Annotated in this window: 104 protein-coding genes (2 of these 104 only partly in view); 39 read left to right on the top strand and 65 right to left on the bottom strand. The window is 67.6% G+C overall.

Annotated elements, in window-relative coordinates; genetic code table 11:
• From ACGHC0_RS20780 to ACGHC0_RS20805, 6 genes are all read left to right on the top strand, one after another.
• Positions 1-114: the final stretch of an acyltransferase family protein gene (locus ACGHC0_RS20780; RefSeq protein ID WP_368352737.1), read on the top strand. Its footprint begins 924 nt before the window's first position; the window shows 114 of its 1,038 coding nt (coding positions 925-1,038); the start codon falls outside the window, past its left edge; its stop codon occupies positions 112-114.
• Between the two features lie 175 nt (positions 115-289).
• Positions 290-1,918, top strand: coding sequence for a peptide chain release factor 3 (locus tag ACGHC0_RS20785; protein ID WP_415266634.1), 1,629 nt, complete (start codon positions 290-292; stop codon positions 1,916-1,918).
• The gene (locus ACGHC0_RS20790; RefSeq protein ID WP_415266635.1) at positions 1,881-3,320 is read left to right on the top strand and encodes a hypothetical protein; all 1,440 of its coding nucleotides are present in this window, start codon (positions 1,881-1,883) and stop codon (positions 3,318-3,320) included. Before ACGHC0_RS20785 ends, ACGHC0_RS20790 begins: the two co-directional genes overlap by 38 nt.
• Before the next feature lie 52 nt (positions 3,321-3,372).
• A complete protein-coding gene (locus ACGHC0_RS20795) occupies positions 3,373-3,726 on the top strand; it encodes an EamA family transporter (RefSeq protein WP_368352740.1) in 354 nt (117 codons plus the stop codon).
• Complete coding sequence (locus tag ACGHC0_RS20800) at positions 3,723-4,736, top strand: glycosyltransferase family 2 protein (RefSeq protein WP_415266636.1); 1,014 nt, start codon at positions 3,723-3,725, stop codon at positions 4,734-4,736. Before ACGHC0_RS20795 ends, ACGHC0_RS20800 begins: the two co-directional genes overlap by 4 nt.
• A 47-nt stretch (positions 4,737-4,783) precedes the next feature.
• Positions 4,784-5,626 (top strand): HAD-IIB family hydrolase, encoded by an 843-nt coding sequence (locus ACGHC0_RS20805; RefSeq protein WP_415266637.1) that lies wholly within the window; start codon positions 4,784-4,786, stop codon positions 5,624-5,626.
• Positions 5,627-5,662: 36 nt separating this feature from the next.
• On the opposite strand, the gene ACGHC0_RS20810 is transcribed toward ACGHC0_RS20805, so the two are convergent.
• The 8 genes from ACGHC0_RS20810 to ACGHC0_RS20845 form a co-directional block, all read right to left on the bottom strand.
• On the bottom strand, positions 5,663-6,625 hold the full coding sequence (locus tag ACGHC0_RS20810; protein ID WP_013596347.1) for a tripartite tricarboxylate transporter substrate binding protein: 963 nt from the start codon (positions 6,623-6,625) through the stop codon (positions 5,663-5,665).
• Between the two features lie 156 nt (positions 6,626-6,781).
• The gene (locus tag ACGHC0_RS20815) at positions 6,782-7,216 is read right to left on the bottom strand and encodes a hypothetical protein (RefSeq protein WP_415266638.1); all 435 of its coding nucleotides are present in this window, start codon (positions 7,214-7,216) and stop codon (positions 6,782-6,784) included.
• A gap of 234 nt (positions 7,217-7,450) precedes the next feature.
• Positions 7,451-8,188 carry an amino acid ABC transporter ATP-binding protein gene (locus tag ACGHC0_RS20820; protein ID WP_368352743.1) on the bottom strand — a complete coding sequence of 246 codons (738 nt, stop codon included), beginning with the start codon at positions 8,186-8,188 and terminating at the stop codon, positions 7,451-7,453.
• 33 nt (positions 8,189-8,221) lie between these two features.
• A complete protein-coding gene (locus tag ACGHC0_RS20825) occupies positions 8,222-8,890 on the bottom strand; it encodes an amino acid ABC transporter permease (protein ID WP_013596350.1) in 669 nt (222 codons plus the stop codon).
• 1 nt (position 8,891) lies between these two features.
• Complete coding sequence (locus ACGHC0_RS20830; protein WP_415266639.1) at positions 8,892-9,623, bottom strand: amino acid ABC transporter permease; 732 nt, start codon at positions 9,621-9,623, stop codon at positions 8,892-8,894.
• A gap of 125 nt (positions 9,624-9,748) precedes the next feature.
• Entirely contained in the window at positions 9,749-10,651 is a 903-nt protein-coding gene (locus tag ACGHC0_RS20835) for an amino acid ABC transporter substrate-binding protein (protein ID WP_368352745.1), read from the bottom strand.
• A 118-nt stretch (positions 10,652-10,769) separates the two neighbouring features.
• A complete protein-coding gene (locus tag ACGHC0_RS20840; protein WP_415266640.1) occupies positions 10,770-11,660 on the bottom strand; it encodes an amino acid ABC transporter substrate-binding protein in 891 nt (296 codons plus the stop codon).
• Between the two features lie 182 nt (positions 11,661-11,842).
• Positions 11,843-12,781 (bottom strand): LysR substrate-binding domain-containing protein, encoded by a 939-nt coding sequence (locus tag ACGHC0_RS20845; protein ID WP_368352747.1) that lies wholly within the window; start codon positions 12,779-12,781, stop codon positions 11,843-11,845.
• A gap of 189 nt (positions 12,782-12,970) precedes the next feature.
• Here ACGHC0_RS20845 and ACGHC0_RS20850 point away from each other — a divergent pair, with 189 nt between their 5' ends.
• The 3 genes from ACGHC0_RS20850 to ACGHC0_RS20860 are packed head-to-tail and all read left to right on the top strand — an operon-like array spanning position 12,971 to position 15,898.
• A complete protein-coding gene (locus tag ACGHC0_RS20850) occupies positions 12,971-13,522 on the top strand; it encodes a TRAP transporter small permease (RefSeq protein ID WP_415266641.1) in 552 nt (183 codons plus the stop codon).
• Entirely contained in the window at positions 13,519-14,817 is a 1,299-nt protein-coding gene (locus tag ACGHC0_RS20855; RefSeq protein WP_368352749.1) for a TRAP transporter large permease, read from the top strand. The genes ACGHC0_RS20850 and ACGHC0_RS20855 overlap by 4 nt, the downstream gene beginning before the upstream one ends.
• A 52-nt stretch (positions 14,818-14,869) precedes the next feature.
• Entirely contained in the window at positions 14,870-15,898 is a 1,029-nt protein-coding gene (locus ACGHC0_RS20860) for a DctP family TRAP transporter solute-binding subunit (RefSeq protein ID WP_415266642.1), read from the top strand.
• Positions 15,899-15,934: 36 nt separating this feature from the next.
• Here the strand turns inward: ACGHC0_RS20860 and ACGHC0_RS20865 are convergent, their stop codons facing one another.
• Complete coding sequence (locus ACGHC0_RS20865) at positions 15,935-17,752, bottom strand: ABCB family ABC transporter ATP-binding protein/permease (RefSeq protein ID WP_368352751.1); 1,818 nt, start codon at positions 17,750-17,752, stop codon at positions 15,935-15,937.
• Between the two features lie 45 nt (positions 17,753-17,797).
• On the opposite strand from ACGHC0_RS20865, the gene ACGHC0_RS20870 reads away from it, so the two are divergent.
• Complete coding sequence (locus ACGHC0_RS20870) at positions 17,798-18,268, top strand: acyl-CoA thioesterase (RefSeq protein WP_368352752.1); 471 nt, start codon at positions 17,798-17,800, stop codon at positions 18,266-18,268.
• 96 nt (positions 18,269-18,364) lie between these two features.
• Here ACGHC0_RS20870 and ACGHC0_RS20875 read toward each other — a convergent pair whose 3' ends face one another.
• The 16 genes from ACGHC0_RS20875 to ACGHC0_RS20950 form a co-directional block, all read right to left on the bottom strand.
• Positions 18,365-18,925 carry a bactofilin family protein gene (locus ACGHC0_RS20875; protein ID WP_368352753.1) on the bottom strand — a complete coding sequence of 187 codons (561 nt, stop codon included), beginning with the start codon at positions 18,923-18,925 and terminating at the stop codon, positions 18,365-18,367.
• Between the two features lie 202 nt (positions 18,926-19,127).
• Positions 19,128-20,003, bottom strand: coding sequence for a tripartite tricarboxylate transporter substrate-binding protein (locus ACGHC0_RS20880; protein ID WP_368355678.1), 876 nt, complete (start codon positions 20,001-20,003; stop codon positions 19,128-19,130).
• A 264-nt stretch (positions 20,004-20,267) separates the two neighbouring features.
• Positions 20,268-21,041, bottom strand: a complete 774-nt coding sequence (locus ACGHC0_RS20885; RefSeq protein ID WP_415266643.1) for an enoyl-CoA hydratase — start codon at positions 21,039-21,041, stop codon at positions 20,268-20,270.
• Positions 21,042-21,057: 16 nt separating this feature from the next.
• Complete coding sequence (locus ACGHC0_RS20890; RefSeq protein WP_368352755.1) at positions 21,058-21,885, bottom strand: acyl-CoA thioesterase; 828 nt, start codon at positions 21,883-21,885, stop codon at positions 21,058-21,060.
• 259 nt (positions 21,886-22,144) lie between these two features.
• Positions 22,145-23,344: an acetyl-CoA C-acyltransferase gene (locus ACGHC0_RS20895; protein ID WP_368352756.1), complete on the bottom strand. Its 1,200-nt coding sequence runs from the start codon at positions 23,342-23,344 to the stop codon at positions 22,145-22,147.
• A 45-nt stretch (positions 23,345-23,389) separates the two neighbouring features.
• The gene (locus ACGHC0_RS20900) at positions 23,390-23,911 is read right to left on the bottom strand and encodes a DUF4442 domain-containing protein (protein ID WP_368352757.1); all 522 of its coding nucleotides are present in this window, start codon (positions 23,909-23,911) and stop codon (positions 23,390-23,392) included.
• Between the two features lie 8 nt (positions 23,912-23,919).
• Positions 23,920-26,322 carry a 3-hydroxyacyl-CoA dehydrogenase/enoyl-CoA hydratase family protein gene (locus tag ACGHC0_RS20905; RefSeq protein WP_415266644.1) on the bottom strand — a complete coding sequence of 801 codons (2,403 nt, stop codon included), beginning with the start codon at positions 26,320-26,322 and terminating at the stop codon, positions 23,920-23,922.
• A 20-nt stretch (positions 26,323-26,342) separates the two neighbouring features.
• On the bottom strand, positions 26,343-26,777 hold the full coding sequence (locus tag ACGHC0_RS20910) for a DUF2147 domain-containing protein (protein ID WP_368352759.1): 435 nt from the start codon (positions 26,775-26,777) through the stop codon (positions 26,343-26,345).
• A 49-nt stretch (positions 26,778-26,826) separates the two neighbouring features.
• Positions 26,827-28,632 (bottom strand): acyl-CoA dehydrogenase C-terminal domain-containing protein, encoded by a 1,806-nt coding sequence (locus ACGHC0_RS20915; protein ID WP_415266645.1) that lies wholly within the window; start codon positions 28,630-28,632, stop codon positions 26,827-26,829.
• A gap of 65 nt (positions 28,633-28,697) precedes the next feature.
• A complete protein-coding gene (locus ACGHC0_RS20920; RefSeq protein WP_368352761.1) occupies positions 28,698-29,357 on the bottom strand; it encodes a TetR/AcrR family transcriptional regulator in 660 nt (219 codons plus the stop codon).
• Between the two features lie 126 nt (positions 29,358-29,483).
• Positions 29,484-30,158 (bottom strand): nucleoid occlusion factor SlmA, encoded by a 675-nt coding sequence (gene slmA / locus ACGHC0_RS20925; RefSeq protein WP_368352762.1) that lies wholly within the window; start codon positions 30,156-30,158, stop codon positions 29,484-29,486.
• A gap of 54 nt (positions 30,159-30,212) precedes the next feature.
• Positions 30,213-31,640 (bottom strand): sensor histidine kinase, encoded by a 1,428-nt coding sequence (locus ACGHC0_RS20930; RefSeq protein WP_368352763.1) that lies wholly within the window; start codon positions 31,638-31,640, stop codon positions 30,213-30,215.
• A gap of 17 nt (positions 31,641-31,657) precedes the next feature.
• Positions 31,658-32,377, bottom strand: a complete 720-nt coding sequence (locus tag ACGHC0_RS20935; RefSeq protein ID WP_368352764.1) for a response regulator — start codon at positions 32,375-32,377, stop codon at positions 31,658-31,660.
• 27 nt (positions 32,378-32,404) lie between these two features.
• Positions 32,405-33,295, bottom strand: a complete 891-nt coding sequence (argB, locus tag ACGHC0_RS20940) for an acetylglutamate kinase (RefSeq protein ID WP_368352765.1) — start codon at positions 33,293-33,295, stop codon at positions 32,405-32,407.
• A 109-nt stretch (positions 33,296-33,404) separates the two neighbouring features.
• Positions 33,405-34,508, bottom strand: coding sequence for a glycosyltransferase family 4 protein (locus tag ACGHC0_RS20945; protein WP_368352766.1), 1,104 nt, complete (start codon positions 34,506-34,508; stop codon positions 33,405-33,407).
• Entirely contained in the window at positions 34,505-35,218 is a 714-nt protein-coding gene (locus tag ACGHC0_RS20950) for a glycosyltransferase (RefSeq protein ID WP_368355679.1), read from the bottom strand. The genes ACGHC0_RS20945 and ACGHC0_RS20950 overlap by 4 nt, the downstream gene beginning before the upstream one ends.
• 173 nt (positions 35,219-35,391) lie before the next feature.
• On the opposite strand from ACGHC0_RS20950, the gene ACGHC0_RS20955 reads away from it, so the two are divergent.
• Positions 35,392-39,276 carry a methyltransferase domain-containing protein gene (locus ACGHC0_RS20955; RefSeq protein ID WP_415266646.1) on the top strand — a complete coding sequence of 1,295 codons (3,885 nt, stop codon included), beginning with the start codon at positions 35,392-35,394 and terminating at the stop codon, positions 39,274-39,276.
• 71 nt (positions 39,277-39,347) lie between these two features.
• Here ACGHC0_RS20955 and ACGHC0_RS20960 read toward each other — a convergent pair whose 3' ends face one another.
• The 18 genes from ACGHC0_RS20960 to gspE form a co-directional block, all read right to left on the bottom strand.
• Positions 39,348-40,205, bottom strand: a complete 858-nt coding sequence (locus ACGHC0_RS20960) for a class I SAM-dependent methyltransferase (protein WP_368352768.1) — start codon at positions 40,203-40,205, stop codon at positions 39,348-39,350.
• The gene (locus tag ACGHC0_RS20965) at positions 40,202-41,152 is read right to left on the bottom strand and encodes a hypothetical protein (RefSeq protein ID WP_415266647.1); all 951 of its coding nucleotides are present in this window, start codon (positions 41,150-41,152) and stop codon (positions 40,202-40,204) included. Before ACGHC0_RS20965 ends, ACGHC0_RS20960 begins: the two co-directional genes overlap by 4 nt.
• 7 nt (positions 41,153-41,159) lie before the next feature.
• On the bottom strand, positions 41,160-42,440 hold the full coding sequence (locus ACGHC0_RS20970; protein WP_368352770.1) for an ABC transporter ATP-binding protein: 1,281 nt from the start codon (positions 42,438-42,440) through the stop codon (positions 41,160-41,162).
• The gene (locus ACGHC0_RS20975; protein ID WP_368355680.1) at positions 42,437-43,237 is read right to left on the bottom strand and encodes an ABC transporter permease; all 801 of its coding nucleotides are present in this window, start codon (positions 43,235-43,237) and stop codon (positions 42,437-42,439) included. The genes ACGHC0_RS20970 and ACGHC0_RS20975 overlap by 4 nt, the downstream gene beginning before the upstream one ends.
• A 90-nt stretch (positions 43,238-43,327) precedes the next feature.
• Complete coding sequence (locus tag ACGHC0_RS20980) at positions 43,328-44,227, bottom strand: peptidylprolyl isomerase (RefSeq protein WP_368352771.1); 900 nt, start codon at positions 44,225-44,227, stop codon at positions 43,328-43,330.
• A 97-nt stretch (positions 44,228-44,324) separates the two neighbouring features.
• A complete protein-coding gene (locus ACGHC0_RS20985) occupies positions 44,325-45,929 on the bottom strand; it encodes a cell surface protein (protein ID WP_415266648.1) in 1,605 nt (534 codons plus the stop codon).
• 544 nt (positions 45,930-46,473) lie between these two features.
• Positions 46,474-46,893, bottom strand: a complete 420-nt coding sequence (locus ACGHC0_RS20990; protein ID WP_368352773.1) for a hypothetical protein — start codon at positions 46,891-46,893, stop codon at positions 46,474-46,476.
• 24 nt (positions 46,894-46,917) lie between these two features.
• Complete coding sequence (gene gspD / locus ACGHC0_RS20995) at positions 46,918-49,380, bottom strand: type II secretion system secretin GspD (protein ID WP_368352774.1); 2,463 nt, start codon at positions 49,378-49,380, stop codon at positions 46,918-46,920.
• 44 nt (positions 49,381-49,424) lie between these two features.
• On the bottom strand, positions 49,425-50,000 hold the full coding sequence (locus ACGHC0_RS21000; RefSeq protein WP_415266649.1) for a hypothetical protein: 576 nt from the start codon (positions 49,998-50,000) through the stop codon (positions 49,425-49,427).
• A 29-nt stretch (positions 50,001-50,029) separates the two neighbouring features.
• Positions 50,030-50,590: a type II secretion system protein GspM gene (gspM, locus tag ACGHC0_RS21005; protein WP_368352776.1), complete on the bottom strand. Its 561-nt coding sequence runs from the start codon at positions 50,588-50,590 to the stop codon at positions 50,030-50,032.
• The gene (locus tag ACGHC0_RS21010) at positions 50,587-51,909 is read right to left on the bottom strand and encodes a PilN domain-containing protein (protein WP_415266650.1); all 1,323 of its coding nucleotides are present in this window, start codon (positions 51,907-51,909) and stop codon (positions 50,587-50,589) included. Before ACGHC0_RS21010 ends, gspM begins: the two co-directional genes overlap by 4 nt.
• Positions 51,910-51,915: 6 nt before the next feature.
• Entirely contained in the window at positions 51,916-52,731 is an 816-nt protein-coding gene (locus tag ACGHC0_RS21015) for a type II secretion system protein GspK (protein ID WP_368352778.1), read from the bottom strand.
• A 44-nt stretch (positions 52,732-52,775) separates the two neighbouring features.
• Positions 52,776-53,447, bottom strand: a complete 672-nt coding sequence (locus ACGHC0_RS21020; RefSeq protein WP_415266651.1) for a prepilin-type N-terminal cleavage/methylation domain-containing protein — start codon at positions 53,445-53,447, stop codon at positions 52,776-52,778.
• Positions 53,447-53,854, bottom strand: a complete 408-nt coding sequence (locus ACGHC0_RS21025; protein ID WP_368352780.1) for a PulJ/GspJ family protein — start codon at positions 53,852-53,854, stop codon at positions 53,447-53,449. Before ACGHC0_RS21025 ends, ACGHC0_RS21020 begins: the two co-directional genes overlap by 1 nt.
• Positions 53,851-54,297, bottom strand: a complete 447-nt coding sequence (locus tag ACGHC0_RS21030) for a GspH/FimT family pseudopilin (RefSeq protein WP_053843531.1) — start codon at positions 54,295-54,297, stop codon at positions 53,851-53,853. The genes ACGHC0_RS21025 and ACGHC0_RS21030 overlap by 4 nt, the downstream gene beginning before the upstream one ends.
• Before the next feature lie 26 nt (positions 54,298-54,323).
• On the bottom strand, positions 54,324-54,779 hold the full coding sequence (gene gspG / locus ACGHC0_RS21035) for a type II secretion system major pseudopilin GspG (RefSeq protein ID WP_368352782.1): 456 nt from the start codon (positions 54,777-54,779) through the stop codon (positions 54,324-54,326).
• 28 nt (positions 54,780-54,807) lie between these two features.
• Positions 54,808-56,088, bottom strand: coding sequence for a type II secretion system F family protein (locus ACGHC0_RS21040; RefSeq protein WP_415266652.1), 1,281 nt, complete (start codon positions 56,086-56,088; stop codon positions 54,808-54,810).
• The gene (gene gspE / locus ACGHC0_RS21045) at positions 56,081-57,817 is read right to left on the bottom strand and encodes a type II secretion system ATPase GspE (RefSeq protein ID WP_415266653.1); all 1,737 of its coding nucleotides are present in this window, start codon (positions 57,815-57,817) and stop codon (positions 56,081-56,083) included. The genes ACGHC0_RS21040 and gspE overlap by 8 nt, the downstream gene beginning before the upstream one ends.
• Before the next feature lie 154 nt (positions 57,818-57,971).
• Between gspE and ACGHC0_RS21050 the strand changes: the two genes are divergently transcribed.
• Complete coding sequence (locus ACGHC0_RS21050) at positions 57,972-59,882, top strand: hypothetical protein (RefSeq protein ID WP_415266654.1); 1,911 nt, start codon at positions 57,972-57,974, stop codon at positions 59,880-59,882.
• A 19-nt stretch (positions 59,883-59,901) separates the two neighbouring features.
• Here the strand turns inward: ACGHC0_RS21050 and rfbC are convergent, their stop codons facing one another.
• The 4 genes from rfbC to rfbB are packed head-to-tail and all read right to left on the bottom strand — an operon-like array spanning position 59,902 to position 63,369.
• The gene (rfbC, locus tag ACGHC0_RS21055; protein ID WP_368352786.1) at positions 59,902-60,447 is read right to left on the bottom strand and encodes a dTDP-4-dehydrorhamnose 3,5-epimerase; all 546 of its coding nucleotides are present in this window, start codon (positions 60,445-60,447) and stop codon (positions 59,902-59,904) included.
• A gap of 45 nt (positions 60,448-60,492) precedes the next feature.
• Positions 60,493-61,368: a glucose-1-phosphate thymidylyltransferase RfbA gene (gene rfbA / locus ACGHC0_RS21060; RefSeq protein ID WP_208943214.1), complete on the bottom strand. Its 876-nt coding sequence runs from the start codon at positions 61,366-61,368 to the stop codon at positions 60,493-60,495.
• A 28-nt stretch (positions 61,369-61,396) separates the two neighbouring features.
• Positions 61,397-62,287 carry a dTDP-4-dehydrorhamnose reductase gene (gene rfbD, locus ACGHC0_RS21065; RefSeq protein ID WP_415266655.1) on the bottom strand — a complete coding sequence of 297 codons (891 nt, stop codon included), beginning with the start codon at positions 62,285-62,287 and terminating at the stop codon, positions 61,397-61,399.
• Complete coding sequence (rfbB, locus tag ACGHC0_RS21070) at positions 62,284-63,369, bottom strand: dTDP-glucose 4,6-dehydratase (RefSeq protein ID WP_368352788.1); 1,086 nt, start codon at positions 63,367-63,369, stop codon at positions 62,284-62,286. The genes rfbD and rfbB overlap by 4 nt, the downstream gene beginning before the upstream one ends.
• Before the next feature lie 271 nt (positions 63,370-63,640).
• Between rfbB and ACGHC0_RS21075 the strand changes: the two genes are divergently transcribed.
• Positions 63,641-64,306, top strand: coding sequence for a TetR/AcrR family transcriptional regulator (locus ACGHC0_RS21075; protein ID WP_415266656.1), 666 nt, complete (start codon positions 63,641-63,643; stop codon positions 64,304-64,306).
• A 36-nt stretch (positions 64,307-64,342) separates the two neighbouring features.
• The gene (locus tag ACGHC0_RS21080) at positions 64,343-65,116 is read left to right on the top strand and encodes a hypothetical protein (protein WP_368352790.1); all 774 of its coding nucleotides are present in this window, start codon (positions 64,343-64,345) and stop codon (positions 65,114-65,116) included.
• On the opposite strand, the gene ACGHC0_RS21085 is transcribed toward ACGHC0_RS21080, so the two are convergent.
• Entirely contained in the window at positions 65,113-65,877 is a 765-nt protein-coding gene (locus tag ACGHC0_RS21085) for a type III pantothenate kinase (RefSeq protein ID WP_368352791.1), read from the bottom strand. The genes ACGHC0_RS21080 and ACGHC0_RS21085 overlap by 4 nt on opposite strands.
• A gap of 179 nt (positions 65,878-66,056) precedes the next feature.
• Between ACGHC0_RS21085 and lysM the strand changes: the two genes are divergently transcribed.
• The gene (gene lysM, locus ACGHC0_RS21090; RefSeq protein ID WP_368352792.1) at positions 66,057-66,548 is read left to right on the top strand and encodes a peptidoglycan-binding protein LysM; all 492 of its coding nucleotides are present in this window, start codon (positions 66,057-66,059) and stop codon (positions 66,546-66,548) included.
• A gap of 157 nt (positions 66,549-66,705) precedes the next feature.
• Complete coding sequence (locus tag ACGHC0_RS21095) at positions 66,706-67,347, top strand: FMN-binding negative transcriptional regulator (RefSeq protein ID WP_368352793.1); 642 nt, start codon at positions 66,706-66,708, stop codon at positions 67,345-67,347.
• Positions 67,348-67,353: 6 nt separating this feature from the next.
• On the opposite strand, the gene ACGHC0_RS21100 is transcribed toward ACGHC0_RS21095, so the two are convergent.
• The 7 genes from ACGHC0_RS21100 to glyQ all read right to left on the bottom strand — a co-directional run bounded on the left by ACGHC0_RS21100 (position 67,354) and on the right by glyQ (position 73,882).
• Entirely contained in the window at positions 67,354-67,797 is a 444-nt protein-coding gene (locus ACGHC0_RS21100) for a rhodanese-like domain-containing protein (protein ID WP_368352794.1), read from the bottom strand.
• Positions 67,798-67,843: 46 nt separating this feature from the next.
• Positions 67,844-68,716, bottom strand: coding sequence for a M48 family metallopeptidase (locus tag ACGHC0_RS21105; protein ID WP_415266657.1), 873 nt, complete (start codon positions 68,714-68,716; stop codon positions 67,844-67,846).
• The gene (locus ACGHC0_RS21110; protein ID WP_368352796.1) at positions 68,716-69,471 is read right to left on the bottom strand and encodes a lysophospholipid acyltransferase family protein; all 756 of its coding nucleotides are present in this window, start codon (positions 69,469-69,471) and stop codon (positions 68,716-68,718) included. Before ACGHC0_RS21110 ends, ACGHC0_RS21105 begins: the two co-directional genes overlap by 1 nt.
• Before the next feature lie 83 nt (positions 69,472-69,554).
• Positions 69,555-70,106, bottom strand: coding sequence for a D-glycero-alpha-D-manno-heptose-1,7-bisphosphate 7-phosphatase (locus ACGHC0_RS21115; protein ID WP_368352797.1), 552 nt, complete (start codon positions 70,104-70,106; stop codon positions 69,555-69,557).
• An 8-nt stretch (positions 70,107-70,114) separates the two neighbouring features.
• Entirely contained in the window at positions 70,115-70,756 is a 642-nt protein-coding gene (locus ACGHC0_RS21120) for a hypothetical protein (RefSeq protein WP_415266658.1), read from the bottom strand.
• A 21-nt stretch (positions 70,757-70,777) separates the two neighbouring features.
• A complete protein-coding gene (gene glyS / locus ACGHC0_RS21125; RefSeq protein WP_415266659.1) occupies positions 70,778-72,904 on the bottom strand; it encodes a glycine--tRNA ligase subunit beta in 2,127 nt (708 codons plus the stop codon).
• Between the two features lie 33 nt (positions 72,905-72,937).
• Positions 72,938-73,882 (bottom strand): glycine--tRNA ligase subunit alpha, encoded by a 945-nt coding sequence (gene glyQ / locus ACGHC0_RS21130; RefSeq protein WP_368352800.1) that lies wholly within the window; start codon positions 73,880-73,882, stop codon positions 72,938-72,940.
• A 337-nt stretch (positions 73,883-74,219) separates the two neighbouring features.
• Here glyQ and ACGHC0_RS21135 point away from each other — a divergent pair, with 337 nt between their 5' ends.
• Positions 74,220-75,263 (top strand): c-type cytochrome, encoded by a 1,044-nt coding sequence (locus ACGHC0_RS21135; RefSeq protein WP_415266660.1) that lies wholly within the window; start codon positions 74,220-74,222, stop codon positions 75,261-75,263.
• Here ACGHC0_RS21135 and fabB read toward each other — a convergent pair.
• The 3 genes from fabB to ACGHC0_RS21150 form a co-directional block, all read right to left on the bottom strand.
• Positions 75,257-76,483, bottom strand: coding sequence for a beta-ketoacyl-ACP synthase I (gene fabB / locus ACGHC0_RS21140; protein ID WP_415266661.1), 1,227 nt, complete (start codon positions 76,481-76,483; stop codon positions 75,257-75,259). The genes ACGHC0_RS21135 and fabB overlap by 7 nt on opposite strands.
• Complete coding sequence (fabA, locus tag ACGHC0_RS21145) at positions 76,480-77,022, bottom strand: 3-hydroxyacyl-[acyl-carrier-protein] dehydratase FabA (RefSeq protein WP_013596415.1); 543 nt, start codon at positions 77,020-77,022, stop codon at positions 76,480-76,482. Before fabA ends, fabB begins: the two co-directional genes overlap by 4 nt.
• Positions 77,023-77,266: 244 nt before the next feature.
• Positions 77,267-78,364: a type II asparaginase gene (locus ACGHC0_RS21150; protein WP_368352803.1), complete on the bottom strand. Its 1,098-nt coding sequence runs from the start codon at positions 78,362-78,364 to the stop codon at positions 77,267-77,269.
• Between the two features lie 144 nt (positions 78,365-78,508).
• Between ACGHC0_RS21150 and ACGHC0_RS21155 the strand changes: the two genes are divergently transcribed.
• Positions 78,509-79,447 (top strand): LysR family transcriptional regulator, encoded by a 939-nt coding sequence (locus tag ACGHC0_RS21155; RefSeq protein WP_415266662.1) that lies wholly within the window; start codon positions 78,509-78,511, stop codon positions 79,445-79,447.
• A 48-nt stretch (positions 79,448-79,495) separates the two neighbouring features.
• Here the strand turns inward: ACGHC0_RS21155 and lnt are convergent, their stop codons facing one another.
• Both lnt and ACGHC0_RS21165 read right to left on the bottom strand, forming a co-directional pair.
• Entirely contained in the window at positions 79,496-81,100 is a 1,605-nt protein-coding gene (gene lnt / locus ACGHC0_RS21160; RefSeq protein ID WP_415266663.1) for an apolipoprotein N-acyltransferase, read from the bottom strand.
• Between the two features lie 2 nt (positions 81,101-81,102).
• Complete coding sequence (locus tag ACGHC0_RS21165) at positions 81,103-81,987, bottom strand: HlyC/CorC family transporter (protein ID WP_415266664.1); 885 nt, start codon at positions 81,985-81,987, stop codon at positions 81,103-81,105.
• 241 nt (positions 81,988-82,228) lie between these two features.
• Here ACGHC0_RS21165 and ACGHC0_RS21170 point away from each other — a divergent pair, with 241 nt between their 5' ends.
• Genes ACGHC0_RS21170 through imm45 form a run of 4 tightly spaced genes read left to right on the top strand, consistent with a single transcriptional unit; the run spans position 82,229 to position 88,559 of the window.
• Complete coding sequence (locus ACGHC0_RS21170; RefSeq protein ID WP_415266665.1) at positions 82,229-87,280, top strand: RHS repeat-associated core domain-containing protein; 5,052 nt, start codon at positions 82,229-82,231, stop codon at positions 87,278-87,280.
• Between the two features lie 3 nt (positions 87,281-87,283).
• A complete protein-coding gene (locus ACGHC0_RS21175) occupies positions 87,284-87,817 on the top strand; it encodes a hypothetical protein (RefSeq protein WP_415266666.1) in 534 nt (177 codons plus the stop codon).
• Positions 87,818-87,820: 3 nt separating this feature from the next.
• Positions 87,821-88,192 carry a hypothetical protein gene (locus ACGHC0_RS21180; RefSeq protein ID WP_415266667.1) on the top strand — a complete coding sequence of 124 codons (372 nt, stop codon included), beginning with the start codon at positions 87,821-87,823 and terminating at the stop codon, positions 88,190-88,192.
• A 46-nt stretch (positions 88,193-88,238) separates the two neighbouring features.
• Positions 88,239-88,559: an Imm45 family immunity protein gene (gene imm45, locus ACGHC0_RS21185; RefSeq protein ID WP_415266668.1), complete on the top strand. Its 321-nt coding sequence runs from the start codon at positions 88,239-88,241 to the stop codon at positions 88,557-88,559.
• Positions 88,560-89,207: 648 nt separating this feature from the next.
• Here the strand turns inward: imm45 and ACGHC0_RS21190 are convergent.
• Both ACGHC0_RS21190 and ACGHC0_RS21195 read right to left on the bottom strand, forming a co-directional pair.
• On the bottom strand, positions 89,208-89,876 hold the full coding sequence (locus tag ACGHC0_RS21190) for a GNAT family N-acetyltransferase (RefSeq protein ID WP_368352811.1): 669 nt from the start codon (positions 89,874-89,876) through the stop codon (positions 89,208-89,210).
• Positions 89,877-90,036: 160 nt separating this feature from the next.
• Complete coding sequence (locus ACGHC0_RS21195) at positions 90,037-90,519, bottom strand: Lrp/AsnC family transcriptional regulator (protein ID WP_013596422.1); 483 nt, start codon at positions 90,517-90,519, stop codon at positions 90,037-90,039.
• A 165-nt stretch (positions 90,520-90,684) separates the two neighbouring features.
• On the opposite strand from ACGHC0_RS21195, the gene ACGHC0_RS21200 reads away from it, so the two are divergent.
• The 5 genes from ACGHC0_RS21200 (at position 90,685) to phhA (ending at position 95,924) form a co-directional block, all read left to right on the top strand.
• Complete coding sequence (locus tag ACGHC0_RS21200) at positions 90,685-91,641, top strand: esterase/lipase family protein (protein ID WP_368352812.1); 957 nt, start codon at positions 90,685-90,687, stop codon at positions 91,639-91,641.
• A 3-nt stretch (positions 91,642-91,644) separates the two neighbouring features.
• Positions 91,645-92,643 (top strand): lipase secretion chaperone, encoded by a 999-nt coding sequence (locus ACGHC0_RS21205; RefSeq protein ID WP_415266669.1) that lies wholly within the window; start codon positions 91,645-91,647, stop codon positions 92,641-92,643.
• Positions 92,644-92,813: 170 nt separating this feature from the next.
• Positions 92,814-93,950, top strand: a complete 1,137-nt coding sequence (hppD, locus tag ACGHC0_RS21210; protein WP_368352814.1) for a 4-hydroxyphenylpyruvate dioxygenase — start codon at positions 92,814-92,816, stop codon at positions 93,948-93,950.
• A 107-nt stretch (positions 93,951-94,057) separates the two neighbouring features.
• A complete protein-coding gene (locus tag ACGHC0_RS21215; RefSeq protein ID WP_368352815.1) occupies positions 94,058-95,026 on the top strand; it encodes a Bug family tripartite tricarboxylate transporter substrate binding protein in 969 nt (322 codons plus the stop codon).
• Between the two features lie 58 nt (positions 95,027-95,084).
• On the top strand, positions 95,085-95,924 hold the full coding sequence (gene phhA / locus ACGHC0_RS21220; protein ID WP_041827599.1) for a phenylalanine 4-monooxygenase: 840 nt from the start codon (positions 95,085-95,087) through the stop codon (positions 95,922-95,924).
• A 36-nt stretch (positions 95,925-95,960) separates the two neighbouring features.
• Here phhA and ACGHC0_RS21225 read toward each other — a convergent pair whose 3' ends face one another.
• Complete coding sequence (locus tag ACGHC0_RS21225; RefSeq protein WP_415266670.1) at positions 95,961-96,668, bottom strand: response regulator; 708 nt, start codon at positions 96,666-96,668, stop codon at positions 95,961-95,963.
• On the bottom strand, positions 96,665-96,883 hold the full coding sequence (locus tag ACGHC0_RS21230; protein ID WP_415266671.1) for a hypothetical protein: 219 nt from the start codon (positions 96,881-96,883) through the stop codon (positions 96,665-96,667). The genes ACGHC0_RS21225 and ACGHC0_RS21230 overlap by 4 nt, the downstream gene beginning before the upstream one ends.
• A gap of 65 nt (positions 96,884-96,948) precedes the next feature.
• Between ACGHC0_RS21230 and ACGHC0_RS21235 the strand changes: the two genes are divergently transcribed.
• The 6 genes from ACGHC0_RS21235 (at position 96,949) to ACGHC0_RS21260 (ending at position 102,476) form a co-directional block, all read left to right on the top strand.
• The gene (locus ACGHC0_RS21235) at positions 96,949-98,718 is read left to right on the top strand and encodes a histidine kinase (RefSeq protein ID WP_415266672.1); all 1,770 of its coding nucleotides are present in this window, start codon (positions 96,949-96,951) and stop codon (positions 98,716-98,718) included.
• Positions 98,719-98,859: 141 nt separating this feature from the next.
• Entirely contained in the window at positions 98,860-99,357 is a 498-nt protein-coding gene (locus tag ACGHC0_RS21240; protein WP_415266673.1) for a hypothetical protein, read from the top strand.
• Between the two features lie 284 nt (positions 99,358-99,641).
• A complete protein-coding gene (locus ACGHC0_RS21245; RefSeq protein ID WP_415266674.1) occupies positions 99,642-100,202 on the top strand; it encodes a general stress protein in 561 nt (186 codons plus the stop codon).
• Between the two features lie 53 nt (positions 100,203-100,255).
• Positions 100,256-101,365 (top strand): hypothetical protein, encoded by a 1,110-nt coding sequence (locus ACGHC0_RS21250; RefSeq protein ID WP_415266675.1) that lies wholly within the window; start codon positions 100,256-100,258, stop codon positions 101,363-101,365.
• 46 nt (positions 101,366-101,411) lie between these two features.
• Positions 101,412-101,924 carry a hypothetical protein gene (locus ACGHC0_RS21255; RefSeq protein WP_368352823.1) on the top strand — a complete coding sequence of 171 codons (513 nt, stop codon included), beginning with the start codon at positions 101,412-101,414 and terminating at the stop codon, positions 101,922-101,924.
• A gap of 165 nt (positions 101,925-102,089) precedes the next feature.
• The gene (locus ACGHC0_RS21260) at positions 102,090-102,476 is read left to right on the top strand and encodes a hypothetical protein (RefSeq protein WP_368352824.1); all 387 of its coding nucleotides are present in this window, start codon (positions 102,090-102,092) and stop codon (positions 102,474-102,476) included.
• A gap of 29 nt (positions 102,477-102,505) precedes the next feature.
• Here ACGHC0_RS21260 and ACGHC0_RS21265 read toward each other — a convergent pair whose 3' ends face one another.
• Complete coding sequence (locus tag ACGHC0_RS21265) at positions 102,506-103,426, bottom strand: esterase/lipase family protein (protein WP_415266676.1); 921 nt, start codon at positions 103,424-103,426, stop codon at positions 102,506-102,508.
• Positions 103,427-103,641: 215 nt separating this feature from the next.
• Between ACGHC0_RS21265 and ACGHC0_RS21270 the strand changes: the two genes are divergently transcribed.
• The 6 genes from ACGHC0_RS21270 to rbsK form a co-directional block, all read left to right on the top strand.
• On the top strand, positions 103,642-105,330 hold the full coding sequence (locus tag ACGHC0_RS21270; protein WP_415266677.1) for an AMP-binding protein: 1,689 nt from the start codon (positions 103,642-103,644) through the stop codon (positions 105,328-105,330).
• Positions 105,331-105,582: 252 nt separating this feature from the next.
• Positions 105,583-106,539 (top strand): sugar ABC transporter substrate-binding protein, encoded by a 957-nt coding sequence (locus tag ACGHC0_RS21275; protein ID WP_368352827.1) that lies wholly within the window; start codon positions 105,583-105,585, stop codon positions 106,537-106,539.
• Between the two features lie 179 nt (positions 106,540-106,718).
• On the top strand, positions 106,719-108,284 hold the full coding sequence (locus tag ACGHC0_RS21280; protein ID WP_415268442.1) for a sugar ABC transporter ATP-binding protein: 1,566 nt from the start codon (positions 106,719-106,721) through the stop codon (positions 108,282-108,284).
• Positions 108,281-109,270 (top strand): ABC transporter permease, encoded by a 990-nt coding sequence (locus ACGHC0_RS21285; RefSeq protein WP_368352828.1) that lies wholly within the window; start codon positions 108,281-108,283, stop codon positions 109,268-109,270. The genes ACGHC0_RS21280 and ACGHC0_RS21285 overlap by 4 nt, the downstream gene beginning before the upstream one ends.
• Before the next feature lie 17 nt (positions 109,271-109,287).
• Positions 109,288-110,349: a LacI family DNA-binding transcriptional regulator gene (locus ACGHC0_RS21290; RefSeq protein ID WP_368352829.1), complete on the top strand. Its 1,062-nt coding sequence runs from the start codon at positions 109,288-109,290 to the stop codon at positions 110,347-110,349.
• On the top strand, positions 110,346-111,127 hold the 5' portion of the coding sequence (gene rbsK, locus ACGHC0_RS21295; protein WP_368352830.1) for a ribokinase. It continues 199 nt past the right edge of the window; only the first 782 of its 981 coding nucleotides appear in the window; the start codon lies at positions 110,346-110,348; its stop codon lies beyond the right edge, outside the window. Before ACGHC0_RS21290 ends, rbsK begins: the two co-directional genes overlap by 4 nt.

Below are 111,127 nucleotides of genomic sequence, written 5' to 3' on the forward strand. Positions count from 1 at the left end.
ATCGCCCTGGCGGCGGTGGCCGGATACGCTTCGTGGCATTTGGTGGAATCGCCCGTTTTGCGTTTCAAGCGATTTTCTCCACGGATGGGAGCACGGCTCCCAGGCACCGCCTGAAGGGGCCGGCGGTGCGACGGCGCCCCCGGCATGCCAGGCACGACCCGGCCCGGGGCCACCGCTAGAATATCGCCACTCCCCCCCGGCTGCTTTCCCCTTGCGGCGGTGCTATGGCGCACAGCCGCAGCGCCCGTACCTCGACCCTACGCTGCGCCGCGCCTTCACCAGAAACACTGTGTCCTACGCTTCCGAAACACGGCGCCGCCGCACGTTCGCCATCATTTCCCACCCTGACGCGGGCAAGACCACGCTCACGGAGAAGCTGCTGCTGTTCTCGGGCGCGATCCAGATCGCGGGGGCCGTGAAAGGCCGCAAGGCGAGCCGCCACGCCACGTCGGACTGGATGGAAATCGAGAAGCAGCGCGGCATCTCGGTGGCCTCGTCGGTCATGCAGATGGCCTACCGCGACCACGTGGTGAACCTGCTGGACACGCCCGGCCACAAGGACTTCTCGGAAGACACCTACCGCGTGCTCACCGCCGTGGACTCCGCACTGATGGTGATCGACGCAGCCAACGGCGTCGAATCGCAGACGCGGCGGCTGATCGAGGTCTGCCGGCAGCGCGACACGCCCATCATCACTTTCGTCAACAAGATGGACCGCGAGGTGCGCGAGCCCCTGGACATCCTCGACGAGGTCGAACGCGAACTCGGCATGCCCTGCGTGCCCATGACCTGGCCGGTGGGACAGGGCAAGAGCTTCGGCGGCATCATCAACCTGCGCACGCAGGCCATGACGGTGTTCGAGTCCGGCAGCGAACGTCGCCCGCAGGATTTCGAGACCATCCCGCTCAGCGACGCAGACACTCTGCGCGCACGTTTTGGCCCCACTTTCGATGAGGCGCTCGAAAGCATGGAGCTGGCCGTGGGCGCATCCCCGGCCTGGGACCACGAAGCCTTCCTCGCCGGCAAGCAGACGCCCGTGTTCTTCGGCTCCGGCGTGAACAATTTCGGCGTGATGGAAGTGCTCGACGCCCTGGTGGACCTGGCGCCTTCGCCGCGCCCGCGCACCAGCAGCCTCGTGGTCAACAGGCAGCCCGTCGAGAAGACGGTAATGCCCGAGGAGGAGAGCTTCTCCGGTGTGGTCTTCAAGGTGCAGGCCAACATGGACGCCAACCACCGCGACCGCATCGCCTTCGTGCGCGTCGCCTCCGGCAGGTACACCCCGGGCATGAAGCTCAAGGTGCAGCGCACTGCCAAGGAATTGCGTCCGACCAGCGTGGTGACCTTCATGAGCCAGCGGCGCGAAGCCGTGGAAGAGGCCTATGCGGGCGACATCATCGGCTTCACGACGCATGGCGGCGTGCAGCTGGGCGACACCATCACCGATGGCGCCAACCTGCAGTTCACCGGCCTGCCCTTCTTCGCACCCGAGATGTTCATGACGGTGGTGCTGAAGAACCCGCTGCGCACCAAGCAGCTGCAGCAGGGCCTGGCCCAGCTGGGCGAGGAAGGCGCGATCCAGGTCTTCAAGCCCGATGCGGGCGGCAACATGCTGCTGGGCGCCGTCGGCCAGTTGCAGTTCGAGGTGGTCCAGCACCGCCTCAAGACCGAATACGACTGCGACGTGCGCCTGGAGAACTGCCAGTACACGGGCGCACGCTGGATCACGGCGGACACGCCGGCGGAGCTGCGGCCCTTCACGGACGCCTACCCGATGCGCATGGCCCACGACGCAGCCGACACGCTGGCCTACCTGTGCACCAGTCCCTACGATGTCCGGCTGGCACAGGAACGGTTCCCGAAGATCCATTTCCATCCGCTGCGTGAACACGCGGGACTTGCACTGCAGACCAATGCCTAACACATACACCATGCCGCTCACCAGGGGCGCGGCCGACGGCTCGAAATCCGACTGGCGCTCGACCTCGGACTGGCGCCCGTTCGTGGTCTGCCTGGCCATACTGACGACCGTCTATGTCCTGTGGCTGATGGTGTTCTGGCCTGGGGTATTGGGAGAAGACAGCCTGGGAGTCTTGCTGGAAGTCCAGGATCCGGTCACGAACCGGTCCGGCAAACCCGTCTTCTGGTACTACTTCGTCAAGATCTTCTATGAGCCCGCCCACAGGGTGGAAGTGCCGATCGCGGTGCTCATGATGATCTGCGCGGTGGTCTTCTCGCGCATTCTCGCGTGGTCCTGGACGCAGGGCTTCCGGAAGACGACGATCTTCCTGCTCGTGTTCATCGCGCTGGCCCCGCACACCGTCTATTTCATCGAAACGCTGTATCCGGACGGTATCTACTCCGTCGCCGTGGCAGGCCTGACCTTTGAAATATGGCTGAGCGCGCGGCGCCGCCGCCTGAGCCGTGCCTCCGTGGCGATGATCGCGCTGACCCTGCCGTTCGCTGCATTCGCCAGACCGAACGGCATCATCTTCCTGCTGCCGGTGGCCCTGCTGGCCTTGATGGTGGAAAAGGCCGGCCGCCGCTGGCTCGGCGCCATCCTGATCGTGTGGTGCGGACTGCTGGTGGCAGCATCTCAGGCACACAAGAGCAAGGGCCATGGCGTGCTCTACCCGCTGGCGATTTACGAGACCGTCAACTTCCTGCAGCCCCGCCCGATGAACCTCTGGACCGCACAGCCGAGGGTCATGCCGGAAACGGTCGAACTGCTGAAGAAATACAACTCCCTGGACGTGTATCTGAGCTACTACGACCCGGACTACTGGGATCCGCTTCAATTCTTTCCCAAGGGCCCCAGGGTCTCGAGCCTGACGAAGGCAGACAGCAAGGCGGTCGTACAGCAGTTCTTCAAATACAACCTCTGGCACAACATGCCGAAGTTCCTCGGCAGCCGGGTGAACATCTTCTTCGTTTCCGCCTTCGCCATGGGAGGCTTCCCGGGGCCGAAATACGCAGAAGTCATCCTGCGCCAGCTGAACACCCAATCGACCTACCGGCTCTTCCAGTGGACCGAAGCAGAGAAGATTGCGGACAAAATCTTCGAGTTCAGCTTCGAATACCGCTGGATCCTCTGGACCCCCTTCCTGGGCATCTTCCTGGTGTTCTGCGCCTTCATCCGGGGAGCGATGCAGCGGGACGCCGCCCTGCTGCTGGCCGCGACCCCCATGGTCGTGCAGCTGGGGGCCATTTTCATGTTCTCCATTGCCGGCGAGTACCGGTACATCCTTCCGTTCTTCATGATCGCCATGCCGCTCCTGCCCATTTTGCTGGCCCACCGCGGCAGGGGCGGTGCAGCACATTGAAGCGTCCGGACGACCGCCTCGTTCGGGCTTCTCCCTTCAAACCCACCGTTCTATGTCGCTGTTACTGACCTCCCTGACGCTTCTGTGCGTCCTCGGCATCTCCGTCGGACAACTCCTGTTCAAGAAGGCCGCCATGCTGCTGCCGCCCCAGCCCGCGCTCACGGACTGGCTGTTCAACGGCTGGCTCATCGTGGCCCTGGCCCTGTACGGCCTCACGACGCTGCTGTGGATCTGGGTGCTGCGCAGCGCGCCCCTGCACCTGGCCTATCCCTTCATGGGCCTTGCCTTCCTCATCGTTCCTACCATGGGCTGGCTCTTCCTGGGCGAGCCGCTGCACCTGCAGACCTTCATCGGCGGCGCATTGATTCTTGCGGGCATCGCCGTGGCCGGGAGGGCGGGGGCATGATGCGGACCCGCAGCACGATGTCCATCGCGGTGGCGATTCCCTGCTACAAGGTCACCCAGCATGTGATGGGAGTGATCAGCGCGATACCGGCATCCGTGGAGCGCATCTACGCAGTGGACGATGCCTGCCCCGACGGAAGCGGCGCCTTCATCCAGGCGAACTGCACCGATCCGCGCGTGCAGGTGCTCTTCAATCCGGAAAACCGCGGCGTCGGCGGCGCGATCGTGACGGCCTACCACCAGGCGATCGCCGACGGCATGGACATCGTGGTGAAGATCGACGGCGACGGGCAGATGGACCCGGCACTGCTGCCGCACTTCGTGCGCCCGATCCTGGCGGGCCGTGCCGACTACACCAAGGGCAACCGCTTCTTCCGGCCGGAATCGGTGCGCGGCATGCCCCCGGTGCGGCTTTTCGGCAATGCCGTGCTGTCGTTCATGACCAAGCTGAGCTGCGGATACTGGACCATCATGGACCCGACCAACGGGTACACCGCCGTTCACACCAGCGTGCTCCGCGAATTGCCGCTCGACAAGCTCGAGCGGCGCTACTTCTTCGAGACGGACATGCTGTTCCGCCTCAACACCCTGCGTGCCGTCGTGCGCGACGTGCCGATGGACTCCGTGTATGCGGACGAGGAATCCAACCTGAAGATCGGCAAGGTGCTGCCGGAATTCCTGAAGAAGCACGCCTCCCGCTTCCTGCGCCGCTATGGCTACAGCTATTTCGTGCGCGACTTCAATGCGGGATCGATCTACAGCATCTTCGGCCTGCTGCTGCTGGCCTGGGGCAGCATCTTCGGCGCGCGGCAATGGATCCACAGTGCCATGGGAGACCAGCCGGCCACCAGTGGCACCGTCATGCTGGCCGCGCTTCCCGTCATGGTGGGCATCCAGTTCCTCGTGGCCTTCCTGCACCACGACGTGAGCAGCGTGCCGACGGAACCGCTGAGCCCGCAACTGTCCGACGAGTGCGCGCCGGACATCGCCCGCCGCCCGGAGGCTCCGTGATACACCTGTCTTCCGTGGGCCCGGCGCCCGCGGAAGGCACCCTGCAGATGTCCTCTTTCGACGTGCCCGCCCCTTCTGCTGCAGACCTTCTGCCCCTGTCCCTCTGGCAGCCCCCCGGCGACCTGATCGGCGTCTTCACCGACATTGACGACACGCTGACCACCGACGGCGCCATCACTGCCGACGCGCTGGACGCGCTGCAGGCACTGCGGAATGCCGGGCTCGCGGTCATTCCGGTCACCGGCCGCCCTGCGGGCTGGAGCGAGCCCTTCGCCCTCTCCTGGCCGGTCGATGCCATCGTGGCAGAGAACGGAGCGGTGGCGATGGTGCGCGCAGGCGCCCCTGGCGCACCGGTGCTGCGCAAGCTCTACCAGCAGGATGAGGCCACGCGCACTGCGCAATACGGACGCATGCAGCAGGTGCTGGCGCGGATCGAGGAAGAGCTGCCTGGCGCCCGCCGGGCCACGGACTCCGCGGGCCGGGAGTGCGACATCGCCATCGACCACAGCGAATTCACCCAGCTGCCCCAGGCCGCCATCGATGCCGTCGTGCAGTGCATGCGCGCCGAGGGCATGCATGCCACGGTGAGCAGCATCCACATCAACGGCTGGTACGGCGACCACGACAAGCTCGCGGGCGCACGCTGGATCGTGCGTGAGCTCTTCGGCCGCCCGCTGGACGAAGAGATCGGACGCTGGGTGTACGTGGGCGACTCCACCAACGACCAGAAGATGTTCGAGGCCTTCCCCCACAGCGTGGGCGTGGCCAACATCGCCCGGTTCGTGCCGCAGCTGGCACACCGGCCGCGGTATGTCACGCGTGCGGAGCGCGGCGCCGGTTTCGCCGAAGTGGCGCGCGCGATCCTGCAGCCCGGCCGCTCGCCCGCCTGAGCGCCGGTGGCCGGCCCGAAGCGGGGCCGCGGCGGATCATGCGGGCTTGGCCAGCCCCAGCCGCTCGATGATGGCCTTCTCCCGCGAGTAGGTGTCCTGGGCGAACTGGCGATACGCCGCCGTGTCCATGTAGATGGGCACCATGTCGTAGCGCGCCAGCGCGCTGCGGTAGTTCTCCTGGTCCATGGCGGCCTTGAAGGCATCGTGCAGGCGGCGGACCACGTCCGGGGGCGTCCCCTTCGGAGCGCCGATGCCGAAGGGGGAGTTCTGCACGATGTCGATGCCCAGCTCCTTCAGCGTGGGCGCATCCGGGAACTTGGCCAGCCGCTCCGCACCCCAGGTGTTCAGCACCCGCAGCTTGCCGGCCTCCACCTGCGGCGCGAAGCCGGTGGAGTCCGCGGCAGCCATGAGTTGCCCGCCCAGGATGCCCTGCATGAGGTCGGCGCTGCCCTTGTAGGGCACGTGCAGCAACTGCAGGCCCAGTTGCTGCGCCACGCGTTCCATGGTCAGGTGCGGACTCGTCAGCGCACCGGTCGAACCATAGCTGAGCTTGCCGGGATTCGCCTTGGCGTAGGCCACGAAATCCGCCCAGGTCTTGAAGGGGGAATCGGCCGGAACGACCACGCCGAAGGCATAGCCCGTCACGTTGATCACATAGCTGATGTCCTTGACGGGGTCCCAGTTGATCTTCGTGGTGTAGGGCATGCGGAAGACCCCGAGCGGGATCTGCGCGACCGTGTAGCCATCGGCCGGCGAGGACTGCAGCATCTGGGCGGGCAGCGTGCCCCCGGCGCCGGGCTTGTTGTCGATGATGACCGGCTGGCCCAGCACCTTGGATGCATTCTCCGCGAGCACACGCATCGTGATGTCGGTAGGACCGCCCGCGGGGAAGGCGACGACCAGCTTGACGGGGCGTGCGGGAAAGCCCTGGGCCCGCGCCGAAAGGGCGGGCGCGAGGGCGGCTGCGGCACCCCACTGGATCCAACGACGTCGCTGCATGTACGGAAACTCCTCAAGGAAAACGGAAGAAAAGGTGGTTCAGGACATTGCAGCGCAGCCCTCCCGGCACGCCAACGCCGCAAACCCTGACACACTGTCACCCGCGCGTCATGCCGCGGCCTGCCCTCGATGCCCGGGAGCATGCCCCCAGGCCGGTCAAAGGTCGCGTTCCGGGCGTTGTGCCGGCACGGGGGCCACCTGCAGCGGCAGGGCGTCGCACCCCTGCCCGGCCGCGATCCACCGCCGCGCCAGCCGGGCAATCCAGCGCAGCGCCCAGGGACGGCGCCAGCCGGTGACCGCGGCCGGGTCCGCCACCATGCCGCAGACGTAGCGGCCCGGGCTGCCCGACATCCCTGCCGGTATCCAGCGCAATGCCGCGCACGGCCCGCTGCGGCGGCGTGAAACCACCATGCCCAGCGGGCATGGCTCCGCGAGGCAGCACAACCCGCAGCCATTGCAGGGCGCACCGAAGGCCGGCTGGGGAGGGGCGTCGCGGTGCCAGAACACCACCTGCCCGGTGGCAGCGACGCCATCGGCCGCGCCCCCGGCAGGAGGGGCGGCGGCACCGGAGGGCGGGTCGCGGGGCGTCATGGTGACCGGGTCGGAGGCAGGAACGTGGCGGAGATCGGCAGGAGGCAATTCAGGAGCGCCATCATCCCGTGGCCGGCGGCAGAGGGCAAGCAGGGTCTTGCGCTGCGCACGGGCCCGGGCCTCCGAGCCCGCAGGCGGTCCTGTCAAAGCAAAAGGCGCCCGGAGGGCGCCTTCGGCCACGGGCCGGGATACCTCCCGTCCGCGGTACACAGCGCGGCCTGCGCCGCGCACGCATCAATGCTGCAGGATCTTGTTGAGGAAATCCTTCGTGCGGGGCTGCCGCGCATCGGGGTTGTTGAAGAACTCGTCCTTGGAGCAGTCCTCCAGGATCTTGCCACCCACGTCCATGAAGATGACGCGGTTGCTCACCTTGCGCGCGAAGCCCATTTCGTGGGTCACGCACATCATGGTCATGCCCTCGTTGGCCAGGCTCACCATCACGTCCAGCACCTCGCCGACCATTTCCGGGTCGAGGGCCGAGGTGGGCTCGTCGAAGAGCATCACGATGGGGTCCATCGAGAGTGCGCGCGCGATCGCCACGCGCTGCTGCTGCCCGCCGGACAGCTGGCCCGGGAACTTGTCCTTGTGCGCGGACAGGCCCACGCGGTCGAGCATCTTGAGGCCGCGCTGCTTCGCCTCGTCGGCCCGGCGGCCGAGCACCTTGATCTGCGCGATCGTGAGGTTCTCCGTCACCGACAGGTGAGGAAAGAGCTCGAAGTGCTGGAACACCATGCCGACCTGACTGCGCAACTTGGGCAGGTTGGTCTTCGGGTCGTGGATGGCCACGCCGTTGACGTAGATCTCGCCCTTCTGGATGGGCTCCAGCGCGTTGATCGTCTTGATCAGCGTGGACTTGCCCGAGCCCGACGGGCCGCACACGACCACCACCTCGCCCTTGCGGATGCTGGTGGAGCAGTCGTTCAGCACCTGGAAGCTGCCGTACCACTTGGAAACGTTCTTGAGTTCAATCATTTGCTTTATTCCTCACTCACTTGCCGCACGGGGTCAGCGGATGATGGCGATCTTGCGGTGCAGGCGCTTCACCGCCGACGAGAGCGCGAAGCACATGATGAAGTACACGACCGCGGCCAGCAGGTAGGCCTCGATCGGGCGACCATAGTTCTTGCCCGCGGTCTCGAAGCCCTTGAGCATGTCGTAGGCGCCGATGGCATACACGAGCGACGTGTCCTGGAACAGGATGATGGTCTGGGTCAGCAGCACCGGCAGCATGTTGCGGAACGCCTGCGGCAGGATCACGAGCTTCATGTTCTGCCCGTAGGTCATGCCCAGCGCCTGGCCTGCGAACACCTGGCCGCGCGGGATGGACTGGATGCCGGCCCGCATGATCTCGCTGAAGTACGCGGCCTCGAAGGCGATGAACGTGATCACCGCCGACATCTCGGCCCCGATGGGCCGGCCCACGAGGAACGGCACCAGCAGGAAGAACCACAGGATCACCATCACCAGCGGGATGCTGCGCATGCCGTTGACGTAGATGGTGGCCGGCACGTCGAGCCATTTCTTGCCCGACAGCCGCATCAGCGCCAGCAGCGTTCCGAACAGCACGCCGCCGATCGTGGCCACCACGGTCAGCACGATGCTGAAATAGAAGCCCTTGAGGACGAACTTGCTGATGATGTCCCAGCTGTAGAAGGAAAAGTCGAGATTCATCATGTCAGTGGCCTCCCCCCGCGCCGCCCGCGACGATGAAGCCCGGGACGCGCGCACGCTTTTCGATGAAGGCCATGATGCGGTTGATGGCGAACGCCGAGATCACGTACAGGCCCGTCACTGCCAGGTAGATTTCGATGCCGCGCGAGGTTTCCTCCTGCGCCTGCATGGCGAACATGGTCAGTTCGGTCACCGACACGGCGAACGCCACCGACGAGTTCTTGAAGATGTTCATCGTCTCGCTGGTGAGCGGCGGAATGATGATGCGGAATGCCATGGGCAGCAGCACGTAGCGGTAGTACTGCACCGTGGTGAAACCCAGCGCCATGCCCGCGTAGCGCTGGCCGCGCGGCAGGGCCTGGATGCCCGAGCGCACCTGCTCGGCGATCCGTGCGGACGTGAAGAATCCCAGCGCCAGCACCACGAGGATGAAGCCGGAAACGCTCTTCATCACCGGAAAGATGGCGGGCACCACGTGGTACCACAGGAAGATCTGCACCAGCAGGGGAATGTTGCGGAACAGTTCCACCCACGCATTGCCGAAGCCGACCAGAAACCTGTTGTCCGGCAGCGTGCGCAGCGTGCCGATGACCGAGCCCGCCACCAGCGCGATCACGAGCGCCAGCAGGGCCACCGACACGGTCCAGCCCCAGGCCGAGAGCATCCACTGGAGGTAGGTCGGATACTCGCCCCCCGGGTCCTGCAGGAAGACCTGCCAATCCCAATTCGATCCCATGGGAATTCCTTCTCAAATCGTCATACGTCCTGAAATCCGACGGCCGTCCGCCCGCCGCAGCGGGACAACAAGCAAACGCCCACCGGCGAGGTGGGCGTTCGCAGGGGCGGACAGGTCCGTGCGCATCAATCCTTGAGCGTGTATTCCTCCATGGGCTTGTCGTTGGGGTTCGCCCAAGCGGCCTTGGTGGCATCGCTCACCGGCAGGCCGATCTTCACGTTGTTCGGCGGGATGGGCTGCATGAACCACTTGTCGTAGAGCTTGGCCATCTCGCCCGACTTCATCATGCCCTTCAGGCTGTCGTCCACGGCCTTCTTGAAGGCGGGGTCGTCCTTGCGGATCATGATCGCGATCGGTTCCACGCTCAGCGTTTCGCCGACGATCTTGAAGTCGTTGGGAGCCTTGGACTTGGCGATGTTGGAAGCCAGGATCGAGCCGTCCATGATGAAGGCGTCCGCACGGCCCGACTCCAGCAGCAGGAAGCTGTCGGAGTGGTCCTTGCCGAACACTTCCTTGAACGTCAGGCCCTCGGCGCGCTTGTTCTTGCGCAGGGTCTGCACCGAGGTGGTGCCCGTCGTGGTGGCGATGGTCTTGCCGTTCAGGTCCTTGATGCCGGAAATGCCCGAGTTGGCCTTGACGGCGATGCGCACTTCTTCCACGTAGGTGGTGACGGCGAAGGCCACATCCTTCTGGCGCGCCTGGTTGTTGGTGGTCGAGCCGCACTCGATGTCCACCGTGCCGTTCTGCACCAGCGGGATGCGGTTCTGCGAGGTCACGGGCTGGTACTTGGTTTCCAGCTTGGCCAGGCCGAGCTGCTTCTGGACATCGGCGATCACGCGGGCGCACACGTCGTAATGGAAGCCCGTGTACTTGCCGTCGCCCAGGGTGTAGGAGAGACCGGAAGACTCGCGCACGCCTTCGGTGATGGTGCCGGAGGCCTTGATCTTGGCCAGCGTGTCGTTCGACTGCGCGAAAGCGCTGCCCGCAGCGAGCGCCATCACAGCAACTGCCAACAATTGTTTCTTCATCACGATCTCCTTAGCTTATGGATACAAGGGAAGAGGCATTCTAGATAGACGCACGCAAGGCACTCGCCGTTGCAGGGAATATCCCGAATGGGGGAAATACGCGTGCCGATGGCACGCGTCAGAACGGAACCTGGTCCGAGGGGTATTTCCAGAACTCACGCAGCAGGTAGCTGACAGGCAAGTTCAATGCCCGGTTCGTGGGAGGGGCGGGCTGGAGGAACCACTTGTCGTAGATGGGATGGATCTCGCGGGTGGTGATGAGCCGGCGCATCTCGTCGTCCACCACCTTCTTGAACTCGGGGTCGCCCTTGGGCAGCATGATCGCCAGCGCTTCGGCCGTGACGAACTTGCCGACCACCTTCAGCGCCTTCGGATCCGGGCGGCCCGCGGCGAATGCGTAGAGCAGGACGTCGTCCATCGCGAAGGCGTCGGCCTCGCCCTTCTCCACCATCTCCACAGCCCGCTGGTCGTCCGGAGCCTCGATCACGTTGATCTGCAGGGCGCGCTCGCGGTTGAGCTGCTGCACGGCCCGCAGCGCGGTCGTGCCGCGGGTGGAGACCAGCTTGTGCCCGCCCATGTCCTCGATGCGGTCGATCGGGCTCGACGCCTTGACCAGCAGGCGGGTGCCCGTGATGAAGTGGGGGATGGTGAACGCGACGATCTGCCGGCGCTCGGCGTTGTTCGTGGTGGAGCCGCATTCGAGGTCGGCCCGTCCCTGGGTGATGGTTTCCATCCGGTTGCCGAGGTCCACCGGGACGTAGGCGATCTCCATGTCCTTGCGGCCGGTCTTGCGGCGCACGGCGTCCGCAATGCGCTGGCACAGCTCCACGGCATAGCCTGCGGGGCGCCCTGCGGCATCCTTGAAGGCGAAGGGAGATGCCGCGTCGCGATAGGCCACCACCAGCTTGCCGCCCGAAGCGATGCGCTCCAGGACTCCCGCATGGGAGGCCACGGCACAGCAGAGTGAGGCCACCCCCAGGAGGGTGCGCCACGGGCGAACAGGATTCATGGTTTGTCTCGGCATGGAATACGAACCGACGCAAGAACCGCGCCAGTCGGGCATCTCTTTTGACTGCAGTTCAGTAACTGCAGCCTGGAGCCGGTCGGGACTGTAAGTCCTGTGCCCACCGCTTTCCAATGCCGATTGCAGGATTACATCATGCAATCAAGACATAACCAAGCCAGGACAGGCTACAGCGGCTTGTCGGTGCCATGGGCCTGCAGGTACGCCCAGAGGGACTCCGCCGTTCCCTTGGCGCGGTCCTTGCCGGCAGACTTCTGGCGGTAGGCACGCACTTCCATCGCCATCTGCATGTCCGGAACGCCCTCGCGCACGGCGCTCGCCAGCCGGCGCGAGCGCAATTCCTTCTTCACCGCGCTGTGCGGCAGGAAGGCGACGCCGTGTCCCTCCAGCGCCATGGCCTTCAGGCCCTCGGCCATGTCGGTCTCGTACACGCGGTCCAGGTGGATGGGGATGCCGGACTGCTTGAGGATGAGCTCCGTCACCCGGCCCAGGTAGGCCCCCGGTGCATAGCCCAGATAGGGCAGCGGATGGCCCGGCTCGCCGGGCAGCGCGTAGAGCGGCCGGCCATCGGCGTCCGCCCGGGCATACGGGGACAGGATTTCCTGTCCCAGCGTGAGCATCTCGTACCGGTCGGAATCCAGCTGCAGCGGCTGCGAGGGATGGTGGTAGGCGATCAGCAGATCGCAGCCCCCTTCCACCAGGCGCAGCACCGCGTCGTGCACGTTCAGGGCGATCAGCCGGCTCTTCACGGGCCCGAACCTGTCGCGCAGCCCGGAGAGCCAGGCAGGGAAGAAGGTGAAGGCCAGGGTGTGGGGCACCGCGAACTCGACCATGTCCTTGTCGGCGCTGGTGTGTGCCCTCAGCATCGCGCGGGTGTTCTGCAGCGACTGCAGCATGTCCAGCGCCTCCTCGTACAGGGTCTTGCCCGCCGGCGTGAGCCGGGTGGGATAGGAACTGCGATCCACCAGATCGGTCCCTGCCCAGGCCTCCAGGGCCTGGATACGCCGCGAGAACGCGGGCTGGGTTACGTGCCGCAGCTGCGCCGACCGGCTGAAGCTGCGTGTCTCCGCGAGGCTGACAAAGTCCTCGAGCCACTTGGTTTCCATGGGGCGCCATTATCGGCTCCGTGGCGGCCGGACGGTCGAGCCTAATTCGGGAAATCCTGCACCGGCTTCGCACACATCCGGTTGCACAATGCTCCCCTGCGCCCACCCGGCGCCAAAGACCGTCCAGCCCGGGGCCCACCACGCCGCGGACAACGGACCGCAGCCGTCCTCCGTCCGTCGCCGCCTCCCATGCCCGCTTCCCTCCCTCCCGGCGCAGAAGCCGACGCTTCCGCCCCGTCCCCCGCGTCCACGCCCGCCGCCACCGAACGCTCCCTGCGCTTCGAAGACTGCCTGACCGTGGCCATCATGGCCCTGCTGGCGCTCATCACGTTCGCCAACGTGCTTGTCCGCTATTTCACCAACTCATCCTTCGCATGGACCGAGGAGATCTCCGTCTTCCTGATGATCGTGCTGGCGCTGGTGGCGGGCTCGGCCGCGGTGGCGCGGGACCTGCACATCCGCATCGAGTACTTCACCGAAGGCGGCTCCGCGGCGCGCCGGCGGCGCCTCGCCCGTTTCGGGGCCCTCTCGGTCGCCGTCCTGTTCGCGGTCATCGCCGTGCTCAGCGCCCGGGTGACGTGGGACGACTGGCGGTTCGGCGAGACGTCGCCGGGCATCGGGGTGCCGCAGTGGTGGTACTCCATCTGGCTGCCGCTGCTGTCTGCACTCATCACGCTGCGCGCCATCGGCCTCTTCCGCCGCCAGGGCGCGGCGGCCGGCGCAACGGGTGACCGGCCATGATCGCGGCGCTTCTTTTCGCCGTTTTCCTGGGCATGATGGCCGCCGGCGTGCCGATCGGCGCCGCGCTCGGCCTGGCCGGCACGGCCGCCATCGCAATCGCGAATGCCGAGACGCCCTGGTTCGGGCTGCTGGCGGTGCCGCAGAACTTCTATGCCGGGCTCGGCAAGTACCCGCTGCTCGCGATTCCCATGTTCGTGCTGGTCGGCTCGATCTTCGACCGTTCCGGCGTGGCGCTGCGGCTCGTGAACTTCGCGGTGGCCATCGTCGGGCGCGGCCCGGGCATGCTGCCGCTGGTGGCCATCGCCGTGGCGATGTTCCTGGGCGGCATTTCCGGCTCGGGCCCCGCCAACGCGGCCGCCGTGGGCGGGGTGATGATCGCCGCCATGTCGCGCGCGGGCTACCCCGGCTCGTTCTCGGCCAGTGTGGTCGGCGCGGCCGCGGCCACCGACATCCTGATCCCGCCGTCGGTCGCCTTCATCATCTATTCGGTGCTGGTGCCGGGCGCCTCGGTGCCCGCGCTGTTCGCGGCCGGCATGGTACCCGGCGTGCTGGCCGGCATCGCGTTGATCGTGCCGGCCGTGTGGCTGGCGCGCCGCCACAAGATGGGAGCGCTGGAAGCCTCGATGCCCCGCCCGCCCTTCTGGAAGAGCCTGCGCGAGGCCTCCTGGGGCCTGGCCGCGCCGGTGCTGATCCTGGGCGGCATGCGCGCGGGCTGGTTCACGCCTACCGAAGCCGCCGTGGTGGCCGTGTTCTACGGACTCTTCGTGGGCATGTGCATCCACCGCACCATCCGGTTCCGGGACCTGTACACCATCCTGCGGGAGGCAGGCGAGCTCTCTGCCGTGATCCTGCTGGTGGTGTCGCTCGCGGGCATCTTCGCGTTCTCGCTCTCCACGCTCGGCGTGATCGATCCGATCGCCAACGCCATCGTGCATTCAGGATTGGGCGAATACGGCGTGCTCGCACTGCTGATCCTGCTGCTGATCACGGTGGGCATGTTCCTGGACGGCATCTCGATCTTCCTGATCTTCGTGCCGCTGCTCCTGCCCATCATGCAGCACTACCAGTGGGACCCCGTCTGGTTCGGCGTGATCCTCACCCTCAAGGTGGCGCTCGGCCAGTTCACGCCGCCGCTGGCCGTGAACCTCATGGTGTCGTGCCGCATCGCGGGCGTGCGCATGGAATCCACCGTGCGCTGGGTGGGACCGATGCTGCTGGCCATGTTCCTCGTGATGGTGGCCGTCATCGCATTCCCGCAGCTGGCCCTCTGGCTGCCGGCGCGCCTGGGCTACTGAAGCCCGCGTTTCTTCCTTGCTTACCCAACCGACGACGAACAGGAGACGAACCATGCAACTGCGCACCTTCCTCGCCACCGCCGTGGCCGCCGCGGCCGCCCTCGCGTTCAGCGCGGCACCGGCCGCCGCGCAGAACTACAAGAGCGAATACCGCATGTCGCTGGTACTGGGCACCGCCTTCCCATGGGGCAAGGGCGGCGAGCTCTGGGCGAACAAGGTGCGCGAGCGCACGCAGGGCCGCATCAACATCAAGCTCTATCCGGGCGTCTCGCTCATCCAGGGCGACCAGACCCGCGAGTTCAGCGCGCTGCGCCAGGGCGTGATCGACATGGCCGTCGGCTCGACCATCAACTGGTCGCCGCAGGTCAAGGCGCTCAACCTCTTCTCCCTGCCCTTCCTCTTTCCCGATTACGCCTCGGTGGACGCGGTCACGCAGGGCGAGGTCGGCAGGAGCCTCTTCCAGACGCTCGACAAGGCCGGCGTCGTGCCGCTCGCCTGGGGCGAGAACGGCTACCGCGAGATCTCCAACTCCAAGCGCCCCATCAAGACCCCCGCCGACCTCAAGGGATTGAAGATCCGTGTGGTCGGGTCGCCGCTGTTCCTCGACACCTTCACGGCGCTGGGCGCCAATCCCACCCAGATGAGCTGGGCCGACGCGCAGCCCGCCATGGCGAGCGGCGCGGTGGACGGGCAGGAGAACCCCGTGTCGGTGTACATGGCGGCCAAGCTCTACACCGTGGCGCAGAAGTACGTCACCATGTGGGGCTACATGAACGATCCGCTCATCTTCGTGGTGAACAAGGACATCTGGAACTCCTGGACGCCCGCGGACCGCGAGATCGTGCGCCAGGCCGCCATCGACGCCGGCAAGGAGCAGATCGCCATCGCGCGCAAGGGCATGGTCGAGGCCGACAAGCCCCTGCTGAAGGAGATCGCCAGCCATGGCGTCACCGTCACGCAACTCACTCCCGAGGAGCGGCAGGCTTTCGTGCAGGCCACCCGCCCGGTCTTCGACAAGTGGAAGGGACAGATCGGAGCGGATCTCGTGAACGCAGCGGAAAAGGCGGTGGCGAAGAAGTAACCCTGTCCCGGGCGGGCCAGCCCCCTCCCGGATGGGTCACTCTTCGCGAGACTGCTGGCGCCACATGTCCGCGTAGCGTCCCCCGAGCGCCAGCAACTGCGCGTGCGTGCCGCGCTCGACGATCCGGCCGGCATCCATCACCAGGATCTCGTGCGCATCCACCACCGTCGAGAGGCGGTGGGCGACGAGCAGCACCGTCTTGCCCTGGGCCGCACTGCGCAGTTCGGCCTGTATCGCCCGCTCGTTGGCCGTATCGAGCGCGGAGGTGGCCTCGTCGAACACGAGGATGGGCGGGTTCTTGAGCAGCGTACGGGCGATGGCAACGCGCTGCTTTTCCCCACCTGACAGCTTCAGCCCCCGCTCGCCCACCTGCGTGCCATATCCCGCCGGCAGCCCCGCGATGAAATCGTGGATGCGGGCAGCGCGCGCCGCGGCCTCTATCTCCGCCTGCGACGCCCCCGGCCTGCCATAGGCGATGTTGTAGGCGATGGTTTCGTTGAACAGCACCGTGTCCTGCGGCACGGCCCCCACGGCGCGGCGCAGGCTGTCCTGGGTGACCTGCCGGATGTCCTGCCCGTCGATCGTGATGCGCCCGGCCTGCACGTCGTAGAAGCGGAACAGCAGCCTCGCGAGCGTGGACTTGCCCGAGCCCGAGGGCCCGACCACCGCCACCGTGCGGCCGGGAGGAATCTCGAATTCGACGCCGTGGAGGATGGTGCGCGCCGGCTCATAGGCGAAATGCACGCCTTCGAACCGTACCGACGGCGCAGACGCGCCCAGCGACAGCGGTGGCGCGTCCAGCGCATCCTGCACCTCCTGCTCACGGTCCATGAGCGTGAACATCTTGTCCAGATCGGTCAGGCTCTGCTTGATCTCGCGGTAGATCACGCCCAGGAAGTTGAGGGGAATGTAGAGCTGGATCATGAAGGCATTCACCATCACCAGGTCTCCCAGCGTCATGCGGCCGTCCGCCACGCCCTGTGCCGCGCGCCACAGCATGGCGACCAGGGCCGTGGCGATGATGAGCTGCTGTCCCGCGTTGAGCAGCGACAGCGACGTCTGGCTCTTCAGGCGTGCGCGCCGCAACTGCTCCAGGCTCTCGTCGTAGCGGCGCACCTCGAAAGGCTCGTTGTTGAAATACTTGACGGTCTCGTAGTTCAGCAACGAGTCCACGGCCTTGGTGTGGGCCGCGGAATCGAAGGCATTCGCCTCGCGGCGAAAGCGCGTGCGCCACTCCGTGAGCATCACGGTGAACAGGATGTAGCAGGCCAGCGCGGCCAGCGTGATCCACGCAAAGGCCGGGTCGAACTTTCCCCCGAGCACCGCCAGGACCAGGAAGACCTCGATCAACGTGGCCCCGATATTGAAGAGCGTGAAAGAGATCAGCGACTCGATGCCGCGCACCCCGCGCTCGATGTCGCGCGTCATCCCCCCGGTCTGCCGCTCCAGGTGGAAACGCAGGCTGAGCGCATGCAGGTGCTCGAAGGTTTGCAGCGCGATGCGGCGCGCAGCGCCCTGCGTGGCCTTGGCAAAGACGAGTTCGCGCAGTTCCGTGAAGACCGATGTGCTCAGCCGCAGCAGCCCGTAGGCCGCCAGCAGCCCCGCGGGCACCACCACGAGCGCGGCGGTGGCCCCCGCCGCCGGGGCCATGGCATCCACGATGCGCTTGAGCAGCAGCGGCACGCCGACGTTCGCGAGCTTGGCGCCGATGACGAACACGAGCGCGGCCATCACCCGCCAGCGGTAGTGCAGCAGGTAGGGAATCAGGCGGGCGATCGTGGCGCGGTCGCTGCGGGCGGCGGGCACGGCCGCAGGAGGGGAGGAGGCAGTGGATGGGTCGCCGTGGGGGCGCATGGGGGACAATCCCGTTCGTTGTTCGTTCTTACCCGGATTGTGCCCATGACCTCCACCCTGCCTCCGCAAAGCGCCCTGCCCACCGACAAGGAGCTGGTGCTGAAAGTGATCCCCATGCCCGCGGATTGCAATGCCAACGGGGATATCTTCGGCGGATGGGTGATGGCCCAGGTGGACCTGGCGGGCTCCGTGCTGCCCGCGCGCCACGTGCAGGGGCGCATGGCCACCGTGGCAGTCAACGAGTTCGTCTTCAAGCAACCCGTGCGGGTGGGAGACATCCTCTCGTTCTTCTCCTCCATCACGCGGATCGGCCGCACGTCGGTGACCGTGGAGGTGGAGGTGTATGCGGAGCGCTTCGCGGCGCAGGGCCGCTATGTGAAGGTGACGGAAGCGCGGCTCACCTACGTCGCCATCGATGCGTCGGGCAAGCCACGGCCCGTGCCGCGGCCTGCGGGGGAGGAAGCGGGAAATGCCGCCTCCTCCCCCGCAGTGGATGCCGCGACCGGAGCCCGCTGAACTGCCGGCGCTCGCCATGCTGCGGGCCGTGCCCCGCAGCAGCGGCGCCCCACGCGGGCGGCGGCGGCCCCTGGCCGGGGACCGCCGCTGGAAGGATCAGGCTGCCAGCTGCTGGGCCTCGCTGCGGGAAACATTCGCAGCGGCGTGGTTCTGGGACCGCACCGAGCCCACCGTGCCGGACTCGATCTCGCCGGCCAGCTGGCCGCCTTCCTCGATCACCACCTTGCCGTAGCGGATCTTGCCGTTGACCTTGCCGGTGCTGTAGATGACGAGCTTCTGACGAACGGTGAGCGTGCCGTTGAACTCTCCGTGGATTTCGGCGATGTCGATCTCTGCCGAGCCCCGGAAAGCCCCCTGCTCCGCGATCTGGATCACCCGGGAATCCATGGTGGCCTCCACCGTTCCCTCGACGACGAGCGTGTCGCAGTCGGTGATTTCCACGCCCTTGAGCTTGATGTTCGGGCCGACGGTGAGCTTGCTGCCCGCGCCTTCCGACGGCGCGCTGGCCGCGGGCTTCTGGGCCGCGGGCTGGGTGGTGGTGGCAGTGGACGCGGCGCCATTCACCGCGCTGCCGGAACCGCCGAGCACCGAGGAGGGTGGGCGGGGCTGGAAGGATTCGGGTTCACGCTTGCCGAAGAAGGGGTTTTGCACGGCCATCAGATCTCCTTGGAAAAAGTCTGTCCGATGCTAGGAGGCCTACCCCGGCAAAAATCCACGCGTTACGCAAGAACGGTAACCAAACCCTTCGATCGTTGCATGCACTTGCAGGGCTTGCAGCGTCATACAGCACCGCGCCGCGACGTAAGCGGGAAGCGCTTCCGTGCGTCGGCCTGCAGGCTGCCTTCCTGCGCCGCCCGGCTCAGCGCTGGAAGCCCGACCGGCGCACCACGGGCACCCACTGCGCCCTGTAGGCAGCCAGCATCTGCACCGTCTGTTCGCGGGAGAGGGCCACGGGCACCATGTCCGCACCGATGAACCGCGCCTGTACGGCCTTGTCCCCCATGGCCTGGAAAGCGGCATCGGCGATCCGCCGCGCGCGTGGCGCCGGCAGCCATGCGGGCGCATAGAGCGCGTTCCAGCCCTGGGCGGACAACGCGAGGCCGGCCTCCTTGAAAGTGGGAACGGTGGGCAGCGTCGATGAGCGCTGGTCGTCGGACATCGCCAGGATACGCAGCTTGCCCGCCTGATGCAGCGGCTCCAGCGCGTCCAGCGCATCGATGGCCATCGGCACATGGCCACCCATGAGGTCGTCGAGCAACGGGCCGGAGCCCCCGTAGCCCACCACGGGCAGCGTCAGGCCGAGCTGCTCGGCCAGCATGAGCGCGAAGAAATGGGGCAGGCTGCCGGTGGCCGGGATACCGGCGGACAGCTTGTCGCGGTGGGCCAGCATCCAGGCATGCAGGTGGGAGAAATCACGCACCGGAACGCCCGTTCCCACGGCCACGCCGAACGCGTACCGGGTGACCTGTGCGAGCGCCACATAGTCCGTGGCGGGATCGTAGCCGTTGTCCTTGAAGACCAGCGGTGCGACCAGCATGGTGGCCGGATTGGCGAGCACCACCACGTTCTGGCCGGAATTTTCGCGATGCAGTTGCTGCAATGCGAGCCGGCCTCCGGCACCTGCGCGGTTGTCCACGGCCACCGGCACGCCGAGGCGGGGCGCGAGGGCTTCGGCCAGCAGCCGGGCCGCGCGGTCGGAAGAACCTCCGGGTGGATAGGGCACCACCAGCCTCAGCGCTCCCCCTTCCAGAGGCCCTCCCGGGGCCTGGGACCATGCCGGCGCCGACGGAACGGCCGCGGCTCCCGCCAGAAGGCTCCAGCGAAGCCACGTCCGTCGATGAACGACCAGGGAGTCAGCGGAAGAGGTACGGAACGTACGAATCATGCCGGCAGCATCCATCCATGGAGATGTTGCCGAATGTAGCGCCGACCAGCCGCCTCCGGGAGCCATCGTTGCCCCGGGGATACACCCGCCCCCGCCGGAGGGGACGGCGCGCGGTCAACCGGCGTTGAATTCGGGCCGGCGCTTCTGCATGAACGCCGTGAAGGCTTCGCGGGCAGCGGGTTCCTGGAGCATGCGGCCGAAAACGGCTCCTTCCTCGGCGATCCGCTCGAGCAGGGGCGCCGCCTGGTCCTTCTTCAAGAGGCGCTTGGTCTCGATCAGCGACGACAGCGGCTTGGCCGCGAGCTTGCGCGCCTGCGTCTGGGCCACCATGTTGCATTCCGTCGGGGGCACGACGCGGTTCACGAGGCCTACCTCGAGCGCGGCCTCGGCCATGAAGGGCTCCCCCAGCAACAGCGCTTCGGCGGCGCGGTGGTATCCCATCATGCGCGGCACCAGCAGGCTGGAGCCGGCTTCGGGACACAGGCCCAGGTTCACGAACGGCATGGAAAACGCCGCGTTGTCGCCCGCATAGACCAGGTCGCAGTGCAGCAGCATGGTGGTGCCGATGCCCACCGTCGGGCCGCACACGGCCGCCACCACCGGCTTCGGGAACGTGGCGATCGCCCGCAGGAACCGGAACACCGGGGACTCCTGCGTGGAGGGCGGGCTGTTGAGAAAGTCCCCGATGTCGTTGCCGGCGCTGAAGATGGCCACATCGCCCTGCAACACCACCACGCGCACGGCGGCATCCTGCGCTGCGGCATCGAAGGCGTCCGCCAGCGCGGCGTACATGACGCGCGTGATGGAGTTTTTCTTCTCCACCCGGTTGAAGGTGATGGTCATCACACCGGCTTCGGTATGCGTGAGGATGTCCTGGGGTTCGCTCATCGGAGGCTCCTGGGCTTCATTCTTTGTAATAGACGATCTGGTGGCTGCTCGCGAGCATGGTGCCGCCCTGGTTCCAGAGCTGCACCGTCTGGTCGAAAAAGCCGTTGCGGAACTCCTGGGCGCGTGCCTGCCCGAGCAGGTAGCCGTCCCCCGTATTCGCCAGTTGCTCGCGGCCCGCGTGGAAATACACGGTGAGCGACACGGTCCCGGCCGGCACCTGGCGCGCACGGCGCAGCCAGACGCGGGGAAAGAATACATCGGAGAGGGCAGCGAGCGCACAGAAATCGAGCGGCCTGGAAGGCTCGTCGCGCATCCACAGCTGGCTCAGGCTGCTGTCGCCGCCGCCGTCCCAGCGCGACGGCAGCGCACCGGTCACCGGCCGCAGATCGTAACGGTCGAGCCACTTCACGGGCATGCCGCGCAGGATGCGCTCCAGGCCCTCGGGGCCCGTCACCTCGGGCATCGGGGCATCCGGCAGGCTCCAGGTCTCGCGCCGCACCGCGGTGACGGCCGTGGCGGTGGTGGTCACCACCGGCTCGCCGTCGGCCCCGGGCTGCAGCACCGACAGCGTCCAGTGCTGCGTGGAGCGGTTGGTGCGCACCGGCTCGGCCTGCACCGAGAACTCGCCATCGGCGATGGCGCCCGCGTAGTTCACGGTCAGCGACAGCGGATCGCCCAGACGCTGCGGATGCTGCATCACGGCCTGCAGCAATACGGCCGCCGTGATGCCGCCGAACGGCCCGACCATGTTCCAGTAGGCGGGCGACGTGCGCGCCGTGTAATGGCCGGGACCAGCCTCCGCGAGTGCCAGCGCGTCATCCAATGGGTGCAGGGAATCGGTCATGGTGAGCGAGTGTGCCGTGGTTGCAAGCGGATGGGCGTCGTACCGGTGACTGGACAAGGCAGAGCGCCAACCGCTCTTGCCAGCAGACGCCGTGGAACGGGCTCCGCCCGGCCACCGGCGTCGTCCCCCTTCCCGGCGCAGCCGAGAGAAGGGGCTGAGGGCCGCGGCTCCCAACCTGCCCGCGCAGATTGGGACGGCCCGAAGAGCTGCCGCCTCTGGCGGCTGCACGGAGCCGCAATAGCCGCTCAGGGGGTTGTGCCTAGACTTTTTCGAAGATGCCGGCGGCGCCCTGCCCCATGCCCACGCACATCGTGACCATGCCGTACTTCAGGTTCTTGCGGCGCAGTGCGTGCACGACCGTGGCCGAGCGGATGGCGCCCGTGGCGCCCAGCGGATGGCCCAGCGCGATGGCGCCGCCCATCGGGTTCACCTTGGCCGGGTCCAGCCCCAGCTGGCGCAGCACGGCGAGCGACTGCGCAGCGAAGGCCTCGTTCAATTCGAACCAGTCGATGTCCTGCTGCTGCAGGCCGGCATAGCGCAGCGCGGCCGGAATGGCCTCGATCGGGCCGATGCCCATGATGCTCGGCGGCACGCCCTTGCTGGCGAAGCTGACGAAACGCGCCAGCGGGGTCAGGCCGAAGCGCTTCACGGCCGATTCGCTCGCGAGGATCAGTGCGCCCGCGCCGTCGCTGGTCTGCGAGCTGTTGCCGGCCGTGACCGAGCCGCGCGCGGCAAACACCGTCTTGAGCTTCGCGAGCCCCTCCAGGCTGGTGTCGGGCCGCGCGCCCTCGTCCAGCGTCACCGTGCGCGTCTTCGCGATGCTTTCGCCCGACTCCAGGTCCGCGGTGCGGTCCGTCACTTCGATCGGAGTGATCTCATCCGTGAATTCGCCCGCCTGCTGTGCGGCCAGCGCCCGCTGGTGCGACTGCAGCGCGAAGGCATCCTGGTCCTCGCGCGACACCCTCCACTGCTGGGCGACCTTCTCGGCCGTCAGGCCCATGCCGTAGGCGATGCCCACGTCGCCGTCCTTCGCGAAGATGCTGGGCGAGAGCGACGGCGTATTGCCCATCATCGGCACCATGCTCATGCTCTCGACACCCGCGGCGATCATCACCTCGGCCTCGCCCACGCGGATGCGGTCGGCCGCCATCTGCACGGCCGACAGGCCCGAGGCACAGAAGCGGTTGACGGTGATGCCGCCCACGCTGGTGGGCAGCCCCGCCAGCACGGCGCCGATGCGCGCCACGTTCAGGCCCTGCGCCCCCTCGGGAATCGCACAACCACAGATGATGTCCTCGATGGCGGCCGGGTCCAGCCCCGGCACCTGGGCCAGCGCGGCCTTCAGGGTCGTGGCCAGCAGGTCGTCGGGGCGGGTGTTGCGGAAGTAGCCGCGGTGCGACTTGCCGATGGGCGTGCGCGTGGCGGCGACGATGTAGGCGTCCTGCATTTGTTTTGCCATGGAGAAGGCTCCTTCAATCGATCCGTCGATCGGTCTGTCAATCGTTTACCTGGCGGGGCGGCTGGAGGGAACCCAGGCCCACGTGAATTCACATTGCACCGGCTCGGCGCCGGACTCGTCCGTCACCGTGACCGGCACCTGCAACTCGCCCTTGTCGCCGTCCCGCATCGCCTGGCGCTGCGCGTCGGTGAGCACCGCCACCGCGCGCAGTGCACCCTTGGCACGCTGGCGGAAGGCCATCTTCATGTCCTTGGCGAGCGGCACGCAGTCGTCGCGCACGTTCAGCCCGACGGCCATGCCGGTGGCCGTCTCGGCCAGCAGGTTCATGGCCGAGGCATGGATGCCGCCGATGTGGTTCTGCACGCGCGGCACGTTGGGCAGGCGCACTTCCACGCGGTGCGGCGACATTTCGACGAACTCCACGCGCGCCGTCTTCGTGAACGGCACGGCACGCCGCAGCACCAGGTTCCGCACCCAGGGGCGCAGGAACCTCGGGAACTCGTCCACCTGTTCCAGCTGGAGCTGCAGACGGTTCGGAGCGAAAGGGGCGGCAGGGGCGGTGGCCATGCGGGCGGTCAATTGCGCACCGGCTTGCCGGTGCTCAGCATGCCCAGGATGCGCTCCTGCGTCTTCGGATGCTGGATGAGCGCGCAGAACGCCTTGCGCTCCAGCGCCATCAGGTACTCCTCGCTCACCAGTGTGCCGGCATCCACATCGCCGCCGCAGACAATTTCGGCGATCAGCGTGGCGATGTGCTGGTCGTGGTCGCTGATGAAGCCACCGTCGCGCATGTTCACCAGCGAGCCGCGGATGGTGGCGATGCCGCTGCGCCCGGCGACCGGGAAAAGGCGCTTGTTCGGCGCACGCCAGCCGCTGGCAGCCATGGCCTTCGCCTCGTTCAGCGCCACGAACAGTACCTCGTCCTTGTGCGGCACGACGATGTCGCTCTCCAGCAGGTATCCGAGCTTGCGCGATTCCAGTGCGCTCGTGCCCACCTTGGCCATCGCGGCGGCGGTGAAGCCTTCCGTGAGGAAGGGCAGCAGGTCCTTGCCTGTGGACGCGGCGGCATTCTCCGCCGCGCGGCGCGCGATGTAGGTCAGCCCGCCCGCGCCGGGCACCAGGCCCACGCCCACCTCGACGAGGCCGATATAGCTTTCCATGTGGGCCACGCGGCGCGACGAATAGACGGCCAGCTCGCAGCCGCCGCCCAGCGCCATGCCATGGATGGCGGACACCACCGGCACCTGGGCATACCGCAGGCGCAGCATCAGGTTCTGCAGTTCCTGCTCGACGCCTTCGATCGCCGAGATGCCGGCCACGACGAAGGCGGGCATGGTGGCCTGCAGGTCTGCCCCCACGCTGAAGGGGGCGTCGCCGGACCAGATCACCAGGCCGTCGTAGTCGCGCTCGGCGGTGTCGATGGCCTCCATCAGCCCTTCCATCACGTCGGGGCTGATCGCATGCATCTTGCTCTGGATGCTGGCGATCAAGATCTTTCCATCCAGCGTCCAGGTGCGCAGCGCATCGGATTCGGACACCGTCGTGCCGGCCGTGCGCCAGTCGGGCAGATTGCTCTCGCCCAGCAGGCGCTCGGGGAAGTGCTGGCGCTCATAGACAGGCAGCTGGCGGCGCGGAACGAACTTCGACTTCGACGCGCTCCACGATCCTTCGGCGGTATGCACGCCGCCGGCCTCGGCCACGGGGCCCTTGAAGACCCACTCGGGCAACGGCGCTCGGCTGAGCGCCCTGCCCGCGTCGATGTCCTCCTGGATCATCTTCGCCACCTCAAGCCAGCCGGCTTCCTGCCAGAGCTCAAACGGGCCCTGCTTCATGCCGAAGCCCCAGCGCATGGCCTGGTCCACGTCGCGCGCATTGTCCGCGATGGTGGCCAGATGCACGGCGGCGTAGTGGAAGCTGTTGCGCAGGATGGCCCAGAGGAATCGGCCTTGCGCGCCCTCGGCATTGCGCAGCAGCTTCAGGCGCTCGGCGGCGGGCTTCTTCAGCATGCGGCCATAGACCTCGTCGGCCTTCTGGCCGCCCGGCACGTACTCGCCTTCGGCGAGATCGAAGCGCAGGATGTCGCGGCCCACCTTCTTGTAGAAGCCGGCCTTGGACTTCTGGCCCAGGTGCTTCATCTCGATGAGTTTGTTCAGCACCTCGGGCGTGCCGAAGCTGCCATAGAACGGATCGGTCTCCTCGGTCAGGTTGTCCTGCAGCGTCTTGATGACGTGGGCCATGGTGTCCAGGCCCACCACGTCGGCGGTACGGAAGGTGCCGCTGGAGGCGCGCCCCAGCTTCTTGCCGGTGAGGTCATCCACCACGTCGTAGGTGAGGCCGAAGTTCTCCACCTCCTTCATCGTCGCCAGCATGCCGGCGATGCCGACGCGGTTGGCGATGAAGTTGGGCGTGTCGTGCGCGCGCACCACGCCCTTGCCCAGGCCGCTCGTGACGAAGGCTTCGAGCTGGTCCAGCACTTCAGGCGCGGTGGTGGGCGTGTCGATCAATTCCACCAGCGTCATGTAGCGCGGCGGGTTGAAGAAGTGGATGCCGCAGAAGCGCGGCTTGATCGCATCGGGTAGCGCCTCGGAGAGCCTGGTGATCGACAGGCCAGACGTGTTCGACGCCACGATGGCGTGCGGCGCGACGAAGGGCGCGATCTTCCTGTAGAGATCGAGCTTCCAGTCCATGCGCTCGGCGATCGCCTCGATGACGAGGTCGCAACCACGCAACTGCTCGAGATGCTCTTCGTAGTTGGCCTGCCCGATCAGCGCGGCATCGTCCGCCACGCCCAGCGGCGAGGGCTTGAGCTTCTTCAGGCCCTCGATGGCCCTGGTGACGATGCCGTTCTTCGGGCCTTCCTTGGCAGGCAGGTCGAACAGCACCACGGGCACCTTCACGTTGGCGAGGTGGGCGGCGATCTGCGCGCCCATCACGCCTGCGCCGAGCACGGCGACTTTCTTCACTTGGAATCGGGACATGGTGGTTTCTTGTCGAATGGTTACTGCACGCGTTGCCACGTCTGGGTGCGCCAGAACGGCCCCAGGTAGCCGCGCACTTCCAGCCTGGCGCCGCCGTCGATGGGGGTGAAGCTGGCACGGTATTCCTTGCCGTTCTCGGGGTCGAGGATCTTGCCCCCTTCCCACAGGTCCTTGCCTTCGGCCTTCTTGCCGCCGCGGATGATCTCCAGGCCGGCGATGGGCTGGCCCTTGCGGTCGTCGGTGCACTCAAGGCAGGTGGCGTCAGGCTTGGTGTCCTTCTTCAGCGACTTCTCGATGCGGCCCGACAGCGCGCCATCCGCTTCGGTAATGCGGATCTCGGCCTTCGCCTCGCCAGTCTTGTCATCGATGCTGCGCCACGTCCCCACCGGAGACATCTGGGCCCAGGACGGCAGCGCGGCGGCTGCCAAGGCAATAGCCAACAAAGCGGTTCTCATAGCGGCATCCCTGTGGTCTGGTTGAAATGAAGGCCGGGGGGCAACGGGGTCAGGCCAGGGCGGCGTCCGTGTCCATCAGCGGCTTGGCGCCGGTGCGCGCGGTGCGCATCAGGGTCGCCGTCTCGGGGAACAGCTTGGCGAAGTAGAAACGTGCCGTCTGCAGCTTGGCCTGGTAGAACGGGTCGGTATTGCCGGCAGCGATCTCCCGCAGGGCCACCTGGGCCATGCGGGCGAACATGTAGCCGAACACCAGGTGCCCCGCCACGCGCAGGTAATCCACCGCCGCGGCGCCCACCTCGTCGGGGTTCTGGAAACCCTTGAAGCCGATCTCGGTGGTGAATTTGGTCATCTGGTCGCCGAGGTAGGCGATGGGGTTGATGAACTCGGCCATCTTCTCGTTCACGCCCTCTTCCTCGACCAGCTTGCCCACAAGCTTGCCGAACTTCTTCAGCGTGGCGCCGTTGTTGCCCAGGATCTTGCGGCCCAGCAGGTCCAGCGACTGCACGGTGTTCGTGCCTTCGTAGATCATGTTGATGCGGTTGTCCCGCACGAACTGCTCCATGCCCCATTCCTTGATGAAGCCATGGCCGCCGAAGACCTGCATGCAGGCGTTGGTGGAAATATGCCCGTTGTCGGTGATGAAGGCCTTCACGATGGGCGTGAGCAGCGCGACGAGTTCGTCGCTGTCCTTGCGCACTTTTTCATCGGGATGGCTGTGCGCCTTGTCCAGCAGGAGCGTGCAGTAGATCTGCAGCGCACGGGCGCCTTCGGCGTAGGCCTTGGCCGTGAGCAGCATCTTGCGCACGTCGGGGTGCACGATGATCGGATCGGCCTCCTTGTCCCTGGCCTTGGTGCCCGACAGGCTACGCATCTGGATACGGTCCTTGGCATAGGCCAGCGCGTTCTGGAAAGCCACTTCGGTCAGGCCCAGCGACTGGTTGCCCACGCCCAGGCGGGCGGCGTTCATCATCACGAACATGGCCTGCAGGCCCTTGTGCGGCTGGCCCACCAGCGTTCCGATGGCACCGTCGATGGAAATCTGGGCAGTGGCATTGCCATGGATGCCCATCTTGTGTTCCAGGCCCGTGCAATAGATCGGGTTGCGCTCGCCGATCGAGCCATCTGCGTTCACCTGGTACTTGGGCACCACGAACAGGCTGATGCCCTTGCTGCCCTTCGGCGCATCCGGCAGGCGGGCGAGCACCAGGTGCACAATGTTCTCGGTGAAATCATGCTCGCCCGCGCTGATGAAGATCTTGTTGCCGGTGATCTTGTACGTGCCCTCGGGCGCACCGGCCACGGGCTCGGCCTTGGTACGCAGCAGGCCCAGGTCGGTGCCGCAATGGGGCTCGGTCAGGCACATCGTGCCGGTCCACTCGCCGCTGGTGAGCTTGGGCAGGTAGAGCTTCTTCTGCTCTTCGGTGCCGTGCGCATGCAGCGCCTCGTAGGCGCCGTGCGACAGCCCCGGATACATCGTCCAGGCCTGGTTGGCGCTGTTGAGCATTTCATAGAGGCACTGGTTCACGACGAACGGCAGGCCCTGGCCACCATACTCCGGATCGCACGACAGCGCTGCCCATCCACCTTCCACGTATTGCGCGTAGGCATCCTTGAAGCCCTTGGGCGTGGTCACTTCGTGCGTGGCCTTGTCCAGCGTGCAGCCCTCCTCGTCACCGCTCATGTTGAGCGGGAACGCCACGCCCGCGGCGAACTTGCCAGCCTCTTCCAGCACGGCATTCACGGTGTCTGCATCCACCTCCGCATGGCGCGGGATCGCCTTGAACTCCTCCGTGACCCGGAAAACCTCGTGGAGGACGAATTGCATGTCGCGCAGGGGGGGCGTATAGGTCGGCATGGATGGACTCCTTGTTCGGTGCGTTGGATGGGTGGAATGCGTAGGCGAAAAAGACGGGAAAACGTTCAACCCGCCGGACTGGCGGCATAGCGGGCGAGGATGTTGTCGAAGCCGGCCGTGGCCCGGCCCAGGGAGCCGGGCGTCTGCAGGAAGCGTGCTTCGTAGTGCAAGGCGAGGATGAGGCCGTGGATCTCGAACAGCATCTGCTCGGACTCCACGTCTGCGCGCACCTCGCCCAGCTCCTTGCACTGGTCGATCGCCCGCTTCATGGCGGCGTGCCAGGTCAGGACCGAATTCGCGAGCGCGTCGCGCACCGGCCCCGTCCGGTCGTCGAATTCGACGGCCCCGCTGATGTAGATGCAGCCCGAGTCGATCTCGATGGAGGTGCGCTTCATCCAGTTGTCGAACAGCGCGCGCAGGCGGGGCAGCCCGCGGGGCGCCGACATGGCGGGATAGAACACCTCGTGCTCGAACCGCACGTGGTACTCGCGGACGACGGATATCTGCAGCTCCTCGCGCGAGCCGAAGTGAGCGAAGACGCCCGATTTGCTCATGCCCGTCACGTCGGCGAGGGCGCCGATGGACAGGCCCTCCAGCCCGATATGCGTGGCCAGTCCCAATGCCGCATCGACGATGGCCGCCTTGGTCTGCTGGCCTTTCTGCAGCGCACGGCCCTCCCGCGCAGTGGCGGGACGCTGGGTTTTGGGGGATACGGTGGACGGCACGGCAGCACGAAATAAAACGAACGATCGTGCTATTTTGCAGCAAAAGGATGGCAGCAGCCAGCCCCGGCCCGGTGGCCGCCATCAATTAAGGGTAAACACCGAGGCCCGCGCCTGCGGGCCGGCAGCTCAGTGCAGCAGCAACGCGAGTGTCGCGTCGAGGTGCTCGGTCGGCGGGCGGCGCAGCCCGCTGCGCGCATAGCGCTGCAGCCTGCCGCGCACGAGGTCGCACAGCGCCGCGGCGCGGACCTGCGCATCCACCGTCGGAGTGGCGGATCCGGCCGCTTCGGCGGCGCCCCGCAGGCACTGGCGCAGCGTCGATTCGATCCGGTCGAAGAACTGGCCCATGCGCTGCTGCAGCCGCTCGTTCTCGAAGACGAGGGCGTCTCCCACCATCACGCGCACCATCCCGGGGTTGCGCTCGCCGAACTGCAGGACCATGGCCACCACGCGGGCAGCGCGGCGCATTCCGTCCGCTGCCTGCGATGCCTCCGGCATGTCGCGGTCCACGATCTGGGCAACGAGCGCGAAGACCGATTGCTCGATGAAATCGATGAGGCCTTCGAACATCTGCGCCTTGCTGGCGAAGTGCCGGTACAGGGCTGCCTCGCTCACCTCCAGCCGCGCAGCCAGGGCGGCCGTCGTGATCCGCTCGCCGCCTGGCTGCTCCAGCATGGCCGCCAGGGTCTGCAGGATCTGCTCCCGACGCTCGCCCGGCCTGGGCCGCCGGCGGGCTGTGGGCGGCGGTGGCGCAGCCTCGGGCTCTGCGCCGTCGTTGGATGTGAGAGGAGAGGATTCAGCCATGGCCGCAAATGTATGCAATTGATTCTCGCATACCGCCCCTGCTGCACGATGACGCTAGCCCGCGCCCGGATCCGCATCCGCCGGGATGGCCACGCTGGCCCGCAGCCCGCGGCCCAGACGGCCCGTGCGCAACTGCAGCGTGCCCCCGTGCCCGCGCGCGATCTCGTCGGCGATCGCCAGCCCCAGGCCGGTACCCTCTCCCGCGGCGCCAGGAACCCGATAGAACCGCTGCAGCACCTTGCTGCGCTCGGATTCCGCGATGCCCGGGCCGTCGTCCTCCACCTCCAGGACCGCGCAGCCGTCAGTCTGCATCCCGCAGCGCAAGGTGACGCTGCCGCCCTCCGGCGTGTAACGGATGGCGTTGTCCACAAGATTGGAAAGCAATTCGCGCAGCAGCCACCCATGGCCCGATGCTTGGGCCGGCTCCACCTCCAGCCCCAGATCCAGACCACGGGCGGTGGCCACATCCAGGAAATCCTCCAGCAGGCTTTCGCAGAGCACCTTGAGATCGACCCGCTGCCTGGGCTGGGCATCCACGCTGCCTGCGTCGGCACGGGACAGGGCCAGCAACTGGTGCACGAGCTTGGAGGTGCGGCGCGCCGCCCGGCGCAACGCCTCGATGTCCTGCACGTCCAGGACAATGCCTTCCTGGACAGACCCATCCTCCTCGGCCCGGCCATGGTTCGCCCCCCGGGAGGCCAGTGCCCAGGCCTCCACCTGCGCCTGCAGGCCCGCCAGCGGCGTACGCAACTGGTGCGCCGCATCCGCGACGAAACGGCGTTGCCCCTCGGTTTGCGCATTGACCAGGACGAAGAGCCGATTGAGCGACCGTACCAGCGGGCGCACTTCGGCGGGCGAGGCCTCTTCCGGTATGGGACTCAGGTCGCGCGGCGAACGGTGCTCGACGGCCTCGGCCAGATCCACCAGCGGCTTGAACGCCTGGCGGACCGCCCAATGAATCGCCAGCCCTGCCGCCGCGACCAGCACGAGATTGGGCAGCAGAACCCGCAGCAGCATCTGCTGCCCCCACTGCTGGCGTGGGTCGGATCCGTCGGCCAGGGAGACCACCAGTTCTCCCGCCCCGGTCCGGGTCCGCTGCACGGCCACGCGATAGACCACACTGTCGTGCTCCAGGCTGTGGAACTCCGGCTCATGCGTGAGCGGCACGGCGCTGTACACCCAGTGGTCGCCGAGCAGGATGCGCCCAGACAGGTCCTGCACGCTGTAGCCCGCATAGCCGGCGTTCTGGCGGAGGAACTCCTCGACCGGAGGCGCCAGCAGCAGCACGGGGGGCTCCCCCTCCCGCCGGGACGGCCCGGCCAGCGAATCGGCAAGCGCTGGCAGCAACCGCACGAGACGCTGGTCGTGCCGGCTGGCGGCAGCGTCCGCGGAGCGGTAATCGAGCCATGCGCCCGCCAATGCGAGCGCGCACAGCGGCAGCACCAGAAAGAACAGCAGGCGATTGCGCAGGACCGACGTCATCGTGCCGGACGCGGCCGTCAACCCTGCCCGGGCGCCAGCAATTCCAGCCGGTAGCCGAAGCCCCGGATCGCCCGCAGCGCCACGCCGCCGGGCTCCAGCTTGCTGCGCAGGCGGGACACATACACCTCCACGGCATTGGGGGTGATCTCCTTGTCCCACCCGGTCAGCGCCTGGACCAGCTTTTCCTTGCTGGCCGGCTTGGGCGCGTGGATCAGCAGGTACTCCAGCACAGTCCACTCCCGCGGCCCGAGCTCGATGGGCTGGCGCACCGCCACTCCGCCATCGGCGGCCGGAAAGCGCAGGCTCGCGTGCCGGCCTGCCGTGTCGAGTTCCAGCGGCCCGAAGCTCAGCACCGCGGTGGTGGCCGCATGCGAGCGACGCAGCAGCGCACGCAGGCGCGCGAGCAGCTCAGGCAGTTCATAGGGCTTGACCATGTAGTCGTCCGCCCCGAGGTCCAGACCCTGGACCCGGTCATGCAGGGCGTCGCGTGCAGTGAGGATGAGCACCGGAATGGATGGGTTGGCCATCTCCGGCTCGCGCAGGCGGCGCGTCAGCTCCAGACCGTCCATGCCCGGCAGTCCGATGTCGATGACGGCGGCATCGAATGTCTCGCCGCGCAGCACCTCTTCCGCCCGTTCCCCGCTACCCACCCAGTCCACCGCATAGCCCGCGTCGGTCAGGCCCAGCTTGATGCCGCTGGCCAGCATCACGTCGTCCTCGACGAGCAGCAGACGCATGGCAGGAAAGCAGGCCGCCCGCCGCGCTCAGTGGCTGCGGATCATGGTGCCGTAGGCCTGCTCGGTCAGGATCTCCAGCAGCATCGCGTGGGGAACGCGGCCGTCCACGATATGCACCGCATTGACGCCGCTCTTGGCCGCATCGATGGCGCCCGCGATCTTCGGCAGCATGCCTCCGGAAATCGTGCCATCCACCACGAGCTCGTCGATCTCGCGTGCCGTGAGCTCGGTGATGAGTTCGCCGGCCTTGTTCAGCACGCCGGGGATGTTGGTGAGCATCATCAGCTTCTCGGCCTTGAGCACGGTGGCCAGCTTGCTGGCGACCACGTCGGCGTTGATGTTGTAGCTCTCGTTTTCCTCGCCGAAACCGAGCGGGCTGATCACCGGGATGAAGGCATCGTCCTGCAGGGCCTTGACCACGCTGGGATCGATGGACACGATGTCGCCCACCTGCCCGATGTCGTGTTCCTTGCTGGGATCGTCCCTGTCCAGCATTTTCAGCTTGCGGGCCCGGATCAGGCCGCCGTCACGGCCCGTCAGGCCCACGGCCTTGCCTCCGGCCTGGTTGATCAGGCCCACGATGTCCTGCTGCACCTCACCGGCCAGCACCCATTCGACCACCTCCATGGTCTCGGCATCGGTCACCCGCATGCCCTGGATGAACTGCCCCTGCTTGCCCAGGCGCTTGAGCGCCGTCTCGATCTGGGGACCGCCGCCATGCACCACCACCGGGTTCATGCCGACCAGCTTGAGCAGGACCACGTCTTCCGCGAAGTCGGCCTGCAGCGCCGGATCGGTCATGGCATTGCCGCCATACTTGATGACGATGGTCTTGCCGTGGAACTTGCGGATGTAGGGCAGAGCCTGAGCCAGGATCTCGGCCTTGTCCCGGGGGGCGATGGATTGCAGATCGGTCATGGAACGCTCGACTGGAAAAACAGGGCGGCAGTCAGTGGAGAAGTGCGCATTGTGCCCGCTCCGCCGCGCCTTGCGGAGCACGGGGGACCCAGCCCCGGCGCACGCCGCTTCAGTGCCTCAGCCAGACGGGCACCTTGAACCGCACGATGGCCAGGTAGGCCGTCACGTAGGTCAGGCCGAACAGCCCGCAGAACACCACCAGGACCGGCGTATTGCTCCAGAACAGCACGGCCGGCACCACGGTGAGCATCGTGAAGCCCCAGAGATAGGGCGACGTGCGGTTGTTGCGCATGAGCACCCGCCGCGACTCGTCGTCGTGGAACACCCCGCGCACGATGCGCCGGTAGATGAGCTGGTGGAAATGCAGCGCATCGGCCACCCCCGGAGAAACGCCCCGCGCCAGCTTGCGGTAGCTGGAAAACAGCGTCTCCCACACGGGATACATCAGCAGCAGCATGGGGAACCAGGGAGACACGTCGCGGTTGCGCTGCACCAGCGCGATGCTGCTGAGCGCGATCATCACCCCCCAGATGTAGGCACCGCTGTCGCCCGCGAACAGCATGCCCCGCGGGTAATTCCAGACCAGAAAGCCCACGGTGGCTGCCGCGGTGCAGATCAGCAGGGAAGCCAGTGCGCGGTCGCCCACCTGCAGGCTCACATGCGCCAGCGCGAGGCAGATGATCAATGCCACCATGCCGGCCAGCCCGTTGTAGCCGTCGATGATGTTGAACGCATGCGGCAGGCCCGCGACCGCCAGCACCACGATGCACATCCCCAGCCAGGGCATCTCCACCAGATGTGCGTCCAGCCAGGGCAGTCCCAGCCGGGGTACGTTCATGTTGAGCACCATCAGCGCGATACCGCCGGAGAGCGCGGTGAGCAGCAGCCTGTAGCGCACGGGCAGTCGCTGCGTCATGTCCTCCGCCATGCCGCCAATGGCCGCCGGCAGCAGACAGGCCATCCACCAGCCGACCCAGATGCCCAGCCGCAGGGATCCAGGATCACCCCACAGGATCGACTGGAACGCACCCAGCGCCCAGCTGATGACCATGCCGGCCAGCAGTGCCGCTCCCCCCAGGCGGGGCACGTCCCCGAGGTGGAAACGCTGCGGCATGGCATCGCCGTAGTTCGCGGCATGGCCTCGCCCCCAACGGACGATGCAGGCGGCGGCGAGGGCCGTTGCCAGGAAACTGACCAGAGACAACCAGATCATGGGGCGCCGATCCTACGCGCTTCGGCGGTATCCGCACGCAACAAAGATCGCGCCTGGTGATACACCGGCGACGCCCACAGCCTCAGAAGGCTGCGGACATGCCATCCCAGATGGGCCATGCGTCGCCGGCTGGCGCGCTGGCCGACGTGGCCCACGCGCACCGGCACCCTGGCCAGCCGCCAGCCCTTCAGACGCAGGCGCAGGCAGAGATCCACATCCTCGCAATACATGAAATAGCGTTCATCGAATCCGCCCACCCCCTTCCATGCGGCGGCCGGAAAAACGAGGAACGCGGCGTTCACCCAGTCCGTCCGGCGATCGGGCCGCCGGAGGATGCGCCGGCGCCAGAGGGCGCCGGGGGTCGGAAGTTCCCGTTCGGAATCCTGGGGCTTTCCACAGAGGTCCACCTGCTCGGGATAGGCGCAACCGATGCCTGGCTCGGATGCAGCCTGGAGCAACCGCTCGAACGGATCGGCGTCGAGAAAGGCGACATCGGGATTGAGCACGCCCACGAACGGCTCCACAGCTCCGCTCAATGCCATGTTGTGATTGGCGCCGAAACCCAGGGGCCGGGCGTTGCGGCGGATATCCAGCGCGAACGGCCAGTCCGTGCGTCCCGGTGGGGGGGGCGGGGATGGCTCCGGTATGTTGAGAGTCAACACGACCCGCGTCACGCTCCCTGCGCACCAGCGGGCCATGCCGTGCAGCATGGCATGCAAAAGGGGGCCGTGGCCATGGCTGACGACCGATACAGCCAGGCCGTCAGAAGGGGATAGTGTTGTCATGAACTGCATATTGTCGTCTCCCCGGGCCGACGGCCCTGTAGGAGACCACTCACGCAGCCCTGGGCCGCAGCCCATCAGGGGGCCGTCATAATCCCGGGATGACCCAAACAATCGAGGATTTGCACGTCTATCTCCGCAGCATCCGCCCCGACGAGCGCACCTCCCTTTCGGTATTGGCAGAGCAGGTACACCCCGGCGCAACGGTGCTGGACCTGGGGTGCGGCAGCGGCGCCTTGGGCCAGTACCTCGCGCAAACCCGCAATGCCGTTAGCGACGGCGTGACGTGGAGCGAGGCCGAAGCCGGCCATGCACGTCCCCACTACCGCCGCGTCGTGGTCGACGATCTCGAAACATGCGACCTCGTTACCGTTTTTACCAGCCAGCGCTATGACTATATCGTCTGTGCCGACGTCCTGGAACACCTGCGCCGTCCGGAGCAGGTGTTGCAGCAGTGCCGCCACCTCCTGGCCCCTGCGGGACGCGTGCTGATTTCCGTCCCGAATGCCGGCTACTGCGGCCTCGTGGCAGAGTTGCTGCAGGGTGAGTTCCGCTACCGCGAAGAAGGCCTGCTGGACCGCACCCACCTGCGCTTCTTCACGCGACGATCACTGGCACGGTTCCTGGGGGAGCATGCCTGGGCCCTGGAAGACATCGACACCATCCGTCGGGAAATACCGGAATCCGAGTTCGACGCCGCATTCGACAAGCTGCCACCCTCAGTGGCCCGGCACCTGCTGGCCGCGCCGGACGCCATGGCCTACCAGTTCATCGCGAGGGCCCTGCCGGCAGCGGAAGCGGTGGCCAACGATGCAGCAGGCGCAGACCAGGGCATGGAGCCCGCCCGGCCGCTTTTCACCGCCCAGCTCTACTGGGGCACCCGGCACGGCTTCGCCGAAGAGCAGAAGCTCACGGCCCGCGGGACGATCGGCGAGCACCGCCAGACCCTGCGCTTCGACCTTCCATCCTCCAGCGAGCCCATCACCCAGCTGCGCCTCGACCCGGCGGACCGGCCCGGCTTCCTGCATTTGCACGGAATCACACTGCGCGCACCAGACGGCAGCCCCACCTGGGCATGGCAGGCTGACGCCTCCTCGCGCACCTTGATGGAGACACAGCCACAGCAACAGATGGCCTGGAATCTCCAGGCCCTGCCTGCGGCCGCGGCCGCCAGCCTGGTGCTGCTGACCGGGGACGACCCGTGGATGCAGCTACCGATTCCACCGGAAGCGCTGGCCGCCGCATGCACCCACCCTGGCAACGCCTGGCTGGAAGTGGACCTGGGCTGGCCCATGTCGGCCGACTATCTCGCGCTTTCGGGCACCGTCCGCCCACTGCAGGACCAGATCGTCCAATTGAAGGACGAGCACCATGCCACGCAGGTCAGGATGAATGCCGAGCTGGAGACCGCGCGCAATGCCTGGACAGAGGAACGCCAGGCGATGGAAGGCTGGAACCAGACGCTGGAATCGCAACTCAGGTCTCTCCAGCAGGCAAACGGTAAGGTGCTACAGCAGTTCAACGAAATTCAGCAGCAACGCAGCGAACTGCAGCAGCAGGCCTCCCAGTCCCTGCGCGACATCACGCGGCTGCAGCACGAACTGGGATGCGCGCGCCGGGACTTCAATTCGCTCTCCAGCCACCTGCATTCCATCGAAAACTCCACCGTGTTCCGCGCCACGCGCCCCATCGTCCACGCCAAGATGCGCCTCGACAAAATCCTGGGCCGGGCACCACGCGCCGTGCAACCGGTCCGCCACATCCCCGTTCCCGTCGCGCCTCCCGCGCATCCTGTCGATGTCATCGTGCCCGTCTACCGCGGATTGGCCGACACCCGGCTGTGCGTGGAGTCGGTCCTCGCCAGCAGCTGCCGCACGCCCTATCGCCTCGTCGTCATCAACGACTGCAGCCCCGAGCCCGAAGTCACGGCCTGGCTGCGTGAACGGGCGGCGGGGGACGAGCGCATCCTGCTGCTCGAGAACGAGGAAAACCTCGGTTTCGTCGGTACGGTCAACCGGGGCATGGCGCTGAGTGGCAGCAACGATGTGCTGCTGCTCAACAGCGACACGGAAGTCGCCAACGACTGGCTCGACCGCATCCGCCAGGCTGCCTACGGCGACGCGAAGGTGGCGTCCGTCACCCCTTTCTCCAACAATGCGACGATCTGCAGCTACCCGCGCTTCTGCAAGGACAACGACCTCCCTCCGGGCTACGACACGGCGCGCCTGGACGCCCTGTGCGCCAGGACGAATCCTGGCGCCGTGGTCGATGTGCCGACGGGCGTGGGTTTCTGCATGTACATCCGACGGGACTGCCTCCAGCAGGTCGGCCTCTTCGACACGGAACACTTCGGCAAGGGCTACGGTGAAGAGAACGACTTCTGCCAGCGCGCCCAGGCCGCCGGCTGGCGCAACCTGCACCTGCTGGACACCTTCGTGCTGCACACCGGCGGCGTGAGCTTCGGCGACAGCAAGAGTCCCCGCGAGTTGGCCGCCATGGAGATCCTGCGCCGCCTGCACCCGAACTACGACCGCGACGTGCATGCCTTCGTGCGCACCGATCCTGCGGCGCCCTACCGGCTGGCGCTCGATGCGGCACGCATCACGGAGGCCGGCCAACCGCTGGTGCTGACCGTGCTGCACGACCGCGCGGGCGGTACGGTGCGCCATGTCCGCGAGCTGGCATCCCACCTGGGCGGGCAGGCGCAGTTCCTCACGCTGACGCCAGCGCACGGCCACAGCGTCAAGCTGCGAATGGCGAGCGAAGAGGAAGGGTTCGAACTGGCGTTCCGGCTGAACGACCAGTACGACGCACTGATCGACGTGCTGCGCCGCCTGGGCGTGAGCCATGTGCACTTCCACCATCTGCTGGGCCATGGCCAGGAAGTGCGCAATCTGCCCCATCTGCTGGGCGTGGCCTACGACTTCACGGCACACGACTACTACAGCTATTGCACCCACATCTCCATGACCGGTACCGGCCACCGGTATGCCGGGGAGACCGGGCCGGGCCAGTGCCAGTGCTGCCCCGCCGACATGCAGGCGCCGACCGGAGGCACGGTGGCCCAATGGCGCCAGGCCAATGCCCGCCTGCTGGATGGCGCACGCTACGTGCTCGCCCCGAGCCAGGATACGGCCCGCCGCATCGCGGCGTTCGCGCCCAATGCGCGGGTACTCGCCGTGCCGCACACCGACATGCCGGAAGCTTCCGCGCTGCCGGTGCCAGCGCCCCGCCCGCTGCCGGAAGGCCGCAGGCTGAAGGTGGCGGTCATCGGCGCGCTCAGCGCCATCAAGGGTGCGGACCTTCTGGAGGCCGTCGCCATCGAAGCCGCGCGCCGCAATGCGCCCGTGGATTTGCATCTCATCGGCTACGGCTATCGCAGCCTGCAGACCCAGCCCCGCGCGCACCTCACCGTGCACGGCGAATACGCCGAAAAAGACCTGCCACAGCTGCTGGAGTGGCTGCAACCGGACATCGTGTGGTTCCCGGCCCAGTGGCCCGAGACCTACAGCTACACGCTCAGCGCCGCACTCCTCGCGGGACTGCCCGTGGCCGTTCCGGACATCGGCGCATTCCAGGAGCGTGTCGTCGGCCGCCCCTGGAGCTGGGTGCGCCCCTGGGATGCCACGGCGCCCCAATGGCTGGCCTGGTTCGACGAGATCCGCAGCATGCACTTCGCGACCGGCGAAGCACCTGCATTGCCGCAGCCGGTGCCCCTGCCCGACGGCATGGATGGCCAGGCCGCGCCGGCAGGCTTCCGTTATGACACCGATTACCTGTCGGGCGTCACGCCCGTGGTGCCTTCTCAACCGCTTTCCCTGGAGGAACTACAGCGCCTCCAGCCCCAGGAAACCACCACGGCGGCCGCGAAATCGGGCCTGCTCTCGGCAGTGGTGTACCTTCGCTCGCTGCCGGTGCTGCGCGGCGTGGCGCGGCGCATCCCGTCCCATTGGCAGCGCCGCGTGAAGAACTGGCTGCAGGCATGAACTGAACGCCAGGCCGAGGCGAGCCAGGCCCGCCCGGCCTGGCTCCATCCGCTGCTGCAAGCCGGCAGGCCTCAGCGCCCCAGCAACAGGAAGATCTCGTTGTTGAGCAGCCACTCGGGCGGATACTTGCCCCGCAACTCTTCCGGAATGTCCATCTGCAGGCTCCGGCGTTCCTGCCGGACCACGTGGAAACCCGCTTCCGCCGTCAGGCCGACCAGCTCGTCCGCCGTGAGACGGTTCAAGGCCCGGTACTCATTGAAGACGAAGCGCTTGTAGCCCTCCGGACCGAAATCCGCAAAACCGAAGTCGGTCTCCGCAGCATCGATGGGCCCCTCGTGCGCGCGAATGATCTCCCACAGTGCCTCTTCGCTCACCAGCAGGTGGTGCCATGGCACCTCGTCATAGCGGCGCAGATGCGATCCATACGGGGAGTAGAACAGCGGCTCGATCTGGATGAAGAACACTCCTCCCGGCCGCAGGCAGGCATGCAGATCCTTCAGGATGGGAAGAAGCTGGCCACGCTCCACGTGCTCGAACGTGGACCAACTCATGATTCCGTCCACCGGGGCCTGCCGGCCTGCCAGGGGAGCCCCGGGCTGGATGGTTTCGAACGTGAGCGCAGAGGGGATGCGCGACATGCCCAGTTGCTCGCGGGCGATGCGCGGCAGCTTCCGGTATTCCTGGCGGATATCCACGCCGTGGATGCCCGTGGCACCATGCCTCAGCACCAGCGCCAGATCGGTGATGCCGTCGCCGCATCCGAAATTCAGCAGCCTGGACGTGCGCAGATCCAGGGCTCCGCCGACCCAGTCGTTGACGACATCCGCGGCATAGTTGAAATGCGCCCGGAACCATTCGTCCGTGATGCGCCCCCCATCCCAGGGAGCCGTCCCCCAGAGACGCTCCTGCCACCGATTCATCCAGCTCATGGGTTCACCGCCTTCTCCTCCATCGGATTGCGCCTGGCATCGGCACGCGCCCGGAAGAAGCGCGGGGCCTCCGTCCACAAATGCCAGGCGGCGGGCCGCTGCCTGAGCAGCCCGTCAAAATGCCCAAAGATCCTGTCTGTCAGTTCCTGCGGATCGGTGAACGTGCCGAGCGGTGCGATCCGCAGGGTTCTGCGGCCCGACTGCAGATCGATACCCATGTAGAACACCGTGGCCGGCAATGAGCGGTCCACAGCGATCTGCGGCAGGACGGCAGGTACGCTGACCGGCTGCCCCAGGATGGTCGTGGTGCGGGTGACGTTGACCTGATCCTCCGGCACGTCGATGACCACCACCACCTGTTCATCGCGGCGAAGCGCCTGCCTTACGCCCTCCATGCCGCCAGGCACGAAGACCACCGGGCGATGCAGCGCTATCTCGACCGAGCGCATGCGTGCGCGCACGTAGCGCCCGAATATCCATCGCCCGATGAAATCTCGGCCGCCGGGGGCTGCCAGCACCATGTTGCCCCGCATTCCTGCAGCGGCCGCATGGCACAGCGCCCACATCCCGGCCCCCCAATGGAAAGTGAACAGGAGGCCCGGCTTTCCAACGCCGTCCCATGCCCCGTCCACCTCCACATGGCGCCGTAGCCAGGCCGGAGAGCGTGCGCGGAAAAGGTAATGGTCCGCATGGTCCAGCAAGGTGACCAACCTGCGCTCCGCAAGCCAGTCCTCGGGAGGAATGCGGACCCATCCCTGCGAACTGGCCTGCGCCAATGCTGCCTCGCAGGCATCGCGGTAAAGCCATCGCCAACGGGCCATGCGGCGGAACAGGCGGAAGCACACCGTCCACGGCAGCACGGCCGCCAGGCCTGGCAGCAGCACCACTTCCAGCGCGTCCCGGCTTTCCCTTTTCCACCGCGACCAGGCACGGTCCCAACGCGTCATCACCGGCTCATTCCCAGCGATGCGGCAAACGGACAAGGCCGGGCATGGGTTTGGGAAAGGAAAAATGGAAATGCAGGAACTGAAACCATTCGTCGTACACGACCAGTCCCGTCTCATCGAAGAGATAGACGCTGATGACGTAGTCGCCCGTGTGCAGCGGCAACTCGGGGAAGGTCAGCACCGAGCGCCAGGAGCCGTCCTCGAGCCGGACCGGCTCTGCCCCTTCCTCATGGGTTCCGAGCGAAGTGATGCCGACCCCACGGGATTGCTCGATCATGAATCCGATGTTCGGACGCTCGTCCCCGCGGCCACGCACCACGATGGAGACCACCAGATCCTTGCTCTGCAGCATACCGGGACGGTCCCCCTCCGGTTCGGCAAGGTCCTGGACATCCACGGAAACAATGCAGGCGCTGCCTGCATCCCCCGAAGCAACGTGTTTCCGGTCAGGGCCTTGCACGGCAGGGGGAACTCCCGGAGCCAGGCCTGCCGCAGGCAATGCGCTCTCCACCTGAAGTGCTTCTCCCTGGGACGCACCGTCGCGCAACCGGGTGTGCAAATCGTAGGCGGCCAGCACCGGCTCCGTCGGCCCGAACTGCTCCACGCTGCCATCCTTCAACCACAAGGCCACATCGCACAGATGCCGGATGTGATAGGGGCTGTGGGAACAGAACAGGATGGTGCAGCCCGCCTCGCGGAAGGCCATGATGCGGTCCACGCACTTTTTCTGGAAATGCTGGTCCCCCACCGCCAGTGCCTCGTCGATGATGAGCACGTCAGGCTGCACCGCGGTGACCAGGGCAAAGGCCAGACGCACCGCCATGCCGGAGGAATAGGTCTTGACAGGCCGGTCCAGCGCATGCCCGAGTTCGCTGAACTCGACGATCTCGGGCTCCAGGCGCTGCATCGTCTCCCGGTCGATACCGATCAGGCTGCCGCCGAAGTACAGATTGTCCCGCCCGCTGAAATCCGGGTGGAACCCGGCCCCGAGCTCCAGAATGGCCGTCACCCGCCCCACCCGCTCTATCGAACCGGTCGATGGCTGAAGTGTTCCCGCCAGCAGTTTCAGCAGCGAACTCTTGCCGGCACCGTTGTCACCGATCACGCCGATGCACTGGCCACGCCGCAACTCGAAAGACACATCCTTCAGTGCCCAGTGACTGCGGTGTCGGGAACGGCCGGTGATAAGCGACTTGAGCCGCTGGCGGGGAGACGCATAGATGCGGTACTCCTTGCCAAGGTTCTTCACTCGCAGAACCGTCGACGACAATGACTGCAGGGCACTCATAGCCAGTCCACCAGTTGGTCGCGGCTGCGCCGGACAACGACATTCAGCGCCATGGCGACAACCACCAGCCATGCTGCGCCAGCCATCCACACGCTCGCTGGAGGCCAGTCCCCCAGCAGCAGCACCTGCTGATACCCGATGACCAAAGCCGTCATGGGATTGAGCCACAGCACCCAGCGCCAGTTCTCAGGGAACATGGTCAGAGGGAACAGGATGGGAGTGAGATAGATCCCCACGGAAAGCAGGAAACCCACGATCTGCACCGTGTCGCGCAGGGCGGCGGCAAGAATCGCAAGCAGGTACCCGATGAGCAGACAGAGGAGCAATTGCAGCGCCAGCAGCGGCACCATGGCCAACAGGGCCGGACGCACTCCGTGCAGAGGGGTATAGACCAAGGCCACCAGCAAAAGCAGCGGCCCGAAGATAACGCCGCTGGCCAGAACGGCCCGCGTCGTGAAGAGCACGGGCGGCAATGGATTCTTCTGCAGGGTTCCCCCCGCCTCGATCAAGCTGTTCATGCCCCGGGATACGGCATCGCAGAATGCCATCCATGGCAGCGCACCCACGACCAGGAACGTGCCTACGGCATGCGTGGGGGCTCCATTGCCGAGGCGCATGGAGAACACGACATCGAAAACGAGGTAATAGGCCGCGACGGTCAGCAAGGGCTGCAAGTACGGCCACAGGATGCCGACGGCCGTACCTGCGTGGCGCGCCGCCACCTCGCGCCGGGTCAACACCCACACCAGAGAGCGGGCGCTCCAGACGGCACGCCACTCGTTCCGCAAAATCTGCATGAAGAAAACCATCAGCGGCGGGCCGGGACCCGCCAGGCAACGCGCAGGAACGGACGTCCTGCGCCTCGAACGCAAACGCAGAGCTTACGCTTACGGGGCCGTCTTCACCGGCTGCGGATTGTAGCCAGCTGCAAAAGCTTCGATGGCTTCCTTGTTGATCTTCGCTTCCTGCTGCAGCGCCTGCGCATCGGCGACCCTGGCCTCCTGCTGCACGTTCGCACGGACTTCCTGCATCAGTTCGCCACGCACTTCATCGAAGCTGCGCGTTCTCGGAGCATGGCGACCTTCGAGTTGCAGAATGTGATAGCCGAACTTGCTCTGCACTATGCCGCTCAACTCACCCGGCTTGGTCAGCGCGAATGCGGCCTTGTCAAACTCCGGCACCATCTTGCCCGCTTCGAAGAAGCCGAGGTCACCGCCCTTGGCGGCACTGCCCTTGTCCGCCGAGCGCTCCTTGGCCAGTTGAGCGAAATCCGCCCCGGCCTTGAGCTCCTGCTCGATCTTTTCAATTTGTGCCCGGGAGTCCGCCCCCGTGCCTGCAATCAGTATGTGCCGAACCTGTACCTGTTCAGGCACCTTGAAACGCTCCAGCTTGGCCTTGTAGATGTTGCGAGCCAGACCTTCGGCAGCCGAGTCCGAAAGCATGTTGTCCTTGTCCACCTTGGCCAGATAAGCATCGGACAGCACCTTGTCACGCGCCACCCGCAGCGCAGCGGCCACCTCCGGGTCCTTCTCCAGCGCTGCAGCTTCGGCGCGTTGAGCCATGGCACGGCGTGCATACAGGTTGGAAGCGATCTGGGTCACTGTCTGCGGACGGGACAACACGGTATCGCGCATTTCCGGAGGCATGCGCAATGCATCGGCTCGCATATCGCTGCTGTCGATCGCGATATGAGGACCCTGGATCAAAACGGATTCCTGGGCGTGGGCGGACAACATCAGTGCGGAGACCAGTGCACCGGCGCAGAGGCGGAAAGCGGAACGTTTCATGTATGAGTCAACCATCAGTGAGAAATGAAAAAAGGCGGGGGAGACCCCCGCCTTTTTTGGATCACATTGCTGTGAAAAGTGCCGTAGCAACAGTGAATTACTGTGCAGCAGGGAACGTGAAGCGGTGGGGCCACGTGATACCGTAGGTACCGGACGTGCCAGCCGACGCCAGCGGGTTGGTGAGCTTGATGAACGAGGCGCCGATGATCGGCAGACCACGGCCATTGTTCGGCACGTCCACGCGGCTCCAGCCGTTCGTGTAGGCACCGGTCGTCAGCTGTTGAGCTGCAACCGAAGCACCCAGCACGGAACCCGAGGAGAAGCTCAGCACGCTGGTTTCGCCGCAGAAACGGGTCTGCGTCACGGAACCAGGCGAGAACACGGCACCGGCGGTTTGCGTGTTTTCTTCGCGGTCGTAGAAAGCTTGACCGGTGGAGTTCACGCAGATGGCACCGCCCACAGCTTGCAGCGAGGTGTTGCTGGGGTTGAAGCGCTCGTCGGCCACGCCGCCGCTGGCGTTCAGGTCAGTGAACAGGCGGATGTTGGACGTGTCGGCGGGGCTTTGGTTAGCCGCAGCGTAGTTCGCAGCCACGTTGTAGCGGCGGGTAGGCATGGAGAACAGCCAGTCCGTCTTGGCCGAGATGGAAGCATCGGTAGCGTACTGGTTGGTGATGGAGGTCACAGCCAGGGCGTTCGTCAGGTTCGTGGCCTGCACCAGAGGCGTCACGGCAACACCGGCATTAGCGGTGTAAGGCGTGGACATGTCGGGCAGGTCATAGTTCGCAGCAGCGATCTTCGGCAGGTTGCTCGGAACAGCGTTCGCAGAGTTGTACACGTTCAGCGTACGGAACAGCGGGTCGGCCGTGTAGGCATCCGGCGTGTTGGCGTTGGACGCCATTTGCGGGAAGTGCACGAAGTTACCGACAGCAGGCAGACCGTTGTTCTCGGCACGGATGGCCGTAGCGCCACCAGCGAACGTCGTGGTTTGCGCGACGTTGATGATGTACCAGTCGCCGACCAGACCCGTGGAGGGCGTATCGAAACCAGCAGCAGCCACGGCGGCGGGGGTCGTGAAGTTCTGCAGCGTGCCGTTCAGGACGGAGGACGTGCAAGGAGCCACGCCGTTCACGTGCTTGATAGCCGTGTACAGGGGGTTCGTCGTAGCCGTGCCAGCCAGCGTGGGCGGAATGTCAGCCATGTTGAAGATTTCAACGTAGCCTTCACGGGTCTGGTTGGCTTGGTCGGTGGACACAATGCCTTGGTTCAGGCGGTCGGTCACGAAACGCTGGGGCACGTTCTTCGTCAGAGCGGGCAGCGTGCAGGTGCCGTCAGCCGTCTGCAGTTGAGCCACGCCATCGGAGCCAGCCGTCACGGCAGCCGTCCACACGTCGCCAGGCGACATGAAGACTTGGAAGTCCAGAATGTCGTCGGAGTTCAGGGCGCCACGGAAACGGACCTTCACGGCCTTGCCGCGGGAGATGTCGGTGTTCACCACGTGCAGAACGGTCATGTTGCCGTTTTGCGCGTTGAAGTAAGGCACCAGCAGTGCATGGCCCACGCCGCCTTCGGCGAACGACAGCGTCGTAGCGGTCGTCGTCGTCAGCGGAGCGGCGCCGACGACCACATCAGCGGATGCGGCGCCAGCGAAGCCCAGGCCACCAATCATGGCAGCAATGCTCAGGGCCAGAACATTTTTCTTCATATCGAGAACTCCAGTTAAAAAGTTGGTAAGCGCAACTACCACGATTGATTACGCCAAAGAATAGTAGCACAGCGCATTCACGGCCTGTACTGCGGAACCTCTGCCAATCCTTCGCCTGTTGATGAAATGCAACAGTGCCTGGAGACATCACCGCACGAGGCCCACCCGAGCACGGCGGGGGTGAGCCCGACCATTCTTTGGGGTAGGGCTTGCAGACACGGAAGAGCCTGCGCGAAGCACCCTCGCGGATGCCCAGCGGGTCTGCCTCTCCGACCTCTACAAACCTTGGGGGCGAACAATACCAAAAGAACCCTGCATTCCCAAGCAAAAAAACCCAAATTCACACACATTTCGCCTGGCGCGACCAGAGCAGTCGCGGCGATCCTGTCCACAGCCGGGTGCCCACCTGGTTTCAACGGCCCGCATCAGGATACGCGCGTTCCGGACGCAACAACGCCCGGCACGCGACCGGGCGTTGCTGCCTGGGGTGCTCGGTCAACAGGCAATCATCTTGGCGGGTTGCCTGCACGAGCTTTCGGACACATCAAAGATCCTGGAACCTCCACCATTGCCCGTCCTCCTGCACCCAGGTTTCGTCGAGATAGGTATCGATGCTGTTGAGCTTGACGCCGATGATCATTGGCTTGGCGGTGAGCTTGATCTTCGCGACGCACTTCTCCGGCTGGCACTCCACATTCGTGACCTCGACCGCGGTGACGGAGGCGGCATTGCCGAACTGGCGCGCGAATTGCTCCTTGGTGAAGGCCTTCCTGTAAGAAGGAGGCGTCAGCGCATAGGTTTTCTCGTACTGTCCTGCCATGCGGGCCTTCCAGTACGCTTCAGCCCGCTCCTTCACCGCCTGCTCGGGGGTGGCAGGCGCCAGCGCAGCGCACCCCACCAAGAGCATCGCACCCGCGACCAAGCTTGCCGAACCTGACTTGAGAATGAGAGTTTTAAAGTTCATAGGGAAAAATGATAAGTGAATCCATCACTGCGGAGGCAATGGCTGGATCGTTGTCGACGTACCCGACGGCGCAGCAGGGGTGCGTCCGTTCTCCTTCAACTCGATGATCTGCAACCCCTTCAGGCGGTCGCGCAATTCATCGCTGACCTCGCGGATGTCGATGTCGGTCCGCACCACTTTGGGCGTGATCACCACCAGCAGTTCCGTACGATTGCCCGTCTTGCCGTTGTTGCTGAAGAGGTTTCCGACAATGGGGATGTCCTGAAGCAGTGGAACGCCGGATTTCGTTGTATTGCTGGTATCGCGGATGAGCCCACCCAGCACGATGGCCTCGCCCGAACGCACCGCCACCTTGCTGGTGATCTGGCGCTGCTGGAATACCGGCTGCAACGAGACACTGCCCGAACTGTCCGCTACCGCGTCGGTCACTGCCTGGTCGATCTGCATGGTCACCAGGTTGCCTGCATTCACGGAAGGCGTCACCGCCAGGCTCACGCCGGTGTCCCGGTACTGAATCGTGCTTGTGACGGAAGACACGTTGTCGAACCTCGTGGATGCCGTCTGTACAGGCTGCTGGTTGCCGACGCTCATCATCGCCGTGTGGTTGTCCAGCACCATCAGCGAGGGGCTAGAGATCACCTTGAGCAACCGCTTGGTGGCCAGGGCGTTGAGAACCACACGGACTGTTCCGACCGAGTTGGCAAGGGCATAAGAGAAACCCGATGTCGCTGCGGTGGGGATGTTCCCGATGATGCCGCTATCGTTGCCGTTGGTCAGCAACTGTCCGGTACCGTTGTAACCGGACGGCCCGCTATTGTTGAATGCCCATTGCAGTCCATACTGGAGCGTGTCGTCCAGCGTAACCTCCACGATGGATGCCTCGATCAGCACCTGCGTCGGAGGCAGGTCGAGCCGCTTCAAAGTCGCCTCGATTTTCATGTAGTTGGACTTCGTTCCCCAGACCAGCACCGAATTGTTGAGCTCGTCGGCCATCAGCCGGACCCCGCCGAGGTTGGCACTGACGGCGCCTTGCTGGGCGCCCACTTGGTTCTGGTTGCCGCGGTTACCCTGGAACGACCCAAAGCCGCTGCCGCTGCTGAAGCCGCCGCCAAAACCTCCGCTGCTGCCGAAACCTCCGCTGCTCCCGAAGCCACCTCCAAAGGACGAGTTGCCAAACCCTGACGAGCCGGAGCCATTGTTGAAGGACGAGTTGCCGAAGCCGGAGGAGCCGTACGAATTGGACGACGCGCCCCCGAGGCCGGGTGCCACCCCGCTGTTCGCGACGCTGCCTCCGGCCTGCCCACCGAAGATTCCGCTCAGCACGCTCGCCAGATGCTTCGCATTGCCGTTCTGCACGTGGTAGATGAACAGTTGCGGCTCCGCTCCGTTGTCGCTGGGCTGGTCGAGCTTCTCGATCCAGCGCCGCGCTTCGTCCAGGTAGGCGGCGCGGGGCGTCACCACGAGGATGCTGTTGATGCGTTCGATCGGCATGATGCGCAGCGCGCCGAACAGCGGATTGCCCTCTCCGAGCGTCACGGGAGCGGCATTGGCCTGGTTCGCGCCAGCCGCCGCAGTCGCCGCCGCGGCCGCACCCACGGGCGTCCCGGGAACGGCCCCGGGCGCGCTGCCGCCGCCACTCACCACGCGCAGCGCGGCCTCGACCTCCTTCACGGAGGCGTACTTGAGCGGGAAGACACCGACGGACATGCCTTTGAGCAGGTCCACGTCGAAGGTGTTCACCAGATCCATCCAGGCCTCCGCCTGGGTGCGCGTTCCCGACATCACCAGCAGGTTGCGCAGGTTGTCCACCCGGATGATCGCGTCTGGCGTCACCATGGGCCGCAGGATGGCAGCCATCTCGGCCGCGCCGATGTACTGCAGCGGGATGATGACAGCCCCGTTGCCGGGGGGAAGGGGCTCGCCGCTGCGGAACTGGCGCAGCGTTCCGCCGATGGCGCGCAGGGCATCCGGCCGGCCGACGTGGTAGGTACCGCGGGCGTCCCGGATCATCGCCAGGCCGTTGGCCTGCAATGCGCTTTCCAGCAGGAACATGGCCTGGTCGGGAGGAATGGGATTGCGGGTGGACAGCGTGACCGTGCCGTTCAGCGGAGGATGCAGCACGTAATTCGCTTTCGCGATGTCGCCCAGCATCGTGCGGACCACCTCCGCCACCGGGGCCTCCTCGAAGCTGAAGGTCATGGGCGTGCCGGTCAAGGCAGGAACGGGCTTGGGATCGGCCAGCACTTTGTCGGTACCCCTCATGATGCGGGGCTGGCTGCCCTGGTCCTCGGTTGCGGCAGACGCACCACCCCCCTTGCCGGTGGCCGCAGCATCGGTGGCAGCACCGGATCCGACAGTTGCCGGCACACCGGCCGACTCGGTGACGACGTTGGTGGCAGGCGCGCCGCCGGGCACGGAGGTCTGTGCAGCAGCCAGCTGGCATACGGCCATGGCGATGGAGGTCAGAGCGTATCGATAAGAAATCATGACTTACGTACCCAGAAGATGGGAAAGCGCACCTGCGCTGGAATTCAAGGGGTCCGCATTCCGCCGAAGACGGCGCGGCGGGGCGGGCTGACCGCGCCCGCGGAAGGCGGTGTCGCCGGCGGTTGGCCGACGTTGGAGGCAGGGGAAGGGAGCGGAGCGCCGGAATACACCGTCACGGCAGCCCTGGGCAACAGCAGCGTCCGCGTCTCGCCACCACGGCTGAAGGAAACCACACGATCCTGGATGGATTTCAGCACCCAGCCGTCGATGTTGTCATTCATCCGCAAGCGCCGCTGCTTGCCCGCCACCAGGATGATGACGCCGCCCTCCCCGCCTCCGGAATAAACGCCCGACAGGCGTGCCGAGGAAAGGTTGTCCTGAGGAGGCTCGCTGGCCGACGGAGGAGGAGGCGGCGGAGGACGACGGGTGGCCGAAAAGAGCGGCCTTTCCAGCATGGCGATGAAGGCGCGGGTATCGGCCGTGCCGACCGCGGGCAGCACGGGCAACAGGCCACTGATGTCCGACTTGCGCGGTTCCGGGGGCTGCCAGCGGACATTGCGCAACGTTCCGTCCGGAGAAAGCCACATCCACAGGAGCACCAGCGCCAGGATGGCGTTCACGAAGAGCAGCAGGTGCAGGGAGTAGCGCTTCATGACCGCTCCCTCAGCACGCTCAGGCCGAACGCAACGGACAACCGCGGCGCGCTCTTCGGGTCCACGTTGCCGAATCCCGCATTCACCTGGATTTCGAGGTCGTCGATGAGGACCAGCGGCAACTGGCTGTTAAGCACCGCCAGGGCACTCTGAACGGCAAGCAGGTCCCCCTCGGCTCGCACGTTCAGGGGAATGCGATCGAAACCTTTGTCTTCCTTCGCAGGAAGGACCTGGCTGCTGCTTACCTGGAGCCCTGCCGCGCCGAAGATATCCCGCACCTTCTGCTGGGCTGCGTTGCCGGTCAGGCTCGCGTCCTGGCCGGCGGGATAGATGTATTGCGCACGCGCCTCGCCCGCGCTCTGGAGGGCAGCGGCAATTTCGGTTTTCTGGGCCTCCAGGCCCAGAAGGCGTGCGTGGCGGGGTTCCAGCGCATCCAGCCGCTCCTGCGCATCCATATGGCGCTGTGCGACGTACCAGCCGATCAATACCAGGGGTACCAGGACAAGCAGCAGGGTGGCGGCCAGCATCAGCCGCTCTCGGGAAGGCATGCGTTTCATGGTTTGTCGCGCGTCGCCGCAGCGGAAGGAAAAGAGGCGCTCTGCGCAGGCGCTGCCGCCGGCCGGGGCACGGTACCGCCGAAGGTCGCCACGCCGCCAAAACTGGCCCGGGGCGCCGACGCCCCCATCGGCGGAGCTGCCGCCGCAGCCGCGGTGCTGGCGGCACTGGCCGCCGGGATGGCCTGCGACGGCATGGAAGCGGCAGAACCGGGAACGGACGCGGGCACTGCTGCAGGCGGGGAGGTCGCGGAGGAAGACGCCGCGGTTCTGGCAGGTGTGCTGGAGGGCGCGCCGAACACCTGCGGATCGAGCATGAATTCGATCGCGAAGGACTCCTTGCCGGAGTTGCCCATCCGGGTCGCTGCGGACGGCGCCCGAACTTCCTTGAAACCCGCCTCATTGCCCAGAATCTGCATGAGGGCAGAAGCATTGGCAGTCATGCCGACGATCGTGACTTTGGCCCCCTGCAGCCGGAAGCTCTGGAGAGCGGTATCGTCCGGCAGCAACTGCGTCAACCGGTCGAGCACCTTCAAGGGTTCGATGCGGCTGGAAACGAGTTCGGACAACTGGTTCAGTTTCTCTGCCGACTGCATGAGCGCTTCACGCTGCTGGACGACCGGGGCCACGCGCTGCGCAACCTCGCCATAGGACTGGGCAGCCTCGAGTGCGCGCTCCCTCAGTTGCAGGCTGGGCGTGACGGCGATGGCCAGCAGCAGCAATCCGATCGTGCCCAGCAGCGCAAGACCGGTGCGCCGCCAGCGCATCGCATGGGCCTTGCGCAATCCCTCGCCGTACCCCTCCAGCACGATAGGCTCGCCATCCCCGGCACGGACCCAGACTTCCGGCTCCGCACCAGCCAGTGCATCGGTCCGGTCCGCCATGTACTGCGCGATCTGCCGGCGAGACACGAGCACCAGGTCCACGCGCACGTTCCCTGCAGGTAGCCAGTGGGCGCGATGGCCCCAGGCCAGATCGCCGGCAGGAAACGGGCTGATGGAGCGGGCCTCCAGCGAAGACGCGTGGGCCACGTCGGTGGCCGTCATCGGCGGCAGGGCCAGCGAACGGCGCAGCACCAGATCCTCAGGCAACTCCAGTGCGGCAAAGGGAGGCTTGGCGGCGCCCGCGCGATCGTTGTGGCGCCCCTGCCTCGTCCAGACGGACTGCCGGCCATCGGGATGGATGACACGCACCGGCGCCTCGGGAGTGAGCCATGCGAAAACAGGCCAGTCATGCATGTGCGACCAGGGCTGGCGAATGTCACGCCACAGCACGCGCAGATCGACTCCCAGAAAACGGGCTTCAGAAGAAAAAGAGGGCATCGCTTTTCAGGGATTGCGGACTACCGGCTCCACGCTGGAGCCGGTGCGGAAGGAATACCACGGAGCTCCATCACGGGCGCGTGCGGTCAGATCGACGCTGCGCGATACGCGCAGCCAGGTGCCGTCCGGCATGGGAACCCGGGCCTCCATGCGGATTCGCCGAACCGAGGAACTATCGAGAAAAGCGCCGTCGAGCGCACTCGTGTCCACCCCTGGTTCACCCGCATCGCGCTTGTCGGCGATGGCCCTGGCTGCGGCCGCATTCCCGCTGGCCAGCACCGTCAGGACTTCGACGGGCGCGGCCAGGGGATTCACCAGACCACGGCCTCGCAGGTCAGCGGTGACAAGGGGAAAAAGTCTAGCATAGAGGCCATAGTCGATCCCGGGGACCTTGAGCAGGTCTTCCTCGGCTTCGAAACGCTCCTGCAGCCCTGATGGGGCGCGTTGCTCACGGACCTGAACGGTGGCCTGCGCCAGTGCATCCGCCTGCCCGGCAGGTACGCCGCCCGCGATGGCATACATCCTGGCCAGCAGAGGAACCGGGGCACTGTTGATGTCGATGAGCCCGTTCAGGGGCATGGCCCGCACCTGCATGGCGACGCCTCCGTACCGGATTTCCGACTGCAGCATGCGATTGATGGGCGCGTTGTTGGCAACGATGGCCTGCAGGGCCAGCTGAATGGCCGCATCGCCCAGGGCCTGTGCCTGGACGTTCTGTCGGGCCAGCGTCATCATGCGAGCCTCTTCGCGAATGGTCCGCGTAACTCCAGTAACAATAATGCTGAGCGACGCCACGATCCAGAGCACAGCGATGAGCGCCATGCCTTCGGAAGATCGACGGGAAAGACGGCAATGCATCGGCGTGCTCATCGGCTTCCCCCGAACGTGGCGCCACCGATGGAAGGATCGCTGCTGGGCAGCGCCCGCAGGGGTACGACGATCTCAGGCCAGGCATCGGTGGCGGTGCGGATAAGCACCGACACACGCTGGGGAAGGCGGTCTGCGATCGTCCAGGGAGCGCCCCACTGCGGCGGCTCCGGCGAAGCATCCTCGTAGCGGAGTTCGAATCCGGAGATGGCCGGTACCAGCACATAGCTCTCGGCCCGCCCCCAGTCGGGCAAGACGGGCGAATCCACGAAGGGAAGATATCGGAGCACCAGCGACTGGCCGGCAGGCCCGTCCTCCAGCCCCAGCCGCAAGAAGAAGCGCCCTCCCACGCCATAGCGGGCAGGCATGACACCTACCCACGCCATTTCCTGCGGCCCACCGAAGAAATAGTACGGACTTTCATTGAAGTTGGTGATCCCCGGACGCTTGCGCAGGGATATCCGCCCGAGTACCGACCGCAGGAAGCCATCGGTGGTCCGCAGGTCGTCCACCTTGCGCAGGCGGGCATCCACGCGCTCTTCCGTCTGCGCGGTGGTGCGCAGAGCGGAGGCCATGGCCAGCATGACCAGCGACAACAGGGAGATCACGACGAGCAGTTCCACGAGGGTGAACCCCCGGCTTTGCCCGCGGCTTCGACGGATCCGTCCCATCAGCCGCGCCCCGGTTCCGGCAGCCTGCGTTGCGGGCGCAGGGTGCTCAGTTCAAAAGTACGGGTGCGGGTGCCGTCCGACCAGGAGATGACGATGCTCACCTCGTGCAAGGGTGGGATGTTGGGCCCCTTTACGTCGGTGGGATAGGGCGCACTGGCGATGCGCCATTGGTATCCGGCCGATTCGCCGGACTGGTTCCAGCCCTGCTCCGGCACGGCATCGCGGAGGGCAAGGAGCGACTGGGCCAGGACCACCGCACGCTGGTAGCGGTCCACGTCCGCGACGCTGCGGGCCGAGCCGCCCATTGCGCGATAGAGCATGCCCATGGCAAGCGCCATGATGGCGAACGCCACCAGCAGTTCCAGCAGGGTGAGACCCTGCTGGCCACGACGCCTGGGCCCGGTCATCGGGTCAGCGCCTCTTGCGTCACCCGGCCGGAAAGCCAGTCCACGCGCAGGCGCGTGCCCACACCGGGCGCCCGGAGGATCTCGATGCTGCCGCCCGTGGCACCTCCACTGGGCAAAAAGCGGATGGATGCCCGGCTTTGCGGATCCAGTTCGGAGTTGGCCACGATGGCCCGCAACTGCAGCGGCTCGGGCAAGGGCTTCATGGCAGCGCCCACCCCGTAGAGGCGGTTGCGGAGATCGACCGAGAAGCGCACCTCGCGGCCTTCGGCCATGGCCTGGAAGCGGGCGGAGCGCATCTGGCTGGACATGGTGCGTACCGCGTCGCGGTAGGACGAGGCTTCGCGCAGCCGCTCGAAGGCGAGCGGCGTGAGGCCCACCACGAGCGCCATGATGGCGAAGACGACCAGCAACTCAACCAGCGTGAAGCCGCGCTCGCGCCGCATGGCCAAACGGCAGGAAGCCGGAAACGTCAGGGTTTGTTGCGGATGTCGGCCGCTTCGCCTTCTCCGCCCGGTGCGCCGTCCGCGCCCAACGAGAGGATCTCGATGCCGCCGTTGGGACCGGGACTGGCGTAGCGGTACGGGTGACCCCACGGGTCCGTAGGTACACCGCCCTTGAGGTAGGGGCCAGCCCAGCCGTTCACGGACCCTGGACGCGTGACGAGGGCATTCAGGCCTTCTTCCGTGGTGGGATAGCGGCCGACATCGAGCTTGAAGAGTTCCAGCGACTTGTCCAGGTCGGCGATCTGCACAGCGGCCGTCTTGGCCTTGGCGCCGCCGAGCTGGCCCAGCACGCGAGGGCCGACCAGGCCGGCGAGCAGCGTCAGGATGGCCAGCACGACCAGCAGTTCGATCAGGGTGAAGCCGCGGGAGGATTTGCGTTGCATGGGCGAGCCACAGGAGCGGCGGTCAACGATGTGCGCCATGGAAGAGGACTCCTTGGACAAACGAAAATTATACGGCGAGGTCATTGATGGACAGGATCCCGAGAAGGATGGACACGATGATGGCGGCGATCAGCACGCCCAGGACCAGGATGAGCACGGGCTCGACCAGGGTGAGAAGGCGTTTGATACCGGTTTCGACCTCGCGGTTCAATATGTTGGACAGCTCGAGCATCATCTGGCCGATGCGCCCCGTCTCCTCCCCCACCCGGATCAGGTTGACCGCGATGGGCTCGAAGATGCCGGTGGCGGTGATGGCCTGCACCACCTTCCCGCCCTCCTTCACGATGGGCGCCACCTTGGAGAGCGCCTGCTGGAGCACGGCGTTGTTCACCGTCTCGGTGGCGATGTGCAGGGCCGTGAGCATCGGCACCCCGTTGCCGAGCAGCGTGCCCAGGGAGCGGGAGAACAGCGTCAGCTGGTATTTCAGGGCGAGCGGCCCCATGAGGGGCATCTTCAGCAGCCGCGACTGCCACCACAGGCGGCCGGCCGGGGACGTGGCCCAGCGGCGCACGAGCAGCCCGAGCCCCAGCGCCACGATGCCGATCAGGAGACCGTAGCGCGTGAAGGCGTGGCCCAGGGCCATGACCAGTTGCGTGGGCAGGGGCAGCGCATCGCCCATGTCGGTGAAGAGCTTCTCGAACTGCGGCACGACGAAGCCGAGCATGGCGATCAGCGACAGCACCGCCACGCCCAGCAGGATCGCCGGGTAGATGGTGGCCGAGATGACGCTGTCGCGCAGGGCGCGCTGGCGCTCCATGTGGGCGACGAGTCGCTCGAGCACGGCGGACATCTGGCCGCTCGCCTCGCCGGAGCGGATCATGTTGATGTAGAAGTCGCCGAACAGGTCCCGGTGCTGCGAGAGTGCGCGGCTGAGCGGAGTGCCGCCCTTGACCGCATCGAGCACGCCCTGCAGCAGGACGGCCATGCTGGGCTTGTGGCTCATGTCGATGAGCACGCGCAGCGCGTTGTCGAGCGCCAGGCCGGCGCGCAGCATGATGGAGAGTTCCGACGTGAGCGCGAGCACGTCCGCCTGCTTGACAGGACCCTTGCTGCCGCGCCCGCGGGGCGCAGGGGCCACGCCAGCGGCAGCGGCGGTTGCGGCGACGCCCTTGCCCGCGCCGCGGGCGGCGACCGCTGCGGGAGGCGCGCCGGCGGCATCGCTGATGCCCAGGGGCGTGAGGCCCTGCTCGCGCAATTGCTTGAGCACCTGCGCCTCGCTCGACGCGGTCTGCCGGCCTTCGACGACCTTGCCGGATGCGGCGACGGCGCGCCAGGCGTAATCAGGCATCGCCCTGGTCCTGGGTGACGCGGCTCAGTTCGTCCAGCGTGGTCATGCCGCCCGCCACCTTGCGCAGGCCATCCTCGTAGAGGTTGAGCATGCCGCCCTGCGCCGCGAGCGCGTTGAGGGCATTGGCATCCTTGCCGTCGATGATCGCGCGGCGCATGGGTTCGTCCAGAACGAACAGCTCATGGATGCCCGTGCGCCCCCGGTAGCCGGAGCCGCGGCAATGCTCGCAGCCGACGGCGCGATAGATCGCCTGGCCGACCGTGCTGAAGCGGTGCAGCCCCGTGGTGCGCCGGACCTCGTCGCCCGGTTCGTAGGGTTCCTTGCAGTGGCTGCACAGCGTGCGCACGAGCCGCTGGGCCAGCACGCCATTGACGGAAGAGGTGATCAGGTACCCCTCCACGCCCATGTCCTTCATCCGGATGACCGCACCCGCAGCCGTGTTCGTGTGCAGGGTGGACAGCACCAGGTGGCCCGTGAGGGCGGATTGCACGGCGATCTGCGCGGTCTCGCCGTCACGCATTTCGCCGATCATGATGATGTCCGGATCCTGGCGCAGGATGGAGCGCAGCGCGTTGGCGAAGGTCAGGTTGATCTGCGGATGGACCTGGATCTGGTTGATGCCTTCCAGCTGGTATTCCACCGGGTCTTCCACGGTGATGATCTTGTTGGATTCCGCATCGATCTTGGACAGGGCCGCATACAGCGTGGTGGTCTTGCCGGAACCGGTCGGGCCGGTCACCAGCAGGATGCCGTGCGGCTTGGCCAGCAGCATGTTGAAGCGCTCGAGCGTGTCCTTCTCGAATCCCATGGTCTCGAGCTGCAGGCGCACGCTTGCACGGTCCAGCACCCGCATGACCACGCTCTCCCCGTGCACGGTGGGCACGGTGGAAACGCGCAGGTCCAGTTCGCGGCCCTTGACGCGCGTCTTGATGCGCCCGTCCTGCGGCAGGCGCCGCTCCGCGATGTCGAGGTGGGCCAGCAGCTTGACACGCGAACTGACGGCGGCGCTCAGGCGCGGAGGCACCAGTTCGCCCAGCTGGATGACGCCATCCACCCGGTAGCGCACGTGCAGGCCGTCGTCGAAGGGTTCCAGGTGGATGTCCGAAGCGCGCAGGTCGATGACGCGGCCGATGATGGCGTTGACCAGGCGGATGACGGGAGCCTCGCTGGCGAGATCCTTGAGGTGCTCGACGAAATCACCGCCATCGGCGCCGTCGCCGAACCCGTCGTCGCCCTCTTCTTCGCCCGCCTGCTCCACCGGTTCGGCCAGGGCCTTCTCGATATCGCTTTCGAGCGCCAGGCGCGGCACCACGGCCAGGCCGGTCGCCAGGTGCAGCGCCTTCACGACGAAGGCATCCTGCGGTACGGCCATGGCCACGTGCAGGTGGCCGTCCTCGGCCGAAAGCGGATACACGCTGTTGGCTTGCAGGAACTCCGGCAGCAGGCCTTCCACCTCCGGCATCACGGCCGGGAAGTCGTTGGCGGCAATGAGCGGAATGTCCAACTGGCGCGAAAGCGCCTGGATCACGTCGGTTTCGGACACCAGGCCGAGCCGCACGAGCACACGGCCCAGCAGCCCGCCCATTTCCTGCTGCGCTGAAAGGGCGCGTTCGAGATCCCGCGCACTCAGCTTGCCCGACTGCACCAGCAACTCGCCCAGCAGGGGGCGCTGCACGGCGACAGCATCGGCGGTCGGCTCTGTACGGTCGGGAAGGATGGTGGTGGTCATGAACGTGAGGAAGACGCCCGGATGCGGGCAGATCCCGGCATGGAAAGGCAACCGGGACCGAAGCCCTCAAGTGTAGCCGGCCGTGTCGCGCATGCCGCGCGGCTCCTGCCGCCGTGGCTTACAGTCGCAGGCCACGCGCCCACACCCCGAACGCATGCAGCCCCAGCACCCGCCCCGACCACCCCGATCGATCCTGCCGCGCGCCGCGATGGCCGCATCCGCCGCCGCCGTGCTCCTGGCCGGGGCCGCGGGGGTCCGCCTCCTGCACCGCCTGCAACCGGAAGCGCCATCGCCGCATGCGGCGCGCATGCTGCTGGCGCCGATGATCGGAGTGCTGGAACCGTGCATCTGGAGCTCGCCGCCCCTGTCCGGCCGGTTCGCCGACATGCAGGGCCAGTGCCGCGGTGCGGAAGGATCGGCGGCTGCACTGGTGGAATCCACTTTGCGGACATTGCAGCCCGCGCCGCAAGCGGACGTTCCCGTGGACCTGGGCTATACGCTGCCGGTACCCCTGCTCAAGCTGTTCCGGCCAGCGCAGGACGGTGGCTGGCAGATCGACCAGGCGATCGTGGACCGCCTGGTGCGGACTCTCCGTGACACCCCCCGTCCGGCCATCCTCTATCTGTTCTCGACGCACTTCTCTTCCGAAGCCCCCATCGAGCCGATCCTGGCGGCCGATCCATCGAACATGGGGCAGACGCGCGACGGCCCGCTGGGCATGGACGACTACTACGACTCGAAGGTCTTCAACTGGTCCTTCGCCACTACGCGCAATGCGCTGACCGAGCGCAGGGTCGAGGCGGTCCGGGCCGTGGTGGACGCAGCCTGCCGGCTTCCCGAGAAAGACCGCGCGAAGATCCGCGGCATCACGCTCCTGGGCGAGCTGCACCATTTGTTTCCGAATTTTCAGGCCGGGATGGGATTCGGTGGCACCTACCGGATCACCGATTACAGCCCGGCTTCCGTCGAGGGCTTCCGCCGCTACCTGCGCGCCGAATTCAGGGATATCGCGCAATTCAACCGGGTGGTCGGAGCCGACTATGCCTCGTTCGACGAGGTGGTTCCCCCGTCGCGGGACATACGGTCGGAGCCCCTGCGCCGCTTCACGGAACACATCGACGGATTCGCCCAGGGCACGCTGCCGGTGGCCGGCTGGGCCTATGTGCCGGGCAGCACGCCGGAGCATCCCGCCCGCGTGCATGTGTACCGCAATGGTGAGCTGGCGGGACAGACTACCGTGCACTGGGGACGGCAGGACGTGCTCGCGGCCAAGCCGGAATTCGGCGACGCGAACACCGGCTGGCGCCTGGACCTGGATTTCCGGAGGATCCCGCCCGGCATGCACCGGCTGGACATTTTCCTGGAAGCCCGCCCCGGCCAGCTGACGCACCTGGGAGCGCGCGAGATCGCCATCATGGACCGGTCGCAATCCACGCCGAAGCCGATGCCGCAGCACGCCCTGCCGGCCGCGGTTCCGTCGCAGGATGCACGGGTGCAGGCAAGCATCGACTTCCCGGCACAGGCATCGTCGTACTACTACAACCCGCTGGTACCGCTGTGGCATGCATTCCGCGCCCGCCAGGTCGTGGACTACCTGCGCTACTTCGACGGAATCGTCAAGCAGTCATGTCTGTCCAGCGTGCCGCGCTATACCCACCAGATCATTCCGTTCACCAATCCCGGCTGGGATGCCAACAAGTTCGCGATCCAGGACTCGCTGCACCCCTCGCGGACCGGCATCCGCCTGGGGGTGAGCCTGTACGGGGAACCGACGTACGGCCGGCCCTACTTCGACTGGCTTGCCGCCAGCGGCACCGCCCATTACGGAGTCACCGAATTCCATCCGCTCAAGGCCATGGATGCCGCGGAGATGCGGCGCGTCCTGCAGGCCCACGCGGCGCACGGCGCGGAGTTCCTGTCCTTCTTTCTGGAGCCGCGCTGGAATGGCGAACTGGTGCCGCGAGGGCACAACATCTTTTCCTTCGACCCGGACAACCGGCAGTTCGCCTCGGACCGGCTGTACGAGGCCGTGCGCGGGGCCCTCGCACCCGCAGCCCGGCCGTGAGCGGGCCGGCGGGAACCGCTCAGGGAAAGACGTCCGCCTCGCGCAGGGCCGCGCCCTTCGCGTCCTTGGCGGACAGGCTGGGCTCACCAGAGAAACGCCAGTCGATGCCGATCTCGGGGTCGTTCCAGGCGATGCAGCGCTCGTGTTCGGGCGCGTAGTAGTCGGTGGTCTTGTAGAGGAAGTCCGCGCTCTCGCTGAGCACGACGAACCCATGACCGAAGCCCGGGGGCACCCACATCTGGCGCTGGTTCTCTTCGCTCAGTTCCTCGCCGACCCATTGCCCGAAGGTGGGAGAACTCCTGCGCAGGTCCACGGCGACGTCGAAGACGGTGCCGCGCACGACACGCACCAGCTTTCCCTGGGGCTGGCGGATCTGGTAGTGCAGGCCGCGCAGGACGCCGCGCGCGCTGCGACTGTGGTTGTCCTGCACGAAGGCATGGCGGCTGCCGGTGGCTTCGTCGAAGGCGCGCTGGTTGAAACTCTCGAAGAAGAAACCGCGTGCGTCGCCGAACACTTTGGGTTCGAGGACGACAACGTCGGGGATGCGCGTGGGAAGGACGTTCATGGGAAAGCGTTGGATCGGTGGCGCGGTCAGCGATAGGGGTGACGATCAACCGGCCAGCAGCCTGAGGAGGTAGGCACCATACCCGCTCTTGGCGAGCGGCCTGGCGAGGCGCTCGAGCTGGTCGTCGTCGATGAGGCGGTGCCGCCAGGCGATCTCCTCCGGACAGGCGATCTTGAGCCCCTGCCGATGCTCCAGGGTCGCGATGAACTGTCCGGCTTCGAGCAGGCTCTCGTGTGTTCCGGTATCGAGCCAGGCGTATCCGCGGCCCATGATCTCGACGTGCAGGTCTTCGTGCTCGAGGTAGAGGCGGTTGAGGTCGGTGATCTCCAGTTCGCCGCGCGCGGAGGGCTTCAGGCTGGCGGCGCGTTCGACCACGTGCCGGTCGTAGAAGTAGAGGCCTGTGACGGCATAGCTGGACTTCGGGACCTTGGGCTTTTCCTCGATCGACAGGACCTTGCCGGTGGCGTCGAACTCGGCCACGCCGTAGCGTTCGGGATCCTGCACGTGGTAGGCGAACACGCTGGCCCCCTCCTCGCGCCCCATGGCGCTGCGCAGGAGATCCTCGAAATCATGGCCGTGGAAGATGTTGTCGCCCAGCACGAGCGCGCTGGGCTGGCCATCCAGGAATTTCTCCCCGATGAGGAAGGCCTGCGCCAGGCCGTCGGGGCTGGGCTGCACGGCATAGCTCAGGCGGATGCCCCACTGGCTTCCATCGCCCAGCAGCTGCTCGAACCGTGGAGTGTCCTGCGGCGTGCTGATGATGAGGATGTCGCGGATGCCCGCCAGCATCAGGGTGCTCAGCGGGTAGTAGATCATCGGCTTGTCGTACACCGGAAGCAGTTGCTTGCTGATGGCGAGCGTGGCGGGGTGCAGGCGGGTGCCCGACCCTCCGGCCAGGATGATGCCCTTGCGTGCGGTCATGGTGTGTGCGGGAAGTTTTTTGGGGTTCTCAGAGGATTTCCGCGAGCATCCGCGCGATGCCCGCCTGCCAGTGCGGCAAGGCCAGGCCGAAGGTGGCCTGGAACCTGCGCGTGTCGAGCCGTGAGTTGTGCGGTCGGACGGCGGGCGTGGGAAATGCGCTGGTGGGTACGGCGGCCACGTCGCGCGCGGCGATCTTCAGCGCAGGCTGGATGCGCTGCGCCTGCTCGAGCACGTAGCAGGCATAGGCATGCCAGTGGGTTTCGCCTGCGGCCACCAGGTGGTAGAGACCCGCGTCGGCGGGCCGCTGCTGCAGGTGGCGGATCGCATGGGCCGTGGCGTCGGCCAGCAGGTCGGCGCCCGTGGGTGCCCCCCACTGGTCGTCGATGACGGTCAGCCGCTCGCGCTCCTGCGCCAGCCGCAGCATGGTCTTGGCGAAATTTCCGCCGCGGGCGCCATAGACCCAGCTCGTGCGCAGAATGAGGTGCCGTGCGCCGCTCGCCTGGATCCGCTGTTCGCCTTCGAGCTTCGTACGGCCATAGACCGACAGCGGCGCCGGCACGTCGTCTTCCGTCCAGGGGCGGGAGCCGCTGCCATCGAACACGTAGTCGGTGCTGTAGTGCACCAGCCATGCCCCCAGGCGGGCGGCTTCCTCGGCCAGCACGCCCGGCGTGGTGGCGTTGAGGGTGCGGGCCAGGTCCGGCTCGCTCTCGGCCTTGTCCACCGCGGTATGGGCGGCAGCATTGACGATGACATCGGGCCGCAGGGCGCGCACCGTGCGGGCGATGTCATCGGGCCGGGAAAAATCCCCGCAGTGCGAAGTGCTGTCGAAATCGAGGGCCGTGACCGTGCCCAGGACGGACAGGCTGCGCTGCAGTTCCCACCCGACCTGTCCGCCCTTGCCGAAGAGAAGGATGTTCATGCGGTGATGGCGTCCTGCACGGCGGGCTTGCGGTACTGGCGGTCGATCCACTCGCGGTAGGCGCCGCTGGTCACGGCATCCACCCATTCGCCATGCGCGAGGTACCACTCCACGGTCTTGCGGATGCCGGTCTCGAAGGTTTCGGCGGGCTTCCATCCGAGTTCGCGCTCGATCTTGCGGGCGTCGATGGCATAGCGGCGGTCGTGGCCCGGGCGATCCTTGACGTAGGCGATCTGGCTTTCATAGCGCTCGCCATCGGCACGCGGGCGCAGCTCGTCGAGCAGGGCGCAGATGGTCTTCACGATCTCGATGTTGGGCTTTTCGTTCCAGCCGCCCACGTTGTAGGTCTCGCCGGGCTTGCCGGCCTGCAGCACGCGTCGGATGGCGCTGCAGTGGTCGCGCACATAGAGCCAGTCGCGGATCTGCATGCCGTCGCCATACACGGGCAGCGGCTTGCCGGCCAGTGCGTTGACGATCATCAGTGGGATCAGCTTCTCGGGGAAGTGGAAGGGGCCGTAGTTGTTGCTGCAATTGGTGGTCAGCACCGGCAGGCCGTAGGTGTGGTGCCAGGCCCGGACGAGGTGATCACTGGCGGCCTTGCTGGCGGAGTACGGGCTGTTGGGCTCGTAGGAATGGGTTTCGGCGAAGGCCGGGGCCTCGGGCGCCAGGGTGCCGTAGACCTCGTCGGTGGAGACATGCAGGAACCGGAACGCGGCGCGCTCATCCCCGGGCAGGGACTGCCAGTACTCGCGGACGGCTTCGAGCAGGCGGAAGGTGCCGACCACGTTGGTCTGGATGAAGTCTTCCGGGCCGTGGATGGAGCGGTCCACATGCGATTCGGCCGCGAAATTCACGATGGCACGCGGCCGGTGCTCGGTCAGCAGCCGGGAGAGAAGCTCCCGGTCGCCGATGTCCCCCTGGACGAACAGGTGGCGCGCGTCGCCCTGCAGCGAGGCGAGGTTCTGCAGGTTGCCTGCGTAGGTGAGCTTGTCGAGGTTGACGACGGGCTCATCGCCGCAGGCCAGCCAGTCGAGGACGAAGTTGGCGCCGATGAAACCCGCGCCGCCGGTGACCAGAATCATGGATCGTTTGAGCAAAGACGCCTTGCGGCCGAACGCGGGATTATCCCATCGCGTTACAAACGGCCGTAACGAAGCGCACGAGGAGGGCCGCGTGGGCCGGAGGACGGCGCTTCGCAAGACCCCGCATGATGCACTGCAACAGGACGCGGAGGCTGCGGCAGGGTAGAGTGGAACGGCAAGGAGCGGGGAACATGGACCGGGTCCGCCGCGCGCTGGCCGGGCAAGAGCACGTCAACAACTATCCCCCGCCCAAGGCACAAGGGAGGCACCGATGGCAAAGAAAGCGCCGCGGCGTACCGCGGAGCGCATCCTGGAGACAACGCTGGAGCTGTTCAACCGCTTCGGGGAGCCCAATGTGTCCACTACGGCCATCTCGGCGGAGCTGCGCATCAGCCCGGGCAACCTTTACTACCACTATCCAGCCAAGGATGAGCTGGTCACGGCACTTTATGCGCGCTATGAAGCAGAGTTATCCGAACTGCTGGAGTCGGCCGCCGGGGTGCGCGACGTGGAGGATGCCCGGCTGTTGCTGCATGCGGTGCTCGAGCGCATCTGGCAGTACCGATTCCTCTACCGGGACCTCAACGACCTGATGTCGCGCAACCGGCATGTGGAGACGCATTTCCGGGAACTGCTGGCACGCAAGGCCGGCGCCGTGCGTGCCATGCTGCGGGGCATGGAGCAGGCGGGATCGCTGCGGTTCGGCCCGAGGGAACTCGACACCGTGGCCGACAATCTCATGGTCGCCGTCACGTACTGGCTGAGCTTCGAATACGTCCGCGATCCGCGGCACGCGCTGGAGCCCTCCAATGCACAAACCATGCTGCTGCGCGGGGCCCAGCATGTGCTGGGACTGCTGGGGCCCTACCTCGCCGACGACCAGCGCCTGCATCTCCAGGCCCTGGACGACAGCCACGAGCCGGCCGATGCCACCTGATGCGCCCCCTTTTTCCGGACGAACGCAGGACATACCATGCCATGGACCCCCTTCCCCCATGCCGGCGAGTACGCCTTCACGACCGGCGACGTGCTGCGCGAATGGGAACGGCTGCACCGGGGCGATGCGGAGCCCGTACCGCGGGACCCAGCGGCGCTCGAGGCCTGGACACTGTTCCACTGCGGAAACTTCGAGGAAGCTGCCCGGGTCGGACTGGCGGCCGGTGGGGCCGGCATCACCGCCGCGAACAAGGCCACGATCGTCCATGCGATCTACCTCGAGCCCAGCGAAGGCCGCCGGCTCGAGTTGCTCGGCGCGGCAGCACAGCGTGCGCGCGCGCAGGCGGACGCGGAACCCGGCAATCCGAATGCCTGGTTCTGGCACGCCTACGCCCTCGGGCGGTACAGCCAGGGCATCAGCGTGGCCAAGGCGCTGGCGCTCGGCCTCACGCGCCAGGTGCGGACGGCGCTGGACCGCACGATCGCGCTGAGCGAACGCCACGCCGATGCGCGCCTGGCCCTGGCCGTATTCCATGCCGAGGTGATCGACAAGGTCGGGGAGATGGTGGGCAGCATCACCCACGGCGCGCGCCGCGAGGAAAGCCTGCGCCTCTTCGCGGAGTCCTTTGCCTTGAATCCCCACTCCGTGATCGGACGCATCGAACACGCCAACGCGCTCATGATGCTGGACGGAGCGAAGCAGGAAGAACTGGCCACGAAGCTCTACGAGGAGGCGGCGGACACCGAGGCCGCCGACGCGGCGGAACGGCTGGCCGTGGAGCTGGCGCGGCTGGAGCTTGCCGAAGGCTAGGAGAATCGCTCCGCCGCGATGGCCAGCAATCCCTCGAAGATCAGGTTTTCGATGAGATCGAACGGCCGTGTCATGCTGGGCGCCATTTTCCAGCCGGCCCCCCCGGTCATCATGCAGGCGGGCTCTTCGCCGCAGTGCTGGATGACGTGCTGCACCATGCGCTCGACGGCACCGGCGATGGCGTAGGTGCCGCCGCTGGTGAGCGCATCGCTGGTGTTGGTGGGAAACAGTTTCACTTCGCCGGTGGGAACATGCAGCCCCGCGGTGCCGGATTCCAGGGCCCGCAGCATGATGCCGTGCCCCGGCAGGATGAGGCCCCCGAGGAATCGGCCTTCGGCATCGATGGCTTCCACGGTCACCGCCGTTCCGACCATCACCACCACCAGGGGCCGCGCGGCGCCCTGCCGCAGCAGCCGATGGCGCGCTCCGATCATGGCCACCCAGCGGTCCGAGCCCAGGCGCGTGGGATGGTCATAGCCGTTGACGAGCCCCGCTTCCTGCGCGGAGGGAACGACCCAGTGGGAGGGCACGTCCCACCATTCCATCTGCTCCATGACGCGCCGGCGCACGGCATCGCCGGCCACGACGCAGCCGAGCATGCGCGTGGGTGCGGGCAGCCCGGCCCAGGCGCTGTCCGCGAGGCGCTCGATGTGGTCGAGGAATTCGGCGCCGTGGGCCAGCACGGCGGCGCCCGGCTTGGGAGCGTCATACATCGCCCATTTCAGGCGGGTGTTGCCGACGTCGATGGCCAGAAAAGTCATGCGGCGGATTATCACGAGTTTTACAAAGGCGGCTGTTCCGTGCGGCACACCCCGGTCTGTCCGGTCCACGGCCGGGCTCGGGCCGATGTCCGACAGGGAGCGCTCGCCACCAGGCGCTAAAGTGGTCCGGGTCGGCAACCCGCCGACCGTTCTTTCATCCAGAAAAAAGGAGCAATGCCATGGGACTTTTCAGCTTCGTCAAGGAAGCCGGGGAAAAGCTGTTCGGGGGCAAGGATGCGCATGCCGCGCCGGCCGCGGCGCCCGCCGCACCGAGCCAGGAGGAACTCAATGCCACCGCCGGCAAGGCGATCGAGACCTACATCGCCTCCCAGAACCTGGGCGTGCACGATGTGCGGGTGACGTTCGCGGGCCCGGAGGGCAAGGTGACCGTGCAAGGCGAGGCGCCGACCCAGGCCGCCAAGGAGAAGGTCACGCTGTGCTGCGGCAATGTGTCCGGCGTGACGAGCGTGGACAACCAGATGGCCGTGCAGGCGTCCGAGCCCGAAGCGCAATACCACGACGTGGTGCGCGGCGACACACTGTCGGCGATTGCCAAGAAGTACTACGGCGATGCCAACAAGTACCCGCGCATCTTCGAGGCCAACCAGCCCATGCTGACCCATCCCGACAAGATCTATCCGGGCCAGAAGCTGCGCATTCCGCCCCTGTGACGTGTGCCCCGGCCAGCAGGCCGGGCACCGGCGTTGCAGCGGCCGGAATGTGCAGCGGTGATGGCCCTTCGGCGGCCGTTCCCATCATGCCCCCGATGGGGCACATTTGAGGCAGGCTGGCGGGCGTCGCCAGCCACCCACCGCCCTCGCTCCGACCATGTACCTGCCCGCCGCCTTCGCCGAACCCCGGACATCCGAACAGCACCGCCTCATCGAAAGCCATCCGCTGGGGGTGCTGGTCACCCAGGGGGCGCAGGGACTGGATGCCAACCATCTCCCGTTCCTGCTGGATGCCGGCAAAGGGCCGCTCGGCACGCTGGCGGGCCACGTGGCCCGCGCCAATCCGGTATGGACGGAGATGGCGGACGGGAACGAGGTGCTGGTGGTGTTCCGCGGTGCCGAGGGGTACATCTCGCCGCAGTGGTATCCCGGCAAGGCCGAGCACCACCGGCACGTGCCCACGTGGAACTACGAAGCCGTCCATGTACATGGCCGCATGACCGTGCGCGACGACGGCGCATTCGTGCGCGGGGTGGTCGCCCGGCTCACGCGCAGGCATGAAGCCGCCATGGAACGGCCCTGGAAAATGGGTGATGCGCCCGCGGACTACCTGGATGCGATGGTGCAGCAGATCGTAGGCATCGAGATCGCCATCACCCGGATGGAAGGCAAGCGCAAGCTCAGCCAGAACCGTGACGACCGCGACTTTGCCGGTGCGGTGCGGTCGCTGCGCGAACGCGGGCAGGAGGCGCTGGCGGATGCCATGCAGGCGGCATCGCCTGCGCGCGGTCCGCTCTGAGAGGGATCAGCCCTGGCGCCAGGGCAGGCCGCGGAAGCGCCAGCCGCCCGTGCGATTGCGGTGCCCCTCGGCATCCGCATCGCCTTCGAAACCTTCGAGAATGTTGTAGGCCGTGAGCCCCAGTTCGGCCGCGCGGCGGGCCGCCGCCACGGAACGCACTCCGCTGCGGCACAGCAGCACGGCCTGCCCGTCCGGAGGCACGGCGGCACGCAGGGCTTCGTCGAAGGCGGGATTGAGCGCCATGCCCGGATAGACCTTCCAGGGAATGGCCACGGCCCCCGGCACGAATCCCACCCAGTCGCGCTCCGCATCGGTGCGCACATCCACCAGCACGGCCCGGCCGCCCTGCACCCACTGCCATGCGGTCTGGGGAGAGACATCGCCCGCGTAGCCCTCGGCTGGAAGGACCTCGGCGGTGGGGGAAAAAGAGGAAGGAGAGGAAGTGGTCATGCCCGCATTCTGTGCCAGCCGGCCGGGCCGAGGCAATGCGGTGCCTTCAGTCCCACTGCGGCGCGGGATCGTCGCGCAGCCGGTCGCGCAGCGCGGCGTAGTCGGGTACCACGGTCGCCACCGTGTCCCAGAAGCGGGGACTATGGTCCATGTGGCGCAGGTGCGAGAGTTCGTGGGCGACCACGTAGTCGATGATGGCCGGCCGGTAGTGCAGCAGGCGCCAGTTCAGCCGGATGGAACCGTCGGCGCGCGCGCTGCCCCAGCGGGTGTGGGCACTCGACAGCCGCAGCGTGCGCCATTGCACGCCCAGCAGCGGCGCGAAATGGTCCAGCCGGGCCGTGAAATGGCGGCGCGCGTCTCGCATGAGCCAGGCCTGGACGGCGTCGCGCACCTGCGCCGGCGTGGCCGCACGGGGCAGGCCGACATGGAGGGCCAGGGTCCCGTCGGGACCGGGAACCAGCGCTCCGCCCTGCCCCCGGAAGCCGTGCGCCGGGTCCAGCACGATGGCGACCGGCTCGCCCATGTAGGGCAGCACGGCTCCGTCGCCCCAGGCGATGCGCGCATCGGCCTGGCGCCGCTGGCGCTCCCGGGCCTCGCCGAGCTTGCGCAGGATCCAGGCGGACTTCTCCCGCACGGACGCATCCACGTTGGCGAGCGAGACCCATGCGGGTGCGCGCACGGACAGCCCGTCCGCGCCCACGGTGAAGCCGATGGTGCGCCGACGGGACCGCTGCAGCGCGTAGGCGACCAGCACGTCGCCCAACATCAGTTCGCGGTTCGCCCGGGGGTGGCGGAACTCCATGGGCCCGCGCAGCACGGCGCCGTTTCCGCCCGCTCCGGCCGGATCGGCCACGGCCCGGGGCGCGGCACCACCGTCCCCGCCGAAGAAATCCAGTGCCAGTTGCACCAGGCGCTGCATCACCGGTCCGTGCCGGAGGCTCCGTAGGCTTCCGGATCCAGGCGCCGCATCTCGCCTTCGATCCAGGCTTCGACCTCGGCCATGAGTTCGTCGGGCTTGCGCCCGATGGAGGGAATGGGACGGCCGACGGAAACATCCACGGTGCCCGGGCGCTTGACGAAGGCCTTGCGCGGCCAGACCTTGGCCGAAGTCACGGCCACCGGCACCACGGGCACGCCGGCCTCGATGGCGAGGCGCGTGCCGCCGCTCTTGTAGTCGCCCTTCTCGCCGCGGGCCGTGCGCGTGCCCTCCGGGAACATGATGACCCAGGTGCCTCGTGCCAGGAGCGCACGGCCCTGCTGCAACACCTTGACGAAGGCGCGCGCGCGCTGGTTGCGGTCGATGTGGATCATGTCGAGGCTGCCGATGGACCAGCCGAAGAACGGGATCTGCAGCAGCTCCTTCTTGAACACGTAGGCCAGGGGGCGCGGCATGATCGCCGGCATCAGGAAGGTTTCGTAGGTGGACTGGTGCTTGACCAGCAGCACCACGCCCTGCCCCGGATCCTGCGGCAGGTGTTCCATGCCGGTGATGCGGGTGCGGATGCCCATGATCACGCGGGCCGCATCGGTGCTGAGCTTGAGCCAGGCACGCGCGATGCGGTAGCGCACCCGCGTGGGCGCGCCGAACAGCCGTGCCACGAGGATCGCAAGGGTGTAGGGCACCACGGTGAGGGCCATCCAGAGCAGATGGAGAACGGAGCGGATGAAGGCCATGCGATGGATGGGAGGAAGGAAAGGAAAAATTCAGCGGGAGAGGCTGCTGGGAGCGGTCTGGTGCGCAACGCCGCAGGTACCTGTCAGTCGCTGGCTGGCGGAGGACGCTCGCCCGTGGCCAGGAGCTGGTCCGCGAAATCCGCCAGGCTGGCATGGCGTTGCACGCCGGGCGGCCACGGGCGGCTGCCTTCGGGCGGATCGCCCACCGCATGGAGCCGTGCGCCGATGGCAGCCCCGGCCCACAGGTGCTCCGGGCAGTTGCCCACCACGAGGATCTCGCTGCCCTCCACGCCGTATCGCTCGCGGATCTGCTCCATCAGCCCCGGCGCCGGCTTGCGGCAGGCACAGCCCTCGTCGGGCGCGTGGGGGCAGTAGAACACCGCCTCGATGCGGCCGCCGGCGGCGGCCAGCACCCGGTGCATGCGCGCATGGATGGCATTGAGCGCCAGCACGTCGAAAAGGCCGCGGCCCAGGCCAGGCTGGTTGGTGGCCACGGCCAGGCGCCATCCCGCGTGGGTGAGGCGCGCCACGGCCTCGGGCACGCCCGGCATGGGCACCCATTCCTCTGGCGCGGAGATGAATTCCTCGCCGGACGCATTGAGCGTGCCGTCGCGGTCGAGAATGGCAAGTTTCATGCGCGCGATTATGGAAGATGCGGCCCGCCGGGCACCGTGCCGCCGGTCGGCGGCGCGTCCCAGCCGGTGGCGTAGAGGCCGCCGAACCGCCCCCGCGCCCACCGCAGGCGCACGGCCTGCCCCGGCTTCCAGGCAGCGGCGGAGTCATCGGGCAGGGTGGCCTGCCGCAGCAGGGGCGCTGCAGCGCCGTCGTTTTCCGGCTGCCAGCGCAGCACGACCTGCATCCCGCCCGGGCCGCGCAGGCTGGCCGGCTGCGGCCGGCTGCCCGCCACGACGACGCTGGCATCCGGCAGGGGCTGCAGCAGCCGGGCGTCCCAGTGCCGCAGCGCCAGGGCCACGGCCCCTCCGGCACAGGCCAGCACCCATGCGCCGATGGCAACGTGCCGTGCGGCCTGCCGGCCCCGGCGCCGTGCCATCCAGCGCAGCAGCATCCCGGCGAGGGCCACGGCCGCGGCCCCCATGCCGAGGAAGGCCAGGCCCGCACCGGGCGCCCGCGTGCCGTCGAACGGCGCCAGTGCCCAGACGACCGGCCCGGGCCAGCGGTCGTCGTGCCATTGCAGCAGCCAGCGCAGCCCTACGAGCGCCGCGGGCGGCGCGAACAGCCACCACGCGGTGCGGGTCGCGCCATCGGCAGCGCCGAGCACAGGCATGGCCGGCTCGCCCATGCAGGCTCAGGCCACGGCCAGGCGGGAGAGATCGGCCACGCGGTTCATCGCCACGTGCAGGCTCTGCAGCAGGCCCTGGCGGTTCAGGCGCAGGTCCAGTTCCTCGGCGTTGACCATCACGTCGTCGAAGAACGCGTCCACTGGCGCGCGCAGCACGGCCAGGGTCTGCAGGCTGCCCGTGTAGTCGCCCGCGGCGAAGAGCGCATCGGCCTCGGGCACGAAACGCTGCAGGGCCGCATACAGGTCCTTCTCGGCCTGTTCGCGCAGCAGGTCGGGGTTGACGTGCGCGTCCACGTCGCCGGCCTTCTTGAGGATGTTGGTGACGCGCTTGTTGGCCGCGGCGAGCGCCGGGGCCTCGGGCAGCGCGGCAAAGGCTCGCACGGCAGCCAGCTGCTTGCCGACGAGGGCCAGGCGCTGGGGGCGCAGGGCCAGCACGGCATCGACTTCCTGGGCGCTGTAGCCCTGCTCGCGCAGGCTGCCGGCGAGCCGGTCGTAGATGAAGTCGGCCAGCGGCGCGGTGGGGTCCTGGATCTTGTCGCCGAAGGCCGGCAGCGCGCTGTGCAGCAGGGTTTCCAGGTCGAGCGGGAGTTCCTTCTCGACCAACATGCGGATCACGCCCAGTGCGTGGCGGCGCAGCGCGAACGGGTCGCGGTCGCCCGTGGGCAGGTTGCCGATGCCGAACATGCCGACCAGGGTTTCGAGCTTGTCGGCCAGCGCCACCACCACGCCCACGTCGCCGCGCGGCAGCGTGTCGCCCGCGAAACGGGGCTTGTAGTGGTCTTCGATGGCATCGGCCACTTCGGCGGGCAGGCCGTCGGCCTGGGCGTAGTAGCGGCCCATGGTGCCCTGCAGTTCCGGGAATTCGCCCACCATGTCGGTCACGAGGTCGGCCTTGGCCAGCTGCGCGGCCTGGTCGGCCTGGCGGGCCAGTTCCACGTCGCCGATCTGCTGGGCGATGGCCCGGGCGATGGCGCGCACGCGCTCCACGCGCTCGCCCTGGGTGCCCAATTGGTTGTGATAGACCACCTTGGCCAGCGAGGCCACGCGGGATTCGAGCGTCTTCTTGCGGTCCTGGTCGAAGAAGAACTTGGCATCGGCCAGGCGTGGGCGCACCACGCGCTCGTTGCCGCCGACCACGGCGCTCGCGTCGTCGGGGCGGATGTTGCTCACCACCAGGAAGCGGTGCGTGAGGCGGCCTTCGGCATCGAGCAGCGGGAAGTACTTCTGGTTGGCCTTCATCGTGAGGATCAGGCATTCCTGCGGCACGTCGAGGAACTGCTTCTCGAATTCGCACACCAGCACGTTGGGCCGTTCGACCAGCGCCGTGACTTCGTCGAGCAGCGCGTCGTCCTCGATGGGCCGCACGCCGCCGCCCACGCGCTCGGCGGCAGCCTGCAGCTGGCGCGCGATCTCGGCACGGCGATCGGCGAAGGCGGCGATGACGGCGCCCTCCTCGGCCAGTTGCTGCGCGTAGGTGTCGGCGCTGCGGATGACCACCGGGTCCACGGCCGCCTCGAAGCGGTGGCCGTGGGTGGCGTTGCCGGCCGTGAGGCCCAGCACCGAGACGGACAGCAGCACCTCGGTGCCATGCAGCGCCAGGAGGCCGTGCGCGGGGCGCACGAAACTCACGCTGGTCCAGCCCGGCTGCTCGCAGCCCGAGGAAAGCTGGTAGCGCATCACCTTGGGGATGGGCAGCTTCGCGACGGATTCCTGCAGGGCCTTCTGCAGCCCTTCGGACAGGGTCGCGCCGCGCACGGTGCTGTCCAGGAACAGGGCCTCGGCCTTGCCGTCGGGCGCGCGGCGCAGGCCGGGCACGGCGGAAGCGTCGGCGCCCAGGGCGGCGAGCTTCTTGAGCAGCGCAGGCGTGGCATTGCCGGAGGCATCCAGGCCCACCGTGACGGGCATGAGCTTCTGCGAGACGGCCTTGTCGGCCGCCTGGGGTGCGACTTCGGTGATGTGGGCGGCCAGGCGCCGGGGCGAGGCATAGGCCGTCACGCGCGATGCGGCGGAGGCGAGGCCCTGGGCCTGCAGTTGCGCGAGCAGCACGCCGGCGAAGGCGTCGCCGAGCTTCTGCAGGGCCTTCGGGGGCAGCTCTTCGACGAACAGTTCAACGAGAAGATTCGGATGGGTCATGGTGGTGTCTCTCGGTCCGCGGTGCCGGCGCCCTCAGGCGGCGTCCTTCTTCTGCGATGGCTGCTGCTCGGCCTTGGCGATGTCGGCCAGCACTTCGTCGGCCCAGGCGCGGGGCGCCATGGGGAAGCCCAGGCGCGCGCGGCTGTCCAGGTAGCTGCGGGCCACGGCGCGCGCGAGGTTGCGGATGCGGCCGATGTAGGCGGCGCGCTCGGTCACGGAAATGGCGCCGCGCGCGTCCAGCAGGTTGAAGCTGTGCGCGGCCTTGAGCACCTGCTCGTAGGCAGGCAACGCGAGCTGCTGGCCCATGAGGTACTGCGCCTGCTTTTCGTGCGCCGCGAAGGCGGTGAAGAGGAAGTCGGCGTCGGAATGCTCGAAGTTGTAGGTGGACTGCTCCACCTCGTTCTGGTGATAGACGTCGCCGTACTTGAGCGTATCGGTCCAGGCCAGGTTATAGACGTTGTCCACGCCCTGCAGGTACATGGCCAGGCGCTCCAGGCCATAGGTGATCTCGCCCGTGGCCGGCTTGCAGTCGATGCCGCCCACCTGCTGGAAATAGGTGAACTGCGTCACCTCCATGCCATTGAGCCAGACCTCCCACCCCAGGCCCCAGGCGCCGAGCGTGGGGTTCTCCCAGTCGTCCTCGACGAAGCGGATGTCGTTCTTCTTCAGGTCGAAGCCCAGCGCCTCGAGCGAGCCCAGGTACAGCTCCAGGATGTTGTCCGGCGCGGGCTTGAGCACCACCTGGTACTGGTAGTAGTGCTGCAGGCGGTTCGGGTTCTCTCCGTAGCGGCCGTCCTTGGGCCGGCGGCTGGGCTGCACGTAGGCGGCCTTCCAGGGCTCCGGCCCCAGCGCGCGCAGGAAGGTCGCGGTATGCGAGGTGCCGGCACCCACTTCCATGTCGTAGGGCTGCAGGAGCGCGCAGCCCTGGGCGTCCCAGTACGACTGCAGCTTCAGGATGATTTGCTGGAAGGTCAACATGCGTGTGTGTCCTGGCGGCCGGGCGGCTGCAAGCCGTCTGCCCGGGCGCGCGGTCTTGGAGGATGGTCGCGCAGCGCGCGGAACCGGGGATTCTACGGGGCCGGGCCGCCGCGCCTGCGCCCCGGGGGCGGCGCCGCATTCGCAAGCATGGGCGGAAGCAGGCACCACGGGGTGCAGGCGGCCCGCCATTTACAGCCAAAGGCCCCGCAGATATATTCCGCACAATGGAATTCAATAGAAGCCGTCGCCTGGATTTTTCCTGGACTCCTGCGCAGGCTGCGGTACCCACAACGACTTTCCCGCCCCCGAGGTGCGCTCGCCCGGGGCAATCCCGACGATGACCGTGAAACGCACGGGCCTGCAGGCCCTGGCCCTTGCCCTGGCAGCCATTCCATTGGCCGCCGGCGCCTTCGATATCGCGCCGCACCACGTGGGCGACGCCCTTCCCACCGAACAGGCCCGGGCCATGCTGGCACGCCATGCCGCCCGGCCGCCGCAGCCATGGCGCGAGCCGGACGCCAACCGGCTCCCCCCGGGGCCGGAGGGCGACGCGGTCCGCGAGGGCATCGATCTCCTGCGCAACACGTCCTCGCGCGTCGGCCGGCTGGCGCCCGATGCCTCGAAGCGCCTGTCCTGGAACAGCCTGAACTGCGTGCATTGCCACCAGGCCGGTCCGTCGGGCCTGCCGGGCACCAAGCCCCATGCGCTGCCGCTCGTGAATGCCGTCAACGACTATCCGAAGTTCGACATCAAGTCCGGGAAGATCATCTCGCTCGAGCAGCGCGTCATCGGCATGTTCGGCCCGGGCAGCGTGCCGGTCGGGCCGGACACGCCCGAGCTGCGGTCCATCATGGCCTACCTGCGCTGGCTGGCGCAGGGGACGGTGCCGCATTCCGCCATGGAGCGAACGGGGCTGCTGCCCATGCCGTCCGTCGCGCGGGCGGCCGATCCGCAGCGTGGCGCGCGGCTGTTCGCCTCGCTGTGCAGTGCCTGCCACGGCGCGGACGCCACCGGCCAGCGGCGCCCGGACTACGCCCAGGGCGGCGGCTACCTGTTTCCGCCGATCGCCGGCACGGACACGTACGACAACGCCGGCCACATGTTCGCGGTGCCGCTGCTCGCGCGCTACATCCGCGCGTCGATGCCTTCAGGCACCACGTACGAGCGGCCGCGCCTCACACCCGGGCAGGCGCTCGACATCGCGGCCTTCCTGAACGACGACGCCACGCCCCGCCTGCAGAACACGAACCGGCTGCGCCTGTATCCGGACCCGGCCCTGCGGCCGCAGGGCTTCGCGATCCCGGAGCACTTCACCGGCCAGCCGCAGGCCTACCGCCGGGCGAAGTGCGGCCCCTTCCGCGACATCAACGAGAACTACTGACCATCCCAGCGCCGCAGCACCAGGCTGGCATTGGTGCCGCCGAAGCCGAAGCTGTTGGACAGCGCGGTGCGCAGCGGCGCCTCGCGCGTGGTGGTCACCAGGGGCATGCCTTCCACGGCGGGGTCGGGGGTCTCGACATTGGCGGAGCCGGCGATGAAGCCCTTCTGCAGCATGATCAGGCAGTAGATCGCCTCCTGCACCCCGGTGGCACCCAGCGAGTGGCCGGTGAGCGACTTGGTGGAGGAGAACGGCGGCACCGCGTCGCCGAAGACCGTGCGGATGGCACGCAGTTCCGGCACATCGCCGACGGGAGTGGAGGTGCCGTGGGTATTGATGTAGTCGATGGACGCATCCAGGCCCTCGATGGCCTGGCGCATGCATGCGATGGCACCTTCGCCCGAAGGCGCGACCATGTCGGCTCCGTCGGACGTGGCACCGAACCCGATCACCTCGCCGAGGATGGTGGCGCCGCGCGCCTGGGCATGCTCCAGGCTCTCGAGCACCACGGCGCCGCCGCCGCCCGACAGCACGAAACCGTCGCGGTTCGCGTCGTAGGCGCGGGAGGCTTTCTCCGGCGTGTCGTTGTATTTGCTGGACATCGCGCCCATGGCGTCGAACAGCAGTCCCATGCCCCAGGTGACCTCTTCGCCGCCGCCGGCGAACATCACGTCCTGCATGCCCCAGGCGATCTGCTGGGCCGCCGCGCCGATGCAGTGCGCGGACGTGCTGCAGGCGGAGGTGATCGAATAGTTGATGCCCTTGATGCCGAAATTCGTCGAAAGGCAGGCCGAGACGGTCGAGCTCATGCAGCGCGTGACCTGGTAGGGCCCCACGCGGCGGATGCCCTTGGAGCGCAGGATGTCCGCGGATTCGATCTGGTTCTCGGGCGAGCCCCCGCCCGAGCCCATGATGAGGCCGGTGCGCGGGTGCGAGACCTGGTCCGGTGCCAGGCCCGCCTGGGCGATGGCATCCTCCAGGGCGATGTGGGCATAGGCCGCGGCATCGCCCATGAAGCGCAGCTGCTTGCGGTCGATGCGCGCTTCCAGGTCGATGTCGGGCACGCCCGCCACCTGGCTGCGCATGCCCAGCTCGGTGAACTTCGGCATGGCACGGATGCCCGGGCGGCTCTCGCGCAGCGAGGCCTCCACGGTGGCGAGGTCGTTGCCGATGCAGGAAACGATGCCCGCGCCGGTGATGACGACACGCTTTCTCATGCTCATGCCCCCGCCTCCTCCCGCGCCGGCGCAGCCGCCGCGGCGTCTTCCTTCTTGAAAAGGCCCACGCGCAGGTCGGAGGCCACGTAGATTTCCTGGCCGTCGGCCAGGAGGCGCGCATCGCCGATCGCCATGACCAGCTTGCGCTTGATGACGCGCTTGATGTCGATCTCGTAGGTGACGAGCTTGACGTTGGGGCCCACCTCGCCGGTGAACTTGACCTCGCCCGCGCCCAGTGCGCGCCCCCGGCCCGGCAGTTGCAGCCAGGTCAGGTAGAAACCGATGAGCTGCCACATCGCGTCCAGGCCCAGGCAGCCCGGCATGACCGGGTCGCCCTGGAAGTGGCAGTCGAAGAACCAGAGATCCGGCCGCACGTCCAGTTCGGCGCGAATCCTCCCCAGCCCGTGCGCGCCGCCGTCGGCGTCGATGTGCGTGATGCGGTCGAACATCAGCATGGGCGGCAGCGGGAGTCGTCCGCTGTCAGGGGTGAACAGCCTGCCTTCGCCCGAGGCGATCAGTTGTTCATAGGAAAAGGATTCAGCCATTGTCAGTCGTGCTCCAGGTCGGCGCTCAGCGCCGCGTTTCGTGTGCGCGGCCCTGGCATCGCCGGGGCCGCGGATGCGCATTATCCAGTCTGCGGCGGGCGCGCCTACCGCGCGGGGGCGACAGACCCCATGCGGGAATGCCGCACCCGCTTGACGCCGCGCAATAAAAAGGGCCGCACGCGGCGGCCCTTCGGGAGATCCGGCCCGGTGGCAGGCGAGCCGCCGGACCGTGCGGCCGAGCCGCTCAGTATTGCCAGAAGATGCGCTGCAGTTCCTGGCTGGTCTGGGGCCTGGTCAGCGCCACGGCTGCCAGGATGCGGGCCTTCTGGGGGTTCAGGTCGTGCGCGACGACCCAGTCGTACTTGTCGTCGGGCTGCTCGGCGTTGCGCAGAACGAAACCGTCGGCCACGCGCGAGGAGCGCACGATCTGCACGCCCTTGCCGCGCAGTTCCTGCAGGGCAGGCACCACGCGGTCGGCCACGGAACCATTGCCCGTGCCGGCATGGATCAGGGCCTTCACGCCCGAATTGCCCACGGCATCGATGGTCGAGCGCGGCACGTTGCCATAGCCATAGACGATGTCCACGGGCGCCAGGGCGGTGATGTCATCGATGTTGAACTCCGACTGCATCGTGTGGCGCTTGACGGGGGCGCGGAACCAGTAGGTCTTGCCTTCCACCACCATGCCCAGCGGGCCCCACTGGCTGCGGAACGCCTGGGTCTTGATGTTGACGCCCTTGGTCACGTCGCGGCCGCTCTGGATCTCGTCGCTCATGGTCACGAGCACGCCCTTGCCGGCCGATTCCTTGCTGGCGGCCACCGTGACGGCCTCCAGCAGGTTCAGCGCGCCGTCCGCGGACAGGGCGGTGCCCGGGCGCATGGAGCCGACGACGACGATGGGCTTGTTGGTGTGGACGACCAGGTTCAGGAAGTAGGCGGTCTCTTCCAGCGTGTCGGTGCCGTGGGTGATGACGATGCCGTCCACGTCGGATTGCTTGGACAGCGCGGAGACGCGCTTGCCCAGCTGCAGCAGATGGTCGTTGGTGAAGCTCTCGGAAGCGATCTGGAAGACCTGCTCGCCCTTCACGGCCGCCACGTTGGACAGCTCCGGCAGCCCTGCCAGCAGCTTGTCCACCGGCACCTTGGCAGCGGCATAGGACGCGCTGTTGGCGGCCGTGGCACCTGCGCCGGCGATGGTGCCGCCAGTGGCCAGCACCACGACGTTGGGCTTGGCCGCCGGCTGCACGGGGGCTGCGGACTGCGTCTGCGCACCGGCCACGAGGCCCCAGGCAGCGAAGGCGGCGCCGGCCAGCAGGCGCTTGATATTCATTTGCGGGAACATGACTCGCTCATCTCCTTGGATTAATTGTTACAAGCCCGTTGTACGGGTGCCGTATGGTAGGAAGGAGGCAACACGGCAGTGGGGAATAATCCGAGGCTGGGTATGAATGGAATTCATACCTCTCCCGATCCGCCTCCCCAAGCCATGAACCTACGGCAACTCGAAGTCTTCCAGGCTGTCATGCAGACGGGCAACATGAGCGCCGCAGCCCGGCTCGTCAGCATCACCCCGTCGGCCGTGAGCAAGACCATCGCCCATGCCGAACTGCAGCTCGGCTATCCGCTGTTCAACCGCGTACGGGGGGCCCTGGTGCCGACGCCCGAGGCGCAGGCATTGTTCGCGGCATCGGTCCAGATCCACCGCCAGCTCGACGAATTGCGCCGCACCGCCGTCAACCTGCGCCAGCCCGAGGGCGGCCAGGTGCGCCTGGGCGCGATTCCCTCGGTCACGCACACCTTCCTGCCCACGGTGCTGGAGCTGCACGTGCGCGAGTCCCCCCGCGTGAAGGTGGAAGTGCGCACTCTGCACCCCGACCAGATGGCCCAGGCGCTGCTGACCCGAACAGTGGATTTCGCCCTGGGCTTCTATCCGCACCCGCACCCGCAGGTGTGCAGCGCCATCCTGGTCAGTGGCCCGCTCTCGATCGCGGTGGGCCGCGACATCTGGCAGCGGGCCGTGCGCGTGAGCCGCAACGACCCGATCTCGTTCCTGTCCAACACCCCCATGATCCAACTGCTGGGCGACGATCCCATGCGCGGGCCCATGGCCGAACTGGCACGCGACCTGGGGGTGCATACCGAACTGGGCATCCAGGTGCAGACCTCGCAGCTGGCGGTGGAACTGGTGCGGCGCGGACTGGGATGGACCGTGGTGGACTTCCTCACGGCCGGCAACCTGGACCCGGCCACGGTGGTGGCGGTACCGCTGCGCCACCTCCCGCCCATTCCCCTGCATGCCTACCATGCCGAGCACCGCCCGCCGGACCGGCACGCGGCCCGGATGCTGGCGCGGTTGCCGGGGCTGCTGCACGCAGTGCTGGGACGCGCGCCTTCGGCGGAGCAGCCGGTGCCATCCGGCAACTGACCCGGGGCGGCGAACGCCGGCCGAAGGCCGTGGCCCCACCCGCTGGTATCAGCGTCCGCGGGAGCGCGCCGCGAAGGCCGCAGCCACCACCAATGCGCCCAGCAGCCACAGCGGCCACAACCCGGCCCGCGCCGCCCACCAGGCGAACGGCGTGGGCGGTCCGTCCCGCCCCTCCACCTCGCCGCGCAGGATGCCGCGCTGCACCGAGGGCAGCCGCGCAGCCACCATGCCGCGGTGGTCGATCAGTGCGGTGGCACCGGTGTTGGTGGCGCGCACCATCGGCCGCTCGAATTCCAGCGCCCGCATGCGGCTGATCGCCAGGTGCTGGTCGATGGCCACGGAATCGCCGAACCAGGCGATATTGCTCAGGTTGACGAACACCGTCGGGGCGGCGGCCCGGTCCGCGAAGCGCGCGGCCAGTTCCTCGCCGAACAGATCCTCGTAGCAGATGTTCGGCGCCAGGCGCTGCCCGGCCCAGGCGAAGGGCGCCTGGACCATGCCGCCCCGGTTGAAATCACCCAGCGGGATGTTCATCAGTTCGGTGAACCACCGGAAGAACGGCGGGACGAACTCCCCGAACGGCACGAGGTGGTGCTTGTCATATTGGTAGGGCGCCGTCCTGCCCGGCGCGTAACCGATGACGGAATTCGTATAGCCCCGCTCCGGGTCGCCCAGCGGGATGCCGATCAGCGCGGCCCGGCCGCCCTGCGGGCCGCTGCGGGTGAAACGCTCTGCGATGGACTCCAGGTAGCCTGGCACCAGTTGCTGGGGCAACAGCGGGATGGCGGTCTCCGGCGCCACGACCAGGGCGGCATCCGCTTCGCGCAACGCATCGCCGTACCAGCGCAGGGCCATCGGCACGCCGCTGCCAGCCTGGAATTTCTCGTCCTGCGGGATATTGCCCTGCAGCAGCGCAACCGACAGCAGGGAGGGGGCTTCGGCCACCGGCGCGCCGCAGCGGTCCACCGCACAGTGGCGCTGCGCGGCCAACCCTGCCCAGGCGCATGCCAGCACCACGGCCGCGGCCCAGCACCGGGGACGGCGAAGGTCCGCCACCCGCAGTTGCGCGGCCAGCATCGCCAGCAGGGCCGCCACGGCGCCGATGCCATACACCCCCACCCAGCGCGCGAACACCCGCAGCGGGCCCTCGACATGCGCATAGCCACCGGCGCCCCAGGGGAAGCCGGTCCACCACACGCCGCGCGCCAGTTCGGCCAGCAGCCAGAGTGCGGCGAAGGCGGCGGCCTGCCAGCCCCTGCGGCGCGGGAGGCGGTCGCGCAGGTGCACGAACACCGCCGACGCGGCCGCGTAGTAGCTGCCCAGGAAGGCCGCCAGCGCCAGCACCGCCAGTGCCGCCAGCGGCGCCGCCAGGCCGCCGTAGGTGTGCATGGAAATGAACAGCCACCAGAAGGTGCCCGCGAGCCAGGCCGTGGCGAAGGCTGCGCCGAGACCGGCCCCCTGCCCTGCCCCGCGCGCCGACAGCAGGACACGCGCGAAGGCTGCGAGCGAGGCAATCTGCAGCCACCAGAGCGGCTCGCCGCCCCAGGGCCAGGCGATGGAAGCCGCCTGCGCCAGCCCGGCCAGCACGGCAGCCGTCCAGAGGAGCACCGCGGGCGCCCGCGGGCGCCCGGTGCCATAGGCTTGCAGGAGCATGGTCAGCCGGCGTCCGGTTCGGCGCCCGGGGGCTGCGGCGAGACCTTGAACCAGCGCACCGCGCCACCCTTGGTGTGCAGCACCACGAAGCGCAGGCCGCCGAGATCCAGCGATTCCCCGCGGCGCGGCGCATGGCCCAGCTCGTGCGCGATCAGGCCGCCGATGGTCTCGAACTCCTCGTCCCTGTCGGAGCCCTCGAGGGCGGGCAGGTCGAAGGCCTCGGCCACGCGCTCCACGGGCGTGTCGCCGCTCACGCGGTAGGTCCGGTCCGCCAGGGCGAAGATGTCGCCTTCGTCCTCGGGGATGTCGAATTCGTCCTCGATCTCGCCCACGATCTGCTCGAGCACGTCCTCGATGGTGACCAGCCCGGCCACCCGGCCGAACTCGTCGATCACCACCGCCATGTGGATGCGGTTGGCGCGGAACTCGCGCAGCAGGTCGTTCAGCCCCTTGCTCTCGGGCACGTACACCACGGAGCGCAGCAGCGCCCGGAGGTTCAACTCGGGCGCCCGCTGCAGCTTGAGCAGGTCCTTCGCCATGAGGATGCCGATGATGTTCTCGCGCTCCCCCTGGTACACCGGGAACCGCGAATGGGCGGTGTCGATCACCTGGTGCAGCAGCGTCTCGAATGGCTGGTCGATGTCGATCAGGTCCATGCGCGGCGCGGGCACCATCACGTCGCTGGCCGTCATCTCGGCCATGCGCAGGACGCGTTCGAGCATCACGCGCGCATCGGCATTGATGACGTCGTTGTCCTCCGCCTCGGCCAGGGTGGCGATCAGTTCATCCTTGGAATCGGGGCCGGGATGGATGAACTCGATGAGGCGCTGCAGGAGCGTGCGCTTGTCTTCGCGGTCGGAGGGGCGCGCAGGGTGGGGGTCGGACACGGTCTCGGTGTGCAGGACGTGCGGTGGTTGTCAGGCCTCCAAGGATAGCGGATGCCCGCGACACCCCCGCTGGCGTGCCGCGGGCCGGCCTTCACACCCTGACACAAATTCGCGCGGCGCAGCCCGGCCGCTGCGGGCTGCCGCTTCCTATCATGCCGCTTTCCGGGGCGGCGCCGGCGCAATGCGCGATGGCGACCGGCAGCCCCCCCGTACACAGGCAGTACGACAGGAGAACAGCAGCATGGGAGGGATGGCGGCGGCGAGGCAGGCGGACGAGATAGGACACGTGTCGGTGTGGGCGAGGCTGGCGCGTGTGGGTTTGCGGCTGGCGTCGGGGATGGTGGAGACGCTGCTGGTGGCGGGGGTGGTGGCGCTGGCGGCGGGGGTGTCGGTGGCGACGATGGGGTGTGGTGCGATCCTGGCGTGCGGGTTGCTGGCGGGGTTCATCGGGGGTGCGACGGGCTGGAGCGACTACAAGGAAAAAAAGATCCAGGAGATGACCGAGGACATCGGGGAGCTGGACATCACGGGCACGCTGGGCATCCGTGGGGCGGCGACGGTGCGCATCAATGGCCGGGCTGCGATGCGGGCGGTGGCGGACGCGGCCGTGTGCCGCGACCATGGGCAGCCCAACCCGAACTTCATCGCCGAGGGCTCGGACTCGGTCTTCATCGAAACCTATCCTGCTGCCCGCAAGGGCGACAAGATGATGTGCGCCGCGCAGATCGCCAGCGGCTCGGACGACGTGCTGGTGGGGGGCAACAAGACGGCGTACCTGGAGATCGCCGACGACCGGGCGTGGTGGGAGACGGCGCTGGAGATCGGTGTGGGCCTGGCGATGGGCCGGGGCAACTTCCTGGGCAAGGTGGGGTGCCTGGCGCTGGGGGCGGTGGTGGGCATGGCGGGCGACGCGCTGGGGCGGGGCTTCCGGGCGCTGATCGGCTACCCGGTGCACCCGGCCACGGGCGGCAAGGTGCTGGACGGCAGCGAGGACACGGACTTCGTGCTGCCCGGGCCGCTGGGCATTGCCTGGCGGCGCTTCTACAGCAGCCACGACCACCGGGGCGGCACCCTGCACGGCGCGGGCTGGAGCGTGCCCTACGAGATCGAGCTGCACGTGGAGCGGACAGCTGCCGGTGCGCCGCCTTCGCGCATCACCTACGTCAACCCGCAAGGGCGGCACATCGAGCTGCCGGATGTCGGGCCGGGCACGGCGCTCTTCAACGTCGGCGAAGGCTTCACCCTGGGCTGCACGGCGGGTGGGCACTACGAGGTGGGCGAGCTCGACCACGTGGCCTGGCAGTTCGGCCCGGCGCCGCAGGAGGCGGGCAGGCATGTGCTGAAACTGCTGCGCATCCGCGACCGGTTCGGGCACTGGGTGGGGCTGCGCTACGACGGCGAGCGGCGCCTGGCGGGCATCGCGGACCACCTGGGGCGGCTGCTGCGGCTGGACTATGAGGCGGGCAGCCGGCGGCTGGTGGCGATCCACCTCGTGCAGGCGGCGCCGGGCGAGCAACTGGGCCTGCTGGCGGCCTACCGCCATGACGCGGGCGGCCAACTGGCCGAAGTGCAGGACCGCACGCGCGCGACCGTGCGGCGCTTCGCCTACGCCGAAGGCCTGATGGTGCGCCAGGAGGATGCGGCCGGCTTCGCGTGCCACTACGCGTGGGAGAGCGAAGCGGGGGCGAGCGGCCCCGAGCGCCAGGACGGTGCCCGCGGGCCCGATGGCCGGCGCCTGCGCGACCGCCGGGTGGTGCGGCACTGGACGGAGGATGGTGAGAGCTATGCCATCGCCTATGGCTTCGATGGCAGCTCCGATGGCAGCCCCGCTGGCGAGGCCGGCGGCTGGACAAGGTCAACCGACCAGCTCGGGCGCGAAGAGCGCTGGCAGTGGGACCGCTGGCACAACCTCACGGCCTACACCAACGCGCTGGGCGCCACGTGGCGGCTCGCGTGGAACGAGCGGCGCGAGCTGCTGTCGTGCACGCGGCCCTCGGGGGCGACCACCACCTTCCAGTACGACGACAACGGCATGCAGACGGGCGTGGTGGACCCGCTGGGGCGGCTCACGCGCACGCTCTGGGACAGCCGGTGGCTCGAGCCGCTGCGCACCACGGGCCCGGACGGGGCCACGTGGCGCTACGAATACGACCGCCAGGGCCTGCGGGTGCAGGAGACGGCGCCCGATGGCGGGGTGACGCGCTACGCCTACGACGCGCAGGGCCAGGTGGTGCAGATCGAGGATGCGCTGGGCGGTGCCAAGACCCTGCAGTGGAACGAGCGGGGCCTGCTGGTGCGGTACACCGACTGCTCGGGGCGCACGACGCGCTACGGCTGGGACGGCTGGGGCCAGCTGCAATCGGTGACCGATGCGCTGGGCCTGCAGACGCAGGGCGTGGTGGATGCGCGCGGGCAACTGCGCTCGCTGAGACTGCCCGACGGCAGCAGCCAGGGGTTCGAATACGACGCGGGCGGGCGGCTGGTGGAGCACACGGACGCGCTCTCGCGGGCCACGCGCTACGGGCACAACGTGCGCGGCCAACTGCTGTGGCGGCGCGACGCGCAGGGCCGGGAGATCGGGGCGGCGCACGACGGGGCGCACCGGCTCTCGGCGCTCGCCACGGAAAACGGTGGCGTCTATCGGTTCCGCTACGACGACGCGGACCGGCTGGTGGAAGAAGAGCGCCTGGACGGCACGCGGGTGGGGCTGGAGTACGACGCGGACGGGCACGTGGTGGCGGTGGTGCACCACCCGGCGCGGGGCGACGATGTGTTCCACGAACTGCAGACCCAGGCGCAGGACGGCACGCTGCGGGAAGGCCCGGCAGCCCGGAACGCTCAAACACCGCGGCGCACGGAACTGCAGCGCGACGCGCTGGGGCGGCTGGTGCAAAAGCGGGTGGGCGGCAGCGTGCTGCGCTACCGCTACGACGCGGGCGGGCGGCTGGTGGAGGCATCGCGCTGGCGGCGCCAGGCCGGGGCGCCAGCCGAAACGGACAACGAGGCGCTGGAGCTGCAGCACACCACGCGCTTCGAATACGACGTGCTGGGCCGCATCGTGGCCGAGCACGCGCAGGATGCAGCCAGCGGGCAGGTGCACACGCTGCGGCACGAACACGACGCGCTGGGCAACCGCACGCGCACGCAGCTGCCGGCGGTCACCGGCCGTGCGGGCCGGGCCGTGCTGCGGCGCAGCCTGAACTACCTGCACTACGGCTCGGGGCACCTGCACCAGATCAACCTGGGGCTGGTCGAGGAACTGGCGCAGGAAGCGCCGCAGGAAACACCAAAGGATGCGCTGCCAGGTGAAAAGCTGCAGGCCGGCGGTCTGGGTGGTGATCTGAGTGGCGGCGGCCTGGACGGCATGCTGCCCGAACCGGTGCGTGAAGTGCACCGGCTCATCGCCGACATCGAGCGCGACGCGCTGCATCGGGAGGTGCTGCGCACGCAGGGCACCTTGGCCACGCGCTACGCGCTGGACGCGCTGGGCCGGCGCACGGGCAGCTGGACACGCTCGGGCGCGGGCCTGCAGGACGCGGCGGGCGAGGACTGGCGCGCGGCATGGCAGCAGCAGGTGGAGGCGCTGGCCCAGCGCGGCCCCTCGGCGGCCGTGGGGCTGCTCAAGCAGTACCGCTACGACGCGGTGGGCGAGCTGCGCGAGAGCGTGCACAGCCACAAGGGGCGCACGAGCTGGCGCTACGACGCCACCGGGCGGGTGGAGCAGGCGCTGCGCGCAGGCCCCGGGGCGCAGCCGGGTGCGGGCGTGCAGGGCCGCTCGGAAGAAGTGTTCCGCTACGACCCGGCAGGCAACCTGCTGGATGCGAGCCTGGCATCGCGCATGGCGGCCAACGACGGGAGCCCCGGTGGACCCGGCACGGGCTCCACGGGCTACCTGCGCGACAACCTGGTGCGGGTGTACGAGGACAAGCGCTTCGCCTACGACGGCTTCGCGCGGCTGCGCGAGAAGCGCATCGGACGGCACACGGTGCAGCGCTTCGAATGGGACGACGAAGACCAGCTGGTGGCCGTGGAGACCACGCGCCAGCCGGGCACGGCCCAGGCCACGCGCCAGCGGGTGGAGTTCCGCTACGACGCGCTGGGCCGGCGCATCGCCAAGCAGGACGCGTTCGGGCGCACGGAGTTCATCTGGGAGGGCATGCGGCTGATCGAGGAGCGGCGCGGCTCGAAGGTGGTGAGCTACGTGTACGAGCCGGGCAGCTACGTGCCGCTGGCGCGCATCGATGCGGACAGGCAGCGGCTGGAAGGCAGCGGGCATGGCGGGCTGGTGGGAGGTGACGGTGCGGGCCAGGCAGGCACCCAAGGCCCTCCAGGCAGCCAAAGCAGCCGCTACGCCGCGCTGAACCCGATGGCCGCGCCCGGCAGCAGCGCGGCAGTGCATGCCGCTTCTGCCTCAGCACAAGTGGCGGCACATGCCCATGCCCATGCACTGACCCAGTCCCCGGCCGAATCCCGCCTGCGCGCCAGCGCCCAGGTGAGCTACTTCCACAACGACCCCTCGGGCCTGCCGGAAGAGGTGACGGACGAAGCCGGCGAAGTGCGCTGGCGCGCGAGCTGGCGCACCTGGGGCAGTGCGCTGGAGGAGCGCTGGGAGGCCGTGCGCATCGACGGCAGCGCCATTCCCGCGGTGCAGCAGCGGCACAGGAACGAGGACACGCTGGAGCAGAACCTGCGCCTGCAGGGCCAGTACCTGGACCGCGAGACAGGGCTGCACTACAACACCTTCCGGTACTACGACCCGGATGTGGGGCGGTTCATCAGTCCGGATCCGATCGGGTTGCAGGGCGGACTCAACCTGCAGCGGTATGCGGCCAATCCTTTGGCTTGGATTGACCCATGGGGTTTGTGTGGCGAGAAAATCAAAAACAAATTCCCCAATGAAGGGCCGCCAGCAGATGGAAAAATTCTCGGAACAGCCGTCTCCAACAATGGACTGGTAACCATTCCCGGAAAGGGGCCGCTGCGAGGCACTTTCGACTTCGTCGTTACACAAGACAATCAACTCATTCTTGGGAAACGCCATGTGACTCTTTCCGGTGGGGCGGATGTCCAAGCTGCTGGCAGTATGCGTTTGAAAGGCGGAAAAATTCTGGAAATTGACAATCTCTCGGGGCATTACCAGCCAACGCCAGCACAGGCGGCAGGGTTTCCTTCAGCCATCAACAATGCAGGATTCAGCACCAAGGGCGCGACACTGCAGCCCTATTCCATTTCCCCGACTCCTTCGGGTAATCATGTCCTACCCCCCAGGCCATTGCCGCCAACAAAGCTCTAAATCGTGCAGGAAGAAATATCATCGCTCGCGGAATTGATAAACAAAACGTACTGGGACGAAGCGCGTTCCGGCATAGAATTTTTTGCTCAATTCAGAAGTGAACTGGAGCGCGTCTCTTTTGTTGACTTCAGTTTATTCATACTTGCGAATCATCACGATTCCTTTTGCTGCGACTTTTTTCTCTCAACTCCATTTTTATGGTCGCAAAAAGACCCTTCAATATGGATTGAAATAATGGAGAAAAACAAACCAAGGCCAGCGTTACCAAAAATCAAGGATACCAGCGGAAAAAATTCGGATATTGTTTTTTTGCAAAAATATGTCGAGGTGGACGCCATCCGCTATCTGATTAGCACATCCAATGTCGCTGAAATCGACAAAAAAAACATATCCGAATATTTTCAATATTTCTGGTACACCCTCAAAAGCAACGATCATGATGCCTCTGATTTGGACGGGATTTATTTCGTGCACAAAAAAGATTTGAACAATACAAAAATCAGGCTAATAAATGAATTTCGCTTAAAGCCGGCTTAGAAAATGAATCAAAAAACATCAAAACAACAAGTAGAGAAGCACCCGGATGTAGAAGCCGCAAAGCAGAACCTCAAGAACAATCAAAATGACGCAATAGATGACACTTTCTGCCACGAACTCTTTGAACTAGGTTCCCTCAATGAGAAGCTGCTTCAGGAACTAATACTAGACATGAAGCTTGTCGCGGCAGACTCACGAGATACGCTTCAATCAAAATCAATGAAATGGATCATCTTGAATACCATGAGATGCTTCACTTCGCATTTCAACAAAAATGATCTATACAAAATAAAGAACCTGAACGCAGAAATTTATTCAAGATGGAGCGATGAATATTTTGAAGAGTTCAAGGGAATACTATTTAATCTAGATTGATAAATATTTCCATCAACCACTACGTTCGCAGAGAGATATCACAGCCATGACTATGGACAGCGGAAGCAGGCTACTCGATTACACCAACAACATAGAACGAGGCAAAATAATTCGCTGCCACCCTTCCAATGAAGATCTCCTAGATCTCATGGTAATTGAGCTTCATCACAAAGACGAGCGCCGCTATGCCCTGCTCAACGTAACAGGTTATAAAGCAGGCCTTGTCTACGTTATCCTGCCGAAAGACTCCCAGCCATCAAACGAAGAAGGATACGCAATAGACAAAGACTGGCTGATATCCAACTGGAATAAATGGGGATATTTTAATTGCCACATAGAGAAGGTCCAAATAATAGAAAATCTCTAAACCAGACGACCTCCACCAACCCAACCATTCGGAAATCAATTCAAACAGAGCAATTTCAACACGATGATGAGGGAAAATTTTCACCCAAAATGAAGTGAATCTTCATCATAAAATAAACAATCAGTCAAAATTGAATAAATTGTGCGGCCCATGGGACTCTTATGACGAGGCGATTCGTGCCATCTTGCAAATCCACAAGACATCAGTCAACGATTGCAGATAATTGAATTAATTCCAGAAGATTTTTAATCCCAACGGTGTCGAAATAATCTATTCCAAGCAGAAAGGCCTATTCATCCAACTCACTGTCATCAAGGACAGCAGGCCGGCCACGGCGACGATCCTATTCCCCATCGTTGCGGAGTTCGAATGCGTAGGGATGAACCTCTACGAGTCGAAATACGGGGATATCAAGATAGCCCCATCCCTCAACGCGAAATCTGACCCGGCCTTCTACAGGAACGCGGACAAGGGAACCTACGCCGGAAAATTGAAAATCTACGCCCCAAAGCAAAGGCTCGGGCTCGAGGAATACTATATCCCCGGCAACGACTCATTCACCAGGGTCATGGCATCGCCATATATCACGTGCAAATCGACAGAAGTCAGCCCCATCCAGCCTCTTCTTGAAGGCCGAGCCATTCCACGTCACGCCCCCGGCGGCGTCCCGCTCCGCGCAGCCTGCATCCCCGCCAGAAATGCCCGGAACTGTCGCGCCTGGCGCTTGAGCTGGTAATCCATCTCGGCCAGCCGGTGCACCACCTTCTGGGCCATGCGCGATTGCAGGCCCGCGGGTGCGATCTCCAGGTAGGCCTCCGATTCCGAGCCGTCCCGGCGCACGACGGCGCCGGCCTTGCGGGCGATGCGCAGCATGGCGGTGTTTTCGCTGAGCGCGTGGATGAACACCATGCGCACGTCCCGGTTGCGCGCATGCATCACGGCGCGCTCGAAGAGCCGGGCGCCGAAGCCACGGCCGCGGGCCTGGGCGAGCACGGAGACGCCGAACTCGGCGCAACCGCGGTGCTCGGCCGCGTCACCATAGGCCAGGTGGGCGACGGCGATGAGTTCGAGCCGCCGGTTGTAGATGCCGAAGACCTCGTCCCGCACGAAGTCGAGCTGTTGCACGTAGCGCAGCACCTGTTCGTCCGATGCGGCGTAGCCGAAGCGCAGGTAGCGGTCGCCGGGCTCCAGGCGGAGCAGGTGGACGGCGATGCGCCCGCGGTGCTCGGGGCCCAGCGAGCGGATGGGCACCACGACGGGCGCACCGCGCCGCACGGGCTGGCGCGGGGGGCGGGTGTCGGTGGCAGGCGCAGGCATGGTGCGAATTTTAGGGTTTCCCCCTAGCACATGGCGTGCCGTGGCCTGGAAACCACGCAAGCGACGAACTCACGAGGTTGCGGGCCCAGGCCCCTCCAGACGACCTACCCTCGCGCCCCAGTTGCTACCTATTCAATAGCAGGCAGCTGTCGCCAATGTGTCAGACGGGCACCGCAGTCGTGCTCTTCACGCGGTCGAGCACGAAGCTGGTCTTGCAGTCCTGCACGCTAGGGTGCTTGAGCAGGGTGTCCATGATGAAGCGGCTGTAGTGGGCCATGTCGGCCACAACCACGCGCAGCAGGTAGTCCATCTCGCCCGTGAGGGCGGAGCACTCCACCACCTCGGGCCAGGTCTGGACGCTCGCGCGGAACAGGTCCATGGGGTTGCGCTTGTGGCTTTCGGTGTGCTTTTCCAGGCGGACGTTGAGGTAGGCCGTGAGGCCCAGGCCCACGGCCTCCGGACGCACCAGGGCGACGTAGCGGTCGATCACGCCGGCATCCTCCAGGCGCTTGGCGCGGCGCAGCACCGCGCTGGGCGACAGGCCCACCTGCTCGCCGATGACGTCGTAGGTTTCGCGGCCGTTGTCCTGAAGGCAGCGCAGGATCGCCCGATCAAGCCGGTCCAGTGCGTGGGAAGCGCTCATGGCACAGGATTCTACGAAGCCCAGCGCGTGCAGGCACGGCCTGCCGGCACCTCCCCGGGTTTGTCCGGGTGGAACGCGGCCATGGGCGGCGAATAATGGAATTCACAAAAAAAGAACGGTCGTTCTTTTTTGTGCACATCACTACAACGACGGAGACAAGCAACCATGAACGGAACCCTTCGCGGCCTCGGCCGCTTCAGGGCGCTGGCGGCGCGCGCCGCCCTCGCCTTTTCCCTCGGCTGCGCATTCACCGCGCCGGCCGCCCATGCGCAAAGCGGCTACACCCAGACGCGCTACCCCATCGTGTTGGTGCACGGCCTGTTCGGGTTCGATTCGGCCCTGGGCGTGGACTATTTCTACGGCATTCCCGATGCCTTGCGCCGGGACGGTGCGCAGGTGTTCGTGGCCCAGGTGTCGGCCACCAACAGCACCGAGGTGCGCGGCGAGCAGTTGCTCACCCAGGTCAGGCAGGTGCTGGCCGTCACGGGCGCTGCCAAGGTGAACCTGGTCGGGCATTCCCACGGCGGCCCGACCATCCGCTACGTGGCGGGCGTGGCGCCGCAACTCGTGGCATCGGTCACGTCGATCGGCGGGGTGAACAAGGGCTCCCGCGTGGCGGACGTGGTGCGCGGCGTGGCGCCGCCGGGCTCGGTGTCCGAAGCGGTGGCGAGCGCCGCGGCCGGTGCGCTCGCGCAGGTGATCAGCGCTGCCTCGGGCGGCTCCGGCCTGCCGCAGAAGCCGACGGCGGCGCTCGATTCGCTCACCACGGCCGGGGCGGCGGACTTCAACCGCCGCTTTCCGCAGGGGCTGGCCAGCGGCTGCGGAAGCGGCGCCGACGTGGTGAACGGCGTGCGCTACTACTCCTGGACGGGTACGCAGCCGGTCACGAACGTGCTCGACCCGAGCGATGCGGGCCTGGCCCTGCTGGCGCCCGTGCATGGCGAGGCGAACGACGGGCTGGTGTCCGCCTGCTCTTCGCGGCTGGGCCGGCACCTGGGGGACTACCGGCAAAACCACCTCGATGAAATCAACCAGCTGGTAGGGCTGCGGGACCTGTTCTCTCCCGACCCGGTGACGCTCTATCGCCAGCACGCCAACCGGCTGAAGCTGCAGGGGCTCTGACCGATGGCTGCGGCACGCGGGCGGATGGCGGCTGCGCTGCTGGCGGCCGCGGCGCTGGGCCTGGCCGGCTGGTGGGTACAGCGCTCCACGGCGGGCGGTGCCGGCGAGGCGGGGGGGCGCCCTGCATCCCGCCCGGCGGCGGACGCCTCCACATCCGCGCTCCGGCCGTCCGGCGGGCCCGATCCGCGGTTCCTGGCGCCGCGCTCCGCGGCCGAGCTGGAAGTGCTCCAGACCGACCCGCTGCTGGGCGCGGGCCTGCGCGACACGCTCGAAACCTTGCTGCAGGAAGCCCTGGACGCCGGGCCGACCACCGACGCGGCCACGCTCAAGCGCCGGCTGGAGGGCCTGGTGGACCGCCATTTCCCGGCGGCGGTGCGTGAGCGTGCCCTGGCGCTGGCCGGCCGTTATGTGGACTACCGCGCGGCACTCGGCACGGTGACGCCGCCTGCGGACCTGTCCGACCCCAGGGCGCTGCGGGCATCCATGGAGGAGCGCGACCGGCTGCGCGAGCGTTTCTTCGAGCCTGGCGAAGCGGCCGCCTTGTTCGGCGGCGAAGCAGAGCTGGACCGCCACACGCTCGCGCGGCTGGAGATCCTGCAGGACGCCAGCCGCTCTCCGCAGGAGAAGGCCCGGGCGCTCCAGGCCGCCGAGGATGCATTGCCCGCCGGACTGCGCGCCGCGCGGCAGGCCTACGCCACCCCGCAGGCGGTGGCGGAGCAGACGGCCGCGCTGGATGCCCGCCAGGCCGACGACGCGACGCGCCATGCGGAGCGCAGCGCCCGCTATGGCGCGGCGGCGGCCGACGCCCTGGCGCGCCTGGACGGCGAGGAGCGCCAGTGGCAGCAGCGGCTGGACCAGTACCAGCAGGCCCGGGCCACACAGGGCGACGGCCCGGCGCTGCAGAAGCTGCGCGAGCAGCTGTTCACGCCCGAAGAGCGGCTGCGCGTGGAAGGGGCCCTGGCGCTGCGGTCCACGCGCCCCGGCGCGGCGGGCGGGGGCTGAGCGCCGGCCCTGGTGGCCGTACGGCCGGGCGCAGGCTGCGCACCGCGCCGCCATGGCGCAGTTTTCCTGCACGAAGCTGGAGCCGCCGCGATGTTTACGCCAGAAACATGAGCCTGCGTGCGCCTACAGTGGCATGACGCAGATCAACGCGCCAACCCCGGAGACAACGCATGAACACCCCACTGCCCCACCCCGCCGTCCAGGACACCGCCGCCTGGGAGAACCCGATGGGTACCGACGGCTTCGAATTCATCGAATACGCCGCCCCCGATCCACAGGCCATGGGCCGGGTGTTCGAGGGCATGGGCTTCAAGCCCGTGGCACGCCACCGCCACAAGAACGTGACGCTCTACCGCCAGGGCGAGATCAACTTCATCATCAACGCCGAGCCCGACAGCTTCGCGCAGCGTTTCGCGCGGCTGCACGGCCCCAGCGTCTGTGCCATCGCCTTCCGCGTGCACGATGCCAAGGCCGCCTACGAGCGTGCACTGAACCTCGGCGCCTGGGGCTATGCCGGGCAGGCCGGCCCGGGCGAACTGAACATTCCCGCCATCAAGGGCATCGGCGACAGCCTGATCTATCTCGTGGACCGCTGGCGCGGCAAGAACGGCGCGAAGCCGGGCGACATCGGCAACATCGGCTTCTTCGATGTCGATTTCGAGCCGCTGCCCGGCGTGACGGCCGAGGAGGCGCTGAATCCCAAGGGCCATGGCCTGACCTACATCGACCACCTGACGCACAACGTGCACCGCGGCCGGATGATCGAATGGGCGAACTTCTACGAGCGCCTGTTCAACTTCCGCGAGATCCGCTACTTCGATATCGAAGGCCAGGTGACCGGCGTGAAGAGCAAGGCCATGACCAGCCCCTGCGGCAAGATCCGCATCCCGATCAACGAAGAGGGCAAGGAAAAGGCCGGCCAGATCCAGGAATACCTGGATATGTACAACGGCGAGGGCATCCAGCACATCGCCATGGGCTCGGACGACCTCTACGCCACGGTGGACGCCCTGCGCGGCGCCGGCGTGCGCCTGCTGGACACGATCGACACCTATTACGAACTGGTGGACAAGCGCATCCCCGACCACGGCGAGAGCGTGGAGGAACTGCACAAGCGCAAGATCCTGATCGACGGCAAGAAGGACGCGATCCTGCTGCAGATCTTCAGCGAAAACCAGCTGGGCCCGATCTTCTTCGAGTTCATCCAGCGCAAGGGCGACGACGGCTTCGGCAACGGCAACTTCAAGGCGCTGTTCGAGAGCATCGAACTCGACCAGATGCGCCGCGGGGTGCTCCAGGGCGCTTGAAAGAACGCCTAAAGCCACCTGCAAGCCGATTGACGTAACCAACTGCATCGGCATGGCACCCGTCTCTATACTGCGCCCTCCCAATGAGCACGGAGAGAGAGACACCCATGTTGCGTCGCAGTTACCTTTTGGCCGTCCTGCTGGCGGGAGGGGCCTGGAGCGTCCAGGCCCAGAACGCCTCGGCACCGCTGACCATCATTGTTCCGTACCCCGCCGGCGGGCCCGTGGACGCGTCCGCCCGCATCGTGGCGGAAGGCGTGCGCGGCGCGCTGGGCCCGGTGGAGGTACAGAACAAGCCGGGGGCTGGCGGCACGACGGGCGTGGCACTGGTGGCCAAGGCCCCGAAGGACGCCAACTGGCTGGTGATGGGCGCGGTGGCGACGCACGCGGTGAATCCGTGGCTGCAGAAGGCTTTCCCGTACGACCCGCTGAAGGATTTCAAGCCGATCGCGCTGGTGGCGCGCACGCCCAACGTGCTCGTCATGGACGCGGAGCATGCCAAGTCGCTGGGCATCCGCACGACCGGGGAACTGGTGCAGTACCTCAAGAAGAACCCCGACCAGGTGCGCTACGGATCGGGCGGCAACGGCAGCATCGGCCACATCGCGGCCGAGATGTTCAAGTCGCTCACCAATACGCGCGTGGCGCACGTGCCCTTCCAGGGATCCGCGCCCGCGCTCAAGGCCCTGCAGTCGGGAGAGGTCGCGTTCGTGTTCGACAACCTCGCCTCGTCGCTGCCGCTGATCAAGGCCGGCAAGCTCAAGGCCCTGGGCGTGACCACCCTGGGCCGGGACGACGAGTTGCCGGACGTGCGCAGCATCAACGACGAGGTGCCGGGATTCAACGTGGTGACGTGGTTCGGGCTGTTCGCCCCGGCCTCGCTGCCCGACGCCGACGCCCGCCGCTATGCGGCGGCCATCACCGCGGCGATGAAGGTGCCTGCCAGCGAGCAGAAGCTCAAGAAGATGGGCATCGACGCCGAGGACCTGACGCTGGAGTCCTTCGGCCAGTTCGTGCGCGCGGAGCATGCGAAGTACGGCTTCCTGATCAAGGCCGCGAAGATCAAGATGGACTGACAGCGCGGGGCGCCCTGGCATGGGCATTCCCGTGCATTGCATAACGAGGAGACATGCCATGGGACAAGCCCCCGTCGTTTACGGCCAATCCGACCGCCCGCCGCGCGGCGACTACGCCCGCGCCGGCAGCGACTACACCTGCGCGCAGGACTATGCGGCCTATACGCCGCAGGACCACGACACCTACCGGCGGCTGTACGCCCGCCAGTCGGCGCTGCTGCCCGGCCGTGCGAGCGAGGCCTTCATCGCCGCCCTGCCCTCGCTGGGTGCAAGCGACCGCATCCCCCGCTTCGACGAGATCAACGAGCGGCTGCAGCGCGCCACGGGCTGGGAGATCGTGGGCGTTCCGGGCCTGATCCCCGAGGTGCCCTTCTTCACGCTGCTGGCGAACCGCAAGTTCCCGGTGACGGACTGGATCCGCACGCCCGAGGAGTTCGACTACATCGTGGAGCCGGACATCTTCCACGACCTGTTCGGGCACGTACCGCTGCTCTTCAACCCGGTGTTCGCGGACTACGTGCAGCGCTACGGCCAGGGGGGCCTGAAGGCGCACGGGCTCGGTGCCTGCGAGATGCTGTCGCGCCTGTACTGGTACACGATCGAGTTCGGCCTGATCCGCGAACGCGGTGCGCTGCGCGCCTATGGTGCGGGCATCCTCAGTTCTTCCGGCGAACTGGAGTATTCGGTGAACAGCCCCGAGCCGCAGCGCCTGCCGCTGCAGCTGGAGCGCACCATGCGCACGCGCTACAAGATCGACACCTACCAGCAGACGTATTTCGTGATCGACAGCTTCGAGCAGCTGTTCGCGATGACGGAGCCGGATTTCGGGCCGGTGTACGAGCGCCTGCGCGGGCAGGCCGAGTTCGCCGCGGACGAACGCGAGGCGGTGGCAGCCTGACGACCTGAGGGGCCGGCCGATCGCTCCGGCCGGCTCTCAGCCGCGCCGTGCCACGGCGCGCACCGCCAGTTCGGTGCGACTGCGGGCATGCAGCTTTTCCATGATGCGGCTCACGTAGTTCTTCACCGTGCCTTCGGCCAGGAACACGGCCGCGCCGATCTGCTTGTTGCTCAGGCCGTCGGCGATGAGCTGCAGGATGCGCTCTTCCTTGCCGGTCAGCGGCTCCTCCAGCGGATCGGCCGCCGGCCGGGGCGTGGCGGCGCCCGATGTGGCCGGCGACGCCGGTGGCGGAGCCAGGCGCCGGAATTCCTCCATCACCTTGCAGGCCACGGCCGGCGACAGGCGCGATTCGCCACGCTGCACGGCGCGGATGGTCTCCAGTACCTCGTCCTCCGCGGCGTCCTTGAGCAGGTAGGCGCGCGCGCCGGCGCGGATGGCCTCGAACACGAGATCGTCGTGGTCGAAGGTGGTCAGCACCACGACCCGCACCGACGGCAGCCGACCGGTGATCTCGCGGGTGGCGACGACGCCGCTGACGCGCGGCATCTGCAGGTCCATGACGACCACGTCCGGCACCAGCGCGACCGCCTGGTCGATAGCGTCCTGGCCATCCACGGCCTGGCCCACGACCTCGATGTCGGGCTCCATGCCCAGCGTCATGGCCAGCGCGCGCCGGATCAGCGGCTGGTCGTCCGCGATCAGCAGGCGCAGGCTGCCAGCGCGGGAAGGCGTGGATTCGCTCATGGGGAGTCTTTCGGGTCCTGTGGGGAAGTGGAGGCATTCTGCCGCGACGGCGTATCGTCCCGCAGGCGCGTGCCGAGGCGCTCGTGCAGCTCCCCGACCCAGGCGGACGGCAGGCGCGCCGTGAAGAAGCGCAGCACCGCGGCCACCGCCAGCGCGGCCTGCTCGGGCGTCAGGCCGGCGGCAGCGCCCACGGTACGGATCAGTTCCTCTAGCATGGCAAGATGGTCCTCGGCTCCAATGTAGGGCGCGCATACGCGCGTGCACAGTGACGACCGGCACCATGACGTCATCTTCTGTTCCCGATTCCATCCCGCCCTCGCGGGCCGCGGCCTGGCTCGGCAGGCTGCACCCGCGGCGCAATCTCGCGGCAGCCATCGGCTGGTCGATGCTGGCCCTCGTCGCTCTGGCCTCCCTGGTGGCGGGCCAGCTGGCCGCCGCCGATGCAGAACGGGCCGAGCGGGCCGCCACCCAGCGCCTCATGGCGCAGTTCGCCACCCAGGTCCGGAGCGGGCTGGACATGGGACTGCGCCTGCGGGTGGCGGTCCTTCAGGTCACGGCATCGCAGATCGCCGTGTCCGGCGACCAGGGTGCGCAGCCGCTGCGGCTGCACCTGGAGGCCCTGCGCGCGCAATTCCCCGAATTCGCCTGGCTCGGCGTGACCGATGCCGGCGGAAGCATCCGCGCCGCGGCCGGCGTGCCCCAGGGCGCAGGTCCGCCGACGTCGCCCCAGGCACAGGCGGATGCCCTCGCGGAGCCGTTCCTCGGCGGTGCCTCCGGCCGCGACGGGTCCCGGGGCCGCGCGCTCGATGCCGCCCTGCCGATCGCGCACGGCCAGGTGCTGGTCGCGCAGCTGTCCCGGGACTGGATCGGACGCTTCGGAGACGACCTGCTGGCAGGCCTGGGAGCACAGCGCCCGCCCGAGCTGCTGCTGATCGGCCCGGACGGCTCCGTGCTGACCGGGCCCGCCGGCTGGATCGGGCGCGACGTTGCCGGCATGGACCTGACCGAGGGTGGCCGTTTCGTCGTGGGCCGCCATGGCCCCGCCCTGCCGGAGGGCCGCGCCGGCTGGTCGGTGGCGGTGCGGCAGCCGGCGGACATTGCGCTGGAGGGAGTGGAGCGACTGCGCAATACGGTGCTCCTGACCGTGCTGCTGGCCGGCCTGCTGGCAGCGCTCTGCGCCCCGCTGCTGACGGGATGGCTGACGCGCCGGCTGAACGCGCTGGCCCAGCAGGCGCAGGAGATCAGGGAAGGCCGGCGCGGCGACATCGTGGCGCCGCCGGGCCGGGACGAGGTCGGCCACATCGGCGCGACCCTGGCCGCGCTGGTCGCGCAGCTGCAGGCGGAGAAGGCCGCGCTGGCCTCGCTGAACGCGGTGCTCGACCAGCGCGTCGCAGAGCGCACCGCGCGCATCCAGCGCATGTCCGAAGAGGCACGGGCCGCCGCAGTCACCCGCGAGCGGCTGCGCCTGGCGCGGGACCTGCACGACACGCTGGCGCACTCGCTGATGGCCCTGCTGCAGCAGATCCGGCTGGTGCGCAAGCTGGGCGACCGGATGGGTCCGGAGGACCTGGCCGCGGAGCTGGGCCGCGCGGAGGAAGTGGCCGCTTCCGGGTTGGCGGAGGCACGGGCAGCGATCACGCAGATGCGCCACGGCAGCGTGCGCGAGAAGGGGCTGTCCGCCGCCCTGCGGGATCTGCTGGCCCGCTTCGGCGAGCGCACCGGACTGGCCACGGAGTTCACCGCGACCGGCGCCGCGGCCGATCTTGCCGACGAGCGCGCAGAGACGCTATACCGCATCGCCGAGGAGGCGCTGCGCAACATCGAGCGCCACGCGCAGGCCCGCACGGCCGCGGTGGACCTGGCGGACGAAGCGGGCCAGGCCGTCCTGCGGGTGCGCGACGACGGCCGGGGGTTCGACCCGCAGGCACCGTGCGCCGGCCACTACGGGCTGGTGGGCATCCGCGAACAGGCGGCCCTCGTCGGTGCCGCGCTGTCGATCGGCAGCCGCCCGGGCGCGGGCTGCGAACTGCGCGTGGCCTTCGCGCCCTGACGTCCGGCACCACCAGATCGTGACCCGGCAGTGACCGTGGGCACTGCCGGGTGCCGCGACCGGAGCCTAGATTGCACCCCGTGGGCAGGCGGTGCGATGGGCGCGCCGCCCCGGCCCCGGATCCATGCCAAGGAGTGCACCATGCTTACCACCAAGACCACCTCCCGCCACGCCACGCTGGGCGCCGTCGCCGTCGCCGTGCTGATGGCCGCCGCCACCCTCCCGGCCCGGGCGCAGGATGAACTGGTCCTGCTCGAGAAGGAGCGCACCACGCTGTACGAGAACGGCGGCATCGGCCAGACCGAGCAGGCCAGGATGCGCGCCACCGCGCAGGACTGGCCGCTGCGCATGACCTTCTCCGAGCACAAGGACAACGAGTTCACCGCCGACGTCAAGCTGCTGGTGACCGACCAGCGCGGTGCGCCGATGCTGGTGCTCAACAACGCCGGGCCGATGACCTACGCGATGCTGCCCGCGGGCAAGTACCGCGTGACGGCCACCCAGCATGGCGTGACCGAGTCGCGCGAGGTGACGCTGGACGGCAAGCGCGGCCGCGACGTGTACTTCCACTGGACCGGCACGCCGAAGGTCGCTCCCTGGAACGGCCAGTCGGCCGGCGCCGTCGCTCCCGCCGGCTGACCGCCTCGGAGCTCCCCCTGCCCCTGCCCACGCGACCGGCACGGCCGGTGGCATGCTCCCGCCCCGCCCCGCCCAGCCCTGCAACGCGGGGCTTTTTTGCGTGCGTGCGCGGCGCAGGCCGCTGCCACCACTACCGTGCCGCTCGTGATGCCCGTGACGCTGCCGTGACCTTCGGCACGCCTCGGGCCATGACGACATGCACTGGGCGCGCGCGCTTCCCGTTCCTACAGTGAAGACACACCGGCAGCGGGCGTTGCCGGTCCCCCCATCACAGGAGCCACGCCATGAATGCCATCCACCGCAACCAGGCCAACAGCATCGTCGTCGCCGTCTACGAAGCGCATCCGCAGGCCGAAGAGGCCATCCGCAAGCTCGCGCAGGCCGGGTTCGACATGAAGACCATCTCCATCCTCGGCAAGGACTACCACACGGAGGAGAACGTGGTCGGCTACTTCAATGCCGGCGACCGCGCCAGGTTCTTCGGCACGCTCGGCGCCTTCTGGGGCGGGCTGGCGGGCCTGCTCTTCGGATCGGCCCTGATGTTCGTGCCGGTGGTCGGCCACATCGTGGTGCTGGGCCCGGTGGCCGCCACCATCGCCAGCGGCCTCCAGGGCGCCGTGCTGGGCGGCGGCTTCAGCGCGCTGGTGGGTGCGTTGACCTCGCTCGGCGTACCCAAGGATTCGGTGCTGCGCTACGAAACCGCCCTGAAGGCCAGCAAGTTCCTGGTGCTGGTGCACGGCGATGCCGGCCAGGTCCACCGCGCGCAGCAGGTGCTGGCCGCCGGCAGCAGCGACGTGCAGATCCACGGCGCCGAAGCCCCCGCCATCGCCGATGCCGCTGCCTGACGGCACCCGCGCCTTCGTCCACCCCTGCCCTGTCATACCGAAGGAGATCCACCATGAACCCGCGCCGCTACCCCGTCGCCATCGCCGTCCTGGCGCTGCTCACGCAGATGCCGCTGGCCGCCCTGGCCCAGGCCCCTGCCGCCGGCACCGCTCCGGCAGTCACCGCCCCAGCCAAGGCCGATGCCGCCGCTCCGGCCGCCGGGACTGCGCCCGCCGACTGGATCCAGTACGACGACATCAGCGTCACGCCGGTGGTCGACGGCGTGAGCCGCGCGATCGCCGACGCGCGCGCCGCGCTGGCCGCACACGACCACGCCAAGGCCGCGGATGCACTGCAGGCCGCCGCACGCACGCTGCAGACCCAGGCCGACCAGGCCACGCGGCAGGACCGCACGCAGGCCGCGGCAGACGCCAGGGATGCCCGCAACACGCAGGTCCGCATGGCGGCGCTGGTCCGGCAGCTCGACCGGACGGCCGCCCAGGTCCGGGCCGGAAAGATCGCCAGCACCGCGGACCTCGACCGCACTTTCGACAAGGCGCAACGCGCCGACCTGGACCGCCGCTGGGTGCTGACGGACGTGCAGACCTGGTATCCGCTCACCCGGGAGCCCCAGCGCAACTTCGTCGCCGCGCTGGACGACTACGCCCACCAGGACTACCGGGCGGCGGCAGTGAAGGTGCGGCAGGCGGCGGCTTATGTCCGCCTGGAGGCCGGGCGCGCGGACGGCGACGCCCGCAGGGCGCTGGAGCGCACCGGCGCGGAACTGGACCGGACAGCCGCGGCGCTCGACCGCGGCGGCGTCGAGACCGAACAGGATCTGCACACGACCTTCGCCCGGGCCGACCGCACCCTCGCGCTGGCCCACCGCGAGGAGGCCGCCGAGTCCTGGGCCCGGAAGGCCTACGACAGGGCTGGCTACGAACTCAAGGCGGCAGCGCAGGGCATGGAAAACGCCGCGGCATGGGGCAGCACGGACGTGCGCGCCGCGGCGGCCTCGGCGGCGTCGGAAGCGCGCACCGTCGGCGACAAGCTCGCCAGCGGCGCCCATTGGACGAAGGACGAGGTGGGCCGCGGCTTCGACGCGGTCCGGCACGGCCTCGCCCGGCTGGAGCCGACCGCCCATGCCACCGCGCCCGCCGCCACGCCCGCGAACCCGGGTTGAACCCCCCAGGCCCCATCCCCGCCCTTGACCCCGGAGAGATACCGCCATGACACACAACGCATCCCGCGCAGCCGCCGCACTCGTCGCCGGCGCCGTCCTGTCCACCCTCTGTGCCTGCAGCACCCTGTCCACCGGCATGGGAGGCGGCGATCTGCAGCGCAAGGGCCAGCCCGGGGAACCGGTGCTTTTCTCGTGGAAGAGCCGCGACGGCGGCATGAGCGGCACGATGGTGGGCACCCTGCCGAACGCCACCTACCAGGGCCCCTTCTTCCAGATCACGCAGCAGACGGAGCGCGAAGCCGTCGTTCCCCTCTGGGATGGATGGGCGCAGGGCTGGACCGACTGGCCCTACTGGGGCTGGGAGGGAGACTCCGGTGCCTATGTGTGGCACCAGTTCTCCACCCGCTACACCGGCAAGGTGCTGGCCAACCTGCGCTCCGATGGCGGCCAGTACATGCGCTGCCGGCTGCACCTGGCCGAACCTGCCCGTGGCATGGCGGGCGGCGGCGAGGGCGAATGCCAGCTGCAGGGCGGCGGCACGGTCCACGCACGCTTCTGAGTTCTGCCCCGGCCCTCATCCTTCGCGCCGTGGCGGGAGGGTTCGCATGCTGCAGGCGCCGGAGCCCTCGGCGCTGCGAGGATCGGCCCAGATCCATCCTGCCGGCGACCCGCTCCGGACGCCACCATGGCGGGCGGCCGGCCCCAACGCACGAGGAGCCGCACCATGTCGCGTGTCAACGGCATCACATCCCACCTGCTGCGCCCGCCCCCGGGGCTGTCGCCGGCTTCGCTGGCAGGCGCCGTCGCCCCCGTCGCGCCGCTAGTCCGGCGCTTTCCTTCGCCCGCGCCCGAGCCCACGGTACCGGGCGTCGCGCGCCGCACTTCGTCGGCCGCCTCGATGCCGCCCCGTGCCGCTGCCGGCCTGCTGGCCGGACCGGAAGGGTTCGCCCGGCATGGCCGGCTGCCGCCGCAGTTCCGCGCAGGGGGACAGGCCCGGGCCTCGCGGCAGGCCACCCATGGCACGCCGCTCTGGAGCCCGCGCCCGGCGGCGGAGGCGCTTGTGGCGGCACGCTCCGGTACGCTGCTGCACCGGCAGCCCCTCGCCGCCTGAAACGCACCCGCTCCGAGAGAGGCCGCCCGTCAGGGCTGCCCGGCGATCTCCAGGCAGGCGCGCACCACGTCCGGATGGAATGCCATGTGCACATGGGCTGCGCCCGCCACGAAGCGGTTGTCCGCCCCGGCCAGCATGGCCGTGCTGGCGGGATAGACCACGTTGTCGCAGTCCGAATGGAAGCAGGTGAAGCGCGCGCGCAAGGACGGCGGCTCGGATGCATCCAGGGCCTGCAGCCATGGGTGCCCGGGCACCATCTGCCGGCCGTTGTCGGAGCGGCTGAGCCGGGCCGCCTCCGTGCCGCCATGCGGCGTGCCGAGCGTGACCACGCGGTGCACCCGGCCGATGCCTGATTCGCCGCAGGTGCGCAGCCAGGCCCGGACCGCGAGGCCGCCCATGCTGTGGCCGATCACGAGCGGGGGCCGTCCCGTGGCTTCGGCCACCCGCTGCACGGCCGCATCGATGGCGGCGGCGTAGCCGTCGATCGCGCCGAAGGGTGGCTCCAGGGTCACGGCCACGAACGCATGGCCGCGGCGCCGCAGCAGTGCGAACCAGGGCATCCAGAAGCCGCGGTTGCACAGGAAGCCATGCACCAGCACGACCCCGCGCGGCGCCGCGGTGGTACCGCCCGCCACGGGCGAAGGAAGCCAGTCCGGCACGGCCGCATGGCGAAAGGGCTGCCACCAGCCGAACACCCAGCTCGCCCACCGGGTTTCCGCCCACCAGGCACGCAGCACGCGCCCCGCCGAAGGGGACGGTACCGGATCCTCCCGGTTGGCATGCAGCATGACCAGGAATTGCAGCCCCAGCCAGAGACGGGGCCCCGCCAGCCAGAGGGCGGCGCCGGCCAGCGCCCACGCGGGTGACCGGGGCCAGAGCCAGGCCAGCCAGCCCGCGGCCAGCGCGAGCTGCGCCACCACCATCCACCGCTGCCACCTTGCATTCGTCACGTCGATCCTTTCCGGTACCGGGGCCGATCGTGCCCCCGTCCAGCCCCGATCCTGTCACACAGGAGACGTGAAGCCATACACCCTGGGACTGACCCGATGGACAGGCGCGCAGGGGTTTCCACAATCGTCGGCGGCCCCTGCCAATCGGCCCTGCGCCCCTGCAATGCCGCATCAATCGCCCGCTGCCCGGCGGAGCGCGAAAGGAAGACGAATCCATGGACCGGATCTGGCTGAAGAACTATCCCCCCGGCGTGCCGCACGCAGTGGACCCCGAAAGCTACCGCTCGGTAGCGCACCTGCTCGAGGAGTCGCTGCGCCGCCATGCCGACCATCCCTTCTCGGTCTGCATGGAGCAATGGATGGGCTATGCCGAGCTGGACCGCCTGAGCACCCGGCTGGGCGCCTGGCTGCAGGCCCGGGGACTGCCACAGGGAGCGCGCGTGGCGATCATGCTGCCCAACGTGCCGCAGTTCGCCGTGGCCATGGCCGCGGTGCTGCGCGCCGGCTACACCTGCGTGAACGTGAACCCGCTCTACACGCCGCGGGAGCTGGAGCACCAGCTGCGCGACTCGGGCGCGGAGGCGATCGTCATTCTCGAGAATTTCGCGCGCACGCTCTCCGAGGTGGTGGAGCGCACGGCCGTGAAGCACGTGGTGATCACCGCGCTCGGCGACCTGCTCGGACCCGTGCGCGGGCGCTGGATCACCTTCGCGGTGCGGCACCTGGCGCGCATGGTGCCGGCCTTCGACCTGCCCCTGTCGGACGGCCGCCGCGTGACGACGCTGCCCGCCGCCCTGGCCGAGGGCGCGCGGCACACGCTCGCGCCCAGCACCGCGACGCTCGATTCCGCCGCGTTCCTGCAATACACGGGCGGCACCACGGGCCTCTCGAAGGGCGCGGTGCTCACGCACCGCAACATCGTGGCGGCCACCCTGCAGGCAGAGGCCTGGTTCACTCCGGCCCTCGCCCGCATCGGCGACGTGCGCCAGGCCAACAGCATCGCGGCGCTTCCGCTCTACCATATCTTCGCGCTCACGCTGTGCCTGCTGGCCATCCGCCAGGGTTCGCACCTCACGCTGATACCGAACCCGCGGGACATCCCCAAGTTCGTGGCGGTGCTGAAGAAAAGGCCCTTCCACATGATGCCCGCGGTGAATACGCTCTTCAACGCGCTGCTGCAGAACGCGGAGTTCCGCGCACTCGATTTCTCGCACCTGTGCGTCTCGCAGGCAGGCGGCATGGCGGCGTCGGAGAGCACCGCACGGCAATGGCAGAAGGTAACGGGCAGCACCATGATCGAAGGCTGGGGCATGAGCGAGACCTGCGCCATCGGTACCAACAATCCCGTGGACAACACGGAGTTCACCGGCACCATCGGCCTGCCGCTGCCCGGCATCGACATCGCGATCAAGGACGACGCGGGCCAGAGCCTGCCCGTGGGCCAGTCCGGCGAGATCTGCATCCGCGGCCCGAACGTGATGGCGGGCTACTACCAGCAGCCGGAGGAGAACGCCCGCGCCTTCACGCCCGACGGTTTCCTGCGCACGGGCGACATCGGCGTGATGGACGAACAGGGCTACACGCGCATCATCGACCGCAAGAAGGACATGATCCTGGTTTCCGGCTTCAACGTGTTCCCCAATGAACTGGAACAGGTCATCGCCCTGTGCCCGGGCGTGCTCGAGTGTGCTGCCGTCGGGGTGCCCGACGAGAAGCAGGGCGAGGCGATCAAGGTCTTCGTGGTGCGCAGCGATCCGACACTCACCGAGGAAGCCGTGGCGCGGTACTGCCACGAGCACCTGACGGGGTACAAGTGCCCGCGCCACATCGAGTTCCGGGACGCGCTGCCCAAGACGAACGTGGGCAAGATCCTGCGGCGGGAGTTGCGGGCGCCAGCTCCCTGAGACCGGCCCGCTCCGGACGCCCCCTCCCGCCGGAAACCCGGCCACGGCCGGGTTTTTTTGCATCCGGATGTAAACAATCCCGAACCTATCCCAAGAGAAGCTTATGCAGCACCCCTGCTGAATGGATGAGCGCAAACGTTTGCGCAAACGTTTTCTTTCGCTACCATAGCAGCCCCCGCAGGTCCTCTCGCCGCGAACGGCGCATGGCCTGCGGCCGACTATTCTCTTTACGCCCACAACCAGGAGACCTCCATGTTCTTGAACCGCCGCACCCTCCAGACCGCCGCCGTGCTGGCACTCGCCGGTGGCCTGTTCGCGCAGCCTTCCTTCGCGCAGGACAAGCCGAAGGTCGCGCTGGTGATGAAGTCGCTCGCCAACGAGTTCTTCCGCACCATGGAGGACGGCGCCAAGGCGCACCAGAAGGCGCATGCCTCGGAATACACCCTGGTGGCCAACGGCATCAAGAACGAGACCGACACTGCCGCGCAGATCAAGATGATCGAGCAGGCCGTGGCGCAGAAGGTGAACGCCATCGTGCTCGCGCCCGCCGATTCCAAGGCCCTGGTGCCGGCCGTTAAGGCCGCGGTGGACAAGGGCATCCTCGTGGTCAACATCGACAACCGCCTGGATGCCGACGCGCTCAAGGAAAAGAGCCTGAACGTGCCCTTCGTCGGCCCGGACAACCGTGCAGGCGCCAAGCTGGTGGGCGATTACCTGGCCAAGCAGCTGAAGGCCGGCGACAAGGTCGGCATCATCGAGGGCGTCTCCACCACGTTCAACGCGCAGCAGCGCACGCTGGGCTTCCAGGACGCGATGAAGGCCGCCAACATCAACGTGGTGGGCGTGCAGTCCGGCCAGTGGGAAATCGAGAAGGGCAACACCGTGGCCGCCGGCATGCTGCGCGAGCACCCGGACCTGGTGGCGCTGCTGGCCGGCAACGACAGCATGGCGCTGGGCGCCGTGGCCGCGGTGAAGGCCGCCGGCAAGGCCGGCAAGGTGCAGGTGGTGGGCTACGACAACATCAACGCCATCAAGCCCATGCTGGCCGACGGCCGCGTGCTGGCCACGGCCGACCAGTACGCCGCCAAGCAGGCGGTGTTCGGCATCGAGATGGCGCTGAAGGCGCTGGCCGCCAAGACGCCGCAGGCCCAGCTGCCCGCCGAGGTCAAGACCGAAGTGGTGCTGGTGACCAAGGGCACCGGCAAGTAACGCAACGGCGACGCGCGAGGGCACGAGGCACCGCAGGGCGCCGCGCCCAGCTTCCGCGCACCGCATGGCCGACGCCGCGCGCAACCCGCGCGGCATTCCTCTTTTTTCCGGGTTCGCACACCGTGGCCGACCATTCCTCCCCCATCGCCGCCGCGCCGGCGCCCGTGCCTCTGCTGGAAATGCTGGGCGTGGGCAAGGACTACGGCCCCACCACCGTGCTGCACGGCGTCACGCTGTCGCTGCATGCCGGCGAAGTGCTCGCGCTCACCGGCGAGAACGGCGCGGGCAAGAGCACGCTGTCCAAGATCCTGTGCGGGCTGGAGCCCGCCACGCGCGGCAGCCTGCGCCTGGCGGGGCAGCCCTATGCGCCATCCTCCCGCCGCGACGCCGAGCACCAGGGCGTGCGCATGGTCATGCAGGAGCTGGGCCTCGTGCCGACGCTCACCGTGGCCGAGAACCTGCTGATGGGCCGGCTGCCGCACCGCATGGGCTGGCTGCGCCGGGGCGCGCTGCACGATGCCGCGCGCGCGCAGCTCGCCAAGATCGGCCTCACGGGCATCGATCCGGCGACCCCCGTTTCCCGCCTGGGCATCGGCCAGCAACAGATGGTGGAGATCGCCCGCAACCTGCAGGACGACACGCGCATCCTCGTGCTCGACGAGCCGACGGCGATGCTGACGCCGCGCGAGACCAATTACCTGTTCGAGCAGGTCGCCCGGCTCACGGCCCGCGGCGTGGCGATCATCTACGTTTCCCACCGGCTGGAAGAGCTGCGGCGCATCGCCGACCGCGTGGCCGTGCTGCGCGACGGCGCGCTGGTGGACGCCCGCCCGATGGCGGGGCTGTCCGAAGCCGATCTCGTTCAGCGCATGGTGGGCCGGGCGGTGAACGACCTGGAGCACCGCCCCCGCCGCACGGCCGGGCCCGTGGTGATGCGGGTGGATGGCATCGGCCGGGGCACCGCCGTGCAGGACGTGAGCCTGGCACTGCGGGCCGGCGAGGTGTTCGGCATCGCGGGCCTCGTGGGCTCGGGCCGCACCGAGTTGCTGCGCCTGCTGTTCGGCGCGGACCGCGCCGACCGCGGCAGCGTGACGCTGGCCGCCGGAAGCACTGCGTCCGGCACCGCCGCGGAGCGCACCCACGAGCGCGGTTTCCGTTCGCCGCTGGCGGCGATCGCCGCAGGCATCGGGCTCGTGAGCGAAGACCGCAAGTCGCAGGGCCTGCTGCTCAGCCAGCCGATCCGGGTGAATGCCACGCTGTCGGACCTGTCCGCCGTTTCGCGCGCGGGCTGGCTGCGCCGCGCGCATGAGAGCACGGTGGTGCAGGGCTTCATCCGCACGCTGCGGGTGCGCTGCCGTGGGCCGGAGCAGCCCGTGGGGCAGCTTTCCGGCGGCAACCAGCAGAAGGTGGTGTTCGCGCGGTGGCTGCACCGCGACGGCCGCGTGCTGCTGCTGGATGAGCCCACGCGCGGCGTGGACGTGGGCGCGCGCGCGGACCTGTACACCGAACTCGACCGCATGGCCTCGGAAGGCCGCGCACTGCTCATGGTGTCGTCCGACCTGCGCGAGCTGATGGCCATGGCCGACCGCATCGGCGTGATGAGCGGTGGCCGCCTGGTCGCCGTGTTCGAGCGCGGCGAGTGGACCGAGCAGTCGCTGCTGGCCGCCGCCTTCTCCGAGGCCGAAGACCGCCCGCGCGCCGAAGGCGCCGGTTCCGCATCCTCCCATTCCCCTGCTTCCGCATGACCGCCACCACGTCCCCCTCCTCCGCTTCCGCCGCGCCGTCGGTACCGCTCTGGCGCACACAGCTGGGCACCTACCTGGGCCTGGCCGCCGTGCTGGTCGGCATGGTGGCGCTGTTTTCCTGGCTGTCCGATTTCTTCTGGAGCGCCGAAACCTTCGTCACCATCGCCAACGAGATTCCCGCGCTGGCCGTGATGGCGGTGGGCATGACGTTCGTGCTGATCATCGCGGGCATCGACCTGTCGGTGGGCTCGGTGATGGCGCTGTCGGCCGCCACCTCGGCCGCGGCCATCCTGCAATGGGGCTGGAGCGTGCCGGCCGCCGCGGCCCTGGCGCTGGCCACGGGCCTGGTCTGCGGCACCATCACGGGCGCCGTGTCGGTGGCCTGGCGGCTGCCGTCGTTCATCGTGTCGCTGGGCATGCTGGAGGCGGTGCGCGGCAGCGCCTACCTGGTGACGGATTCGCGCACGCAGTACGTGGGCGACGCGATCTCCTGGCTCGCCGCGCCCGTGGCGGCCGGCGTCTCGGTGGCTTTCGGCATTGCGCTGCTCATCGTGGTGCTGGCCCAGCTCGTGCTGTCGCGCACGGTGTTCGGCCGCTGCATGGTGGGCATCGGCACCAATGAGGAAGCCATGCGGCTGGCCGGCGTCGATCCACGACCCATCCGCATCGCCGTGTTCGCGCTCACCGGCCTGCTGGCCGGGCTGGCGGGCCTGATGCAGTCGGCGCGCCTGGAGGCGGCGGATCCGAATGCCGGCGCCGGCATGGAGCTGCAGGTGATCGCGGCCGTGGTGATCGGCGGCACCAGCCTGATGGGCGGGCGCGGATCGGTGGTGACCACGGCCTTCGGCGTGCTCATCATCGCGGTGCTGGAGGCGGGCCTTGCACAGATCGGTGCGAGCGAGCCGAGCAAGCGCATCATCACCGGCTGCGTGATCGTGGCGGCCGTCATCATCGACACGCTGCGGCAGCGCCGCGCCGCGGTCTGACGCCGGCGCGAGAAGACATGGCGACCATCAAGGACGTCGCGCGCGAGGCCGGGGTGTCGGTGACCACGGTCTCGCACGTGCTCAACGGCACGCGGCACGTGAGCGACGACGGGCGTGCCCGCGTGGAGAACGCCATCCGCCAGCTGGGCTACGTGCCCAGCGCGATCGCGCGCAGCCTCAAGAGCAACCACACGCGCACGCTGGGGATGCTGATTCCCAACAGCTCCAACCCCTACTTCGCCGAAGTCGTGCACAGCGTGGAGAACCGCTGCTTCGGCGCGGGCTACAACCTCATCCTGTGCAATACGCACGACGAGGCCCAGCGGCAGAGCTCGTACCTGCAGGTGCTGGCGGAGCGGCGCATCGACGGACTGATCGTGGTCTCCACCGGGCAGGACGCGGCGCTCGCGCGCCAGCTCGAGGGACTGGGCGTGCCCACCGTGCTGGTGGACCGCGAGATCGAGGTCCACCGGCAGCCCTGCGATCTGGTGGAAACCGCGCACCGCGAAGGCGGCCGGCTGGCCACGCGCCACCTGCTCTGGCTGGGCCACCGCCGCATCGCGTGCATCGGCGGCCCCCCGGACCTCGCCCCCAGTACACAGCGCATCGAGGGCTGGCGCGACGCGCTGGTCGAGGCGGGCGTGGACGATGGCGGCCTGCTGTGGCACGGCGATTTCACCAGCCAGAGCGGCTACGAGGCCATGCAGTCGGTGCTGGCCTCGCCGCGCCCGCCGACGGCGGTGTTCGTGGGCAACGACCTGATGGCCATCGGCGCGCTCTGCGCGGTCCACGAGCGCGGGCTGCGCGTGCCCGAGGCCATGTCCGTCGTGGGTTTCGACGATATCGCGCTCGCGGCCTTCACGAGCCCGCCCCTCACCACCGTGGCCCAGCCCAAACGGCAGATCGGCGTGGCGGCCGTGGACATGCTGCTCGAACGCATCGATGGCGCGCGGCGCGAACCATGCCAGCTGCTGCTGCAGCCGGAACTGCGGCTGCGTGCCTCGACCGCGGCACTGCCCCCGGGCACCGTTTCCACCGCCGTGCCGCACGGCCGTTTCCCTTCCCGCAACCCCGAATGACCGCCTCATCCCGCTCCACTCCGGAGATCCCCTCCCGTTCCGCTCCGCCGCGCATCGCCGTGGTGGGCAGTCTCAACATGGACATCGTCCTGCGCGTGCCACGGGCCCCGGGCGCAGGCGAGACCGTGATGGCCGATTCCCTGCACCACATTCCGGGAGGCAAGGGCGGCAACCAGGCCGTGGCCTGCGCTCGCCAGGGCGCGCACGTGCACCTGCTGGGCCGCGTCGGGCACGATGCGCACGGCGCGGCCCTGCGCGCCGCGCTGGACGCCGACGCCATCGACCATGCCGGCGTGCAGACGGACCCCGAGGCCCCCACGGGCGTCGCCTGCATCACGGTGGAGTCCACCGCACAGAACCGGATCGTCGTCGTCGGCGGGGCAAACGCCCGCTTCGAGATCGACGCGCAGGCACTGGACACCGCGCTGCAGGGAGCGAGCAGCCTGCTGCTGCAGTTCGAGGTGCCGATGCCGCAGGTGATGGCCGCCGCCAGGCAGGCGCACCAGCAGGGCTGCCCCGTGGTGCTCAACCCTTCTCCCATGCAGCCGATCCCCGATGCCCTCTGGCCGCTGGTGGACACGCTGGTGGCTAACGAGGTGGAAGCCGCGCTATTCGCCGACTGCGACGTGCAAACCCCCGAAGATGCCGCCCATGCCGCGCGCCTGTTGCGGGCACGTGGCCCGCGGCAGGTGGTGGTGACACTGGGAGCGGCGGGCGCCGTGGCCTGCGACGGCAACGGCTGCCGGCACCACCTGGGCCTGCGCGTGGATGCCGTGGA

The organism is Acidovorax sacchari (genome assembly GCF_042847045.1).
GTDB lineage: Bacteria > Pseudomonadota > Gammaproteobacteria > Burkholderiales > Burkholderiaceae_C > Paracidovorax > Paracidovorax sacchari.

What these genes read in the sequence shown, in the direction of transcription:
- ACGHC0_RS20910 (WP_368352759.1), bottom strand. Translation starts at nt 26,777, where the DNA reads ATGAGAACCGCTTTGTTGGCTATTGCCTTGGCAGCCGCCGCGCTGCCG.
- ACGHC0_RS20830 (WP_415266639.1), bottom strand. Translation starts at nt 9,623, where the DNA reads ATGGGATCGAATTGGGATTGGCAGGTCTTCCTGCAGGACCCGGGGGGC.
- ACGHC0_RS21290 (WP_368352829.1), top strand. Translation starts at nt 109,288, where the DNA reads ATGGCGACCATCAAGGACGTCGCGCGCGAGGCCGGGGTGTCGGTGACC.
- ACGHC0_RS21230 (WP_415266671.1), bottom strand. Translation starts at nt 96,883, where the DNA reads ATGCTAGAGGAACTGATCCGTACCGTGGGCGCTGCCGCCGGCCTGACG.
- ACGHC0_RS21075 (WP_415266656.1), top strand. Translation starts at nt 63,641, where the DNA reads ATGGCAAAGAAAGCGCCGCGGCGTACCGCGGAGCGCATCCTGGAGACA.
- ACGHC0_RS20825 (WP_013596350.1), bottom strand. Translation starts at nt 8,890, where the DNA reads ATGATGAATCTCGACTTTTCCTTCTACAGCTGGGACATCATCAGCAAG.
- lnt (WP_415266663.1), bottom strand. Translation starts at nt 81,100, where the DNA reads ATGCTCCTGCAAGCCTATGGCACCGGGCGCCCGCGGGCGCCCGCGGTG.
- glyQ (WP_368352800.1), bottom strand. Translation starts at nt 73,882, where the DNA reads ATGTTGACCTTCCAGCAAATCATCCTGAAGCTGCAGTCGTACTGGGAC.
- ACGHC0_RS21260 (WP_368352824.1), top strand. Translation starts at nt 102,090, where the DNA reads ATGTCGCGTGTCAACGGCATCACATCCCACCTGCTGCGCCCGCCCCCG.
- ACGHC0_RS20810 (WP_013596347.1), bottom strand. Translation starts at nt 6,625, where the DNA reads ATGCAGCGACGTCGTTGGATCCAGTGGGGTGCCGCAGCCGCCCTCGCG.
- ACGHC0_RS20930 (WP_368352763.1), bottom strand. Translation starts at nt 31,640, where the DNA reads ATGACGTCGGTCCTGCGCAATCGCCTGCTGTTCTTTCTGGTGCTGCCG.
- gspM (WP_368352776.1), bottom strand. Translation starts at nt 50,590, where the DNA reads ATGAAACGCATGCCTTCCCGAGAGCGGCTGATGCTGGCCGCCACCCTG.
- ACGHC0_RS21205 (WP_415266669.1), top strand. Translation starts at nt 91,645, where the DNA reads ATGGCTGCGGCACGCGGGCGGATGGCGGCTGCGCTGCTGGCGGCCGCG.
- argB (WP_368352765.1), bottom strand. Translation starts at nt 33,295, where the DNA reads ATGACCGATCTGCAATCCATCGCCCCCCGGGACAAGGCCGAGATCCTG.
- ACGHC0_RS20885 (WP_415266643.1), bottom strand. Translation starts at nt 21,041, where the DNA reads ATGAGCGAACCCCAGGACATCCTCACGCATACCGAAGCCGGTGTGATG.
- ACGHC0_RS21110 (WP_368352796.1), bottom strand. Translation starts at nt 69,471, where the DNA reads ATGGCCTTCATCCGCTCCGTTCTCCATCTGCTCTGGATGGCCCTCACC.
- ACGHC0_RS21240 (WP_415266673.1), top strand. Translation starts at nt 98,860, where the DNA reads ATGCTTACCACCAAGACCACCTCCCGCCACGCCACGCTGGGCGCCGTC.
- ACGHC0_RS21115 (WP_368352797.1), bottom strand. Translation starts at nt 70,106, where the DNA reads ATGAAACTTGCCATTCTCGACCGCGACGGCACGCTCAATGCGTCCGGC.
- ACGHC0_RS21040 (WP_415266652.1), bottom strand. Translation starts at nt 56,088, where the DNA reads ATGCCTGATTACGCCTGGCGCGCCGTCGCCGCATCCGGCAAGGTCGTC.
- ACGHC0_RS21195 (WP_013596422.1), bottom strand. Translation starts at nt 90,519, where the DNA reads ATGAGCGCTTCCCACGCACTGGACCGGCTTGATCGGGCGATCCTGCGC.
- ACGHC0_RS21280 (WP_415268442.1), top strand. Translation starts at nt 106,719, where the DNA reads ATGCTGGGCGTGGGCAAGGACTACGGCCCCACCACCGTGCTGCACGGC.
- ACGHC0_RS21050 (WP_415266654.1), top strand. Translation starts at nt 57,972, where the DNA reads ATGCAGCCCCAGCACCCGCCCCGACCACCCCGATCGATCCTGCCGCGC.
- ACGHC0_RS20850 (WP_415266641.1), top strand. Translation starts at nt 12,971, where the DNA reads ATGCCCGCTTCCCTCCCTCCCGGCGCAGAAGCCGACGCTTCCGCCCCG.
- ACGHC0_RS20865 (WP_368352751.1), bottom strand. Translation starts at nt 17,752, where the DNA reads ATGCGCCCCCACGGCGACCCATCCACTGCCTCCTCCCCTCCTGCGGCC.
- lysM (WP_368352792.1), top strand. Translation starts at nt 66,057, where the DNA reads ATGGGACTTTTCAGCTTCGTCAAGGAAGCCGGGGAAAAGCTGTTCGGG.
- ACGHC0_RS20985 (WP_415266648.1), bottom strand. Translation starts at nt 45,929, where the DNA reads ATGAAGAAAAATGTTCTGGCCCTGAGCATTGCTGCCATGATTGGTGGC.
- ACGHC0_RS21105 (WP_415266657.1), bottom strand. Translation starts at nt 68,716, where the DNA reads ATGCAGCGCCTGGTGCAACTGGCACTGGATTTCTTCGGCGGGGACGGT.
- rfbC (WP_368352786.1), bottom strand. Translation starts at nt 60,447, where the DNA reads ATGAACGTCCTTCCCACGCGCATCCCCGACGTTGTCGTCCTCGAACCC.
- ACGHC0_RS20955 (WP_415266646.1), top strand. Translation starts at nt 35,392, where the DNA reads ATGACCCAAACAATCGAGGATTTGCACGTCTATCTCCGCAGCATCCGC.
- ACGHC0_RS21250 (WP_415266675.1), top strand. Translation starts at nt 100,256, where the DNA reads ATGAACCCGCGCCGCTACCCCGTCGCCATCGCCGTCCTGGCGCTGCTC.
- ACGHC0_RS21085 (WP_368352791.1), bottom strand. Translation starts at nt 65,877, where the DNA reads ATGACTTTTCTGGCCATCGACGTCGGCAACACCCGCCTGAAATGGGCG.
- ACGHC0_RS20860 (WP_415266642.1), top strand. Translation starts at nt 14,870, where the DNA reads ATGCAACTGCGCACCTTCCTCGCCACCGCCGTGGCCGCCGCGGCCGCC.
- ACGHC0_RS21190 (WP_368352811.1), bottom strand. Translation starts at nt 89,876, where the DNA reads ATGCCTGCGCCTGCCACCGACACCCGCCCCCCGCGCCAGCCCGTGCGG.
- rfbD (WP_415266655.1), bottom strand. Translation starts at nt 62,287, where the DNA reads ATGAACATCCTTCTCTTCGGCAAGGGCGGACAGGTCGGGTGGGAACTG.
- ACGHC0_RS21180 (WP_415266667.1), top strand. Translation starts at nt 87,821, where the DNA reads ATGAATCAAAAAACATCAAAACAACAAGTAGAGAAGCACCCGGATGTA.
- glyS (WP_415266659.1), bottom strand. Translation starts at nt 72,904, where the DNA reads ATGACCCATCCGAATCTTCTCGTTGAACTGTTCGTCGAAGAGCTGCCC.
- ACGHC0_RS20965 (WP_415266647.1), bottom strand. Translation starts at nt 41,152, where the DNA reads ATGACGCGTTGGGACCGTGCCTGGTCGCGGTGGAAAAGGGAAAGCCGG.
- ACGHC0_RS20815 (WP_415266638.1), bottom strand. Translation starts at nt 7,216, where the DNA reads ATGACGCCCCGCGACCCGCCCTCCGGTGCCGCCGCCCCTCCTGCCGGG.
- ACGHC0_RS21020 (WP_415266651.1), bottom strand. Translation starts at nt 53,447, where the DNA reads ATGGGACGGATCCGTCGAAGCCGCGGGCAAAGCCGGGGGTTCACCCTC.
- gspE (WP_415266653.1), bottom strand. Translation starts at nt 57,817, where the DNA reads ATGACCACCACCATCCTTCCCGACCGTACAGAGCCGACCGCCGATGCT.
- phhA (WP_041827599.1), top strand. Translation starts at nt 95,085, where the DNA reads ATGGGACAAGCCCCCGTCGTTTACGGCCAATCCGACCGCCCGCCGCGC.
- ACGHC0_RS20840 (WP_415266640.1), bottom strand. Translation starts at nt 11,660, where the DNA reads ATGAATCCTGTTCGCCCGTGGCGCACCCTCCTGGGGGTGGCCTCACTC.
- ACGHC0_RS20960 (WP_368352768.1), bottom strand. Translation starts at nt 40,205, where the DNA reads ATGAGCTGGATGAATCGGTGGCAGGAGCGTCTCTGGGGGACGGCTCCC.
- ACGHC0_RS20905 (WP_415266644.1), bottom strand. Translation starts at nt 26,322, where the DNA reads ATGTCCCGATTCCAAGTGAAGAAAGTCGCCGTGCTCGGCGCAGGCGTG.
- ACGHC0_RS20915 (WP_415266645.1), bottom strand. Translation starts at nt 28,632, where the DNA reads ATGCCGACCTATACGCCCCCCCTGCGCGACATGCAATTCGTCCTCCAC.
- rfbB (WP_368352788.1), bottom strand. Translation starts at nt 63,369, where the DNA reads ATGATTCTGGTCACCGGCGGCGCGGGTTTCATCGGCGCCAACTTCGTC.
- ACGHC0_RS20800 (WP_415266636.1), top strand. Translation starts at nt 3,723, where the DNA reads ATGATGCGGACCCGCAGCACGATGTCCATCGCGGTGGCGATTCCCTGC.
- gspD (WP_368352774.1), bottom strand. Translation starts at nt 49,380, where the DNA reads ATGATTTCTTATCGATACGCTCTGACCTCCATCGCCATGGCCGTATGC.
- imm45 (WP_415266668.1), top strand. Translation starts at nt 88,239, where the DNA reads ATGACTATGGACAGCGGAAGCAGGCTACTCGATTACACCAACAACATA.
- ACGHC0_RS21015 (WP_368352778.1), bottom strand. Translation starts at nt 52,731, where the DNA reads ATGGCGCTCATCGCTGTGCTCTGGATCGTGGCGTCGCTCAGCATTATT.
- ACGHC0_RS20970 (WP_368352770.1), bottom strand. Translation starts at nt 42,440, where the DNA reads ATGAGTGCCCTGCAGTCATTGTCGTCGACGGTTCTGCGAGTGAAGAAC.
- ACGHC0_RS21025 (WP_368352780.1), bottom strand. Translation starts at nt 53,854, where the DNA reads ATGACCGGGCCCAGGCGTCGTGGCCAGCAGGGTCTCACCCTGCTGGAA.
- gspG (WP_368352782.1), bottom strand. Translation starts at nt 54,779, where the DNA reads ATGGCGCACATCGTTGACCGCCGCTCCTGTGGCTCGCCCATGCAACGC.
- ACGHC0_RS21200 (WP_368352812.1), top strand. Translation starts at nt 90,685, where the DNA reads ATGAACGGAACCCTTCGCGGCCTCGGCCGCTTCAGGGCGCTGGCGGCG.
- ACGHC0_RS20890 (WP_368352755.1), bottom strand. Translation starts at nt 21,885, where the DNA reads ATGACCGATTCCCTGCACCCATTGGATGACGCGCTGGCACTCGCGGAG.
- ACGHC0_RS21235 (WP_415266672.1), top strand. Translation starts at nt 96,949, where the DNA reads ATGACGTCATCTTCTGTTCCCGATTCCATCCCGCCCTCGCGGGCCGCG.
- ACGHC0_RS21080 (WP_368352790.1), top strand. Translation starts at nt 64,343, where the DNA reads ATGCCATGGACCCCCTTCCCCCATGCCGGCGAGTACGCCTTCACGACC.
- ACGHC0_RS21245 (WP_415266674.1), top strand. Translation starts at nt 99,642, where the DNA reads ATGAATGCCATCCACCGCAACCAGGCCAACAGCATCGTCGTCGCCGTC.
- fabB (WP_415266661.1), bottom strand. Translation starts at nt 76,483, where the DNA reads ATGAGCATGAGAAAGCGTGTCGTCATCACCGGCGCGGGCATCGTTTCC.
- ACGHC0_RS20975 (WP_368355680.1), bottom strand. Translation starts at nt 43,237, where the DNA reads ATGCAGATTTTGCGGAACGAGTGGCGTGCCGTCTGGAGCGCCCGCTCT.
- ACGHC0_RS21285 (WP_368352828.1), top strand. Translation starts at nt 108,281, where the DNA reads ATGACCGCCACCACGTCCCCCTCCTCCGCTTCCGCCGCGCCGTCGGTA.
- ACGHC0_RS21030 (WP_053843531.1), bottom strand. Translation starts at nt 54,297, where the DNA reads ATGCGGCGCGAGCGCGGCTTCACGCTGGTTGAGTTGCTGGTCGTCTTC.
- ACGHC0_RS20900 (WP_368352757.1), bottom strand. Translation starts at nt 23,911, where the DNA reads ATGGCCACCGCCCCTGCCGCCCCTTTCGCTCCGAACCGTCTGCAGCTC.
- ACGHC0_RS20875 (WP_368352753.1), bottom strand. Translation starts at nt 18,925, where the DNA reads ATGGCCGTGCAAAACCCCTTCTTCGGCAAGCGTGAACCCGAATCCTTC.
- ACGHC0_RS21170 (WP_415266665.1), top strand. Translation starts at nt 82,229, where the DNA reads ATGGGAGGGATGGCGGCGGCGAGGCAGGCGGACGAGATAGGACACGTG.
- ACGHC0_RS20805 (WP_415266637.1), top strand. Translation starts at nt 4,784, where the DNA reads ATGTCCTCTTTCGACGTGCCCGCCCCTTCTGCTGCAGACCTTCTGCCC.
- ACGHC0_RS21215 (WP_368352815.1), top strand. Translation starts at nt 94,058, where the DNA reads ATGTTGCGTCGCAGTTACCTTTTGGCCGTCCTGCTGGCGGGAGGGGCC.
- ACGHC0_RS20945 (WP_368352766.1), bottom strand. Translation starts at nt 34,508, where the DNA reads ATGATCTGGTTGTCTCTGGTCAGTTTCCTGGCAACGGCCCTCGCCGCC.
- ACGHC0_RS21255 (WP_368352823.1), top strand. Translation starts at nt 101,412, where the DNA reads ATGACACACAACGCATCCCGCGCAGCCGCCGCACTCGTCGCCGGCGCC.
- ACGHC0_RS21270 (WP_415266677.1), top strand. Translation starts at nt 103,642, where the DNA reads ATGGACCGGATCTGGCTGAAGAACTATCCCCCCGGCGTGCCGCACGCA.
- ACGHC0_RS21155 (WP_415266662.1), top strand. Translation starts at nt 78,509, where the DNA reads ATGAACCTACGGCAACTCGAAGTCTTCCAGGCTGTCATGCAGACGGGC.
- ACGHC0_RS21150 (WP_368352803.1), bottom strand. Translation starts at nt 78,364, where the DNA reads ATGTTCCCGCAAATGAATATCAAGCGCCTGCTGGCCGGCGCCGCCTTC.
- ACGHC0_RS20870 (WP_368352752.1), top strand. Translation starts at nt 17,798, where the DNA reads ATGACCTCCACCCTGCCTCCGCAAAGCGCCCTGCCCACCGACAAGGAG.
- ACGHC0_RS20835 (WP_368352745.1), bottom strand. Translation starts at nt 10,651, where the DNA reads ATGAAGAAACAATTGTTGGCAGTTGCTGTGATGGCGCTCGCTGCGGGC.
- ACGHC0_RS21100 (WP_368352794.1), bottom strand. Translation starts at nt 67,797, where the DNA reads ATGACCACTTCCTCTCCTTCCTCTTTTTCCCCCACCGCCGAGGTCCTT.
- ACGHC0_RS21095 (WP_368352793.1), top strand. Translation starts at nt 66,706, where the DNA reads ATGTACCTGCCCGCCGCCTTCGCCGAACCCCGGACATCCGAACAGCAC.
- rfbA (WP_208943214.1), bottom strand. Translation starts at nt 61,368, where the DNA reads ATGACCGCACGCAAGGGCATCATCCTGGCCGGAGGGTCGGGCACCCGC.
- ACGHC0_RS21135 (WP_415266660.1), top strand. Translation starts at nt 74,220, where the DNA reads ATGACCGTGAAACGCACGGGCCTGCAGGCCCTGGCCCTTGCCCTGGCA.
- ACGHC0_RS20895 (WP_368352756.1), bottom strand. Translation starts at nt 23,344, where the DNA reads ATGGCAAAACAAATGCAGGACGCCTACATCGTCGCCGCCACGCGCACG.
- ACGHC0_RS21275 (WP_368352827.1), top strand. Translation starts at nt 105,583, where the DNA reads ATGTTCTTGAACCGCCGCACCCTCCAGACCGCCGCCGTGCTGGCACTC.
- ACGHC0_RS20820 (WP_368352743.1), bottom strand. Translation starts at nt 8,188, where the DNA reads ATGATTGAACTCAAGAACGTTTCCAAGTGGTACGGCAGCTTCCAGGTG.
- ACGHC0_RS21225 (WP_415266670.1), bottom strand. Translation starts at nt 96,668, where the DNA reads ATGAGCGAATCCACGCCTTCCCGCGCTGGCAGCCTGCGCCTGCTGATC.
- ACGHC0_RS21120 (WP_415266658.1), bottom strand. Translation starts at nt 70,756, where the DNA reads ATGCCTGTGCTCGGCGCTGCCGATGGCGCGACCCGCACCGCGTGGTGG.
- ACGHC0_RS20845 (WP_368352747.1), bottom strand. Translation starts at nt 12,781, where the DNA reads ATGGAAACCAAGTGGCTCGAGGACTTTGTCAGCCTCGCGGAGACACGC.
- ACGHC0_RS21010 (WP_415266650.1), bottom strand. Translation starts at nt 51,909, where the DNA reads ATGCCCTCTTTTTCTTCTGAAGCCCGTTTTCTGGGAGTCGATCTGCGC.
- fabA (WP_013596415.1), bottom strand. Translation starts at nt 77,022, where the DNA reads ATGGCTGAATCCTTTTCCTATGAACAACTGATCGCCTCGGGCGAAGGC.
- ACGHC0_RS20950 (WP_368355679.1), bottom strand. Translation starts at nt 35,218, where the DNA reads ATGCTGCACGGCATGGCCCGCTGGTGCGCAGGGAGCGTGACGCGGGTC.
- ACGHC0_RS20855 (WP_368352749.1), top strand. Translation starts at nt 13,519, where the DNA reads ATGATCGCGGCGCTTCTTTTCGCCGTTTTCCTGGGCATGATGGCCGCC.
- ACGHC0_RS20980 (WP_368352771.1), bottom strand. Translation starts at nt 44,227, where the DNA reads ATGAAACGTTCCGCTTTCCGCCTCTGCGCCGGTGCACTGGTCTCCGCA.
- slmA (WP_368352762.1), bottom strand. Translation starts at nt 30,158, where the DNA reads ATGGCTGAATCCTCTCCTCTCACATCCAACGACGGCGCAGAGCCCGAG.
- ACGHC0_RS20935 (WP_368352764.1), bottom strand. Translation starts at nt 32,377, where the DNA reads ATGCGTCTGCTGCTCGTCGAGGACGACGTGATGCTGGCCAGCGGCATC.
- hppD (WP_368352814.1), top strand. Translation starts at nt 92,814, where the DNA reads ATGAACACCCCACTGCCCCACCCCGCCGTCCAGGACACCGCCGCCTGG.
- ACGHC0_RS20990 (WP_368352773.1), bottom strand. Translation starts at nt 46,893, where the DNA reads ATGAACTTTAAAACTCTCATTCTCAAGTCAGGTTCGGCAAGCTTGGTC.
- ACGHC0_RS20795 (WP_368352740.1), top strand. Translation starts at nt 3,373, where the DNA reads ATGTCGCTGTTACTGACCTCCCTGACGCTTCTGTGCGTCCTCGGCATC.